At 70.2% G+C, this 115,343-nt stretch carries 100 protein-coding genes, 1 tRNA gene and 3 pseudogenes (1 of these 104 running past the window's edge); 59 read left to right on the top strand and 45 right to left on the bottom strand.

Going from position 1 to position 115,343, the window contains the following annotated elements:
- Window positions 1-153 precede the first annotated feature (153 nt).
- On the top strand, window positions 154-1,395 hold the full coding sequence (locus IGA62_RS01495; protein ID WP_186499776.1) for an IS701 family transposase: 1,242 nt from the start codon (window positions 154-156) through the stop codon (window positions 1,393-1,395).
- A 126-nt stretch (window positions 1,396-1,521) separates the two neighbouring features.
- Here IGA62_RS01495 and IGA62_RS01490 read toward each other — a convergent pair whose 3' ends face one another.
- From IGA62_RS01490 to IGA62_RS01475, 4 genes are all read right to left on the bottom strand, one after another.
- Window positions 1,522-1,953 carry a hypothetical protein gene (locus tag IGA62_RS01490; protein WP_145816902.1) on the bottom strand — a complete coding sequence of 144 codons (432 nt, stop codon included), beginning with the start codon at window positions 1,951-1,953 and terminating at the stop codon, window positions 1,522-1,524.
- Window positions 1,954-2,148: 195 nt separating this feature from the next.
- Entirely contained in the window at window positions 2,149-2,583 is a 435-nt protein-coding gene (locus IGA62_RS29545; protein WP_198501190.1) for a hypothetical protein, read from the bottom strand.
- Between the two features lie 11 nt (window positions 2,584-2,594).
- On the bottom strand, window positions 2,595-3,332 hold the full coding sequence (locus IGA62_RS01480; RefSeq protein WP_198501189.1) for an Ada metal-binding domain-containing protein: 738 nt from the start codon (window positions 3,330-3,332) through the stop codon (window positions 2,595-2,597).
- Window positions 3,333-3,412: 80 nt separating this feature from the next.
- Window positions 3,413-3,994 (bottom strand): RNA polymerase sigma factor, encoded by a 582-nt coding sequence (locus tag IGA62_RS01475; protein WP_145816908.1) that lies wholly within the window; start codon window positions 3,992-3,994, stop codon window positions 3,413-3,415.
- A 235-nt stretch (window positions 3,995-4,229) separates the two neighbouring features.
- Here IGA62_RS01475 and IGA62_RS01470 point away from each other — a divergent pair, with 235 nt between their 5' ends.
- From IGA62_RS01470 to IGA62_RS01460, 3 genes are all read left to right on the top strand, one after another.
- Complete coding sequence (locus IGA62_RS01470; protein ID WP_145816910.1) at window positions 4,230-4,739, top strand: methylated-DNA--[protein]-cysteine S-methyltransferase; 510 nt, start codon at window positions 4,230-4,232, stop codon at window positions 4,737-4,739.
- Between the two features lie 13 nt (window positions 4,740-4,752).
- Window positions 4,753-5,481, top strand: coding sequence for a 2OG-Fe(II) oxygenase (locus IGA62_RS01465; protein WP_145816912.1), 729 nt, complete (start codon window positions 4,753-4,755; stop codon window positions 5,479-5,481).
- 112 nt (window positions 5,482-5,593) lie between these two features.
- Complete coding sequence (locus tag IGA62_RS01460; RefSeq protein WP_145816914.1) at window positions 5,594-6,166, top strand: type 1 periplasmic-binding domain-containing protein; 573 nt, start codon at window positions 5,594-5,596, stop codon at window positions 6,164-6,166.
- Here IGA62_RS01460 and IGA62_RS01455 read toward each other — a convergent pair.
- Together IGA62_RS01455 and IGA62_RS01450 are read right to left on the bottom strand one after the other, a co-directional pair.
- On the bottom strand, window positions 6,135-7,676 hold the full coding sequence (locus IGA62_RS01455) for an FAD-dependent oxidoreductase (RefSeq protein ID WP_145816916.1): 1,542 nt from the start codon (window positions 7,674-7,676) through the stop codon (window positions 6,135-6,137). The two genes, IGA62_RS01460 and IGA62_RS01455, sit on opposite strands and share 32 nt — an antisense overlap.
- Before the next feature lie 138 nt (window positions 7,677-7,814).
- On the bottom strand, window positions 7,815-8,597 hold the full coding sequence (locus IGA62_RS01450; protein WP_232624847.1) for an SDR family NAD(P)-dependent oxidoreductase: 783 nt from the start codon (window positions 8,595-8,597) through the stop codon (window positions 7,815-7,817).
- 199 nt (window positions 8,598-8,796) lie between these two features.
- Between IGA62_RS01450 and IGA62_RS01445 the strand changes: the two genes are divergently transcribed.
- The 4 genes from IGA62_RS01445 (at window position 8,797) to IGA62_RS01430 (ending at window position 13,861) form a co-directional block, all read left to right on the top strand.
- Window positions 8,797-10,233, top strand: coding sequence for an MFS transporter (locus IGA62_RS01445; RefSeq protein WP_145816920.1), 1,437 nt, complete (start codon window positions 8,797-8,799; stop codon window positions 10,231-10,233).
- 190 nt (window positions 10,234-10,423) lie between these two features.
- Window positions 10,424-11,299, top strand: a complete 876-nt coding sequence (locus tag IGA62_RS01440) for a sulfotransferase domain-containing protein (protein ID WP_232624846.1) — start codon at window positions 10,424-10,426, stop codon at window positions 11,297-11,299.
- A 271-nt stretch (window positions 11,300-11,570) separates the two neighbouring features.
- Entirely contained in the window at window positions 11,571-12,686 is a 1,116-nt protein-coding gene (locus tag IGA62_RS01435) for a hypothetical protein (RefSeq protein WP_232624845.1), read from the top strand.
- Window positions 12,683-13,861 carry an ankyrin repeat domain-containing protein gene (locus tag IGA62_RS01430; RefSeq protein ID WP_145816924.1) on the top strand — a complete coding sequence of 393 codons (1,179 nt, stop codon included), beginning with the start codon at window positions 12,683-12,685 and terminating at the stop codon, window positions 13,859-13,861. The genes IGA62_RS01435 and IGA62_RS01430 overlap by 4 nt, the downstream gene beginning before the upstream one ends.
- A gap of 60 nt (window positions 13,862-13,921) precedes the next feature.
- Here the strand turns inward: IGA62_RS01430 and IGA62_RS01425 are convergent.
- Window positions 13,922-14,202, bottom strand: a pseudogene (locus IGA62_RS01425) (integrase core domain-containing protein); the annotation flags it as partial.
- Window positions 14,203-14,380: 178 nt separating this feature from the next.
- Here IGA62_RS01425 and IGA62_RS30525 point away from each other — a divergent pair.
- Complete coding sequence (locus IGA62_RS30525) at window positions 14,381-14,506, top strand: hypothetical protein (RefSeq protein WP_269780480.1); 126 nt, start codon at window positions 14,381-14,383, stop codon at window positions 14,504-14,506.
- A gap of 306 nt (window positions 14,507-14,812) precedes the next feature.
- On the opposite strand, the gene IGA62_RS01420 is transcribed toward IGA62_RS30525, so the two are convergent.
- The 3 genes from IGA62_RS01420 to IGA62_RS01410 are packed head-to-tail and all read right to left on the bottom strand — an operon-like array spanning window position 14,813 to window position 17,527.
- Window positions 14,813-14,995, bottom strand: a complete 183-nt coding sequence (locus tag IGA62_RS01420) for an SGNH/GDSL hydrolase family protein (protein WP_186499778.1) — start codon at window positions 14,993-14,995, stop codon at window positions 14,813-14,815.
- A gap of 50 nt (window positions 14,996-15,045) precedes the next feature.
- Window positions 15,046-16,479, bottom strand: coding sequence for an epoxide hydrolase family protein (locus tag IGA62_RS01415; RefSeq protein WP_332838458.1), 1,434 nt, complete (start codon window positions 16,477-16,479; stop codon window positions 15,046-15,048).
- A gap of 43 nt (window positions 16,480-16,522) precedes the next feature.
- Window positions 16,523-17,527, bottom strand: coding sequence for an ArsR/SmtB family transcription factor (locus tag IGA62_RS01410; protein ID WP_145816927.1), 1,005 nt, complete (start codon window positions 17,525-17,527; stop codon window positions 16,523-16,525).
- 330 nt (window positions 17,528-17,857) lie between these two features.
- Between IGA62_RS01410 and IGA62_RS01405 the strand changes: the two are divergent.
- Window positions 17,858-18,144: pseudogene (locus tag IGA62_RS01405) on the top strand (transposase family protein); the annotation flags it as partial.
- Window positions 18,145-18,263: 119 nt separating this feature from the next.
- Window positions 18,264-19,379, top strand: a complete 1,116-nt coding sequence (locus IGA62_RS01400; RefSeq protein WP_186499779.1) for a hypothetical protein — start codon at window positions 18,264-18,266, stop codon at window positions 19,377-19,379.
- A gap of 371 nt (window positions 19,380-19,750) precedes the next feature.
- Here the strand turns inward: IGA62_RS01400 and IGA62_RS01395 are convergent, their stop codons facing one another.
- Together IGA62_RS01395 and IGA62_RS01390 are read right to left on the bottom strand one after the other, a co-directional pair.
- A complete protein-coding gene (locus IGA62_RS01395) occupies window positions 19,751-20,638 on the bottom strand; it encodes a cytochrome c biogenesis CcdA family protein (RefSeq protein ID WP_145816931.1) in 888 nt (295 codons plus the stop codon).
- A gap of 2 nt (window positions 20,639-20,640) precedes the next feature.
- Window positions 20,641-21,237 carry a redoxin domain-containing protein gene (locus IGA62_RS01390; protein WP_145816933.1) on the bottom strand — a complete coding sequence of 199 codons (597 nt, stop codon included), beginning with the start codon at window positions 21,235-21,237 and terminating at the stop codon, window positions 20,641-20,643.
- A gap of 226 nt (window positions 21,238-21,463) precedes the next feature.
- Between IGA62_RS01390 and IGA62_RS01385 the strand changes: the two genes are divergently transcribed.
- Together IGA62_RS01385 and IGA62_RS01380 are read left to right on the top strand one after the other, a co-directional pair.
- Window positions 21,464-22,846, top strand: a complete 1,383-nt coding sequence (locus IGA62_RS01385) for an alkaline phosphatase PhoX (RefSeq protein WP_186500236.1) — start codon at window positions 21,464-21,466, stop codon at window positions 22,844-22,846.
- A 453-nt stretch (window positions 22,847-23,299) separates the two neighbouring features.
- Window positions 23,300-23,647 (top strand): VOC family protein, encoded by a 348-nt coding sequence (locus tag IGA62_RS01380; RefSeq protein WP_145816937.1) that lies wholly within the window; start codon window positions 23,300-23,302, stop codon window positions 23,645-23,647.
- A gap of 27 nt (window positions 23,648-23,674) precedes the next feature.
- Here IGA62_RS01380 and IGA62_RS01375 read toward each other — a convergent pair whose 3' ends face one another.
- A complete protein-coding gene (locus IGA62_RS01375) occupies window positions 23,675-24,325 on the bottom strand; it encodes a response regulator transcription factor (protein WP_145816939.1) in 651 nt (216 codons plus the stop codon).
- On the bottom strand, window positions 24,322-25,764 hold the full coding sequence (gene eccB, locus IGA62_RS01370; protein ID WP_145816941.1) for a type VII secretion protein EccB: 1,443 nt from the start codon (window positions 25,762-25,764) through the stop codon (window positions 24,322-24,324). The genes IGA62_RS01375 and eccB overlap by 4 nt, the downstream gene beginning before the upstream one ends.
- A 98-nt stretch (window positions 25,765-25,862) precedes the next feature.
- On the opposite strand from eccB, the gene IGA62_RS01365 reads away from it, so the two are divergent.
- Window positions 25,863-26,969: a type VII secretion protein EccE gene (locus IGA62_RS01365; RefSeq protein ID WP_145816944.1), complete on the top strand. Its 1,107-nt coding sequence runs from the start codon at window positions 25,863-25,865 to the stop codon at window positions 26,967-26,969.
- Here IGA62_RS01365 and eccD read toward each other — a convergent pair.
- From eccD to IGA62_RS01340, 5 genes are read right to left on the bottom strand one after another with little or no spacing between them, the layout of a single operon-like run.
- Window positions 26,966-28,339, bottom strand: a complete 1,374-nt coding sequence (gene eccD / locus IGA62_RS01360) for a type VII secretion integral membrane protein EccD (RefSeq protein WP_145816946.1) — start codon at window positions 28,337-28,339, stop codon at window positions 26,966-26,968. The two genes, IGA62_RS01365 and eccD, sit on opposite strands and share 4 nt — an antisense overlap.
- The gene (locus tag IGA62_RS01355; RefSeq protein ID WP_145816948.1) at window positions 28,336-28,638 is read right to left on the bottom strand and encodes a YbaB/EbfC family nucleoid-associated protein; all 303 of its coding nucleotides are present in this window, start codon (window positions 28,636-28,638) and stop codon (window positions 28,336-28,338) included. Before IGA62_RS01355 ends, eccD begins: the two co-directional genes overlap by 4 nt.
- Before the next feature lie 57 nt (window positions 28,639-28,695).
- Complete coding sequence (locus tag IGA62_RS01350; RefSeq protein WP_145816950.1) at window positions 28,696-31,104, bottom strand: WXG100 family type VII secretion target; 2,409 nt, start codon at window positions 31,102-31,104, stop codon at window positions 28,696-28,698.
- 3 nt (window positions 31,105-31,107) lie between these two features.
- Window positions 31,108-32,211 carry a WXG100 family type VII secretion target gene (locus IGA62_RS01345; RefSeq protein WP_145816952.1) on the bottom strand — a complete coding sequence of 368 codons (1,104 nt, stop codon included), beginning with the start codon at window positions 32,209-32,211 and terminating at the stop codon, window positions 31,108-31,110.
- Window positions 32,212-32,244: 33 nt separating this feature from the next.
- The gene (locus tag IGA62_RS01340; RefSeq protein WP_198501188.1) at window positions 32,245-32,994 is read right to left on the bottom strand and encodes a WXG100 family type VII secretion target; all 750 of its coding nucleotides are present in this window, start codon (window positions 32,992-32,994) and stop codon (window positions 32,245-32,247) included.
- A 189-nt stretch (window positions 32,995-33,183) separates the two neighbouring features.
- Between IGA62_RS01340 and eccCa the strand changes: the two genes are divergently transcribed.
- The 7 genes from eccCa (at window position 33,184) to IGA62_RS01305 (ending at window position 41,433) form a co-directional block, all read left to right on the top strand.
- Window positions 33,184-37,137 (top strand): type VII secretion protein EccCa, encoded by a 3,954-nt coding sequence (gene eccCa / locus IGA62_RS01335; RefSeq protein WP_145816954.1) that lies wholly within the window; start codon window positions 33,184-33,186, stop codon window positions 37,135-37,137.
- A 178-nt stretch (window positions 37,138-37,315) separates the two neighbouring features.
- Complete coding sequence (locus tag IGA62_RS01330) at window positions 37,316-37,666, top strand: WXG100 family type VII secretion target (protein ID WP_198501187.1); 351 nt, start codon at window positions 37,316-37,318, stop codon at window positions 37,664-37,666.
- A 25-nt stretch (window positions 37,667-37,691) separates the two neighbouring features.
- A complete protein-coding gene (locus IGA62_RS01325; protein ID WP_145816957.1) occupies window positions 37,692-37,994 on the top strand; it encodes a hypothetical protein in 303 nt (100 codons plus the stop codon).
- 113 nt (window positions 37,995-38,107) lie between these two features.
- A complete protein-coding gene (locus tag IGA62_RS01320) occupies window positions 38,108-38,431 on the top strand; it encodes a hypothetical protein (protein ID WP_145816959.1) in 324 nt (107 codons plus the stop codon).
- A gap of 4 nt (window positions 38,432-38,435) precedes the next feature.
- A complete protein-coding gene (locus IGA62_RS01315; RefSeq protein ID WP_145816961.1) occupies window positions 38,436-39,719 on the top strand; it encodes a WXG100 family type VII secretion target in 1,284 nt (427 codons plus the stop codon).
- A complete protein-coding gene (locus IGA62_RS01310) occupies window positions 39,710-41,029 on the top strand; it encodes an alpha/beta hydrolase (RefSeq protein ID WP_145816963.1) in 1,320 nt (439 codons plus the stop codon). Before IGA62_RS01315 ends, IGA62_RS01310 begins: the two co-directional genes overlap by 10 nt.
- On the top strand, window positions 41,026-41,433 hold the full coding sequence (locus IGA62_RS01305) for a hypothetical protein (protein ID WP_145816965.1): 408 nt from the start codon (window positions 41,026-41,028) through the stop codon (window positions 41,431-41,433). Before IGA62_RS01310 ends, IGA62_RS01305 begins: the two co-directional genes overlap by 4 nt.
- A 26-nt stretch (window positions 41,434-41,459) precedes the next feature.
- Here the strand turns inward: IGA62_RS01305 and IGA62_RS01300 are convergent, their stop codons facing one another.
- The 3 genes and pseudogenes from IGA62_RS01300 to IGA62_RS29870 form a co-directional block, all read right to left on the bottom strand.
- Entirely contained in the window at window positions 41,460-42,701 is a 1,242-nt protein-coding gene (locus tag IGA62_RS01300) for a S8 family serine peptidase (RefSeq protein WP_145816967.1), read from the bottom strand.
- On the bottom strand, window positions 42,698-43,960 hold the full coding sequence (locus IGA62_RS01295) for a sensor histidine kinase (RefSeq protein WP_145816969.1): 1,263 nt from the start codon (window positions 43,958-43,960) through the stop codon (window positions 42,698-42,700). Before IGA62_RS01295 ends, IGA62_RS01300 begins: the two co-directional genes overlap by 4 nt.
- A gap of 303 nt (window positions 43,961-44,263) precedes the next feature.
- Window positions 44,264-44,469, bottom strand: a pseudogene (locus tag IGA62_RS29870) (uridylate kinase); the annotation flags it as partial.
- Window positions 44,470-44,533: 64 nt separating this feature from the next.
- Here IGA62_RS29870 and IGA62_RS01285 point away from each other — a divergent pair.
- A complete protein-coding gene (locus tag IGA62_RS01285; protein ID WP_145816971.1) occupies window positions 44,534-45,472 on the top strand; it encodes a hypothetical protein in 939 nt (312 codons plus the stop codon).
- Here the strand turns inward: IGA62_RS01285 and IGA62_RS30840 are convergent.
- Together IGA62_RS30840 and IGA62_RS29535 are read right to left on the bottom strand one after the other, a co-directional pair.
- A complete protein-coding gene (locus tag IGA62_RS30840) occupies window positions 45,430-45,870 on the bottom strand; it encodes a WD40 repeat domain-containing protein (RefSeq protein WP_198501186.1) in 441 nt (146 codons plus the stop codon). The two genes, IGA62_RS01285 and IGA62_RS30840, sit on opposite strands and share 43 nt — an antisense overlap.
- A 44-nt stretch (window positions 45,871-45,914) precedes the next feature.
- Window positions 45,915-46,262: a hypothetical protein gene (locus tag IGA62_RS29535; RefSeq protein ID WP_198501185.1), complete on the bottom strand. Its 348-nt coding sequence runs from the start codon at window positions 46,260-46,262 to the stop codon at window positions 45,915-45,917.
- A 67-nt stretch (window positions 46,263-46,329) separates the two neighbouring features.
- Here IGA62_RS29535 and IGA62_RS29865 point away from each other — a divergent pair, with 67 nt between their 5' ends.
- Together IGA62_RS29865 and IGA62_RS29860 are read left to right on the top strand one after the other, a co-directional pair.
- The gene (locus tag IGA62_RS29865) at window positions 46,330-46,653 is read left to right on the top strand and encodes a hypothetical protein (protein ID WP_186499781.1); all 324 of its coding nucleotides are present in this window, start codon (window positions 46,330-46,332) and stop codon (window positions 46,651-46,653) included.
- 125 nt (window positions 46,654-46,778) lie between these two features.
- A complete protein-coding gene (locus tag IGA62_RS29860) occupies window positions 46,779-47,039 on the top strand; it encodes a MerR family DNA-binding protein (protein WP_232624843.1) in 261 nt (86 codons plus the stop codon).
- On the opposite strand, the gene IGA62_RS01270 is transcribed toward IGA62_RS29860, so the two are convergent.
- Together IGA62_RS01270 and IGA62_RS01265 are read right to left on the bottom strand one after the other, a co-directional pair.
- Window positions 47,005-48,882: a serine hydrolase domain-containing protein gene (locus IGA62_RS01270; RefSeq protein ID WP_145816973.1), complete on the bottom strand. Its 1,878-nt coding sequence runs from the start codon at window positions 48,880-48,882 to the stop codon at window positions 47,005-47,007. The two genes, IGA62_RS29860 and IGA62_RS01270, sit on opposite strands and share 35 nt — an antisense overlap.
- A gap of 10 nt (window positions 48,883-48,892) precedes the next feature.
- On the bottom strand, window positions 48,893-50,713 hold the full coding sequence (locus IGA62_RS01265) for a glycoside hydrolase family 3 protein (RefSeq protein ID WP_232624842.1): 1,821 nt from the start codon (window positions 50,711-50,713) through the stop codon (window positions 48,893-48,895).
- A 176-nt stretch (window positions 50,714-50,889) separates the two neighbouring features.
- Here IGA62_RS01265 and IGA62_RS01260 point away from each other — a divergent pair, with 176 nt between their 5' ends.
- Window positions 50,890-51,768 (top strand): endonuclease/exonuclease/phosphatase family protein, encoded by an 879-nt coding sequence (locus IGA62_RS01260; RefSeq protein WP_145816976.1) that lies wholly within the window; start codon window positions 50,890-50,892, stop codon window positions 51,766-51,768.
- 269 nt (window positions 51,769-52,037) lie between these two features.
- Here the strand turns inward: IGA62_RS01260 and IGA62_RS01255 are convergent, their stop codons facing one another.
- The 3 genes from IGA62_RS01255 to IGA62_RS01245 form a co-directional block, all read right to left on the bottom strand.
- Entirely contained in the window at window positions 52,038-53,330 is a 1,293-nt protein-coding gene (locus IGA62_RS01255) for an exo-beta-N-acetylmuramidase NamZ family protein (protein ID WP_145816978.1), read from the bottom strand.
- 361 nt (window positions 53,331-53,691) lie between these two features.
- Window positions 53,692-57,951 carry an nSTAND1 domain-containing NTPase gene (locus IGA62_RS01250; RefSeq protein ID WP_145816980.1) on the bottom strand — a complete coding sequence of 1,420 codons (4,260 nt, stop codon included), beginning with the start codon at window positions 57,949-57,951 and terminating at the stop codon, window positions 53,692-53,694.
- Window positions 57,941-58,252: a CU044_2847 family protein gene (locus tag IGA62_RS01245; protein WP_145816982.1), complete on the bottom strand. Its 312-nt coding sequence runs from the start codon at window positions 58,250-58,252 to the stop codon at window positions 57,941-57,943. Before IGA62_RS01245 ends, IGA62_RS01250 begins: the two co-directional genes overlap by 11 nt.
- Window positions 58,253-58,605: 353 nt before the next feature.
- Here IGA62_RS01245 and IGA62_RS01240 point away from each other — a divergent pair, with 353 nt between their 5' ends.
- Complete coding sequence (locus IGA62_RS01240; protein ID WP_232624841.1) at window positions 58,606-59,199, top strand: DinB family protein; 594 nt, start codon at window positions 58,606-58,608, stop codon at window positions 59,197-59,199.
- A 295-nt stretch (window positions 59,200-59,494) separates the two neighbouring features.
- Entirely contained in the window at window positions 59,495-59,620 is a 126-nt protein-coding gene (locus IGA62_RS30520) for a hypothetical protein (RefSeq protein WP_269780479.1), read from the top strand.
- Window positions 59,621-59,678: 58 nt separating this feature from the next.
- Here IGA62_RS30520 and IGA62_RS01235 read toward each other — a convergent pair whose 3' ends face one another.
- Window positions 59,679-60,050 carry a winged helix-turn-helix transcriptional regulator gene (locus IGA62_RS01235; RefSeq protein ID WP_145816984.1) on the bottom strand — a complete coding sequence of 124 codons (372 nt, stop codon included), beginning with the start codon at window positions 60,048-60,050 and terminating at the stop codon, window positions 59,679-59,681.
- A 229-nt stretch (window positions 60,051-60,279) separates the two neighbouring features.
- Between IGA62_RS01235 and IGA62_RS01230 the strand changes: the two genes are divergently transcribed.
- On the top strand, window positions 60,280-61,155 hold the full coding sequence (locus tag IGA62_RS01230; RefSeq protein WP_198501184.1) for an alpha/beta fold hydrolase: 876 nt from the start codon (window positions 60,280-60,282) through the stop codon (window positions 61,153-61,155).
- 147 nt (window positions 61,156-61,302) lie between these two features.
- Here IGA62_RS01230 and IGA62_RS01225 read toward each other — a convergent pair whose 3' ends face one another.
- Both IGA62_RS01225 and IGA62_RS01220 read right to left on the bottom strand, forming a co-directional pair.
- Window positions 61,303-61,812, bottom strand: a complete 510-nt coding sequence (locus tag IGA62_RS01225; protein ID WP_145816988.1) for a GNAT family N-acetyltransferase — start codon at window positions 61,810-61,812, stop codon at window positions 61,303-61,305.
- 684 nt (window positions 61,813-62,496) lie between these two features.
- Complete coding sequence (locus tag IGA62_RS01220; RefSeq protein WP_145816989.1) at window positions 62,497-64,344, bottom strand: serine hydrolase domain-containing protein; 1,848 nt, start codon at window positions 64,342-64,344, stop codon at window positions 62,497-62,499.
- A gap of 73 nt (window positions 64,345-64,417) precedes the next feature.
- Here IGA62_RS01220 and IGA62_RS01215 point away from each other — a divergent pair, with 73 nt between their 5' ends.
- On the top strand, window positions 64,418-66,091 hold the full coding sequence (locus IGA62_RS01215) for a sensor histidine kinase (protein ID WP_186499782.1): 1,674 nt from the start codon (window positions 64,418-64,420) through the stop codon (window positions 66,089-66,091).
- Here the strand turns inward: IGA62_RS01215 and IGA62_RS01210 are convergent.
- From IGA62_RS01210 to IGA62_RS01200, 3 genes are all read right to left on the bottom strand, one after another.
- A complete protein-coding gene (locus IGA62_RS01210) occupies window positions 66,032-66,643 on the bottom strand; it encodes a response regulator transcription factor (protein ID WP_198501183.1) in 612 nt (203 codons plus the stop codon). The two genes, IGA62_RS01215 and IGA62_RS01210, sit on opposite strands and share 60 nt — an antisense overlap.
- 142 nt (window positions 66,644-66,785) lie before the next feature.
- Window positions 66,786-67,211, bottom strand: coding sequence for a VOC family protein (locus IGA62_RS01205; protein ID WP_145816994.1), 426 nt, complete (start codon window positions 67,209-67,211; stop codon window positions 66,786-66,788).
- 5 nt (window positions 67,212-67,216) lie between these two features.
- The gene (locus IGA62_RS01200; protein WP_145816996.1) at window positions 67,217-68,083 is read right to left on the bottom strand and encodes a sigma-70 family RNA polymerase sigma factor; all 867 of its coding nucleotides are present in this window, start codon (window positions 68,081-68,083) and stop codon (window positions 67,217-67,219) included.
- Window positions 68,084-68,217: 134 nt separating this feature from the next.
- Between IGA62_RS01200 and IGA62_RS01195 the strand changes: the two genes are divergently transcribed.
- The 3 genes from IGA62_RS01195 to IGA62_RS01185 all read left to right on the top strand — a co-directional run bounded on the left by IGA62_RS01195 (window position 68,218) and on the right by IGA62_RS01185 (window position 69,575).
- Window positions 68,218-68,610, top strand: a complete 393-nt coding sequence (locus tag IGA62_RS01195) for a VOC family protein (protein WP_145816998.1) — start codon at window positions 68,218-68,220, stop codon at window positions 68,608-68,610.
- A gap of 28 nt (window positions 68,611-68,638) precedes the next feature.
- Window positions 68,639-69,073 (top strand): YdeI/OmpD-associated family protein, encoded by a 435-nt coding sequence (locus tag IGA62_RS01190; protein ID WP_198501182.1) that lies wholly within the window; start codon window positions 68,639-68,641, stop codon window positions 69,071-69,073.
- Window positions 69,074-69,149: 76 nt separating this feature from the next.
- Window positions 69,150-69,575: a DoxX family protein gene (locus IGA62_RS01185; protein WP_198501181.1), complete on the top strand. Its 426-nt coding sequence runs from the start codon at window positions 69,150-69,152 to the stop codon at window positions 69,573-69,575.
- A gap of 120 nt (window positions 69,576-69,695) precedes the next feature.
- Here IGA62_RS01185 and IGA62_RS01180 read toward each other — a convergent pair whose 3' ends face one another.
- Window positions 69,696-70,370 carry a cytidylate kinase family protein gene (locus IGA62_RS01180; protein ID WP_145817000.1) on the bottom strand — a complete coding sequence of 225 codons (675 nt, stop codon included), beginning with the start codon at window positions 70,368-70,370 and terminating at the stop codon, window positions 69,696-69,698.
- 214 nt (window positions 70,371-70,584) lie between these two features.
- Here IGA62_RS01180 and IGA62_RS01175 point away from each other — a divergent pair, with 214 nt between their 5' ends.
- The 4 genes from IGA62_RS01175 to IGA62_RS01160 all read left to right on the top strand — a co-directional run bounded on the left by IGA62_RS01175 (window position 70,585) and on the right by IGA62_RS01160 (window position 74,403).
- The gene (locus IGA62_RS01175) at window positions 70,585-71,475 is read left to right on the top strand and encodes a helix-turn-helix transcriptional regulator (protein ID WP_145817002.1); all 891 of its coding nucleotides are present in this window, start codon (window positions 70,585-70,587) and stop codon (window positions 71,473-71,475) included.
- Window positions 71,476-71,940: 465 nt separating this feature from the next.
- Window positions 71,941-72,960, top strand: coding sequence for a zinc-dependent alcohol dehydrogenase family protein (locus IGA62_RS01170; RefSeq protein ID WP_145817004.1), 1,020 nt, complete (start codon window positions 71,941-71,943; stop codon window positions 72,958-72,960).
- A gap of 284 nt (window positions 72,961-73,244) precedes the next feature.
- The gene (locus tag IGA62_RS29530; protein ID WP_198501180.1) at window positions 73,245-73,604 is read left to right on the top strand and encodes a cyclophilin-like fold protein; all 360 of its coding nucleotides are present in this window, start codon (window positions 73,245-73,247) and stop codon (window positions 73,602-73,604) included.
- Between the two features lie 31 nt (window positions 73,605-73,635).
- A complete protein-coding gene (locus IGA62_RS01160; RefSeq protein ID WP_145817008.1) occupies window positions 73,636-74,403 on the top strand; it encodes a glucose 1-dehydrogenase in 768 nt (255 codons plus the stop codon).
- 84 nt (window positions 74,404-74,487) lie between these two features.
- Here the strand turns inward: IGA62_RS01160 and IGA62_RS01155 are convergent, their stop codons facing one another.
- Window positions 74,488-76,548, bottom strand: a complete 2,061-nt coding sequence (locus IGA62_RS01155) for an FAD/NAD(P)-binding protein (RefSeq protein WP_186499783.1) — start codon at window positions 76,546-76,548, stop codon at window positions 74,488-74,490.
- Between the two features lie 327 nt (window positions 76,549-76,875).
- On the opposite strand from IGA62_RS01155, the gene IGA62_RS01150 reads away from it, so the two are divergent.
- The 10 genes from IGA62_RS01150 to IGA62_RS01105 all read left to right on the top strand — a co-directional run bounded on the left by IGA62_RS01150 (window position 76,876) and on the right by IGA62_RS01105 (window position 90,631).
- Entirely contained in the window at window positions 76,876-77,838 is a 963-nt protein-coding gene (locus tag IGA62_RS01150; RefSeq protein WP_145817012.1) for a methionine ABC transporter ATP-binding protein, read from the top strand.
- A complete protein-coding gene (locus IGA62_RS01145) occupies window positions 77,838-78,500 on the top strand; it encodes a methionine ABC transporter permease (RefSeq protein ID WP_145817014.1) in 663 nt (220 codons plus the stop codon). The genes IGA62_RS01150 and IGA62_RS01145 overlap by 1 nt, the downstream gene beginning before the upstream one ends.
- Before the next feature lie 41 nt (window positions 78,501-78,541).
- Window positions 78,542-79,357 (top strand): MetQ/NlpA family ABC transporter substrate-binding protein, encoded by an 816-nt coding sequence (locus tag IGA62_RS01140; RefSeq protein WP_145817016.1) that lies wholly within the window; start codon window positions 78,542-78,544, stop codon window positions 79,355-79,357.
- A 64-nt stretch (window positions 79,358-79,421) separates the two neighbouring features.
- Window positions 79,422-79,763 (top strand): tautomerase family protein, encoded by a 342-nt coding sequence (locus tag IGA62_RS01135; protein ID WP_145817018.1) that lies wholly within the window; start codon window positions 79,422-79,424, stop codon window positions 79,761-79,763.
- A gap of 66 nt (window positions 79,764-79,829) precedes the next feature.
- Window positions 79,830-80,828 carry an aldo/keto reductase gene (locus tag IGA62_RS01130; protein WP_145817020.1) on the top strand — a complete coding sequence of 333 codons (999 nt, stop codon included), beginning with the start codon at window positions 79,830-79,832 and terminating at the stop codon, window positions 80,826-80,828.
- On the top strand, window positions 80,825-82,081 hold the full coding sequence (locus IGA62_RS01125; protein WP_198501179.1) for an amidohydrolase: 1,257 nt from the start codon (window positions 80,825-80,827) through the stop codon (window positions 82,079-82,081). Before IGA62_RS01130 ends, IGA62_RS01125 begins: the two co-directional genes overlap by 4 nt.
- Before the next feature lie 276 nt (window positions 82,082-82,357).
- Entirely contained in the window at window positions 82,358-83,725 is a 1,368-nt protein-coding gene (locus IGA62_RS01120; protein ID WP_280526149.1) for a trypsin-like serine protease, read from the top strand.
- Window positions 83,726-84,219: 494 nt separating this feature from the next.
- Complete coding sequence (locus tag IGA62_RS01115; protein WP_145817023.1) at window positions 84,220-85,260, top strand: helix-turn-helix domain-containing protein; 1,041 nt, start codon at window positions 84,220-84,222, stop codon at window positions 85,258-85,260.
- A gap of 319 nt (window positions 85,261-85,579) precedes the next feature.
- Window positions 85,580-90,001: a S8 family serine peptidase gene (locus tag IGA62_RS01110; RefSeq protein ID WP_145817025.1), complete on the top strand. Its 4,422-nt coding sequence runs from the start codon at window positions 85,580-85,582 to the stop codon at window positions 89,999-90,001.
- A gap of 234 nt (window positions 90,002-90,235) precedes the next feature.
- Window positions 90,236-90,631: a RidA family protein gene (locus IGA62_RS01105; protein WP_145821880.1), complete on the top strand. Its 396-nt coding sequence runs from the start codon at window positions 90,236-90,238 to the stop codon at window positions 90,629-90,631.
- A gap of 94 nt (window positions 90,632-90,725) precedes the next feature.
- Here IGA62_RS01105 and IGA62_RS01100 read toward each other — a convergent pair whose 3' ends face one another.
- The 5 genes from IGA62_RS01100 to IGA62_RS01080 all read right to left on the bottom strand — a co-directional run bounded on the left by IGA62_RS01100 (window position 90,726) and on the right by IGA62_RS01080 (window position 95,490).
- Window positions 90,726-91,523: an ABC transporter ATP-binding protein gene (locus IGA62_RS01100; RefSeq protein WP_198501243.1), complete on the bottom strand. Its 798-nt coding sequence runs from the start codon at window positions 91,521-91,523 to the stop codon at window positions 90,726-90,728.
- A complete protein-coding gene (locus IGA62_RS01095) occupies window positions 91,520-92,596 on the bottom strand; it encodes a FecCD family ABC transporter permease (protein ID WP_198501178.1) in 1,077 nt (358 codons plus the stop codon). Before IGA62_RS01095 ends, IGA62_RS01100 begins: the two co-directional genes overlap by 4 nt.
- Window positions 92,593-93,642 carry an iron chelate uptake ABC transporter family permease subunit gene (locus IGA62_RS01090; RefSeq protein ID WP_145817029.1) on the bottom strand — a complete coding sequence of 350 codons (1,050 nt, stop codon included), beginning with the start codon at window positions 93,640-93,642 and terminating at the stop codon, window positions 92,593-92,595. Before IGA62_RS01090 ends, IGA62_RS01095 begins: the two co-directional genes overlap by 4 nt.
- Window positions 93,639-94,514 (bottom strand): ABC transporter substrate-binding protein, encoded by an 876-nt coding sequence (locus IGA62_RS01085; RefSeq protein ID WP_145817031.1) that lies wholly within the window; start codon window positions 94,512-94,514, stop codon window positions 93,639-93,641. The genes IGA62_RS01090 and IGA62_RS01085 overlap by 4 nt, the downstream gene beginning before the upstream one ends.
- 148 nt (window positions 94,515-94,662) lie before the next feature.
- Window positions 94,663-95,490 (bottom strand): siderophore-interacting protein, encoded by an 828-nt coding sequence (locus IGA62_RS01080; RefSeq protein WP_145817033.1) that lies wholly within the window; start codon window positions 95,488-95,490, stop codon window positions 94,663-94,665.
- Window positions 95,491-95,652: 162 nt separating this feature from the next.
- Between IGA62_RS01080 and IGA62_RS01075 the strand changes: the two genes are divergently transcribed.
- The 3 genes from IGA62_RS01075 (at window position 95,653) to IGA62_RS01065 (ending at window position 99,782) form a co-directional block, all read left to right on the top strand.
- A tRNA-OTHER gene (locus IGA62_RS01075) sits at window positions 95,653-95,780 on the top strand.
- Between the two features lie 56 nt (window positions 95,781-95,836).
- The gene (locus tag IGA62_RS01070) at window positions 95,837-97,996 is read left to right on the top strand and encodes a TerD family protein (protein WP_145817035.1); all 2,160 of its coding nucleotides are present in this window, start codon (window positions 95,837-95,839) and stop codon (window positions 97,994-97,996) included.
- A 202-nt stretch (window positions 97,997-98,198) separates the two neighbouring features.
- Window positions 98,199-99,782 (top strand): LPXTG cell wall anchor domain-containing protein, encoded by a 1,584-nt coding sequence (locus IGA62_RS01065; RefSeq protein WP_145821882.1) that lies wholly within the window; start codon window positions 98,199-98,201, stop codon window positions 99,780-99,782.
- Window positions 99,783-99,844: 62 nt separating this feature from the next.
- On the opposite strand, the gene IGA62_RS01060 is transcribed toward IGA62_RS01065, so the two are convergent.
- Window positions 99,845-100,969, bottom strand: coding sequence for an FAD-dependent oxidoreductase (locus IGA62_RS01060; RefSeq protein WP_145817037.1), 1,125 nt, complete (start codon window positions 100,967-100,969; stop codon window positions 99,845-99,847).
- On the opposite strand from IGA62_RS01060, the gene IGA62_RS01055 reads away from it, so the two are divergent.
- Both IGA62_RS01055 and IGA62_RS01050 read left to right on the top strand, forming a co-directional pair.
- Window positions 100,910-101,725 (top strand): TetR/AcrR family transcriptional regulator C-terminal domain-containing protein, encoded by an 816-nt coding sequence (locus tag IGA62_RS01055; protein ID WP_232624840.1) that lies wholly within the window; start codon window positions 100,910-100,912, stop codon window positions 101,723-101,725. The genes IGA62_RS01060 and IGA62_RS01055 overlap by 60 nt on opposite strands.
- A 171-nt stretch (window positions 101,726-101,896) precedes the next feature.
- Window positions 101,897-103,087 (top strand): serine hydrolase domain-containing protein, encoded by a 1,191-nt coding sequence (locus IGA62_RS01050; RefSeq protein WP_145817039.1) that lies wholly within the window; start codon window positions 101,897-101,899, stop codon window positions 103,085-103,087.
- Between the two features lie 251 nt (window positions 103,088-103,338).
- Here IGA62_RS01050 and IGA62_RS01045 read toward each other — a convergent pair whose 3' ends face one another.
- Entirely contained in the window at window positions 103,339-103,500 is a 162-nt protein-coding gene (locus IGA62_RS01045; RefSeq protein ID WP_190289244.1) for a hypothetical protein, read from the bottom strand.
- A 278-nt stretch (window positions 103,501-103,778) separates the two neighbouring features.
- Window positions 103,779-106,685 carry a beta-N-acetylglucosaminidase domain-containing protein gene (locus tag IGA62_RS01040; RefSeq protein WP_190289243.1) on the bottom strand — a complete coding sequence of 969 codons (2,907 nt, stop codon included), beginning with the start codon at window positions 106,683-106,685 and terminating at the stop codon, window positions 103,779-103,781.
- 485 nt (window positions 106,686-107,170) lie between these two features.
- On the opposite strand from IGA62_RS01040, the gene IGA62_RS01035 reads away from it, so the two are divergent.
- From IGA62_RS01035 to IGA62_RS01000, 8 genes are all read left to right on the top strand, one after another.
- Window positions 107,171-108,211 carry an LLM class flavin-dependent oxidoreductase gene (locus tag IGA62_RS01035; protein WP_145817044.1) on the top strand — a complete coding sequence of 347 codons (1,041 nt, stop codon included), beginning with the start codon at window positions 107,171-107,173 and terminating at the stop codon, window positions 108,209-108,211.
- Window positions 108,208-108,894 carry an NADPH-dependent F420 reductase gene (locus IGA62_RS01030; RefSeq protein WP_232624839.1) on the top strand — a complete coding sequence of 229 codons (687 nt, stop codon included), beginning with the start codon at window positions 108,208-108,210 and terminating at the stop codon, window positions 108,892-108,894. The genes IGA62_RS01035 and IGA62_RS01030 overlap by 4 nt, the downstream gene beginning before the upstream one ends.
- A 242-nt stretch (window positions 108,895-109,136) precedes the next feature.
- Window positions 109,137-110,372, top strand: coding sequence for a serine hydrolase domain-containing protein (locus tag IGA62_RS01025; RefSeq protein ID WP_145817046.1), 1,236 nt, complete (start codon window positions 109,137-109,139; stop codon window positions 110,370-110,372).
- Between the two features lie 262 nt (window positions 110,373-110,634).
- Window positions 110,635-112,077: a hypothetical protein gene (locus IGA62_RS01020; protein ID WP_145817048.1), complete on the top strand. Its 1,443-nt coding sequence runs from the start codon at window positions 110,635-110,637 to the stop codon at window positions 112,075-112,077.
- Complete coding sequence (locus tag IGA62_RS01015; RefSeq protein ID WP_145817050.1) at window positions 112,074-113,282, top strand: ARPP-2 domain-containing protein; 1,209 nt, start codon at window positions 112,074-112,076, stop codon at window positions 113,280-113,282. The genes IGA62_RS01020 and IGA62_RS01015 overlap by 4 nt, the downstream gene beginning before the upstream one ends.
- 120 nt (window positions 113,283-113,402) lie before the next feature.
- Entirely contained in the window at window positions 113,403-114,065 is a 663-nt protein-coding gene (locus tag IGA62_RS01010) for a VanZ family protein (RefSeq protein ID WP_145817052.1), read from the top strand.
- Window positions 114,066-114,074: 9 nt separating this feature from the next.
- Window positions 114,075-114,770, top strand: coding sequence for a response regulator transcription factor (locus IGA62_RS01005; RefSeq protein ID WP_145817054.1), 696 nt, complete (start codon window positions 114,075-114,077; stop codon window positions 114,768-114,770).
- Window positions 114,748-115,343, top strand: the 5' portion of a protein-coding gene (locus IGA62_RS01000) for a sensor histidine kinase (RefSeq protein WP_269780478.1). 538 nt of this gene lie beyond the right edge of the window; the window shows 596 of its 1,134 coding nt (coding positions 1-596); the start codon lies at window positions 114,748-114,750; its stop codon lies off the right edge, out of view. Before IGA62_RS01005 ends, IGA62_RS01000 begins: the two co-directional genes overlap by 23 nt.

Here is a 115,343-nt window from a genome sequence, read left to right as displayed (position 1 = left end):
GGTCGCGAGATGTCCTCCCCAGGTGCGATGAAGCGACCGCCCTTGCCGCTGGCGAGGCTTGCCTCCCGTCGCGTTGCGAGCACCGTCTACTAGTGCTTTGTTAGGTTGGCGTGTCGTGGGTGGTCGACGTAGTCGGGGTAGTTCGATGGTGCGGTGACCCCTGACGAGCTTTCGGTGGTGCGGCAACGGTTTGAGGCGTTCGCCGCGGACGTGTTCACCCCGCTGGTCCGGTCGGATCAGCGGGTCAAGGGTGAGACGTATCTGCGAGGCCTGTTGTTGGACGGGCGGCGTAAGTCGATGCAGCCGATGGCGGATCGGTTGGGGGTGGATCATCAGGGGTTGCAGCAGTTCGTGACGACCTCGACGTGGGACACCACGGCGGTGCGGATGCGGCTGGCCCGCCGGGCGGTCGATGTGGTCGGGCCGGTGGCGTGGGTGGTCGACGACACCGGCTTTCCGAAGGACGGCAAGGGGTCGCCGGGTGTGGCGAGGCAGTACTCCGGCACCCTTGGGAAGGTGGCGAACTGCCAGATCGGGGTGAGCGTCCACGCGGTCACCGACACGGCGTCGTGCCCCCTGGACTGGCGGCTGTTCCTGCCGACATCGTGGGACGACCAAGCGGTCGATGATGCTGACCGCCCCGAGGTGGCCGCCCGCCGGGCCCGGTGCGGGATACCCGAGCGCGAGCGTCATCGGCCGAAGTGGTCTCTGGTGGTGGAGATGCTCGACGAACTGGCCGGGCACGAGCTGCGCCCACCGCTACTGGCCGCTGACGCCGGCTACGGCGACAACAGCCAGTTCCGCGGCGCCTTGGACGAGCGTGGGGTCGGCTACATCATGCAGGTCAAAGGCGACGCCCTCGCCCACAAGCCCGACGTGCAGCCGGTGCCGCGGGTCTGGTCAGGTCGGGGCCGTCCGCCGACGCGCACCGACCCGCGCTACCCGAAGACCGCGGTCAGCCTCGTCGAGCACGTCCACGCCGCCGGACGGCAGGCTGCGGAGACGATCACCTGGCGGGAGGGCTCGAAGGGCGTGATGAGCTCGCAGTTCGTCTTCCTGCGGGTACGCCCCGCCGGGCACCGCGTCGCCCGCGACGCCGACGGCCTTCTGCCCGAGCGGTGGCTGATCGCCCAATGGCCCGACAACGAGGCTGAGCCGGTCAAGTACTGGCTGTCCAGCCTGCCCGCCACCACCGGCCATGCGGACCTGGTGCGCTACGGCAAGATCCGCTGGCGGATCGAACACGACTACCGCGAGCTGAAGACCGGCCTCGGCCTGGACCACTTCGAAGGCCGTTCCTGGATCGGCTGGCACCGCCACGTCACCCTCGTCACCGCCGCGCACCTGTTCATCACCGAACTCCGCTCGGACCCAAAAGCGCCTGCGCCGGCCTGACCCTCTACACGGTCATCCGCGAACTGCAACGACTCCTCGCGACCTGGACCGGCGCCTGCATCACCTGCCGCCAACCCGTAAAACCGTTACACCGCAACAAACGCCACAGAACCTAACAAAGCACTACTAGGAGGCGGACAGCAACCAGATCCCATCCTCCTCGGTGGTGACCCCGCACAGTGCGCGCGACCCGGTCCCGATGGTGAGGAACTCAGGTTCGCCGGGATAGCTGACCAAGTGCTGAGCCATCCCGGGATTGTCTTGCAGGCGGACGAGTGCCCACGGCAGCGCGAACGCGCCGGGACCGGCGACGCTGATGAGGAAGGTTCGGTCGTCACTGATGACGCCTATTGACTGCGCCAGGTGAAGCCAGGCGGCGTTCACCTCGTCCAGATATCCGTCGCGGCTGTCATCGATCACCACGTCTGGTTGCGCTCCGACTCGCACCACCGTCTGCCAGGCGCGTTTGGGATCCAGCCAGCCAGAAGCCGTACCGATGACAGAGAGGCCAGCGGCAACCAGGAGCTCATCTCGGCTCCTCAGGTCTATGCGATCCACGCCGCGCTCCTGGTCCCGTTACGAAAGCCACGCTATTCTGATCATGTCAAACACCTGGTGGGGACGCCACAGTCAAGCATGTGCCGTGACACGACAGTCAATGCTCGACACGTACTCTACGCAATCTCCCTATCGACTGGCGGTGCGCGCTGGTGGTGCGGGCGAGGTTGCAGACCTGGGGTGCGGGCGGTGTGGTCAGGCGCCTGACCGGCCGCCCCGGACGGCGGTACCACGTTGGGTCGCGCCGCCTGGCGGGGTGACGGAAGAGAACAGCGCGACGATATCGTCGAGGCGGACGACGACGAGCGCACCCACCACGCCAAGCGGTACGGACAGCACCACAGTTCGGACCGGCACCCCGGGATCCCCGAGTGAGGCGTACGCGCCGATCCCGGCGACCACCGTCAGCACGACGTTGCGGGCGAGATGGTGTCGGCCGAACGGGGCCGCCATCGCCCTGCTGCACTGGTTCCGCCGCCTGCGGATCCGCTGGGAGATCCGCGACGACATCCACGAAGCCTTCCTCACCCTCGCCAACACATCACGGTGGCCCAGTACGAACAGGCCGGGGAGGTGGGCGGTGCCATCGCAGCTCACGCCGAACAGGACGGCTCCTTGAACGGTGGACATGACGGTGGCAGTCAGGCCGCCACAGGCCGGCAGCTCTTGCAGGCGCGGTAGCCCGCATGGCGGGCCTCTCGGGCGTTCGTGAACGGCACCCGGTGCGACGGGGTGATCCGCCGAGCGTGGGCGCACGTCGGATGGCAGTAGATGTGGGTGGTGTCACTGCCGAAGAACACCGCCCCGCTGTGCGACCACTGGCGCACCTCGGCCATATCGATGCCCTCTGCCGATCGCAGCGCGTCTCCGGCGGCCGGTAGGTACGCCGCGTCGCACGGTGCCCCGTGCTCGTACGTCACCCGATGGCAGGGGACCAGCACGACGAACGGATTGCCCGCCAGGACGCTCAACACGGTAGCGGTGCCCTGGGCGGCCGGCAGTGAGGCCTCCCGCGCGAGCCAGGACAGGGGACGCAGTTGCCCGGCGGGGATTGTCCGGACCGCCCGCAGCACCCGGGCCTCCACCACGTCGACCGGACCGAAGTCCAGCGACAGCTTCCTGGCCCGGCCCGTGCGCAGGGCCGTCACCAGCCCGGGCAGGGGCGTGCCCGTGGGGATGGCGGACCGGCCGGTGCGCGAGCGGTGCAGCTCCTCGAACCCCTCGGCCGTGAGCCCTCCGGATGCCAGTACGGCCCCGGTCACGAGCTCCGACGCGAAGGCCACGAACAGTCCGCCCGCCGCTGTGTCCAGGCGTACGTACGTGTCGTACCGATCGCGCGGGATGCCCACGCGCTGCAGGATCCTCAGCGCGAAGTCCACCGGCGCCGGCGGCTCGCCCAACTCGCCGGGCGAGTCCGACCCGACCTGTGACGCGGGCAGCTGATTGTGGTCTCTCCCGTTCATGTAGTCACTTCCCCTTTTTCCTCCGAGGTCAGCAGCCGGCGCAGGTCGCTCATTCCACGGGACACCTGCGCCTTCGCCGTCCCCACGGGACAACCCTGGACTTGGGCCACCTCCGCATAACTCATTCCAACCACATGCCTCAGCACCACCGGTACGCGGTAGTACTCCGGCAGGTCGGACAACGCGGCGACCAGGCGGCCGCGGTCGACCGCGTTCAGAGCCCGTTCCGCCGGGCCAGGGTCCGCGTCGGACCACATGTCCGGGGCGTCGTCCACCCGCATCACGGACATCGGACGACGCGAACTGCTGCGTACGTGATTTCGCCAAACGTTCGCCGCGATCGTCATCAGCCACGCGCGCGGCTGCAGCGCCCGGCGCCGCTCCGGCGGGTAGTCCCGCAGCGCCGTGTAGGCACGCAGAAACGCGTCCTGCCCCAGATCATCCGCGTCGGCGGCTGACCCGGACACGCGCAGCAGGAACGCGTGCACACCCCTGGCGTGGACCCGCACCAGCTCCGTGAAGCCGGCGTCCAAGTCCTGCGCCAGCAGATCGGTCAACTGCTCGGCAACTTCGTCCATCGCTGGTAAAACACTGTCTTCGGAAAAAGGGTTGCCGAATGCGGCGGAGCGCTCGACGAGGACCGTGTCGCCGTAGCCTACGACCTCGCCCGGGCCGCGGGCGCTTGGTCGTCCGCGTCGAAGGCCGCGGACCTACCCGGCCGTTGGGTACCACGTCTGATTCCCGTCGGATCCTGCAACCCAAAGGCGCACCGTGGTGTTTGTAGGGCATGCGACGACGTAATGAGGAGTCACGGTGAAGACGATCTACACGACCCTCGACAGCCCGCTTGGCGGCCTGCTGGTGGTCGGCGAGCGGGTCGCGACCGCCCCCGGCGGCACCACGCTCGCCTCACTCTCCGTACCGGGACAGCGGAACGGTGCGGCCGTGCGGCCCGGCTGGATCCGGGACCCGGGTGCCTTCACCGCGATCGCCGAGCAGCTGACCGCATACTTCGCGGGCACGCTGACGCGCTTCGACATCCGGTACGTCCCCTCGGGCTCCGACTTCCAGCGTCGCGTCTGGGAGACGCTGGACGCCATCCCGTACGGAACGACTCTCACCTACGGCCGGATCGCCGCCCGACTCGGTGAACCGCCCAGCGCGGCCCGCGCCGTCGGCGCGGCGATGGGCGCCAACCCGCTGCTGGTGGTGCGGCCCTGCCACCGGGTCGTCGGCGCGGACGGCTCGCTCACGGGCTACGCCGGTGGCCTGTGGCGCAAGCAGCTGCTGCTGGCGCTCGAAGGCACCATGCTCGCCGTCTGACCCTGGGAGACGCATGAACACCGACATCGCACCCCGCAGCGCCCGCCGGCACGTCGACGAGACGGACTGGAGCACGCTCGCCGAGTCGCTGGACGCGCACGGCTGTGCCCTGACGCCTCGGCTGCTCGACCCGGAGCAGTGCTGGGCGATCGCCGCCCTGTACGACCGCACCGAGCTGTTCCGCGGCACCATCGACATGGCCCGGCATCGCTTCGGCTCCGGAACGTACCGCTACTTCACCCACGAGCTGCCTCCGGTGATCACCGAGCTGCGGGAGGCCCTCTACCCCCGGCTGCTGGCCGTGGCCCGCGACTGGGCCGAGCGTCTCGGTCGCCCGGCGCCCTGGCCGGACGACCTGTACGAGTGGCTGGCGATGTGCCACGAGGCGGGGCAGGACCGCTCGGCGCAGATCCTGCTGCGCTACACGGAGGGCGACTGGAACGCCCTGCACCGCGACGTCTTCGGTGACATGGTCTTTCCGCTCCAAGTCGTGATCGGCCTCGACGAGTACGGCGCCGACTACACCGGGGGCGAGTTCCTGCTCGTCGAGCAGCGGCCCCGGGCCCAGTCACGCGGCACCACCGTCGCACTGCGCCAGGGGCACGGTCTCGTCTTCACGACCCGCGACCGGCCGGTGCGTACCAAGCGCGGCTGGTCCGCCGGTGCCGTACGGCACGGGGTCAGTACCGTTCACTCCGGCCGGCGGCGGGCACTCGGCCTGGTCTTCCACGACGCGCAGTGACCGCCGCCCCGACCGCGCGTACCTGCCGCTCGGGCCGGGCAGGCTGCCCTGCCGCGTTGCAGGGCCGACCGTGAGCCGGCCGTACGACCGGACGCTACGGAGGGCCCGCTCGATGCGGCCCCGTGACACGCACCGGACCGACGTCGAGGCCGGCCGCTCTCCGCTCGTCGATCCGGCCGAGCGGGAGGCGTACGGGCAGTTGCCGCCGCCTGTCCCGCACACGGCAGCCGAACTGGGCGCGCTCATCGGCCTGCTGACCGTACCCCGGTCCCGGATTACGACCGTGGTGGTTGGTCGCAGCAGGGACGCCGCCTCCGTGAAGTCCGCGGCGGCCTTCACCGAGGCGTGGGAGGCCCGTGGCGGCGCGGTCCTCGCGGCAGTCGACTGGCCCGAGACGGCGGCCTCCTGGCTGCGCGCCGCCCGACGGATGACCGCGGAGACCCCCGACGCCTGGGTGATCGCGGCGGCCACGCCCGGCTTCGTCCAGCTCGCCCGGCGGCTGCGGAACAGCACCGCCTGGGAGCCGTCCCGCGCCTACGCCTTCGGGTCGCTGTGCGACTCGCGCCTCCCGGCGCTCGCCGGCCCCGGTGTCGTGGACAGACTGCGCGGTGCGAGCGCCGACGGCGGCACGTGGGAGGTCCGCGGTCGTTGGGTCACCATGTCTCCGGGCCGAACCAGCGGGTGAGGGCGGCGCGTAGGGCGGCGGTGTCCCCGCTGTCATCGCGCGCCGACCAGACGGCGTAGCCGTCCGGACGGACCAGCAGCGCCCCGGTATCCCACGCGTCGCCGCCCGGAACGGCCGTCACAACGTTCACCCTGTCGGACCAGGGGCCCGCCACGGTACGCAGATCGGCGTCCCCCGTCAGGTCAAGGAGGAGCGGGCGGCCGTCGTGCAGCAGCTCGGCCAGGGTCGTGGGGCCGTCGGCCGTCCTGAGCGGTTGGCTCGGCACCATGCGCCCGGCCCACCGGTCGTCGTCGCGCGCCCCCACCGGGTACGCCACCCCCACGCCCGTGATCATGGTGCTCAGGTAGGCGTTGATTTCGTCGAACCGCATGAGCCGCGCGAACAGTTCCCGCAACGCGTCGGTGCGTGGACCGGGGTCCATCAGGGCGACCTGGGCACGTACGTTGTGTAGCACGTCGGCCGCTGCCGGGTGCCGCTCCGTGTGGTAGGTGTCGAGCAGCCCGTCCGGCGCCCAGCCGCGGATCTCGGCCGCCAACTTCCAGCCCAGGTTGACGGCGTCCTGGAGGCCCAGGTTCACGCCCTGCCCGCCCGCCGGGAAGTGCACGTGGGCGGCGTCGCCGGCCAGCATGACGCGGCCCTTGCGGTAGTGCTCCGCCTGCAGCGAGGCGTCGCTGAACCGGGAGATCCAGGCTGGGCTGTCCATCGGCACGGGACGGCCCGAGATGCGCTCGACCTCGTCGCGCAGCTCCTCCAGCGTGGCACGGGAGTGCCGGTCCGGGTGCGGGCCCCGGTAGTCGTAGGTGCACACGCGGCTCAGCCCGTACGGGTTGATCCACAGCAGGGTCCAGCCGCGCGGCGTGCGCTGCCATCCGCCAGGCGCGGCGGCCGGATCCAGCAGTCGCACCTCACCCATGAGCGCGGCGACGGTCGGCCCGTCGCCCAGGAACCTGATGCCGCTCAGCTTGCGCACGGTGCTGCGCGCACCGTCCGCGCCGATCACCCAGCGGGCCGTCAGCGTCCTCTCGGCGCCGGAGGTGGTGGCCCGCAGGCGCAGCCGCACATGGTCGTCGGACTCGGCCAGGCCGACCAGTTGCGCGTCGCGCCGCAACCGCGCGCCCAGCCGTACGGCGTCCGCCGCGAAAACCTCCTGGGCGTAGGCCTGCGGGCTGCCCAGGATGACCGGCCCCTCCTCGACGACCCGGGACAGGTTCAGCTCGAAGATCGAGGCGAAGTGGAACCGCACCGGCACGCGCGTGCTGCGGGAGGCGGCGTATTGGCCGGGCTGCACCGTCTCCAGCAGCCCCCGGCGGTCCAGGGTCTGCGCCGTGCGCGCGTGCAGCGTGCTCGCCTTGGAGATCCCGTCCGGCTCGGGCAGTTTCTCGAGGATCGTCACGTCGATGCCCAGCAGGGCGAGTTCGCGCGCGACGAGGGTGCCGACCGGCCCGCCGCCCACCACGGCGACCTCGGTGTCGACGCCGCTTCCGGCTGCTGGCTGGACCCTGGCCTGCATGGTTGTTCTCCTCCGTCGCCGACTGATCTCAGCCAACCAACAGGTCACCGCGGTGCCGCCAGGGTGGGCCCGTCCGTTGAAGGCGGGCCCACCCTGAAGACCAAACCAGTCACGGCCGGCCAGGTTCCGAGCTTCGGATCAGAAGCTCTTGTGGAAGCCGGCGTCGACCGGGTAGTCCGAACCCGTGGTGCTCGCCGAACGCGGCGAGGCCAGCAGCAGGACGGCGTCGGCGACCTCCTGCGGGTCGATGAGGCGGCCGGTGACCTGGCCCATCATCTGCGGGGCGAGGCTGTCCATGACGCTGTCACGGTCGGCGCCCGCCATCCCGGCGATGACGTCGGCCGCGCCACCCTCCTCGGTCCACCAGGCGGTACGGACGGCGCCCGGGGAGACGGTGTTGACGCGGATCCCCTGAGCGCCGAACTCCTCCGACAGTGCCTTGGTCAGGTTGGACAAACCCGCCTTCGCGGCGCCGTACTCGATGTTGACCGGTGCGGGTTGACGGGCCATGCCGGTGGAGATGTTGATGATGGAGCCGCCACCGCGCTCGATCATCTGGGGGATGGCCGCACGGATTGCGCGGACGGCCGAGAACAGGTTGAACTCGAAGATCGAGCGCCACTGCTCGTCGCTGCTGTCGAAGAAGCCGGTGCGAGGCATGGTGACGCCGGGCGGCGGGCCACCCGCGTTATTCACCAGGATGTCCAGGCCGCCGAAGTGCTCGACCGCGCGCGCGATGACCTGACCAGGTGCCGCGGGGTCCATCAGGTCGGCCGACACGTGCAGCAGATTCGGGCCTGCCAGCTGCTCCAGCTCCGACGTGGCCTTGCGGGAGACCGCGACGACCTTGGCGCCCTCTTCGAGCAGGGAGCGGGTCACGGCCAGGCCGATGCCCTTTGAGGCGCCGGTCACCACGGCCACGCGACCAGAGAGGTTGAGATCCATGATTGTCCTTTGTTTCGAGGCCCTCACCCGGGAGACGGGGTAGAGCTCTGCGGTGCGCTGTCGGTGTTTGAAACCCCGGTGGTTGCGAACGGGTTGCACGGGGCTCGGCTGCAACCGGCCGGGGGAGCGCGGGGTTCTCAACGGCGACGCACCCGCTTTCTCCCGGGAGTTCGGCATGCCCGCCACCGTGACCCGGCCGCACAGATTTCTGGTGCCGCTGGTCTGTCTCGCCCCGCTGCTGGCCAACGCGGATGCGGGGCTCGTCGTCCTCGCCCTGCCGGATATCCAGCGGGATCTGTCCATGAGCCTGATCGGAGCGCATTGGGTGACCAATGTGTACGTGGTGCTGGTCGGCGGACTGCAGCTGCTCGGCGGCCGGCTGTGCGACCGCTTCGGGGCGCGCAGGCTGCTGCTCAGTTCGCTCATGGCGTTCGCCGTCACGTCCGCGTTGTGCGCGGTGGCACCCACTGGGTGGGTGCTCCTGGCGGCCCGGGCAGGCCAGGCGGTGGCCGCGGCGGTACTGGTGCCGGCAGCCATGTGCGTGCTGCTGACAATGGCGCCCGGGGAGGCACAGCGGCGCAGTGGACTGGCACTGTGGGCCGCCTCCGGGGGAATCGGGTCGGTCGCCGGGGTCCTGACGGGCGGTCTGGCAGCGACGCAGTTGAGCTGGCGTTGGGCTTTCCTGCTCAATGTGCCGCTCGCCCTGGGAGCCTTCATGGCGAGCCGGCGGCTGGAGCCGGGTGATAAGCCGTGCCCGCGGGGCGCTGCGGTGGGCGTTCCGGGGGCGCTGCTCCTGGTTGGTACGTTGCTGACCCTGGTGTACGCGATGGTGAGCGTCGCCGACCAGGGGTTCGGGCCCTCCACCTGCGCGCTGTTGGCCGTCGCGGTGGTGCTGGGCGGATCGTTCCTGCGATGTGAGGCCCGATCTGCGCACCCGCTGATTCCGGTGGTGCTGCTCAGAAATCGTTCGCTGGCGACGGGTGCCCTGGGCATCCTGTTCGTCGCCGCGGCGACCGGTCCGGTCGTGTTCGTAAGCAGTGTGTACCTCAGAGAGGCACACGGGTACAGCGCCTGGACCGCAGGATGTGCGCTGCTACCGGTCGTGGGCGGGGTGATCGTGGTCGGAAGGTGGTCTTCCCACCTGTTGGGCCGGTACGGGCCGCGCCTGCCCTGTCTGGTCGCGTGCGGCCTGACCGGCTCGGGCCTGGTGTGGCTGGCGTCGCTCTCCCCGGACTCGGAGTATTCGACCAGGTTGCTACCGGGGCTCGTCCTGGTCGGGGCTGGCCTCCCGGTCCTCTGGATGTCGTGCGAGCTAGCCGCCGTGTCAACGGTGGGCCGCACGGTGGTCGGGGCCGCCGCGGGCGTGGTGCAGTGCGCCGGTCAGATAGGTGCCGCCCTGGGGCTGGCAGTGGCGGTGACCGTGTACAGCGGCACCGGACACAGCGCGGATGGTCCGGCAAATCCGGGGGTGCTGACCGAGGGGGCGACGCGGGCATTCTGGTGTTGCGCGGCGCTGATGCTCTGCGTCGCGCTCACCGCGCAACTGGGCCTGGGGCCGAGGAGGTCGCGCCCGGTTTCCGATCCAACGACCGGAGGCTTCACCCTCCCTTAGGGCGGCCGTACCAGTGCGGGCACAAGCGGCGACGGGTCTAACTTGATTTCTAGCCCTTGCGTGCCCTTCACCGGCCCGCAGGCTGGTCGACGGTCGCCCGGGTCGATAGGTTAGGTCTACTATGGACGGACGAGCCGAAGAGCAGGGAGGACCGTTGCGCCAACCGACGGTTCGGTACCAGAACGAGGTCATGGACAGCGGACGGTGGGAGGGTTTCCCGTTCCGCGAAGGTGACATCGTGGTTTCGACCCCCGCGAAGTGCGGGACGACGTGGACCCAGACGATCTGCGCCTTGTTGATCTTCCAGACACCGGAGCTGCCGGCACGGCTGGACGACCTCACCTACTGGCTCGACATGTTGACTCGCAGCCGGGACGACATCTTCGCGTTCTACGAGGCGCAGCGGCATCGCCGTTTCATCAAGACTCATACGCCCATCGACGGGCTGCCCATCCATGATGGGGTGACCTACGTCGCGGTCGGTCGGGATCCCCGGGACGTCGCGATCTCCTGGGACGCCCATTTCCAGAACGTCGCCCAAGAGGCCTTCGGCGCGATGCTGGCGGCCGGCGGTAGCCCGACCCAGGAGCCCGCCGATACGGCTCCGGCGCCTGCGGAGTCCGCGTACAACCGGTTCTGGGCCTGGCTGGAGGACACCAATGTGCAGGTGGGCCTGCCGTCGATGCTGCACCACCTGTCGGGGTTCTGGGCCGAGCGGGAGCGGCCTAACGTGCTGCTGTTGCACTACGACGATCTGAAGTCAGATCTTGAAGGCCAGATGAGGTTCCTCGCCGGGCGCCTCGAAATCGAGGTGCCGGAGTCGCGGTGGCCGGATCTGGTGCGGGCGGCGACATTCGACTCGATGCGCGGCCGGGCGGAGGCTCTGACCCCGGTCGCGGCGATGTGGCGCGATCCGAAGCGGTTCTTCAACCAGGGTGTCAGCGGCCAGTGGCGGGACCTGCTCGACGAAGATGACCTGCGACGATACGAGGAGCGGGTCGCGAAACTGGCCGAGCCCGACCTCATCGACTGGTTGCACCGCGGCCCCATCGTCCCCGCCCGCTGACCCTACGCCGCCCTCCTCCTCGCTATCCCGCCTTAGTGCTCCAGTCGCACTTGGGTGATTTCAAGTTTGGGCAGCTCATCGGCATGATCTCTGCCAGGTTGACGACGAGAGAACAGTTGTCGATGTCGATGCTATCTGCCCGGCTGGCTGAGTGATCGCACCGTCTGTCTGTTGATGGCGGTGCCTGACACGGCGTGCGTTGCTTGCCTTGGCGGGCTCGGGCTGGCATCATCCGGGCCATGATCGAGAGAATCGAGTCCTCCGTCCGCCGGTGAGCGTGACGACCGAGTCTGGATCGCTCGGCCCCCAGATCTCCCTGTTTGAATACGCTCTGCGCCTGCATCAGCAGAATCCGGATTCGCCCCTACCTCGTGATGGTGAGCCGTATCCGGACGACGAACTCCATCGCCGGCGGCAGCGACGGCAGACCCGGCAAGACCAGCGGCTCGAGGGTGCCGACGTTGCCGCCATCCTCGACGCGCACTTCGGCAAGGCCGACGCGGCGCCGACCGAACTCGTGGACGCGTTCCACGACGCCGACGTCCCGATCCATCACAACGAGCACATCGCCGCAGCGGCGCTGCGCGCGGACCGGCAGCGGGTGCGGCAGACCGGCCGGTGGCTGGTCCGGCACAGCACTGATCGATGCGCGGCCACTGTCGGGTTGGCGCTGCTCGCCACGGATTGGCAGGAGGACGACATCCCGCTGATCCAGACCATCGGTCTGTTGTCGCACCGGTTCGGGCCACTGGCCGCCGAGGCGCTGCGGCGCCGCCGCGGAGGCGAAGAGGCGTTGTTGTGGCTGGCCCGGCGTGTTGCCGGTTGGGGACGGGTTTACGTGATCGAGGCGCTCTGCCGAGGCGGTGCCTACGCCTCCCGTCAGTGGTTGCTACGCCATGCCTGTGACGGCGACGTCCTCGACGGCTACTTCGCCGGCCAGGTCGCCACCGCAGCCCACCTGCACGAAGCGATCGTCGGGAGCGAGGCCGACGACGACCTGGTCGATCACACCGGCCGGCTACTGAAGATCATGACTGGCTGCCGTGGCATGGGCATGACCCTCGAGCACTATCCGCCAGCGCCGATCGTCCTCGCCGCGCACGCCGCTCACCTCGGTCGGCAAGCACCGGCCCTGGACAGGTACGTCGACGCGGCGGTCATCGCTGACCATCTGGTGGACAAGGCGCCGCAGCGATCCGGATGCACCATCGAACAGCGAGACCATCTGGTGCAGCAGTACCTTGCGGTGCTCGACCGGCAGGACTGGTGTGACACGGTTCGCGCGGGCCTCGGCTCGGACAGCGACTTCTTCGCCTGGTTCGTTGGCGGCGTGGCAGCGCGACTGCGGCTGCGAGCGTTCACCGACCTGACAGGTGATGGAGGATGAACAACGATGTCGATCAGCGGCTGATCGAGGCGGTGCAGGCCGGTGACGAGGCGGCGGTGGGGCAGGTGCTGGCCGACGGCGCCGACCCGGACGTCGCGGTGGGCCGGTTCCGGGGGTCGGTGCTGGCCGATGCGGCACGCACTGGCCGGCGGGGAATCGTCGGCCGGCTGTTGGATGCCGGCGCCCGCATCGGTCCCGCCGACCCCTACACCGCGTCGCCGCTGCGGGTCGCCGTGATCGAGGCGCACACGGACGTGGTGCGGTTCCTGGTCTCCTGTGGGGCGCTGGCGGCGGAGCCCGCCACCAGGTCGAGCGTGCTGACCGACGCTGTGTCTCATACCGCGTTCCGTCCGACGCCCGCGGCTCTTGCGACGCTCCGGGTCCTGCTGGAAGCGGGGGCAGCCCCCGGGCCGAGTGAGGAGGCGCCTCTTGTCACCGCGGTGATGCGACCCGTCGCGCCGGCAGTGTTGCGTCTTCTCCTTGCCTACGGCGCGGACGCGAACCAACAGCGTTCCGATGCGACACCGGCGATCGTCGTGGCCGCCCGGCGCGGCGATCATGCTGCGGTGGACGTGCTCCTGCAGGCCGGCGCCGACGTGGACGCCCGCGACGCCCGGGGGCGGACAGCGTTGATGCACGCGGTCGAACGCAACGAAAAGCGGGTCATCGCGGCCCTTCTGCTGGGTGGTGCCGCCGTGGACGCCGTCAGCGCCGACGGCATGACCGCGCTGCGACTGGCCCGAGGCTGGCAGCGCCAGAACGTCCAGTTCATGCTGGGGGAGCGCCACGTCGGCCTGGACGACGTGGCGATCAACCGCACCGTCGTGCGGGCCCTCCCGACCGGCGTGCGACTCGCCGGCGACCCGCAGATGCTCCACCTGCTGGCGAACGCCATCGACATCGCCCTCGACGACCTCGGCGACGACGAATGGAACACTCGGACGGGCACGGACGCCGACACGGCACGGGCCATGGCCGTGCGGCTGCGCGACGAGATTGCCCCAGCGGTCAACGCATCCTGGCATCAGCTGGACGCGTCCGCAGCCGAACTCGCTGCCGCGCGCTCGGCTCTGGTCGAACTCGCCTACGGCACCACCCGCATCATGCCGACCGGAACCAGCAGGCTGGAGATCACCGACGTTCTCGAAGAGCTCAACCGACAACTCGGCCGATAGGAGAGCGTGGGGACTGTACAGATGAGCATCAGCTTCCCCGACCGCCGAGAGGTCGATGTCCTAGGTGTACTGCCCAGGGATGTTGGTCAACCTGGTTATGGGCACTTGCCGCCGGTTGCGGTGTGGGGCCGGTGGTGATTGTAGTGATGCAGCCAGGCGGGTAGGGCTTTGCGGCGGGCGGTTTCGGATGAATAGAAGCGGCCGAAGGCCCAGCCGTTGGTGAGGGTGCGGTGGAAGCGTTCGACCTTGCCGTTGGTCTGGGGTCGGTAGGGGCGGGTCTTCTTCGGGGTGATGCCGAGTTCGGTGTAGGCGTCGCGCCAGGCGTAGGACTTGTAGGCGGAGACGATCAACAGGCCCGCACACGTGGCCTGAAACGCTCAACTCCGTGAGTCAACCAAACCCGGGGCAGTCCCCAGGAATCCGCGGCCACTGGTCAATCGAAAACAAGATCCACTGGTTCGCGACGTCACGTACGACGAAGACCACAGCCAGATCCGCACCGGCACCGGACCCGAGGCCATGGCCGTCCTACGCAACGCCGCCATCGGCGTGCTACGCACCGCCGGCATCACCAACGTCGCCGCCGGCAACCGACATCACGCCCGCGACAGCCCTCGCCTCCTGGCACTGCTCGGCATCACCTGACGACTTTGCCGGGGCCGTGGCGGAGGCTGTGGAGAGGCGGGGCGGATGATCCATCAGTTTCTGGCGATCTTCGTGCTGGTGGCAGCACGACTTCTTCGACCATGACGGGACGGTCGACATCGCCGGGTCGACCGAGAACGGCGAGTGGCTGCGCGGCGCCTGGTACACCTCCGCGAACGGCGGGTTCGACGGGCGCTGGGTGCAGTTGTTCGACGACCGTCCAGGGCTCGAGCCCACCATTTCCTGACGCCACGTGCGCGGCCTGCGGCCGGGTGGCCGGCCGCGGGCCGCGGAACGTCAGGCGCGTCAGAGACGCAGCGCGGTCTCGACGATGTTCGCGTACCCGAGGTGTCCGTTCCGGTTCGGGTGGTACGACTCGCCGACCGGGTAGGACGTGCCGCTCCACTCGACCTCGTCGCAGACGGCGTGCCCGGTGAACGGGCCGCGCGCGTCCACGAAACCGAATCCCCGCGCTGTCGCCCTGCCCATGACGGAAGCGGATGCTACGGGTTCGCCTGCACGTGTGGCACGGCACAGGGTCAACGGACCAAGCGAGCGAACCTCCGCAGCTCCTCGGTAAGAATTCCTGGTTGTTCAAACGCGGCGAAATGGCCACCACGGGCGACCGTGTTGAAGTAGATGAGCTTGGACTTGTAGACGCGTTCGGCCCAGATTCTCGGAGTTGGGATGATCTCGCGGGGAAAGACCGTGAACCCGACCGGGACCTTGAAGTCGTCGGCTGTGCCAGCGGCCCGCGCGTCCTCCCAGTAGATTCGCGCCGAGGAGGCTGCAGTGCCGGGCAGCCAGTACAGCATGATGTCGTCGAGCATCCGGTCGACGCCGAGGACCCGTTCGGGATTGCCGTCGCTGTCGGTCCACTCCATGAACTTCTCGTAGATCCACGCCGCCTGCCCCACCGGGGAGTCGGTCAACGCATACCCCAGTGTCTGGGGGCGCGTGGACTGCTCGTAGATGAAGCCGGCGCCGTCGTTGAAGAACCGCTGCAGCTTGTCCAGCGCCTCCTGCTCCGGCGCCGTGGGCGGGTCGCTGACCGGGGGCTGGAATACGGGGAAGAAGTTGAGGTGGATCCCGGCGAGTCCGGCTGGCCCGAGCTTGGCGAGTTCGTGCGTCACGGAGCCGCCCAGGTCGCCGCCCTGAGCGAGCCAGCGACGGTAGCCGAGACGGGACATGAGCTCGGCCCAGGCTCCCGCAATGCGCTGGATGTTCCACCCGGACGTGGCCGGCTTGTCGGAGAATCCGAAGCCCGGTAGGGACGGCACCACGACATGGAACGCGTCCGCGGCGCTTCCGCCGAACGCCGTGGGATCGGTCAACGGCCCGATCACGTCGAGGAACTCCACCACCGACCCCGGCCAGCCATGGGTCAACACCACCGGTACGGCGTTGGCGTGCCGGGAGCGTACGTGCAGAAAGTGGATTCCGATCCCGTCGATCTGGGTGCGGAACTGGCCGAACCCGTTCAGCCGCGCCTCGACCTGACGCCAGTCATACCGCGTCTGCCAGTGCTCGACCAGGTCGCGTACCCGCTCCAGCGACACGCCCTGCGACCCGTCGGGAACGGTTTCCCGCTCCGGCAACCGGGCCGCCGCCAACCGCCGCTGCAGATCGCGCAGCGTGGCGTCCGACACCGACAGCCGGAACGGTGTCACGTCCGTTGTGGCCGCCGGCAACGTCACCCCGGGCTCGGCAAACGCCGGCGATGTCCTTGTTACCGCCAACCCGAGCGGGCCTGCGACGGCGCCGACCGTGACGGCCGCCCGCAGGGCCCCGCGACGAGTCAAGCCACAAGTGTCTTCGTTCCGCACGATTCCTGCCTTCCTGGTCCGAATGATCGACGACAATCGACGCTTGCGGTGGAGGTCGTGATGAACGCCCAGTCGCGATTCAACCGGGCACCGTAGCGCGTCGAATGCGTGCGTCCGCTCACCGTCGCAGGCCTCCGGGGAGGTCACCAACGATTCGATGGTGCTGGAATCCAGCGTCGCCGTCGGTACCTCACGCGGGATCCGGATAGCCCCGCTCGAACCCCGAACCACCAGCCCCGAGCAGTCCGCTGCCCAGCGGCGTGCGCCGGTACAACACCCGGCGCCCGGAACGCCACGACGTCACCAAGCCATTGCGGCGCAGCACCGACAGGTGGAAGCTGACCGACGGCGCGCTTTGACCGAGCTCACGGGCGAGGTCGGTGGTCGACTTCGGCAGCGCCAGACAGCTGAGGATTGCCGCGCGGCTGTGACCCAGCAGCGCACCCAGCGCGTCGTCGGCATCTCGGGAGTCGCCTCCCCACAACGTGCCGACTCCTCGGGAGGCATAGATGAGGCTCGCGGGTCGATCGGGGCCCTTGTCCACCATCAGGTTCGGCCACACGAACACCGACGGCACCAGCACGAGCCCGTCACCGGCCAGGTCATGGTCCACCGAGTGCCGGGGTTTGTCGATTCGCAGGATCTCGCCCCGCACGCTGACCTCCGGGTGCAAGCTCGACAACAGCGCATCGACACCACCGCCGGTCAGCCGGCCAGCCCGATACGCGACGTCATCCTCCAGCACCGCGCGTAGCTCCCGCCAATGCGGCTCGATCGCCACCGACCAGTACCGCCACAGCGCGTCGGCCAAGCGCCGAGCACCAGCCGCCCCTTCGGCAGCCAACGCCCGCGCCGGCGCTGGCATCGGCTCCCGACCCCACACCGCCGCCAGGTCGGCACGGACTTCCGCCGCGGGCGACTCGGCAACCAACCGCAGCTGGTCGTCGATGGTGCCGGCGTCGGTGGCCGCCACGAACAGGAAATCCGCCACGTACGCGCTCGCAGGCACCACCGCGCCCAGCAGCTCCATGTCCACACCACGCAGGCCGTGCCGCGTCGCCTCCAACCAGCCCTGGTGCAGCGGCGACACCCGCCCCGACGACAACTGGTACAGGCTCTCGATCACCTCGGCGAGAGGCGAGAGCGCAAACCGCATCCTCGCCACATCAGCCAGACCCATCCGGAGCCGGATCACCCCGCCATCCTAGGTTCACGGACGCTGAACCTTCGCCCTTGACCCTCGACGTCAGGCCGACACCCGCCCACGAGCCCCTCCTCGGTTCGATGGTCGGATTGTCAAACACCGAGCCTTTTCCAAGCTGATCGTGCAGCTCAGGGCGGGTGTGGCAGACCCCGTGGTCGATGGGTGCGAAGCTCCAGGTAGGACAGCTGTCGACCAAGACCCGAAGCCCCGACCGGGAGCCTCACCATGCTGTCCTACCCCGCCACGATTCCGTTGTCGAGCCGGACCCACAACCACCTCGTCGACCGCATCCGGCACCCACCGCCAGCAGCGCCGATCCCGATGGCGGCGCCTGACGTGATGACCTTCGCGGACAAGGGCTACCAAGGCGCCCGCGGCAGCGTGCGCACGCCGTTCAAACGGCGCCGCTTCCGGCCGAAGCTGTCACGCCGGCAGACGGCCGTGAACCGGGCGCACGCGAAGATCCGCACCGTGGCGAACGCACGATCGCCACCCTCAAGACCTGGAAGATCCTGGTCAAGCTGCGCTGCTGCCCAAGCCGAGCCACCAAGATCGTGCAAGCCATCCTCGTTCTGCACCGCGCCGAAGCAGACCGCTACGCACGATGAAAATTGCTGTGCAAATGTGCGGTGGCCGTTTCGGTGAGTTTTCGGTGGGGGCCAGCGGAATGTGATCACGAGGTGTCACTGTCCTCCTGGCATTGGGCGAATCCTGGCAGGATGATCAGGTGCTCTTCGTCCCTCGCCTTGTGGCGTCTTTCCGCGTGCCGGCGAACGCCCCTCGCGTGCCCGATACCCCTCGCACGGTGGATACGCCCGCCGTCCAACGGTGGCCGCATCGCCGGCTCGTGGTGATCCGCCGAGACGACGAACTGTTGGCGTACGACATCGACCGGCTCGTCGCCGGTGAGGATGCTCCCGCCGCCCGGTTTCCCGCGCCATGGCCGCGCGGGGCGGGCGGAGTCGATGCGGTGAGCCCGACCCTCGACCTGGCGGTCTTCAGCGGTCAGCACGCGTTGCACGCGGTCGACGCCGCCGGCGCGTTGCGCTGGCGGGTGCGGCACGCCTGCTGGGGCTCGTCCTGCTTGTCATGGCACGACTCCTACGAGGAGTACGCGGGAATCGACCACGGGCACCGCCATCCCGACCATGGCTCGTGCGGGATCAGTGCGGACGGCTCGACGGTTTGGGCGCACGTACGCACCCCGCTGCCGCATGACGGCGAGTCGGCGCTCGACGAGGAGTGGCTCGTATTCGACGCCGGCGACGGTCGTATCCTGGGACGGGCCTCGACGGACACCGGGGCCGCCGGCTCTCAGCACGTCCCTCACCCCGACCCCGGTCAGATGGGCCTGCGCGTCGGCGAGGGCCAGGACGGTTCGCCGCTGCGGTGGGGCCGGTGGGACGGCACTCGAATCACCGTCACCCGCATCAGTGACGACGACCGCTGTCTCGTCGATGTCAGCCCCTGCGGGACGCGGTTCCTCACGATCGCGCACTGGGGGAGGCAGCCGGCAATCCACCGTCTTCCCGACGGCGCGGTGACGCACGAGGTCGCCGACCACCAGATTCCCCCGCATCCTCAAGCACCGTCGGATGTCGAGGAGGAGCCCTTTTGGGGCTACCAGTGCGGCTTCGTCGACGAGCACACGGTCATCGCGAGCACCATCGAGGGACACGGACAACCGCGGCACTGGCTGATCGACACGACGCGGGGGGATGTGCTCGGCCAGGTGGAGTACCCGATACCCGTATCGGAGGACCCGATGGCGCTCGGAGACGGCACCTGGCTCACCTGCGGCGAGGAGGACCCCTTCCAACTGCTGCTGTGGTGCCGGTCCTAGTCTAGGCATCGACTTCGTACCGGTACCAACGCCGGCGGTTTCCATCCACCTGCAGCCACAGCGATTCGTCGCGGCCGATTTTTTCACGCCCCCGACCTGACGGTCGTCGGCTGTCCGGCAGCACCAACTGCTCGCGTCCTTCTCGAGAACGATTTCCCCCTCACGGCGGAGTGCGCCCAGTGTTGGCCCGCGGCGTACGACCCGTGATTCCAGCACCGCCGTGGCCCGGACGGGGTGGCATCGACGCGACTCGCTTCTGCGAGCCGGGTGACGAGGCCGGGGATCCGCTCGGCGTCGGCGCTACGGCACACCGCCCGGCGACGCCAACCCGCGCTCCGGTAGGGCGAGTCACCGGCGCTCCGTCCCGCACCTCAGTTGGATGGGCGACGGCCCTGCCGGGTCGGAGTTCGGTGCCGGCGCGTCAGCGTCACGCCGGCGGCCAGGGCAAGCAGCACCAGTGCCGCCGCGGCGACGGTCCACGGGCCCAGACCCGCCAGCCAGCCGCTGAGCGCTGTCTGAACGGCGCTGGCCGCGGCGATGACTGGGTCGTCCGCGTCACCCCGACCGGTCAAGACCCGCACCTCGTACCAGCCGTACCAGGCCACATATCCACCGGTGACCATCAGCAGCAGGCCGGTGGCACGTCCGAGCAGCGGGGCGGCCCGGCGGGTGCGGCGCACCAGTGAATCGCGGGCCAACGCGACGGCCAGTGCAGCGGCCCCTACCGCGAGTCCCATGCCCATCGCGTACGCCACGAAGAGGCCGATGCCCGACAGCGCCGACCCGGCACGGAAGCCGGCGGCCACGATGGCCAGGAAAGGGCCGATGGTGCAGCCGAGCGAGGCGATCGCGTAGGCCATGCCGAACAGCACCATCGAGCCGAACCGTCGGCGGACCGCCGGTCCGGTCGCCACCTTCGGGGTAAAGGTAGGCAACTGGCGTCCGGCCAGTAGCCAGCAGCCGGCCGCCACCAGAGCGAGACCGATCAGTATCGATGCCCAGGGCAGGTGACGGGCGACCGTGTCCGCCACGGGGGCGGCGAGCAGCCCGAACGCGCCGAACACCGCGACGAACCCAAGTGTCATCGCGCCGGTCAGCGCGACCGCCCGGCCGATCGGTGCGAACTGGCCCCGCTCGGCTGCCGGCTCGTCACCGAGCACCAACACCGACAGGTACGCGGGTAGCAGTGCGAACCCGCACGGGTTGACTGCGGCCAGCAGCCCGGCCCCAACGGCGAGGCCGTATGGCGTGTCCGGCATGGTCAGCTCAGCCCAGCGACCCGCCTGCGCAGGTCCGACTGGGACAGCGGTCCCGAGTGCACGACGGTGCCGGCGGAATCGAGTAGCACGTATTGTTCCTGACTGGTCACCTCGAAGCGGCGCCACACCTGGCCGCCGTCGTCGGCCAGGTTGGGGAAGCCCTCGATCCCGGTTTCCTTCGCAAACCGTCGCATCGCCTCGTCGCCGCTGCCGAGCCCGGCCACGCCGACCACGTTGACTCGGCCGACGTTTTCCCGCTGCACGGCGGCAACCTCGTCGGCAACCGCACGGCAGCGGGTGCACCAGGCCGCCCAGAACCACAGCACCACAGGCTTGCCAGCGAGGCTGCTGCCCGAGAAGACCCCACCGTCGATCGTCCGGCCGGTGAACGAAATCGTCTCCGGGACTGCGGCGTTCGTCCCATCGCTGGCCGCCGGGCCGACAGTGCCCGAGGTTGTCGGCTGCGCCGCTGCGCTCGACGCCGCGGTTCCACCGCCGGAGGCAGCGGGCAGCTCGTTGCCGCCGCAGGCCGCGAGGGCGAAAACGGCCGCCGTCAAAGCGGTCGCGCCGGACAGGAATGCGGCACGGGGACCGGGCATGAGCGGATAGTAGCCCCAATGCCGTTCGGTTTGGGCGGTGGCCGGGGTCAGAGTCGTTGGCGACGACGTCGACGAGGCGGAGGCCGAGTCTGCTGATCGCTGGGCACGTCAGATCGATCAGTATCTTGACGGCTGAGGCGGGATGTGACGTAGTGGATCGAGCGGTACGGGTCGAGGTCGGTTGGCCCGCAGCCGTCCGTGAGGTCTAGGAGGCTTGTCCGTGTCTATGTCTCGCCGCCAGTTCCTGTCTCGCTCGGCCGGAGCTGGTCTTGCTGTGGCCGTGGTCGGTTCGGTCGACGCCCTGTTCACGGCGGCACCCGCGCTGGGGGTGTCCGGCCCGGAGATCGGGTACGGTCCACTGGTGCCTGACCCGGCCGGCATGCTCGACCTGCCGGTGGGCTTCCGCTACACAGTGCTGTCGCGCGAAGGCACCGTCCGGCCGGACGGTGGCATCGTGCCGAGCCGGTTCGACGGCATGGGTGCGTTCGCCGGCGAGGCGCGCGGTACCCGCCTGGTCCGCAACCACGAGTGCTCGCCGACCGCGAAGGTCACGGTCGTGGCTCCGCCGGAACGTACGTACGACCCGGCCGCCGGCGGTGGGACCAGCACAATCGCCGTCGACGCAGCGAACCGCGCCGTCTCTGAGCACGTCAGCCTGGGCGGCACGGCCATCAACTGTTCCGGCGGCCGGACGCCGTGGCACACCTGGCTGACCTGTGAGGAGACCGAAGACAAGGCGGGGACCCGCGGGTACACGAAGGACCACGGATTCGTCTTCGAGGTCGACCCGTACGACAGTGCTCGCAACACGGATCCGACACCGCTGACCGCGATGGGCCGGTTCCAGCACGAGGCGGTCGCGGTCGACCCGCACACCGGCATCGTCTACGAGACCGAGGACGCGTTCGTGGCGCCGCTGGGCAGCTTCTACCGCTTCCTGCCGAACCGGCCGCTCGGCGGCCACGGGAGCCTGCGGGCAGGCGGTGTGCTGCAGGCTCTGCACGTCCCGGACCTGCCGGACCTGTCGGTGGTGACCGAGGCGGGCACGTCCTTCTCCGGCGTCGAGTGGCTTGACGTGCCGGACCCGCTGGCGACGACGGAGTCGGTCCGTGCCCAGGACTACCGCAAGCCGATCACGGGTGGGTACAAGATCGAGGGCGCCTGGTGGGGGGAGAAGGACGGCTGTGCCTACTTCGTCTCGTCGTTCGCCCGGCGTGAGCTGGGCTCGGCCCGCGACCACTACGGCCAGGTCTGGCGGTACGACCCGCGAGCCAACAGGTTGCGGCTGGAGACCATCTTCACCCGTCCGACGCCGGCGCCGGAGAACCCGGAGTTCGACTCCCCGGACAACATCTGCATGTCGCCGTACGGGGGCCTGATGATGTGCGAGGACGGGATCGGGGACCAGCACATCCTCGGTACGACCGCCGACGGCGAGGTGTTCGTTCTGGCGCGTAACCGGGTCAACGTCGGCACCGTGGGGGAGCCGGAGTACGGCGAGCTGGCCGGAGCGGCGTTCTCCGCCGACGGCCGGACCATGTTCTTCAACGTCTACAACCCGGGCATCACGTACGCCGTCACCGGCCCCTGGAACCGCCGCCAGGGCTGACCCCGCAGCCGGGCGGTGTGACCGAGCCGGCCTGAGCGTCCCACCGCCCCGCTGTCCGACAGCGCCGGGGTGGTGGGCAGGCGGGGCTGGACGGCTGAACCCGTGGGGCCGGCGGTGCTACCGGGCGGGATACCGCCGACCGAACTGGACCTGACTCCTCTCCTGTTCCGTCTGCTGGTCGGCGCGGGGAAGCGTGATAGCGAACGTCCCGCACTCGGACGAGTGGATCGCCCGCGGCCATTGACTCGGGCACGCCGACCTCCACCAAGGGTGCGCAACTGCGATGCGCTGAGTGCGCCGGCCAGCACCGCGCACACTGCCACTACAAGGAGTAACCTGGGCGCGGGACCCGTCCGAAGGCGATCGGGTCGACCCCCTCAAGTTCGCTGCCGGGTCCGATCTGTCCTTCAGGGCCCGGCACCGGTCGGGCTCGACATCGCTGAGGAGACAGAGATGGCGGTAGGAGTGTTCGCGGGCATCCCGGTGCGCGACTATGACAGCGCCCTGGAATGGTACAAGCGGCTGCTCGGTGCTGAACCGACCTTCTATCCGAACGAGATCGAGGCGGTCTGGCAGTTGGCCGAGGGTCGGTACGTGTACATCATCCAGGATCCCGACCGGGCCGGCGGAGCTGTCAGCATGATCTGGGTCGACGACCCGGTCGCCGAGATCGCGAGGATCTCCGGGCGGGGCCTGGAGCCGGTCGACGTTGAGAGGCACGACTCGGTCTGGAAGTACGTCTTCCACGACAGCGACGGCAACGAGACCGGAATCGGCGGAGAGGTCTCGACGACCGGATGATCACTGGCACGGTGCCCCACCGTGCGCTCAGCGGTTCTGTGCGGGCGCGGCAATGCCCTCCTCGATCGCCAGCCGGGTCAGCTCCGGCCGCCGACGACGTCCCGTCTTCTCCCGGATCCGGTCGAGGTGGGACCGGACGGTACGGACGCTGATCGACAACGCCTCCGCGATGTCCTGGTCCCGCTCGCCGGCTGCCAGCAGTGACAGCACCTGACGTTCCCGGTCGGACAACGGCACCCGGTGCAGCGGCTGCCGCCCCCGGGACGAGTCCAGCAGGATCGAGGCCAGGGTCGGCGACACGTAGGTGTTGCCGGCGGCGATCTCCCGTACCGCCCGGAGTATCTCGTCGGCATCGGCGTCCTTGGTCAGGTAGCCACGCGCCCCGGCGGCGATCGCCCCGAGCACGTCGGCCTGATCGCCGTGCGCGGACACCACCAGCACCCGGTGGCCCATCTCGGTGACCGCGACCACCGCCGCCGCGTCGCGTACCCCCGGCAGCCGTAGATCGAGGATCGTCACCCCACCGCCGGGCTGCCGGTACGCCGCGAACTCCTCCACCGACCTGGCGGTCACCCTGACCTGGACATCCGGTGCGTCCGCGAGCGCCCGGACCAGCGCGGCCCGATAGAGGGGGTGGTCCTCCACCACCGACACCTCGATCGTCGGCACGCCGGTCACCGGGGCTCACCCGCGCCGATGACCGGGGTGGTGGCAGCCTGCATGACCGGCCGGCCGGCGGCGGCCGGGTCCAGCACCGGGCCGACCGGGAACAGGGCCAGCACGGTCGGTGGCACCGGCGTGGGTCGAACCGTCCCGTATCCGAGCCTCTTCAGCGCGTCGTCGTTCGGTACCGGATACCGGACGCCCTGGTCGGTGAGGAGGAAGACGGTGCCCAGGGCGGCCTGCGGTGTGGATTGCTCCCGGACCACCGCGGCCCGGCCGGCCGGCACGAACACCGCGTCGGCTCGCGTGCCACCACCGGCTGCCAACGGCTTCGCCCCGGCCGGTACCCCGGTGCCGGCGCCCAGCCTGACCACCGCCCGATCGTCGTCGACCGTGGCGCACACCGCGGCCCCTTCCTCGGGCACCTCGGCCGGCGGGGCGAGTCGGGCCGGATAGTCGGTGGCCTTCCCGGCCACCGGCCGCGACTGCGCCACGTCGGCCGGCGTCACCGGAATCTCGCGCGCCGCGCCCTCCGGGTAGGCCGCCCGGTTGGCAGGGTTGCCGAGCACCAGCGCCGCCTCGGTCTGCCCGATCGGCAGCAGCCCGTCGGCGTGGACCAGGTAGTAGCGGGGCTCGGTACCGACGGTCGTGGCGGCGAGTACCTGGCCGACCCGAGTGCTCCGGTCACCGACCCGAGGCCCGGCAGCGCCCACCCCGGCCACGGTGACCAGTCGCAGGTCGGGGCCGGCGACCACCGCGTTCAGCCAGGCCGCGCTGACCGGCAGCGGGCGTACCGCGTCGTAGCCGAGGGCAACCGCGGTGGCCGGGTCGGTGATCCGGTGCCGAAGCCCGGCCACCACCGCGTGCTCGGTGCCGTCCGGGCCGGCGACCAGCAACGCGGTTGCCGGGTCGACCTCGCCGCCCACCGGCGGGACCCCGGCCAGCGCCGTGGTGACCGGCGCGGTGCCCGCCGGCCGACCGTCGGCCGACCGCGCACAGACGGTGAAGGGTCCGGTCAGGAGCCGATCCCGGCCCGGCAACGACGGCGGCGCGCCGGGAATCCCGAGCGGGACGCCGCGCGGCGCCTGCGCCAGCGACTTGCTCGACACCCGGCTGGTGGCGGTGCCGTCACCGCCCGCGAGCAGCCGCGCGGAGGCGTAGTTGAGCATCGGGTGCAGCAACCCGTCGGCGCCCATCACGTACGCCGCTCCGGTGTCCTTGTCGAGCACCACCTGGCCGGGCTTGCGCCAGTCGGTGTTCGCGCCGGGCCGGAGGAAGCCGTACACACCGAAGCCGGCGGTGACCAGCAGGGCGACGGCCGCGCCCAGCGCACACCCGATGACCAGGCGGCGGCTCGGCGACACCGGGTGATTGGCGTCACCGACCTGCAACGCCGAGACGAGCCGGCGGCGGAGAAACTGGTACGCCTGCACTTGGTCGCGCTGTGTCCACATCAGTTCGTCCCCGCCATGGTGCGTTGCACGCCCGGTGCACTAGAACTACGGATACAAGGTACGGATCGCCGACAAGATCGAGCCCAGGGAGCCGAGCCATGCCGCCAACCGCACCGGCCACCGCACCGCCCCGCGATTCCGCACGGCAGCGGGCTGCGTCGCCGTTGCCCGTGCCGCCGGCGGGACCGCGCACACTGCGCGGGCTCGGCGTCGGTCGGCTGATGCTCTGGCAGACCGCGGTGCTGAGCGCGGTCGCGGCCGGCGGACCGTCCGGTGTGGTCGGTGGCACACTCACCGCGGCGGCGGCGGGCGTGGTGCTCGCCACCGGGGTGCGCTGGCGCGGCCGGTGGCTGTCCGACTGGGTGGTGGTCCGGCACCGCTTCCGGCGCCGCGCCGGGCGTGCCCTGCCGGCCCTGCCCAACCTGCGGACCCGGACCGAAGCGGACCGGGCGGGTAACCGGATCGGGCTGGCCGGTGACGGCCGTTCGTGGAGCGCGCTGCTGCGCGTCGAATCCGACGGTGACCTCGACGATCTGCTGCGCCGGCTGCTGTCCCGCTACGGCGACCCCGATCTGCCGCTGGCCGGCGCGCAGGTGGTCGACTGGACCTCGTCCGGCACCGGCAACGCGGCGCGCTGGGTCGCCATCCGGTTCGACCCCGAGCTGGCCAGCCGGGCGGTGCGGGCCCGCGGCGGCGGCGGGATCGGTGCGGTACGCGCCGCGGGCATCGCCGCGCTGCGGCTCGCCGACGAGCTGCGCGCCGGTGGGCATCAGGTCACCACGCTCGACGGCGGGCAGCTGCGCGACGCGGGGGCCGCCGTACTCGGTGTCGATCCACGGCGTGCGGACGATCCGGGCACCGAGACCTGGCACTACTGGTCGCTGGGCATGCTGCACCAGGTCTGCTTCCGGCCACGCCGAGCCCCCCGGAGCCTGAGCGACGTGGCCACGCTGCTTCGCCGGCACGCCGACACACCGGCGCTGGTCAGCGCCGTGTCGGTGCGGTGGGACCGGCAACGCGGCGGCGGTACCCGCAGCACGGCGCTGATCCGGCTCGGGGTTCCCGCCGGGCCGTCCCGGGAGGCGGTCGCCGAGGCGGTCGGAAAGGCCACCGCCGGGTTGGACCGGGACCTGGTCCCACTGGACGGGGCACATGCCGAGGCGGCCTGGGCCACGCTGCCCCTGGCTGGCCTGCCAGTGGGTTAGCCGCCCCATGCGCGTGCCGCGCCGTAGATGCCGAGCACCGCGCCCGCCACCGGCACCAGACTGACCAGCGCCAGAAACTCGACCACGTCGAGCAGCCGGCCCCAGTACGGAGATGGTGTCTTGGCGGCGGCCCGGACCGCGTACGTCCCGCAGACCACTCCGGTCACCAGGAGCAGCCCGGCGAGGAACAGCCGCGTTCCGGGCCCGCCGGCCAGGCTCACCCGAGCCGTCAGGCCGAGCACCGACGCGGCACCGGCCAGCAACAGGGCGGCCCGCTGGCCGACGCCGGCGTAGGCGCGGGCGCGGAGCAACAGCCCCACGCCGGCCAGGCCAGCCAACGCCCACGCCCAGCGACCACCGCTCCACAGCAGGATCCCGGCGCAACCGGCCACGATGACCGCCAGGCCGGAGAGCAGACCGGTGAGGATCCGCTCAGCGGCCTCGGTGTCCGCGACCACCTCCGGCCCGAGCGTGGGCCGCTCGTCCCCGCGGAACGCCTCTATGTCGGTTGGCACCCCGGGCAGCGGCAGCCGGCCGAGCCGAAGAGCGAGCATCGGCAGCGCCGGACCGGCCACCACCACCACGCAACAGGTGACCGCCGCGACCGAGGCGGGCGAGGAGGCGGTGAGCAGGTTGGCGAGCGCGCTGAGACTACCGACCGCGGCAGCCACCGCGGCGGCGACGAACCGCTGCTCCGCCACCACCACGGCGGCCAGCGCCGTGTAGAGGGTGACCGCCGCGCCGGCCAGCGCCAGTCGACTCGGGGTCAGCTCCATCGCCGCGCCCGGACCGCCGATCGCCGCCAGCCCACCGATCATCGCGGCCGGTACGCCGCCGGCGGCCACCGCCGCGCCCAGACCTCGCTCGCCGAACGCCCGTGCCAACGCTCCGCCGGCGAGTAGCAGCGCCAGGGCCAGGGTGCCGGCGAGCAGGGCGACGGTCGACGCGGCCAGCCCGCTCAGGCCGACCGCGACCGCCACTGCGGTGAAGGCCAGCGCGGCGACCGCACCGCCGACCTTCCGGGACGCCGCCGGCCGCCACACTCCGGGCCGGTCCGCGGCGGCGCTCGCGATGGCGTCCACCACGTCGTCGAAGATCATCGGGGTGGCCCGGCGGTCGACGGTGCCCAGGTAGAGCACCTCGCCGTCGCGCACCCCGGCGCCGCTGACGGTGACCGCGCCGTCCAGCGGCGGCCCACCGAAGCGACGCAGTTCCCAGCCGATGCCGCCGGCCCGGTCGGCGTCGGTGGCCAGCAGCCGGACCAGTTGCGGAAGCAGCTCCGCCACCGTGCTCTGGATCGGCAACGACACGTCGAGACGGGCGTGGGGAGCTACCACGGTGACCCGTCGAGGGGCGATCGCAGTGGTCACTGCTGCGCCTCGCCGAGCAGCGGGGCGTACCTCGCCTCGTTCGCCGCCGCCAGCTTGGCCAGGCCGTCGTTCACCGCCTCCAGCACGAGTTGACCGAGGGTGTCCGCGTCGTAGCGACGCAGCACCTGCGGGTCGATGGTCACCTCGGTGAACCGGCCGTCGCCCCTGAGCTTCACGGTGACGTCACCGTTGCCGGCGTACCCGGTCAGCTGCATCGTCGCCACCGAGCGCTGGATCTCCTCGATCCGCTGTTGCTGTTCACGCACCTGGGCGAGCAGATCCTCGATCGCCGGTTCCATCTGTCGTCTTCCTTCCGGTGTCACCGCCACCTCGCGGCGCCGTGGCCCACCAACGGGCTACGGCCGCCGTCCCTGCACGTCGTATTGGATCGACTCACGGGTATGGGTCGCAAGGTTTGCGAGGTATACGTACTGCGCGGCGGTGGTGTAGGCGTCCATGTAGTCGGCCCGGCCCGGGTCGGCTCGGGCCCACCGTACGGCCTCCTCCGCGCCCGCGCCGTGCAGCGCCCCGACCGGTACGGTCGGGGCCGATCCGCCGTTGCGCAGCTCGGAACTGGCGAGGTCGCCGGCCGCCGTGTGGACGGTCCCGTTGCCGGTGAGCTGCGGGTGGTGGAACACGTCGGTGGGCAGGCTCTGCGGGTGCACCGGGACGGGTGCCTGCAGGGCACCGCTGACGGCGTCGGCCGCCTGCCCGAAGGCGAAGCCGGCGAAGTCGCCGACCTGCGGCACCTTGCCGACACCGAACCCGACCACGTCCTTGACCGCGTTGGCGATCGCCACCTGTCGGGCGTACGCCTCCTGGGCCGTACGGGTGGCCTGCTCGGCGTCCTGCACGTTGGCGTACCAGATCGCGTTGGCGGCTGCGGCGTTGGTCAGGCCGTCGACGTTGCCGGCGTACCGGCCCGCCTGTTCCATCGGGATCGTGCCGGCGTCGGCCTGGCGCAGCACGTACTCCTGGTACAGGTCGGCGGCCACGCTGATCTCGTCGCGGCCGTCCTGGGTGACCTGACCGAGCATCAGCATGTGTCGGGCGTCGGTGCTGCCCAGGCGCTGCGCCGCCGGATCGGTGTCCAGTCCGTCGAGCGGCTGGGCGTACAGGTCCATGTTCGGCACGGTGGCCCGGGCGATCGCCTCGGCGAAGTGCGGGTTCTCCCGCATCGCGGCCAGGGTCTGCGGGTACGACGCCGGGTCGGTCATCGTCTGGGCGAGGTTGACGTAGGCACCGCGGGCCAGGTCGTGCTCGGCGGGATCGGCCGTTGCGGCACCGATCCAGTCGACGACCCGGCCCGCGGTGCTTCCGTCGTCCGCCCACGCGAAGCCGGCCAGTCGGCGCAGTGTCTCGCCGTCGCCGGCCAGCGCCGCGTCGGCGGCGTGGTTCCGGGTGGACACGTCGAGCAGCGTGGTCAACGTCGCATCCACCCGGGGCTTGTCCCAGAGCACCGCGTCGTTGGTCGACACGTGGTACCCGGGCTGGTCGGGGCTGTGCCGGGAGACGTCGTCGAGTCGCTGGGTCACCTCGGCGATCTCACCGACCCGACGGGTCACCGCGGCGGAATAGTCGGCGCCGGCGACGACGTCCCGGTCGGCCGCGCCGGTCAGCTGGGACAACGCCTCCCACTGGGCGTAGCGGGGCACGTCGAGCCGGTTGGTGTAGACCGTCTCGCCGAGCGTCCCGGTCAGCGGCGCACGGCCCGGCGTCGACGGCACCTCGTGGGTGAAGCCGAACGAGTTGGTGCCGATGTTGGTCTCGGTGGCCGCCCTGGTGTGCACGAGATCGCGGATCGCGGCGGGCAGGTCGGCCGGGTCCTGCGACAGGGTCAGGATGCCGTTGCCGACGGTCCGCAACATCGCCTGCCGGTCGGCTGGGGCGAAGCCCGGGGCGGTCTCGCCGAAGATGCCGAACAGACTGGTGTGGTAGCGGTGCTCGGTGGCGTTGACGTAGCCCGGCAGGTCGAATACCCGGTCGCCGAGCGCGCCGTAGAACGAGGTCAGGAATGCCTTGTCCGCGGCGGACGGTGGTTGGCCGGTGCGTACCCGGTCGGTGATCACGGCGAGTTGCGCCATGCTCTGGCGGAACTGCGCAGGCGAGGCGTCTCCGGCGAGCGCGGCCCGTGCCGTCTCTCCCGCGAGACGTCCGTCGGCGCCGGCCGCGGCGGCCGGACCGGCGGCGCCCACCGGATGCGGCCCGCCGAGCTCGGTGGCGACCTGCGCCAGCACCGCACCGAGCCGGTCCCACACTCCGCGCATCGCGCTCAACGCCTGCTCACCGACGTTACGGGCGTGGCCGAGCAGAGCGGAGACCTGGCTGCTCGGCACCGCCCCGGCGGCGGCCACCAGGAGCTGAGCGTTGGCCCGGAACCGGGCGATGACCGTGTCGGCGGTGCTGGCGGCGGCCTCCAGTCCGCCGGCTGCGCGTTCCAGCGCGGCGGCGTGCCGGCGCAGCCGCGCCTCGGTGCCGTCCAGCCCGGTGGTGACCCGGCCGGCGGCGGCGCCGAACGCGTCGTACGCCGAGCCGTGCCAGTGCGCCGCGAGCCCGCTGCGGCGCCGGACCAGCTCGCCGGAGACGCCCGCTGCCTGGTCGGCGATCGTCAGGTAGGAGTGGGCCACGGTCCGCAGCCCGGCCGGGTCGCCGGTCATCTGCCGGCGGTATTCGGCGAGCACCGTGGCGTACCGGTCGAGCAGCCAGGAGAGCGCACCCGACAGATTCACGGTGTGGCCGACCAGGACGGGAGAGACGCCGGTCACCGGTCAGTCCACCTTGACCGAGCCGTCGGCACCGACGCTGATGTCGGCGTTGACGGTCTGCCCACCGGAGCTGGCGGTGACCTCGATGTCGAACGCGCGTCCGGTGTCCACCGGCACCTCGACGGTCAGCGTCATGTCGCCCTTGCTGGCCGTGATCGTCACGTCGTCGTCGCCGTCGGCGGAGGGCCCGGACGGCGCCGACGACGGCGGCCCGTCATCCGACGCGGCCGGTGGGATCGGCAGGATCTGCACCGGACCGGTGGGCGTGGTCGTCACCGGCGTGCCACCGGAGGGAAGCGAGGACTGACCGGGTTGGACCGCGACCCACTGGTCGGTGCCGAGCGCCGACGGGACGTAGCTGCTCATCGAACCGCCGGCCGGATAGCCCGCGCCGGTGAACGACGGCATGCCGTAGCCGCCGCCCAGGGCCGCCTGGCCCGCGCCGGTGGCGACGCTGGCCATCGGTGGCGGCGCGAGCACGGGGTTGCCCGCGCTGCCGGCCGGCAGCGCCGGGGCGGACGCCGCACCGCCGCCGTTGTTCTTCGAGAACAACTGCTCGACCTGGCCGACGATGGTGGCCAGACCGGTCAGGATCTGGCCGAGGTTGGTCACCCCGATGGCGGTGAGGATGCCACCGATACCGGTGAGGAACGCCTTGAGGATTCCGGTGGTGCTGACCGCCAGGGCCCGACCTGCCGCCTGGGTGTACGGGTTGGACATCAGCGCGGCCACCGTCGGGTTGACCGCGCTGACCACCGCCCGGTAGCCCCCCTGCGCGGTGGTCAACTGCGCGGCGGCACCCTCGAGTTCCCGGATGCCGGCGTACACGGTCTCGATGATCTGCTGGAAGCTGGCGAAGGACCTGCTGAGCTTCTGCACCACGGAGTCGCTCGCCGAGTCGGCGGACCACACCTCACGCAGCTGGTCGCGGGCCCGCTCCAGGTCGGCCAGGAGAGTGACCAGCCGGGTCACCCGCGCGGTCAACGCCGCGGCGTGGGCGAGGATCGCCTGCGGGTTGCCACCCACGATCGTGGGCAGCGCGACGGTACCGGGCCCACGACCGCCGGCGGCGGCGTCCATCGCGCCCGAGTTGGGGATGTCAAACACGACGCACCTCTCTCGGCTTCAGGTCGTCAGGGCTCACCACAGCGGGGTCGCATCCGTCATCGGGCGGTAGACCCGGACGCGTCCGGACTCCGCCGCCGAGCCCACCGCTCCATGGTTGTAGAGCTGGCCGCCCGCACCGGCGACCCCGATCACCGGGGCGCCGTCGCCGGCGGGCTGCACGACCACCACGTCGCCCGGGTGCACCAGGCCGGAGACGTCCCGCCCGCTGCCCGAGTAGACCGCCAGCAGGCCGACGCGTTCCTGGTTGGCCGGGCCGCGGTCGAGCCAGTCGGCGAAGTCCCCCGCGTTGCGGAAGGTCGCCTCGGTCAGGGGCCGCGACGAAAGCTCACCGAGCCCCGCGCGGCCCAGGTAGTCCAGGATGTTGCCGACCGATCCCGGCTCACCCGCCGCGCCCGCGCTGTCGTTGATCGCGTAGCCGGCGAGGGCGGCGCTGGGTGCCGCACCCGAGCCGGTGGATCCCCCGCCCAGCGCGGCGGCGACCGCCCGGTCCGCCTCGTCGTAGTCGTTGGCGCTGCGGTGTACCAGGTCGTTGACCTCCTGTAGCAGTTGCAGCAGCGTCCGCATGGTGCCGACGACCTGCCCCTGCATCGCGATGTTCGCCGACGCGACCGGCGAGCCCAGCTTCGCGAACGACGTCGGTGGGAGGGTCAGCCGCTCCAACTCGACCACCGTGCTGTACGCCTGGAGCAGAATGCCGACGACGTTGCCGACCACTCCACGTACGGCGTCCGGCCGCACGTTGTACGACGAGCCTGTCGTCATGGTTCGCACCTTCCCGCCAGATCGTCCACGCCGGGGCCGGGCAATTCGACCGCGCTGAGGCGGTTCCCGGATGGTCGCGGGTCATCGTAGGTTGGTGCGCGCGCGCCCTTGAACGGCAAAACTACCCACGATCCGCTCAGTCAAAGTGACCACTGGTTCCGATTCCTCGGGCCGAGGAGGCACCGCCGGATGTCCGCCGACACCTTCCGCCGCCGCCGGGCTGTACTGCCCGAACCGCCACGCGGCGAGATCATGCTGCAGTCCCCGCCCGCCCTGCCCCGCGGGTCCAGCCAGGTCGGCATGCAGCTGATGTTCATGCTGCCGATGATGCTCGGCATGGGCGCCATGTCGTTCGTCTACATCGGGCGCTCCGGCGGGGCGATGACCTGGATCTTCGGCGCCCTGTACCTCAGCGCCATGGTCGGCATGCTGGCCATGGGCCTGTCCCGCGGTGGTGCCTCGAAGAAGGCGCAGATCAACGACGAACGACGCGACTACCTACGTTACCTGGGCGGCCTGCGCGGCCAGGTCCGTGAGGTGGCGGTCCGCCAACGGGAGGCGGCCCTGGCGGCCCTGCCGGACCCGGCCGACCTGTGGTCGTTCGCCGGCACCGAGCGGCTCTGGGAACGGGCCCGCACCGATCCCGACTTCGGCCGGGTCCGGGTCGGCACCGGACCGCAGCGGCTGGCCACCGCGCTGCGGGCGCCGCAGACCGCCCCGCTGGAGGACCTCGATCCGGTGGCATCGACCTCGCTGCGGCACTTCATCCGCACCTACGCGACCGTCGGCGGGCTACCGGTGGCGGTGTCGCTACGCTCGTTCCAGCGGGTCACCCTGGCCGGTGACCGTCCCGAGATCCTGGCCCTCGCCCGAGCCCTGCTGGCCCACCTGGTCACCTTCCACTCGCCGGAGAACCTGCGCATCGCCGCCTGCGTCGGGCCGGACCGCCAGGACGGCTGGGACTGGTTGAAGTGGCTGCCCCACTCGGTGCACCCGGGCCGGGCCGACGCCAGCGGGCCGACCCGGTTGGTCGCACCCACCCTCAGCGAGTTGGCCGCGCTCCTTGCCGACGATCCGGCCGATCCGGCGGCCCGCGGCTCGTTCACGCCCGGTGCCCGGCCCGAGGCGCCGCATCTGCTGATCGTGCTCGACGGAGCCGGCACGCTGCCCGATGCCGGGCTCGCCCCACCCGACGGGCTGGCCGGCACCACCATCCTGGACATCGGCGGCGGGCTCGGTGCTGGCGCCCACGCGCTCGACCTGGTGATCGCCGAGGGTCGGCTCGGCATGCGCACCCCGGACGGGGTCTCCCTGGTCGGTGTGCCGGACCAGCTCAGCGTCGCCGGCGCCGAGGTGGTCGCCCGGCAGCTCACCGCCCTGCACACCGGCACGCCGGCGGCCGGCGAGCAGCCGCTGTCCACCACGTTCGGGCTGGCCGACCTGCTCGGCATCGGCGATCCGCGCCGGCTCGACCCGGCAGTCACCTGGCGCCCCCGGTCGGCCCGCGACCGGCTGCGCATCCCGATCGGAGTGGATCCCGACGGGCGCCCGGTCGACCTGGACCTCAAGGAGTCGGCCGAAGGGGGCATGGGCCCGCACGGGCTGGTCATCGGAGCCACCGGGTCCGGCAAGAGCGAACTGCTGCGCACCCTGGTCACCGGGCTCGCCGCCACCCACTCCTCGGAGACGCTCAACCTCGCGTTGATCGACTTCAAGGGTGGCGCCACCTTCGCCGGCATGACCGGCCTGCCGCACACCTGCGCGGTCATCACCAACCTGGCGGCCGACCTGACCCTGGTCGACCGGATGGCCGACGCGCTCCGCGGCGAACTGGTCCGCCGCCAGGAACTGCTGCGGGCCGCCGGCAACCACGCCTCGGTACGCGACTACGAGCGGGCCCGCACCGACGGCGCACCGCTGCGACCGCTGCCCTCCCTGTTGGTGATCATCGACGAGTTCAGCGAACTGCTCTCCAGCCGGCCCGAATTCATCGACCTGTTCGTCATGATCGGTCGGCTCGGCCGCAGCCTCGGCGTGCACCTGATGCTCGCCTCGCAGCGACTCGAGGAGGGGCGGCTACGCGGTCTGGACAGCCACCTGAGCTACCGGATCGGGCTGCGCACCTTCTCGGCGGCGGAGAGCCGGGCCGTGCTCGGAGTGTCCGACGCGTACGAACTGCCGCCGGTGCCGGGCTCGGCATACCTGAAGTGGGACACCACCACCCTGCAACGGTTCAAGGCCGCGTACGTCTCCGGTGAACTGCCGCCCGAGCAGGCGGCCGTCGTGGCCGAGGAGATCCCGTACGAGCGGCGGGTGCTGCCGTTCGGGCTCGCCCCGCTGGCGCCGGCCGAGGCGGTGCGCGCGCCGGCACCGGCGACCGGCCCCGACACCGCGGCGGCCAAGGGCGAGACCGTGCTGAGCAGCATGATCGGCCGGCTCGTCGGCAACGGGCCCGCCGCGCACCAGATCTGGTTGCCGCCGCTGGCCGAACCGCCCGCCCTGGACCAGCTGCTGCCGCCCCTGGGCGTCGACCCGCAGCGCGGTCTGACCCCGGTGGGCTGGGCCGGCAACGGGCAGCTCACCGTGCCGCTGGCCATTGTGGACAAGCCGTTCGAGCAGCGCCGGGACCTGCTCTGGGCGGAGCTGTCCGGGGCGGCCGGGCACGGGCTCGTGCTCGGCGCACCGCAGACCGGCAAGAGCACCCTGCTGCGTACCCTGGTGGCCGCGCTGGCGCTCACCCACACCCCGACCGAGGTGCAGTTCTTCCTGCTCGACTTCGGTGGCGGTGGCCTGGCCAGTCTCTCCGGCCTGCCGCACGTCAGCGGCTACGCCAACCGGATGGACACCGAACGGGTCCGCCGGATCGTCGCCGAACTGACCGGCCTGCTGGCCGAGCGGGAGCAGTCGTTCGCGGCGCACGGCATCGACTCGATCTCCGACTTCCGGCGCCGCCCACCGCCCAGCCCGGACGGGCGGACGTTCGGCGACGTGTTCCTCGTCGTCGACGGCTGGATGGCCCTGCGCCAGGAGTTCGAGCAGCTGGAGGAGGCGGTCACCACGCTCGCCGCCCGTGGCCTCGGGTTCGGTCTGCACGTCGTGCTGTCGGCCAACCGCGCGATGGAGATCCGACCGGCCCTGCGCGACCTGATCGGCACCCACGTCGAGCTGCGCCTCGGCGACCCCGCCGACTCGGCGTACGACCGGCGGGCGGCGGCCGACGTGCCGAAGGGTGCTCCGGGACGCGGGCTCACCGCCGACAAGCTGCACTTCCTCGGCGGGCTGCCGCGCATCGATGGCCGTACCACGGTCAGCGACCTGCCCGACGGCGCGAGCGATCTGGTCAAGCAGGTGGACGCGAGCTGGCACGGCCCGCGCGCTCCGCAGGTGCGGTTGCTGCCCCGGCTCGTGCCGGCCGCCGACCTGCCCGCGCCGGTTCCCGGTGACCGGCGGATCCCGATCGGGCTGGCCGAGGCGGATCTGGGACCGGCCTACCTGGACTTCGACGCCGACCCGCATTTCCTCGCCTTCGGCGACGTGGAGTCCGGCAAGACCGGGCTGCTGCGGGTGCTCGCCCAGCAGATCGCCGCCCGCTATCCGGTGGCCGAGGCCGCGGTCATCGTCGCCGACTACCGGCGCGGGCTGGCGGACGCGCTCACCGGCCCGCACCTGCTCGGCTACGCCGGCAGTGAGCCGGTGCTCACGCAGCTCGTCGCGGAGGCCGCGGAGGGACTGCGGCGACGCCTGCCCGGTCCGGAGGTGACCGCCACCGAGTTGCGTGAGCGCAGCTGGTGGAAAGGCCCCGAGCTGTTCGTCCTCGTCGACGACTACGACCTGGTCGTGTCACCGAGCCACAACCCGCTCGCACCCCTGCTGGACCTCCTGCCCCAGGCCAAGGACGTCGGTCTGCACCTGGTGCTCACCCGCCGGTCCGGCGGCGCCAGCCGGAGCCTGTTCGAGCCGGTCGTGCAGCGGCTGCGCGACCTGGGTACACCGGGTCTGCTGCTTTCCGGTTCCCGTGACGAGGGCGCACTGTTGGCCGACGTCAAGCCCAGCAAACAGCCACCCGGACGTGGGCAGTTGGTGGACCGGCGGACCGGTGTGTCGCTCGTGCAGCTCGCCTGGGCCCAGACCGACCCGGCCTGATCCGGGCCGGTCGACACACGGATCCGGCTGCCCGGCCGTCGGGTCCCTGTGGGTAATAGTGCCGTGTCGGCGACGGGTACTTGTGCCGTACTACCAAGGGTGACGGGTTTATAGCATCCCCAGCGTGTACGGCGCCGCGAGTCGGCGCGCGACCCTTGCCAAGAGGAGGTGACCCGACGTGGCCGGTCCCGGATACCAGAGTGATGCCGCCGCGATGACGCGAGCGGTCAGCGGGTTCGACGAAGCCGCCACCAACACGGCTCGGAGCATGGCGCAACTGGAGAGCGAGCTCATGTCGGTCCTGAGCCGGTACGCCGGTAACCAGGCCACGGCTTTCTGGCAGCTGCAAGGCCGGCTGCAGGAAAGCATGCGGGTCGCGTCGCGAGAACTGCAGACCATGTCCGGCCTGGTCAACGAGAGCTTCCGCAACTACAACACCGGTGACGTTACGGCCGCCGATTCCCTGCGGAACCTCAGCGGTGCCGTGGGCGAGGGCAGCCCCGTACTCAGCCGGCTGGCCGGTGCCTAACCTGCCCGGAAAGGGGTGATGTGAGATGACCGCTGATGTGATCAACGTCGAATTCGCCGCGCTGCGGGCCGCCGCCGACTCGCTGCAGGTCAAAGCCCGGGCGTTGAACAACCACATGGACCAGCTGCAGACCAGCCTGGCCCCGATCAAGCAGACCTGGTACGCCTCCGGCAGCGCCGCCGGTCAGGCCGCGGAACAGTCCGAGACGCGGCTGCGGGCAGCGCTGGCCGACATCATCGCGGTGATCGGTCAGTTCTCCGCCAAGGTGAACGATGCGCACGACACCCAGTTGGCTCTGGAGAACCGGAACACCAGCTTCTTCGCCTGAGCCGGGGCGACCAGCGGCGGCGTGGGGTGGGGCGGGATCCGCCTCCACCCCACGCCGCCGCCCCGCTGGCCGGCGTAGTTCCCAGCCGAGCTCCGAGACAGGAGAGCGCGACGATGTCCCACGAGGAGTCGTTCCGGGTCCACCTCGAATCGCTGCTGGCGTTCGCCCGCGAGTTGGAGGACCAACTGGAAGCGATGCGCAAGCCGACGGACGGCCTCGGCCAGTTGCGCATCCGGCCGGTCCGGCTCGGCGACTTCGGCGAAGCGGCGTCACTGGCCGAGCGACACCGGGCCGCCGCCGAACAGATGCACGAACTGCTGCACACCGTGCGGGAGGCGATCGCCTTCGCCAACGACGTGACCCGCATGATCGCGGACGGGTACGCCGACTACGACAGCGGCGTCGCCACGTCCTTCCGGGCGCACGGAAGGGACTGACACGATGTCGCGTGGACGCGGCCGGGCGCGTAGCGAATTCAGCCAGTACAGCCACCAGGAACTCGTGCGAATGCTGCACGCCGGCGAACCGAGGTCGGTGACCGAGGCGGCGGAGGGCTGGGGAGCCGCCGGCACCGCACTGCACGAGCGCGCCGGCGACATCGAGCGCCAGCTCCGCGAGTTCGAGCAGTGGTGGGACGGCGGCGCCGCCCGGCAGTACAAGTTGATGATCAATGACCTGACCTCGGGTATCCGGCAGGTGGCCAGCACCGCGTTCGCGGTGCGTGACCTGGCCTACTCCTCTGCCGAGGCGCTCACGACGGCCCAGAAGTCGATGCCCGCCCCGGTCGCCGTGCCCGATCTCGCTCCCTCCGTCATCGCTGCCGCGACCACGCCCCTGGTCGTACCCGCGGACACGCCGGCCAGCACGGTCGACACGCTCCGCCAGCACCAGGCCGAGGCAGCCGCCGAGGTCCAGGCCCAGCAGCGGGCACAGGCCGCCTCGGACGCGGCTCACCAGCAGGCGGTGCAGGTGATGACCACCCTCGCCACCGAGTACGTCACCGACGAGGACGCGATGCCGGTCACCCCGAGCGCCGCGTCTCGACCGGTCACCGGCGCGCCGATCGAGGAGCCACCGCCGACCACGCCACCGTCACCACTGGTTCCGCAGTCCGGTGGCGGCCTGCCGGCCGGGACTCCCGTCGACCCGGTCACGACGCCGGTCGACCCGGGCCCGGTGCCGCCGGCGACCCAGCCCCGGCCGCTGTTCGGCACGATGTTCACCGCCGGGTTGGCCGCAGCCGCCGCCGCGCTGGGCGGGCGGTTCACCAGCGTGCCGCCGGGGCTGGGGGCCAAGCCGAAGGACGAGAAGAAGGACTCCGCCCCGGTGGCCGCGGCCGACGACAAGGCCGCCGGCAGCGGCGCCCGGATCCCCGCCGGCGGTGTGGGCGGCGGCGGTGGTGTGGGCGGCGGCGGTGGCGGCGTCGACATGTCGCCGGTGGCGAACCAGTCCTTGGCTGGTCAGGCCGGCAGCCCGACGGCGAGCGGGCTCGCCGGAGCCGCGGGGGCCGCGGCCGGGGTGGCCGCGACCAAGGGCATGACCGGCGGCTTCATGCCGGCGATGCCCTTCGCCCCGATGGGCGCGGGCGACGCCGCCGGCAGCCGGCGCATCCCACCCTGGCTGGTCGAGACCGAGGATGTGTGGGGCGAGCAGTCGGTGGTGACGCCGGCGGTGATCGGCGAGGAGCCTGAGGCGGGCCAGCCGGGGACCCGGTCATGGAGGTGACCGCCACCGGGTTCCGCGCCGTTCCGACCGCACTGGACGCCGCGGTGGCCGAACTCACCGGGAGCGCCGACCGGTTGACCGCCATCCGCGGGCGACTCGACACGCCGGCCATCGACGGCAAGGCATTCGGGTTGGTGCCGCAGTCCCAACGCGCCATGCAGGCACACGGCACCAGCCTGCAGCTCAGCAGCACCGAGCTGGAGTCGGCGTCGACGCAGACCCGGCGGTTGGCCACCGGGGTGACCGCTGCGGTGACCAACTACCGGCGTGGCGACACCCAGGCCAGCCAGGCGTTCCGGCAGCTACTGGGTGGGCTGTCCGGCGGCACCACGCTGGCCGCCGGCGGGGCCGCCGCGCCCGCCGGCACCGCCCCGTTCGGCGCCCGGATCGCGGCCAACCGTTCGGCGATCACCGCCGAGTTGGCCGCCGAACGGCAGCGCCTGGCCACCTATCAGACCCAGCTCACCGGAGATCCGGGCGCCGACCACCAGCTGCGCGAGAGCATCACCCGGTCGCAGGCGCGCATCGACCTGTACGAGAACGTCATCGCCGAGCACCGCCAGATCCTCTCGTTCGACCCGTCCGGTGACGGATCGATGGTCGAGTTGGTCGGCAACATCGACGCGGGCACCCGCAACGTCGCGGTGTTCGTCCCGGGCACCACCTCCGAACTGGCCAACTTCGAGCGGTACCACGACGGTGCGGTCGGCTTCGTCGACGCGGCCCCGCGCCGGGACCTGGCCATGGTCGTCTGGATGGACGGTGACCTGCCGTCCAACCTGTTCCCGCAGGCGCCATCGGCCAGCTACGCCGACGACCTCGGGCCTCGACTCGCCGACTTCTCCCGTGAACTGCGTGCCGAGATCGCCGGCTCCGCCGCGGCCGGCAACGACGTGCAGGTCACCTTCGCCGGCCACTCGTACGGCGGTGCGGTGGTCGGCACCGCAGAGCAGCACGGGTTGGACGCGGACCGGATCCTGCACATCGAGTCGGCGGGCATGGGTCACCACGTGGACGGTCCGGAGGACCTGCGTCCGGCCCAGCCCGATGTGCAGCGGTACTCGATGACCGCGCCGGGCGATCCGATCGCCTGGATCCGGGACATCAACATCGGCAACTGGGGGCACGGGGCCGACCCCGACGAGTTCCCGGGTGTGATCAGGCTGGAGACCGGCAACTACGCCGACGGCCGACCGCTGGAAGGCGTTTCCGCCCACTCCGACGTGCTGACCTACCACAGTGACGCATGGTGGAACATCTATCAGGTGTTCACCAACGGTCCGCTGGTGACGGTACCGTCGGCGCCGTGACCAAGCCGATCGACTTCGCGCCACTGGCCGCCGTCGCCGAGCCGCTGCGGGCCGTGCTGGACAGCATTGCCGCGCGGTTCGGCGCCGACGTCCGGATCAGCCGGGACGAACAGCTCGACTGCGATCCGTTCCGGCCGGCCGGCGTGCCGAGCGAGTCGGTGCGCTGGGAGTACAACCTCCGGGTGCCCACCCCGCCCGACGCCGTCGAGATCCTGCTGTCCGAGGTGGTGCCGCAGTTGGGTGCGGACGGTTGGCGGGCCACCGACCGCAGCGGCGCGACCGAGGTGGCCTACCAGTTCCAGCGGGACGGGGCGAACCTCGGCGTTCACATCTCCCGCGACGGCACCGGCGAGGTGGTCGTGGGCGGCTCCAGTCCCTGCGTACCGACAATCGAGGTGCCGTAGTACCGGCACGGCAGGGGTGGGGCCGGTCAGCCGCCGGGTCGCCATCCGCGGGCCCGGCCCCGACGCGTCACGGCCGTACCGATCCCGACCAGCAGCGCCGCCACGAGTCCCGCCGACGCCAGCGGCAGCACCACCGGATGCACCTCGGAACCGCGATCCGCACCGGCCGCGGCGACCGGCTGCGCGCTCGCGGCCGCAGCTGCCGGTGGGTCCTCGACACCCTCGGCGGCCACTGCCCGGTACGGGTCCACCATTCCCCAACCGAGCTGCGGGTGGTGCCCGTCGACGGCGGTCCGCTGCGCGGTCGACGTGATCCGCCGCACCACCTCGGCGGCGCTGAGTTCCGGCCGGTAGGACCGCAGCAGAGCGGCCGTACCCGCCACGTACGCCGCCGCGTAGGCCGGATCGTCGACGATGGGTGAATGTCCCAGCCGGCCGTCCGCTCCGGCGGAGAGGCTCAGCAGTTGTCTTCCCGGGGCGGACACCCCGATGTGGTCACCGGATTCGGTGGAGGCCACCGCGCCGTCCGGCCCGAACGCGCCGACCGCCAGCACCCCGGGCAGCGCGGTCGGGTAGCTGGTCGCCCCCTGGCTCCGCGGGCCGGAGGCGGCCGGCGACACCACCACGATGTCGGCCGCGATCGCCCGTGCGGTGGCGGCCCGCAGCTGGGCGGTGTTCCTCGTCGCCGGCAGTACCACGTAGATCACCCGGGCGCGGGCGGTGACCGCGACGTTGATGGCAGCGGCGAGTCGGTCGGGGTCGACGGCCCCGTTGCCCTGCCTGGTGCTCTGGGTGTAGCGAACCGGGAGCACGGACACCCCGGGAGCCAGGCCGGCGAAGGTGGTGTCGTCGTGTGGCCGGGCGGCGATCAGGCCGGCGGCGAACGTGCCGCGGCCGTCGCAGTCGTCGGTGGCCCCGCCGCTGTTGTCCAGGACGTCCCGACCAGCCTCGACCTGGCCTGGACGGAACTGTGCGTTACGGGCGTCGACGCCGGTGCCGAGCACCGCGGTCCGCACCCCGGAACCCGTGCTCAGTGGCCACACCCGGCGCGGCCCGAGCAGTTCGATCGCCCACGGGGTGCCTGCGGTGTGCACTCCCACCGGGCTGGCGCAGCCGGCCGGCGCCCCGTAGCGGGCCGGCGCGGCGGCCACCGGCAGCGCCCCGAGCAACGCGCCGACGAGGCCCGCCAGCGCGCCAAGAGCGGGTCGCGTGCCAACCCGCCGGGCCGTCGTGCCGCCGCCGTGCTCGGGACTGCTCAACCGGATCATGCCGGCACCCGCAGCGTCACCCGGGTGCCGCGACCAGGCCAGGACTCCACGGTCACCTTGCCACCGACCTCGCGCAGCCTGGCCACGATCGACTCCCGGATGCCGAATCCGGGTCGGCCGGCGACGTCGAATCCGCAACCATGGTCGCGGACCACGACGACCAGGGCGCTGCTCTCCTCGTCGGCGCGGACCACCGCGTCACCGGTCCCGGCGTGCTTGGCGACGTTACCCAGCGCCTCCCGGACCCCGCCGAGGACCGCCTCCCGGTAGGGGCCGGACATCCGGCTGCCGGCGTCGGCGGCCACCGTCAACCGCACCCGCAGCCCGCGTCCCGCGAGCTCCTCGGCCAGTTCGGCCAATCCGTCGGCGAGCGGGTTGTCCCTGCCGCCACCGGGTTCGTCGAGCATCCTGCGCAGCCGAGCGGCCTGGGCCCGGGCCGTGGCCCGCACCTGGGCGAGCTGCGTCGCCGCCGCGGTCTCGTCCGCCGCGCTGTGCAGGGCGACCGCTTCCAGGGTCTGCAACACCGTGTCGTGCAGCGACCGCAGCCACCGGGCCCGCTCGGCCTCCCGACCGGCCCGTATCCCGTACGACATGGCCAGGTGCAGGCTCAGCCCACAGATCACCAGCGCCGCCAACGCGACCACCACCGCCAACGCGAGCCACCCGGCCCGGCCGGCCAGCGTTGCCGTGTCCGCGGCGGCGCCGAATGCGACCGTCACCATCTGGACCGGCATCGACACCAGCACGGCGAGCACGCCACCGACCAGGCCGTACGCGCCGGTCACCAGGACCACGGCACCGGCCAGGTACGGCCAGAACACCTCGGTGTGCGGTGCGACCGCACTCACCGCCAGAGCCACCCCGTACGACACCGCGAGGTCGACCAGCACCGCCCCGCGTACGTGTTCGAGGTCCACCGTCGGCCGCCGGTGGGCCGCGACGATCGCCGCGACGTTGGCGGTCAGCAGCAGCGCCGCGACCGGCAGCAGAGTAACCAGCGCCACCGGCTTGGCCAACGTCACGAGCAGGCCCATGGCGACGGGCAGGACGCACACCCGGTATGCCAGAGCACCGAGCAGCAGGCAACGCGAGGTCTGGCGATGCAGGGCGGCAGCGGCGTCGTCGACCGGTCCGAGGTCGTCCACGGAGGCCGTCACCGTCCATGCCGGAGGCCGCCGCGGTGAGGCAATCCCCGTCACGGCGACGCGGGCCAGCAGCGCGAACACCATGGCCGGCATGTCGACGGTGTCGACTGCCACGGATCCTCCCGCGCTGCGCCGACCAATGCCCACGTGTCAGCTCCTTGTCCACATCACGGACCGCGCGTCGCGACTGGCCCCCACGAGGATCTCGGCCAGTTTCCCGACATTCGACCTCTGGATCAAGAGCTGACCACCCATTGATCCATGCCGCTTGTCCGCAGCTCGCCGCTCGGCCGGACGCCGGCATGCCCGCGCGATCGGCGTGGCGTGACGCGTCCCCGGTGCGCCCGGTCAACCGCCCAGGGCGAGGTCCGCCACGTCGGCGGGGACGTGGAGGGTGGTAGCAACGGTTGAGGAGGCATCCACGGTCTTGTCGAGCGCGGTCGACACGAAGACGCGCAGGTGCCACCGGTCGATCAGTTCTGGGCGCATGAGGAAGACGCCGTCGAAGACCAGCACGGCGTCGGCGGGGCAGTCGTGACCGGTGGGGACAGTGCGGTATCCGCGGTGTGGTCGTAGACCGCGTGTTGGAAGCGTCGGTTCCCGTCCGGGCCGAGCGGATCGAGCGAGCGTGACCAGTCGTGTCGATGCCCGGCTACTCTGGACGCGGTGGCAAGGGGGTACCGGGGCATGGATGACGCAGGCCGCACCGCCGACGCCGGAGACGCCCCGACCGGTCCCCGCGGTGACCGGCCGGGCGGTCGGCCCGCCCGACCGGTCGCCGCCATGCTCACCGCAGCCCTCCTCGTCCTGGCCTCGACGGCCACCTGGTACATCGAGCGGCGGACCGACTCGCTGGAGCAGCAGCGGCGTCAGGACGAGCGGGCCCTGTTCGAACGGGCGTGCAACGACCCGATCTCCGCCGCGGCCATGGTGATCAACATGCCGACCTTCGCCAGCCGTTGCCCGGTGGGGCTGCGACACCTGCTCTCGATACCGGTCGACGAGGTCCGCCCGGGCCCGGCGTTGGTCGACGCCTACCTGAACCGGCTGTTCGTCCTGCTCGGCGCCCAGGTCCCCGGCGGCGACGTCGGGCCGTATCTCACCGCGTTGCACCGCGACGACGACCACGCCGCCGCCCTCCGCGCGGCGAACCGGGCCGTCCGGTCCTGCCGGGCGGTGCTGCCGACCGGCCCGCCCACGCCCGCCCCGGACGCTTCCGGGCCACCGGCGGGCTTCTGGGACGACCCGCAGCACATCGAGGTACGCCCGCAACGCTCGACGGTGCGGGTGAACGGCGCGCCGGGCGGCGCCACGGTGATCGACGTCCGGGTGGTCGAGACGACCCCGTCCTGCCTGACCCGGCCACCGGAGGAGGTGCCGGTGCCCCGGTACATCGGCACCACCGCCCTGAACCTGTCCTTCAGCCCCGGCACCGGGCCGAACGGGCAACAGGTGTGGCTGCTCGACCGCATCAACGCCTGCCCGGTGCACCCGGACCCACTGGCCTCGGCCTCGATCGTCGACACCGACTCGATGATCCGGCACAGATCGATCCGGGCAAGTGCGACCGACTCCCTCTTCGCCTACGCCGGGAGCACTTGCCCATCGCCGCCCAGCCCGCGGTGAGCCACCCCCGGACCAAGCACAGCACCGGCGCATCGCCGACGATCACCTGGTAGGTGTGGATGTCGGCGACGGTGAGGGTGGGCATCCGCTCCCGCCGAGGCCGCCGGCCGACTCACCGCGCCCGACACCACCGCGGCCCCCGGCCCCACCTCGAACCGGCAGGTGCCGATGACGTGCCAGAACTGGCCGCCTGGGTCGCCGTCCAGCTTGTACCGCCCGTCCGGGCTGACGGCGGCCCAGCCGTCGGGCAGGCCGATCAGGGTGGTGCGCAGCTGTGCGTGCTCGGGGTCCGCGACGTCCCACAGTCGGACGGTGCCGTCGTCACCGGCGCTGGCGAGGATGCTGCTGTCCGGGCTGAACGCGCAGGACCAGAGCCGGCCGGTGTGCTCGGTGAGCACCTGCCGTGTGGGGCGGGGCGGCGATCCTTGCAGTTTCGAACCGCTCAGAAGTCGATCCAGTACTCGCCCCACACCTCGACGGCCGGCATCGGTTCCCAGGGATAGACGGAGGACCGACACTCGGCAATGGACGTACGGGAGTATTCCATCTCCTCGGTGAAGCCGTAGACAGTCTGCCCGTCGGAGCACCGCGCCACCGCTCTGTGCAAGCCGTGCCCTCTCGTGCAGGAGGTCGCCGAGCTGTAGACGAAGCCCTGGTGCGTGTAGACGTCGAGGTAGCAGCCGTCAGGCGGGGTCGTCGTGAAGGAGGGGGCGGCCTGAGCGGGCTGGGCGATGGCCACGGTGCCGACCACCAGCGCTGCGGTCAGTGCCGATGACAGTGTGCGTCCCACAGGGGTTTCCTTCCTTGTCCGGATCGGAGGTAGCGCCAGGAAAGCGCTTTCCAGATCCATAGGGTAAGTGATCCACGGTGGTCAATGGAAGGTCTTCGCGGCCGCCGCGCCACGCCGGCGGATGGCGGTCACCCCAGCGGACCGGCTCGGCTCGGTCGTCGGCAGTTGGGCGGCCACCACGCGACTGGTTCACCCGATAGCCATCGGGGCGGTAGGTCTCCTGGCGGAGATCCTGGGTGCACGCACCGCACTCGCGGTCGGTGCCGGACTGGGGGCGTTGAGTGTCCTTCCGCTGCTGAGTCGGTCGTTCCGCGATCAATCAGGCCAGGACGCCAACGGGGATAGCGCCACCACAGGTGACGACGCGAAGGTCATCCTCGCGCAACAGTAGTGACACGACGAGTCACGACAGCCCCGCCGCGGACGCTGAGCGGCCGGTCGGCATCCGGACCAACTGACCACAGCCGGACCCGTTGGCCAACCAGCGCCTGACGTGCCAGCAAAGGAAAAGGAAGGGTGACCGACACCGTTGCTCTGCTCACCGTGATCAAGGCGGCGCAGCGGCTCGGGTTCACCCTCGACGAGGTCGCCGACCTCCTCGACGCCGGCCGTCGCCGGCACCACCCCGCCCCAGTGCCCGCCGGGTGGCGGCCGCCGGCGGCGGTGCAAGCCGCGGTGGCGGGGGCCGCATCGACTCCGGCCGGACCGAGCCCCACGACTCTGGATGGAGACCTCCGCTACGTCAGTCGCGGGCGGGTGACCATCCGTCGGCGATGAGTCGGGAGTCGTCGCCACCCTCGCCGTGAAAGAGCACTCCGTCCCGGTCCGTTGCGATGATCTGGTCGACGTAGACTCCGCGGCCCTGGCTGGAGCTGTCGGTCGTGCTGCTCCAGCGCAGGTGGGTCGCCTGGTCGGGCAGCTCGACCGTGACCTGCCACCAGACCCGGCCGCCGTAGCCGGTGACCGTGCCGTCGCTGGTCCACCGTCGGTCCCCTTGGTGTAGCAGCATCCGCCCCGGAGCCCAGGTGTGTCCTCCGTCCGTGGAGACCTCGAACCGGGCGCTGTCGTAGCGGGGCTCGGTGTCGTACCACAGTAGGAAACTCGCTGTCCCGCCTCGCGCCGCACGACGCAGCGGTGCGGTGAGTGTGCTCGTCGCGCGGTCGCGCGGGTCTGCCCGCCAGGCCTCGCGTGACCGGGGGCGCACCGGCATCGCCTCGGCGAGGTCGCGCGCGACCGCGCGTCGGGCGATGTTGTTGCTGCCCCAGCCGCGGTCGGGGTGCACCCGGTTGCTGAGCAGGATGACGAACGAGTGGGAGAGCGGGTCGATGACGATGGAGGTGCCGGTGAAGCCGGTGTGCCCGAAGGTCACGGGGGAGGAGAGCCCCATCATGTACCAGTGCTTGTTGAGCTCGAAGCCGAGTCCGCGGCGGCTTTCCGGATCGGCCGACTCCAGCCGTGCGTTGTAGTTGACCAACATCGCCCGTACCGTGTCGTCCCGCAGAATCCGCTGCCCACGGTACGTACCGCCATTGAGTAGTGCCTGGCAGAGGACGGCGAGGTCCGCCGCGGTGGAGAAGATGCCGGCATGCCCGGCCACGCCACCGAGCGACCAGGCGTTCTCGTCGTGTACCTCGCCCCAGACCATGCCGCGCCCGGCGTACGGCTGGTACTCGGTCGCCGCGATGCGCGACCGCAGCTCCGGCCCCGGATTGTAGCCGGTGTCGGTCATGCCGAGCGGCCCGGTGACGCCGTCACGGACCAGTTCGGCCAACGGTCGGCCGGTCACCCGTTCCAGCAGTACGCCGAGTGTGATTAGCCCGAGGTCGGAGTAGATGTACCGGGTGTCGGGCGGCGCCGTGAGCGGCGTGGCGAGCGTGGCGGCGATCCGCTCGGCCGGCGTCGGGTACCTGCTCCACAGTGCCGTGAACGCGGGCAGCCCCGAGGTGTGGGTGAGCAGCATGCGTACGGTGACGGTCTCCTTGCCGCCGGCCGCGAACTCCGGAACGTAGTGGGCGACCGGCGTGTCCAGCCCCACCCGTCCCCGCTCGACCAGCTGCATGGTGACGATCGCGGTGAACAGCTTCGACACCGACGCCATGTCGAAGATGGTGTCGGGCCGCATCGGGATCTGCTGGTCGGCGGGAAGCTCCACCCCGACCAGCCCGGGTGCCGGTCCGACCGCGGCGTACCGCACCGCTGTTCCCACGGCGGCGTGCTGCACGATCACACCGTCCTTGGCCGCCAGGACCACGGCACCCGCGTACGTGGGATGACCGGGGTGGTCCGGGGTCGGCTGCAGATATGCCGCCAGGTCGGCGGGGAGGCGATCCACCTCCCCGGGAAGCAGGCCAACCTCGCGGGCGCTTCCGGGCCGCAGCGTGTCGTCACGGAACTGGATGTCGGCGGGGGTGACGGCCGGCGGTCCGGACTCGACCGAGGGCGGCGCGGCGGTGACGGGGGCCCCGGTGGCTGGCATCCCCGCACCCAGAAGAGCCAGGGTCACGCCGAGCGCGACCCTGCGGCGGAGCAGCGGGCGGGAGGACGCGGTGGCTCTCCTCCCCGCACCGGTGCCGAGCGTTCCCGCAGTGACCACATCGGTGGAGAGGTTCCTACGCGGCATGCGTCGCCTCCTACCAGGTCAGGCCGTGGCCGTACGGGTAGAGCACGGTTCCCGCGCCCTCGGCTGTGGGGATCGTGACGGGCAGCCGCCCACTCGGGGACAGTTCGTCGTGCAGCGCGCGGACGAGGGCGTCCATCGCCGCGGCCGTGTACGAGTAGGTCGTCAGGTAGGTGGTCACACCCGGCAGGTACGCGATGTCGTACGGATCCCGGACCGCCACCACCACCACGGGTTTCCCGGTGCCTACCAGCGCCGCGACGAGGCGCCGTTGGGTGCCACGTGGGTCCGTGACGACGTCGTCCCACGCCTTGTTCACCAGCACGACGGTGAGATCATGATCCGCTGCCTTGGCGGCCGTCGCGGCGATCAGCGCGTCGGACGGTAGGGTCGCGGGCTGGGCAGTGGCTCGGGCGCCGCGGGCGGTGAACCCGCCGGCGACCGCCGCGATCGGCGCAAAGGCGGCACTGTTCCAACCAGTGACCAGCACCGACCGGTTCGCGTGGGTCAGCGGCAGCAGCCCGGCGTCGTTGCGGACCGCGGTGAGGGTCGGGTCGGTCACCTGGGCGACGGCGGCGATGTGCTGGGGTGCCCCGACCGTCCGTACCGCCTCGTCGACGTCGGCCATTGGCGACCCGGCCAGCCCCTGCCGGTACTTCATGGCGAGGATACGCCGGACCGACTCGTCGATGCGCTGCTCGGTGAGCTCGCCGGTGGCGACGGCCCGTAGCACCGCGTCTCGCGCCAGCCGGAGGTCCGGCGGCATCAGGAGCTGGTCGGCGCCGGCCTTGAGCGCCAACACCGGCACCCGGTCGTCGCCGTACTTCTGTCGCACGGCGGCCATGTTCAGCGCGTCGGTGACGATGACTCCCCGGAAACCGAGTTCACCGCGCAGCACACCGGTGAGAATCGTCGGCGACAACGTCGCGGGGTCGCCGGACGAATCGAGCGCGGGCACCACGATGTGGGCGGTCATGATCGAATCGACGCCTGCGGCAACCGCCCTCCGGAACGGAGGCGCGTCGATCCGCTCCCACTCCGCCCGGCTGTGGTCGATCACCGGCAGTCCGGTGTGGCTGTCGTCCGCCGTGTCGCCGTGGCCGGGGAAGTGCTTTGCCACCGACGTCACGCCGGCGCCGTCCTCGAACCCGGCGACCTGCGCGGCGGTCAGCTCAGCCACCAGGGCGGGGTCGGCGCCGAAGGACCGTACACCGATCACCGGGTTGTCCGGGTTGATGTTGACATCGGCAATCGGTGCGTACGGCTGGTGGATGCCGACTGCCCGCAGCTCCCGCCCGGTGATCTCCGCCGCCGTGTACGCCGCTCGGGGCGACCGCCCGGCGCCGAGTGCCATCGCCCCGGGAAACTGCGCCGCGGGGGCCGGCATCCGCAGCACCACACCCTGTTCCTGGTCGGTGGAGACGAGCAGCGGCACGCGACCCTTGGCGCCGTCACCGAGGGCGGCCCGCTGGAGCCCGTTGGACAGCGTCGCGATCTGGCGGGGGCTGTCCAGGTTGTGAGACCAGGAGAAGTAGATGACACCGCCGAGGTGGAACCGATCGATGACCTCGGCCGGCGTTTCGACGCCGAACGCGGCCCGGTTGGCGGCGCGGTCGGCTGACGTGGGATCGGCGGCGTCACCGCCGTAGACGTAGGTGGAAAAGAGTTGGCCGACCTTCTGCTCCAGGCTCATGTGCCGCAACGTCGAGGTGACCCAGCCGTGCTCGGCGGCGGGCGGGTACACAGGCTCGGCGTAGGCCTGGACGGGGAGCGGCGTGACGGTGATCGCTAGCGTGGCCATCAGGACGGTCGCGGTGACGAGTCGAGCTTTCATAGACGATGGCCTTTCAATCCGGATGGCTGAAACTTAGCTATCTGTCTATGTGTCGTCAAGGAAGGCCAGCTACGGCTCGCATCCTGTAGATAACCTTCGATATAGACTAGCATCGTGGCGACAACCTTCTCCGTCGGCCACGCTCATGCCGGCGTCACCTGAAAAGAGGGATTGCCATGGCGCGTAGAAGACGATGGTCGGCCCGTGGTGCGGCCGTTCTGGTCAGTGCGATCGCGATGGTGACCGGCCTGCTGCCGGCGGCTCCCGCCGCTGCGGCGAACGCGGTCTTCCAGGCGGCGACGCTGAACATCTACAACGGGCTCAGCCGGGCGGACTTCGAATCCGACCTGCAACTGATCACCTCGAAGGCGGACCTGGTCGGCCTCAACGAGGTGGGGGAGCGGAAGGCCTATCTGCAGGACTGGGCCGCGGCGAACGGCTGGTGGTATTACGCGCCCGAGCCGACGAGCGCCGCGCAGGAAGCCCTGCTGGCCAAGAAGAGCATGTTCGACGTGGTCGACAAGGGGTCGGTCTTCGTGTGCGACACCAACGGGCCGGGGGAGGTGCCGCCCGCCCGCTACAACAACTGGGTCAAGTACCGGCACAAGGCGAGCGGCCGGAACGTCATCCACATCAACGCGCACCTGAACGCCAGCATCGAGAACAACGGCCAGCCGGAGGATCTGCCGCGCACCCGGTGCGCCGAGGAGCAGATCCAGAACATCAAGGACCTGGCCGTCACCATGAAGGACGACGGACAGGTCATCGTCAGCGGCGACCTGAACATCGATTTCAGCGCCGACCGGGCGTACGGGTACGAGAAGTTCCCGTGGAAGGTCTTCGAGGCCAACTCCCTGCCGAACCTGCGCTCCGTCTACAACCTCTACGGGGAGAAGGGCACCGGAACGCACACGTCGGGACGGCACATCGACTACGTCTACTTCTGGAAGCGCGTGCCGGAGCACCAGGTCATGTGGATGACCGACTACAGCATCGTCGGCGGCACGAAGTCCAACCACAACGGCGTCGTGGCGACGTTCGGCATCGAGATGTAGGTCGTCCCTGCGTCCACCACGGCGGGAAAGCTGCGATGGGGGCCGGCCCCGGCCCCGCCCCCATCGCGGCAACCGTCGCGACGTCAGCGCCACATGACGACCCGATGACGAGGGTCAGGGTGGCTGCTCGCCTGCCGGGTGTCGGTAACTGTCGGCGGCTGTCGACGTGGATTCTGTCCGCCCACCGGCCGGGGCGCCTCGCCCAGAGGTTCGCCATCCGGCCGGTGCCCGGCGGTCCGCGACGGGGTGGTGGCCAGTACCGGCCGTGATCAGTAGAGCAGGTAGGGCCGGCGCTGCCGGCCGAAAGCGGCCAGCTCGTCGGCCCAGGCGCCCACCACGTCGTCCACGTCGGCGCCCGCGTCGATCATGGTGCGCAGCCGGGGCGAACCGGTGAGCTTGTCGATCCAGTACGGCCGAACCGCGTCCCACGTGTCCTTCCGCCAGGCGAACGCCGGATACTTCCGCGCCTCCACCAACATGGCCACCCCCGTGCGGATCGGGTCGTAGACGTGGCGGTCCACGACCTTCACCTCGACCCCGGCGCAGAGCTTGTTGAGCAGCGCCGGCTTCTGGCCGGCTGCGGTGGGCGAGAAGTACGCCTCCCGGAACCGCACTCCGGGCAGGTCGCGGGCGTTGAGGCGGTCACTCCAGTGGTAGTCGAAGTCGGTGTCGAGTCCGCCGATCAGCTCGAACGGACGGCAGGTGCCGCGACCTTCGGTGATCGACGCGACGCCCTCGAAGAGGCAGGTACCCGGGTAGACGAGCGCCGTGTCCGTGGTGGGCATGTTGGGGCTGGGCAGCACCCACGGCAGATCGGTGTCGGCCGCCAGCATGTCCCGCTTCCAGTGCCGGCACTGCACCACGTGCAGGTCGACCGGCCGTCCGGCCTCGTCGGGCAGGAACTCGGCGTTGAAGAGACGAGCCAGTTCGCCGACGGTCATGCCGTGCTGCTGCACGATCTCCTTCAGCCCGACACCGGAGGTGTAACCGGCGGTCATCATCGGGCCGTACGCCCGGCCGCCGACCGGGTTGGGCCGGTCGAGTACGACGTACCGCTTGCCGACCCGGGCCGCGGCGAGCATCGAGGTGTACATCGTCCAGATGTAGGTGTAGAACCGGGCGCCGACATCCTGGATGTCGAACACCACCGTGTCCGTCCCGGACCGGGTGAACATGCTCTCCCAGTCGGCCTGCGAGGCGCCGTAGGCGTCGTAGACGGTGATACCGGTCCGGGCGTCCGTGCCGGTGCCCTCGCTGCCGCCGGCCTGGGCCGAGCCCCGGAACCCGTGCTCGGGGCCGAACGCCGCCACCACGTCGACCTCACCCGAGCCGTGCATCAGGTCGACCAGGTGGCGGTAGGAGGAGTCGACGCCGGTCGGGTTGGAGATGACCCCCACCCGCTGCCCGCGCAGGTCCCGGAAGCCGGAGCGGACCAGCACGTCCAGGCCGGTCTCGACCCGGTGGATTCCCGGGGTGGCGCCGGCGGGTGCGCCGGCCAGTGCCCCGGCGAGGGTACCCCCGGTGACCGCGCTGGCTCCGGTGAGGAAGGTTCTGCGCTCCATCGGGTGCCTCCCAAGCCGCTCAATCCATCGAAACTTAGCTACATCCCGCAGGTCGGTCAAGGAAGGAGTCCTACATCGTCTCGCCGGTTGCCGGGAAGATGCATCACCTGCCGGTCGCCACCACCTTCAACGACCGTCAGTCGAGAAACCAGAAGTCGCGATCAGTCGCGTGGTGGCCGGCACGTCGTTGGGGACGGTGGAGGCGGTGCCGAGAGCGATGACGGCAAGGGCTGCGGCGGTTGGACGAGCCGACACCGTCGGAGATCGAGCGATTGGCGGGGCACGGCGGAGCCTTTGCTCGAACCGCCCGACGGGGCGGAAACGACATGCGTGCCCGGCGCGGCATCCGGCTGGGTCCCCGTCAGCATCGTGGGGCCTGGTCCGGATCGTTGCCGGTGGCCTTCCACGCCTCGGTAACCGTCTGGCTGCCACGGAAGGCGGAGCAGGCGTCGGATAGTACCCGCTCGGGATCGGGATCCACGATGCTGACCTGTGAGGACACGCCTGCCACGGCGATCAGCCCGGTACCGGGCTGCACGGCAAGACCGTTCGCGGACTCGGCTGTGCGGACCGCCGCCAGGAAACGGTGTGCGAGGACGTCCCACAGCCGCAGCGATAAGTCGTAGTCGCTGACCGATGCGAGCGTGCCGCTGTTCGGCAGGAAGGCCAGCCCTCTGATCGAACCGTTGTGCCCACTCAACGTGGCGCCGATCTGTCTTCTCGTGGCAACATCCCACAGCCGTATGTTTCGGTCGGTGCCACCGCTTGCCAATACCGTCCCGTCTTTGTTGAACGCCACCGTGGTGGCGAACCCGTGGTTGCCGTCCAGGGTGTGGACCAATGTGCCCGTACGCGCCTCGCGGAGCTCGATTCTCCCGTTGCTCATCGGGACGGCGATCAACCTCCCGTCTGGGGAGAAAGTCACCTCCCCGCCCGGATAGGGATTTTTCGACGCGTCGTCAACTCTGTAGTCGACCCAGATCGGCGCCACGTCGGAGTCGGCGAGATCCCATCGCACCAACCAGTAGGTGATCGGCGTTCTTGCCGTGCCCGAAGACACCGCGTCCACGGAAGGGCCGCCGGTCGCGACCAGGGCCTTGCCGTCCGGACTGAACCGGGCAAAATAAGGTACTACACCTTCGCCGATGATCCCCGGTTTGCCGTGCTGCCAGCTCGTGGTATTCCAGATGAGCACTCTCCCGTCGGCACCTGCCGTGGCCAGGCCGCCGCCGTCCGGCCTGAAAGAAATCGAATGGACCACACCAGGGTTCAGTTCACGGACAACGGACTGTTTGGTTGTGTCCCACAGGCTGACGGCCTTGCCCCGGGTGAATGCCAGCAGCGCGCCATCCGGACTGAACGCCGGGCGGGAGGGCTCATGCGACTGGTCGATCACGTTGGTCTGCGCCCGCCACAGAATCGCCGACCGGTCGAGGCTGCTGCTGAGCACGGTGTGCCCGTCCCGACTGAATTCGACTGACCCGACAGCTTCGGTGTGTCCGACGAAGGCGCGGATGGCAGCGCCGTCGACGACCCGCCACCATTGCACGCTTCTGCTCCGGTTCAAACCGGCGATCACATGTCGGCCGTCCGGACTGAACTCCGCCTCCCTGATGAACTCGTTCCCGCCGGGTGGGCGCAGGACCGGCACACTCGCTGCCCGCCCACTGCGTACGTCCCACAGCCGCACCGTCCCGTCGGCACTGCCGCTGGCCAGCAGCCAGCCGTTCACACTGAAGTCGACGCTTGCCACGTACTTCTCGTGTCCGGTCAGGGCCGCCACCTGACGTCCGGTCGTGGTCTGCCAGACCCGGACACTATTGCCCCCGCCACCGGCCGCGAGCAGCGAGCCGTCCGGGCTGAAGGCGACTCCGATCGCGGTGCCGCCCTTGTCGTAGGTACGTATCCGTCGTCCGGTCTCCACATCCCAGAGCACGATGGTGGGCTCGTTGCGGGTAGCGGTCGCGATCCGGGTTCCGTCCCTGCTGAAAGCGATGCTCACCGCGTCGCCGGGTAGGCTACGCATCAACGTGCGGGTGCGTACGTCCCACAGCCCGATTCGTCGCTCGGCGGGGCCACCACCGCCATGGGCGGCGGCGAGGATGTCTCCGTTCGGGCTGAACTCGACGATCGGGTACTCGCCATCCTTGTCGGTCAACACGGCGGCCGGTCCACGGGTCGTCGTGTCCCACAGCGTGACCGTGCCGTCGGTGGTCGCTGTCGCGGCGAGCGTGCCGTCAGGACTGAGATCCGAATCCCACAGCCGGGCCTGAAGTGGGCCGAGCGTGCCCCGGTAGGGAATGCTCTGCGCACTGAGGAGAGCGCCGCGTGCCTCCTCCGTCGGTGCGGCCTGCCATGCGGCCAACGCCAGCAGCAGCGACCGGCGCGGATCGGTGTCGCGTGCGGTCGACGACTCCGACGAGTACAGCCGGGACAACGCGACGGCACGCTGCTGTTCGGCAAGGTGCCGCTGATCGTCGGCGACCCGCTGCTGCCACACCGCGAGCCCGCCGGCGACCAGGGCGACCACCAACAGGACAGCCAGCGCCACCACCCTTTGACGCAGGCGCCGGTTGGTGCGCCGGTCGACTTCCCGGGCGAACGCTTCCGCCGCCTCGCTCGCCGCGACGAACTCACGTTCGACGTCCGACAGGCCGCTCGTGCGGTCGTCGCGCTCGGCCAGCCAGGCGCGGATGTCGGCCAGCCGGGCGCCCCGGTACAGGACGCCACTGTCCCGGTCCAGGCTCAGCCAGTCGTTCGTCGCATCGGTGAGCCTGCGGTGAACGACGAGGCCAGCCCGGTCCTCGCTCAGCCAGGCGTCCAACCGTTTCCAGGCATGCAACAGGGCTTCGTGGGCGATCTCGGCGGTGTCCTCGTCGACGGTGACCAGGCGGGTGGCGACCAGTCGGTTGAGCACCGTCACCGCGTCGTCGTCGCCACCGGTCAGCTCCGCCTTCGGCATCCGACGGCGGGTGTCGTCGACGCCGACACCGACGGCCACCAGGGCCAGCAGCAACCGCCGCACGATCTGCTGGTCCGGCTCGGACATCGAGGTGAACAGCTTCTCCGCCGCCGTGCTGATCGCGCCCCGTACGCCACCGGATTCCTGGTAACTGGCCAGGGCCATGGTGTTGCCCCGCCGCTTCTTCCAGGTGGCCTCCAACGCGTACGCGAGCAACGGCAGGGTGCCTGGCTGATGGCCGGCGGTGCCGACGACGTCCTCGATCACCCGGTCGACCAGACCCCGCTCGATGTCGAGTCCGACGGCCGCTGCCGGCCCTTCCACCACGCTGCGCAGCTCGGAGGTGGTCATGGGCCCGACGAGGAATTGGTTGTCCTGCAGGATCTCGGCCAGGCCCGGTTCCGCCGCGCAGGAGGAGAAGAAGTCAGCCCGCAGGCTGACGAGCACGAGCGCGCTCGGTGTGGTGTCGTCGTCGGCGACGCTGTGCGCCGCCGCGCGCAGGGCCGCGATGAACGCGGTACGTTCGGCGGCGTCCCGGCACAGCGTGAAGACCTCCTCGAACTGGTCGACGACCAGCACCACCGGCCCGGCGGCGGCGAGGCCCCTCCTGCCCGCGTGCGCGAGCGCCGCCTGGCGGGCCAGCGCCGCGAACCTCACCGGGTCGGCCCGCATCTCGTCCATCGAGGTTCCGACGGAACTGCCCGCCAGTACCGCGAGATGGCTGGCCAACTCGGTCAGCGGACGGGAGCCGGGTGTCAGCCGAACCAACGGCCAGTCCGCGGAACCGGGAACCGGGAACTCGCCACCCGACAACGCGGCCGCGAGCCCCGCCCGCAGCAGGGACGACTTACCCGAGCCGGACACGCCCACCACGAGCAGCGGCAGGCCGCGATCCCTGGCCACCACCAGCCGGGCGACCAGTTTCGCGGTCAGCTCCTGACGGCCGAAGAACCAGTCGGCCTGCCCCTCGGTGAACCCGGCCAGGCCGGGGTAGGGGCAGACCCCCGGCGTGGGCGGTGGGACGTAGTGGGCCTTCTCCCGTGCCCGCACCTCGACACCGACGTCGCGCAGCAGGGGCACCAGGTCTTCGGTTCGCGCGACCCACACCGTGTTCCTGGCCCATACGTCGTCGGTGTTGTACCGGGCCGACACGACACCGACGACGGTGTTGTCGACACCCAGCACCGGGGCACCCGACATCCCCCGCATCACGTCGCCCGCCGTCAGCCGACCCAGCCGCACCCCGCCCCGGGTCGTGCCGCCCGCCCACTGCCCGGCTGCATCCAGGAAGCGGTATTCCTGTTCGTCTGGCAGGTACACCGAGCCGGTGACCGCCACGTGGGCGCGAAGCTCGACGTCGTCCGTGCCGACCACACCCGGCACGACCGCAGGAAGGCTGCTCTCGGCGCGTAGCACACCGAGATCGTGCACCCGGTCGACGTTGATCACCTCGGCCGTGAAGCTGTCCCCGCCGCGCAGCGGATCCACCCGCACCAGCCCGCCGATGTCGCCCGTGTCGGTGGCCGCGCTGACGTTCCGCAGCACATGCCACGCCGTCACGAAGATGCCGGGCGCCACCTGAAAACACGTGCCCTCGGGGTGGCCTGTCGCGTCGAGGATCCGGCCGAGGAAACCCGGAACCCGTCCGTCAGGCGTCACAGGACTGGTGCTCCGCCGTGGCGCGGTAGGTCAGCGTCACCTCCAGGGTCGCCTCACTCGACACGCCCGCGACGATGACGTTGCCCTTCGCCGAGAACTTCAGACCGAACTTGACCTGGACCTCGTCGGGCCGCAGCGACTGTTCTCCCAGTCGGGTGATGGTGCCCACGGTCGAGGTCGCCATGGCGACAATCGCGTCCTGGGCGCGGTCGAACGCCTCCGACGCGGTATCGCGCACCTTCCCACCGGCCCCGGTCTCCTCGGAACCGACCGGGCGGGCCACCTCGACCTGGAGCTCCATGCCCGCCACCGTGACGGGAAGTAGGACCGAACGACCAGTCAACGACGCCTCCCAGACCCGACGAGGCGATTCCCGGACCCCAATCATCTCTGTGAGGTGGCGACCAGAGCACGCCATACCGGCGTATGCCGTACGACCACCATGCCGCGTTGCGGCACCGAACACAAGGGACTCAGTACGGTCGGGCGTCGTCCACGGTGACGGATTCCGGACTTCCTACGGCGATGCTGACGACCTCGTGCACGGTTGCGGATCCTTGAGCATCGATGATTGCCGTTCGTGCCCTTCCATCGGCTCGAGTTGCCCGGACATCGGACTGGCGCCGGCTGTTGCGACGGGTGCAGCAGGACCATATGAACGACGAGACCCACGCTTCTGCCATCGACCGGCGGCGCGCTGGGGTAACCGACCGCAGCTGCTCCTGGGTGGCGGTATGGAATGCTTCGCCCATGCCTTCCTACCCGCCCACCTTCGCCGACCAGGTCGTCGCACAGCCAGCCCGTGTCCAGTTCGAGGCGTTCCTCGACGAGCACCGCGGCGCGCTCAATGGCTGCTTGGACGGGCTGACAGAGGAACAGGTGCGCCGTTCGTTGGTGGCCTCCCGGACCACGCTGCTGGGCCTGGTGAAGCACGCGACTGTCGTCGAGAAGGTCTGGTTCGACGAAGCCGTCACGTGCCGGTCGCGCGCTGAGATCGGCATCCCTGCGACGCCAGACGAGTCGTTCATCCTCGACGACGGCGACACGATCGCCACCGTCCAGCACGCCCACCGCGAAGCCTGCGAAGCATCACGCCGTGCGACGTCGTCCCTGGGTCTGGACGACATCCTTCACGGGAACCGGCGGGGCCCGCTTCCGCTGCGGTGGGTGTATCTCCACGTGCTGCGCGAGCTCGCCCAGCACTGTGGGCACGCGGACATTCTTCGGGAGCAGCTCATCAACGAGTAGTGCGCGGACGTGCCGAATTGATTACACCCGGCATCTACCACGCCGCAGTCACGACATCAAATTTGCTGACCGCCTTGTTTGGACGTCGCATAATCGCCGCATGAGGAAGGAATGGGGACGGTGAGCGACGTTGAGATGAGCTTCGCCGCATGGACGGCGCACGTCACACCCACCTTCTGCTGGATCGGGGTGTCAGCGCAACTTTGTCTCGTGTCCGGGGCGATGTCGTCGACGCCGATCAGGACCTGAGCGCCGTGCAGAGCAGCCTGGCGGACTTCGGGGACCGGTCGCCGCGGTGACGCAGAGCTGGGCGATCGACGCCGAGACCGGGCTCGGCGTCACCCTCCACGCAGCGGCGACGTTGCCGACGGCCGGCTACGACCGCGCGGCCGTGCTCCGCACACTGACCGCACTGCGGTGACCACACCTTTCGGACCCCCTCGGTGGCGACGCGAGCCGGGCCCCCGTCGCCGGAACTCCTACGAGCGAACTGCCGGCCTTGCCGGATCGAGCTGGCTGGACCGTCGGGCCGCCATGATCCGCTGCATGTTGCGGACGCCCCACTCGCCGAGTGGCAACAGCGCCTCGTTGAGCGACTCGCCGAATTCCGTCAACGAGTATTCGACCCTGGGCGGCATTTCCGGGTGTACCTCGCGCCGCACGACGCCATCGGATTCGAGTTGACGCAGCTGCTGGATCAGAATGCGCTCGCTGATCCCCGGCAACGTGCGTCTCAACGCATTGAAACGATATGGTTCGGAATGCAGTGCCCAGAGGATGAGTGCCTTCCATTTGCCGCCCACCACGTCCATGGCGGCATCGACGCCGCATTGATACATTTTCTCATTCATGCAGGAACTCCAAGACTGGTCACCGCTACCGCCAGGTCAGTCTAGCCCGTAACCACCGCGACCCGCCCATGGGGATGGCGATTACCAGAAGGTTAGTACCACACTAATTTGTTCGTTCTTGCCGGTCCGCGGCAACGCCAATACGCTTCCCTCAGCGGCCTGAACGATAGTGAGACGCCGGGTCGATAATTGTCACAATGATGGGGAGAGGCTTGTGAAAAACGGACGTGTGAAGGTTAACGGTGTCGAGTTGGCGTACGTCGAGGAGGGCGACGGTCCGCTGGCCCTACTGCTGCACGGCTTCCCGGAGTCGGGCGCCGCGACCTACCGTCATCTGGTGCCGGCGCTGGCGCATGCGGGCTACCGCGCCGTTGCACCCAACATGCGGGGATTCGCTCCCTCCGCGCTGCCGGCAGGTGACGGCATCCTGTTCGACGACCTGGTCGACGACGCCCTCGGTCTGCACGACGCGTTCCACGGCGACGGCAACGCCGTGATCGTGGGCCACGACTGGGGTGCGGCCACCACATGGGCCGCCGTCACCAAGGAACCCGAACGGTGGTCGCGGGTGGTAGCCAGCGACGTGCCGCCGCTGCGGTTCTTCGCCCCGTACGCCGCCACGTACGAGGGCATCGAGCGGCTGAACCACTTCTGGTTCTTCCAGATGGACCTCGCCGAGACGATCCTGGCCGCCGACGACATGTCGTACCTGTATCAGGTGATGCAGCGCAAGTGGACGGGGCCGGACTACGACGTCACCGGGGACTTCGAGGCGGCGCGGGAGGCACTTCGCGAGCCGGCCCGACTGCGGGCGGCACTGTCGTTGTACCGCAACAACTTCGGCCCGCATCAGATGGGCACCCCTCAGTGGGAGGCTGAACAGTTCGCGCTGTGGGGTGCTCTGCCCAGCCAGCCGACGCTGTACCTGCACGGTACCCATGACAACAGCGTCGCTTTGGACCAAGCGGCACTGGACGAGATTGAGGCGGCGTTGCCGGAGGGCTCGGAGGCGCACTTCATCCAGGGTGCGGGGCACATCGTCCCGGCCGAGAAGCCGGACGAGTACAACGAGCGGGTCATCGCGTTCCTGCAGAAGGACGTCTGACGCGTACACATCGAGGTGGCGTTACCGGAGTCGCAAATCTCGCCTGATCAACAGCATCAACTCTCATGGCCAGGCTCGTTCCGCCGGGCGCGGCGATGGGAATGAGGGGATCGGCAGCGGCGAGCCGCTGCCGATCCCCTCAAGGGGTTAGTGCTGGGCGGTTGGCGCGGCCCGGTACTGCGCCGTGTTCTGTTCCCTCTGCGTCAGATGGAAACCAGCCTTCTCCAGCACGCGGATGGAGGCAGGGTTCGACAGATCCACGTTGGCGTAGACGGAGTCGACGCCGGAGGCGGTGAAGGCGAATTCGGTGAGCGCCCGCGTGGCCTCGGCGGCGTAGCCGCGGCCGCGCCGGGAGGCTACGACGCCGTACCCGATTTCCACCGCACCGTCCGTGGGCGGCCAGAACAGACCGATCGAGCCGACCGCCAATCCGCTGTCCCGTTCGATGATCTGTCGGTGGCCGTACTCGCCCAACCATGCCGGATGGTCGCCGAACAGGCTGACGATGACCCTGTCCCCTTCTGCGGGGAAGTCCTCGGCCCAGTTCGGCAGTCGGGTGCCGTCCAAGACCGCGGTGATCTCAACGGGATTCCACCGCCTCAGCGCGAGGCGGTCGGTCGAGAGGTCGGAATCGATTGCTGTGAAGAATGAAGACACTGAAACTCCTGGTCGCTACAACAATCCGGACCGCGGTTCAGGGCTCGTGCGGACCGGATAAGGGCATGCCGATGAAAGCTGCCGGCAGCCATATTCACCAACTCCTTGTCATGAGCGATCAGGTGTCGCTTCCGCCCGCGAAACTAGCATTCGCCAGCTCGGCGGACAAACCGTTTTCGGCCTCTCCCGGCTACAGTGGTGCCGACCCGCGAATCTGCTCGGTTGCGACTCCGGCTCGCCGGTGGGTGGGACACGTCCGGAATGTCAGCGGTCCGTGTCTCAATCTGCGGCATCGCCCCGCGGACCCTCCCGACGGACGGCGCCGTCGCCGCGCCAACGGCTGACCAATCACTACACGCCGACCGGCCCTCGTCGCGGAGCAGAGCCCGCAGATCCCCGTCTCCGTCGATATCCCGCACCTGCGGCCGTTCGGCCATGCCACCGCCTGGACGCGCTGGCCGGAAACGGGTTACGACCAGCGCGTCGGGCGCTGCGATCTCGTGTCAGCCCAGATGCCGGGCGAAGAACCCCAGCGACTGTCCACTTCGAACGACGGCGCATCCCCGTGCCTGCCGGGGTTGGCGTGCAGCGTCCTCTCGGCCGAGGCCAAGGCGTCGAACAACGCTGATTCCCCCGAGCCCGGTGGACCCCTACCGGGCTCGGGGCGGGCGCGTGGCTCTGCGTCTAGAAGAGCAGGAGGCGGTAGTCGAACGCGACCGTGAAGAATCCCGCTGCCGCCACCGTGAGCAGGGTGTAGGAGATCCGGGCTGTGGGACCCCACCAGCGGCCCCGCCAGGCCAGGACCGTGGCCGGGAGCATGGGCACTGCGAACACCAGGGAGAGCGTCGCCAGGACCGGAAGTGTCATAAGGCTCGGCGAGCCGAGGGGGAGCGTCGCCATGATGACATTCGGGTCCGCCATCACCAGGGCGAACCCCACGAGGAACGCGGTGATCAAGACAGCGCTGACCCAGGCGGTGAAGCCGGCCAGGCGAGCCGGCCGCGACGACCGGGCCCGGCGCGAGCGTCGGACAACGGCCGCGATGGGCAGACCGAGGGCGGCGAGGAGGAGTGCGAGCGCGCCGACGGCGAACAGAGGCAGGTCAAGGGTCGGGGTGTCATACCAGGCGAGCTTTTCGTAGACCTCGGAGGGGATCGCGGTGGAGACCAGAAGCCCGTCCTCAGGGAAGGAGATGCGGGCCTGACCGTCGCGTTCCTGAAAGAGGCCAGGACCAGTCTGAACCCAGTGCTGGGTGGCCCGGTCGGGATCCGGGGACAGGCCGGTGCTGGTGAGCGTGCCGTCAGGATTGGCCTTCACGGTCGGCACGGAGAACAGCGTCGACGCCTTCATCAGGCTGGTCTGGCTGGTGCGGGCGGAGCGGTAGGAGCCTGCGTAACGGGAGACATCGATGGTGAGCTCGGCCGGCGACGGCGCGGAGACGCCGGGAAAGCGCTGGTCGACGATCTTGTTGACGACCTTCTGGATGTCCCAGGTGGCGGCCCCGGCAGTACCGTCCCCGTTGACGACGACGTAGACGCCGACCTTCTGGTCAGGCAGGAGCGCCATGACGTTGTGGTAGCCGGGGACGTCGCCGTCCTTGTAAAGGAGTCGCAATCCGTTACGTGGACGCTCTTCGAGGACGTAGCCCATGCCGGGCATACGGTCATCGGCCGTGAAGTGACGCTGCTGCATCTGTCGGGCGATCGGGTCGCCGTCGAGCTGGTCGGTCATGTATCGGGCCATGTCGGCAGGCGTGACGGCGGGACCTGTGCCGGATGGCGTCCAGGGGGCGTACTGGCCCGTCTGTTCGGCGTACGCGTCGCCGTCCGGTCGGTAGCCGCGGGCGAGTCGCGCTCGCACGGCCGCGGGGTGGGGAAGGGTGGCGCTGGAACCGGTCATCCCGTGGGTGGCGAACACGTGGTCGGCGACGTAGCTGGCGTACGGCTGGCCGGACCTGACCTCGACGATACGGCCGGCGAGGGCGAGGGCGTAGTTGTCGTACGCGATGCGGGCTCCGGGCGGACGGACCCGGCGCGGCTGGCGATCCTTGACGCTCTCGGCAAGAGACGGAAGATCAGACGGGTCTGCCTCGGCCAGGCCGACGATGTCGTCGTCGAAGCCGGCGGTGTGCGTGAGCAGATTCTCCAGGGTCACCGGGTGCCCCGGATAGGTGTCCTTGATCTGGAAGTCGGTGAGGTACCGGTTGACGTCCGCGTCCAGGTCGAGGCTGCCCTCAGCGGCCAGTCGCAGTACGGCCTCGGCGGTGAACACCTTGGCCAGCGAACCGGTGAGGAACGGCGTCGTGGCGTCGACGGGACGGCTTGTGGTGACGTCGGCGACGCCGTAGCCCTTGCTGAAAACCGTCTGCCCGTTCTGCACGATCACGACGGCGGCGCCGGGGATCCTGTCCGCGGCGAGCATTGCGGGCACCATCCGGTCGAGTGTCGCACCGAGGTCCTCGGCGCCGCTCGCGTGCGCAGGGCTCGCGTGTAGGCTGAGCAGGGCGAAGGCGGAGACGAGCGCTTTCTTCATGTGCTCAGCGTGCCGGGCGGGGCCTCTCCGGCGTCAGTGCCAGGCACCTCGATCCGCCGTGGAGAATGCACGGTTGGGGCATCTGGTGCGAAGCGCGTTGATCGTTCTGGTGGTCCTCGCCGGCGTCGCCTTTGATCCGCTCCGTCCGGTGCCGAGCCTGCCGTTCGCCCTCGTGCTGGGCCTGCAACTGCTCCACTGCCTGACTTCATGGCGCAACCGCTGGACGCTCGCGGCGCAGGTGCTCCTCCTTCCGTGGGCGGGGCCCGGCGCGGCGGGGATGGTGGCGGCGTCCGCCCTGCTCATCACACGTGGCGCGGTCCGCTGGATACTGTTCGCGACGGTGACTGTAGTGGCGGCCCTGTTCGCGCCCGCGACGCCCTTCGAGATCGCGCTCGCGATGTTGAACGCCGGCGCCCAGGGTCTGGTTCTGTTCGGGGTGACCCGGCTCGGCGACACGCGCGCCGTCGTCCAGGCCACGCGCGCCGAGCTTGCGGCGCGGTCGGTCGAGGCAGAGCGGGCGCGGGCCGCCGGCGATCTGGAGACCGCGATCGGAGCTGCCCTGTCGACGATCATTGCCCTGGCCGGGCGCGGCAACGCCGTCCGCATCGCCGAGGTTTCCCGCACCGCGGCGGCCACTGCCAGGGCTGTCCCCCTGACCTCGGCGCGGCCGGTTCCCGAGCCGGACCTGCCGCCCCGGCTCGCCGTACCGATCTTCGTCGCCGTGCACGCCGGCTTCGTCGTGACCGGGCTGATCTATTTGGCGGGACGTCCGGCGCCGTCCTTCCTCTTCGCGATCATCCTCGGGCTGCACCTGTTCCATGGGCTGCCCCGCCAGTCCGGGTCGCCGCCTCAGCGCGTCCCCTGGGCCGCCTTCGCGCTCCTGCCCGCCACGGCCGTCGCCCTGCTCTACCCAGGGCAGCCCTATCCCCAGGTCGTCGGATTCGCCGCAGCTGCGTTCCTGATCGCCGGCCGGGCCTGGTGGCCGGTGGTCGCAGTGATCCTCCTGGCCACTCCAGGGGTGCTCGCCGTCCGCGGTTGTGCCGCCGCCGAGAACGTCTACTGGACGTTCAACACCATCGCCGTCGCTGCCATGTTCGCTGGCCTCGCCGCGCAGACCGCACTGGTGCTCGACGCTCGCGATGCCCGCCAGGCGCTCGCCGCGCTCGCCGCTGCAAACGAGCGCCGGCGCATCTCCCGCGACGTCCACGACCTACTGGGATACGGGCTCTCCGCCATCACGGTCAAGGCCGAACTCGCTGACCGGCTCACGTCGGAAGCGGCACGCGAGCAGCTCGACGACATCGCCGAAATTGCCCGCCAGTCCCTGGCCTCGTTGCGCGCCATCCCTGCCGACCCGGACCTGCGGCTGTCGCTCACCGCCGAGCTGGAGTCGGCTCGTTCACTCCTGGAAGCGGCCGGGATCAGGGCTGACGTGCGCCGCTCCGCAGGGCGCGACGACGCGCTGCTGGCGATCGTCGTACGCGAAGCCGTCACCAACGTGCTACGGCACAGCACCGCCACACACTGCCTCATCCAGATCACACCCGACGGCCTTGTCATCGCCAACGACGGAGCCCTCGCCGTCCGCGGAGGTGGCAGCGGAACGGCGAACCTGGCCGCTCGCGTGACCGCAGCGGGAGGCACCCTCACCATCGGCGGTGACCCCGGCGAATACCGGTTGAGCGTTCTATATCCAGCCGTTCTCGGCAGCGATGCGGACAGCGTCGAGCCGGTTCCGTGCGGCTAACTTCGTGACGATCGCCCCCAGGTAGTTGCGCACCGTCCCCTTGCTGAGGAAGAACTCCGCCGCGATCTCGGCCAGTTCCGCTCCTTCGCCCGCCCGGCGCAACACCTGCGCCTCGCGCCGGCTCAGCGGGTTGGGTCGCCCCGTGATCGCCGCAGCCGCCAGGTCGGGGTCCACGACGGTTTCGCCCGCGGCCACCCTGCGGATCGCCTCGGCCAACCGCGTCGGCGGCGCGTCCTTCACCATGAACCCACGCGCACCGATCGCCAGCGCCCTGCGTAGCGATTCCGGGGTTCCCATCGACGTCAGCATCAGGAGCCCGCACTCCGGTGCGCGCTCCCGCAACTCTCGCGCCGCGTCCAGTCCGTCCAACCGACCCGGCATGTGGATGTCCAGCACCACCACCTCGGGCCGTAGCTCCACCGCCGACGCCACGGCTTCCTCGCCCGTGGCCACCCTCCCGGCGACACGCATGTCCTCTTCCAACTCGATCAGCGCGGCCAACGCACCCCCGATGAGATGCATGTCCTCGGCCACCAAGACCCTGATCACCATTCACCTCCGCGCGCAACGACAGGCCGTCCGCGAACCTAGCAGCGAACGCGCGCTGTCCAAGCGAGACAACGACCGGCCGCGAGGATCGTACGAATGCGCCGCACGGGTGCGGCAACGTCCGGTCGAAGTGACCAGGGCGACCTCATCCCGACGCCCCGGTCGGAGCCTGGATGAAGTGCACCAGGTTTCCGGATGGGTCGCTGAAGGCGCAGTCGCGGATGCCGGAGCGCTGGTTGACCGGTTCTTGCATCACTTCGGCGCCCGCAGCTTCGATGCGTTCGAAGGTGGCGTCGCAGTCGTCGGTCAGGAAGGCGAGCCGGCCCAGCAGGCCCTTGGTCATGAGGTCCGCGATGGCCTGTCCGTCGGCCGGCGTGGCGCCCGGGTGTGCTCCGGCTGGCTCAAGAATGATTCGCATGTCCGGCTGCGACGGCGGGCTGACGCAGACGCGCCGGACCCCTTTGGCGTCGACGTCATCGCGGGTCTCGAAGCCGAGTACTGCGCCGTAGAAGCCGAGCGCCTCGTCCAAGTCGTGGACGGCGAGCGTGAAGTTCGAGAGTCTGATGTCCATGCCGGTCACACCCTGTTGCCGGTGCTGAGAAAGACGATGTCGAGATCGCGGAGCCGGTCCGGGTCGGCGTCGACGGCGATGCAGCTGATCTTGCCGTGGTCGAGGGTGAAGGTGAAGACGGCCTTCGGCATACCGCGGTATGCATAGACGGCCGCCGGAACGCCGTCGACCAGCGCGAGGCGGGCGGCCTGAGCCCGTCCGGAGAAGAACGCCGCCACCGCCTCGGCGCCGCGGACATCGCCGGTCACGGCGTCCGGGTCGAGCAGCGCGAGCAGAGCTGTGAAATCGCCGTTCCGTGAGGCGGCCAGGAACGCGGCGATGACGTCCCGCTTGCGGGATCGCGCGGCGTCGGACGCGGCGGCCGCGCCCTGCACCCGGCGCCGGGCCCGGCTGGCCAGCTGTCGGGCCGCCGCCGGGGTGCGGTCGATGACGGTGCCGATCTCGGCGAACGACACATCGAAGACGTCGTGCAGGACGAACGCGAGCCGTTCGGCGGGGGTCAGGGTGTCCAGCACCACCATCAGCGCGACGCCGACCGAATCGGCCAGTTGTGCTTCGTCCTGGGGGTCGGCGGGGCCAGATGGAGAAATGCTGGCCTGCGGCGTGGCCGGTTCGGGTGGCAGTGCTCCCGCCGGCTCCTCTCGGCGGGCCCGGCGTGCCTCGAGCATGTTCAGGCAGACCCGGGCGACGACCGTGGTCAGCCAACCGGCGGGGTTCTCCACCTGGCTGTGGTCCGCGCGGCTGACCCGCAGCCATGCTTCCTGCACCGCGTCGTCGGCGTCGCTGGGTGAGCGCAGCATCTTGTAGGCGACCGCGTGTAGGCGGTCCTGGTGCTCGGCGAACCGCTCGCCCAGCCAGTCGTGCTCGTTCATCTGTCACATTCCTCGGTCGCGGCTTGTCATACCAATTGACCGGCGAACCCGAGCCGATGTGACACGCGCGGCCCCGACGCGGGCCCGGTGTACCGGTCACGTCAGCAAACCCGTGAACGTTCAAGGAGAGAACAGTGTCGCTGCCGATGAGTGCCGTCATGCTCGGCGTCGAGGACCTGGAACGGGCCAAGAAGTTCTATGCCGAAGGCCTGGGCTTCAAGATCGATAAGGATACCCGCAACTTCGTGTCGTTCAGCCTGGGCGACGCGGCTCCACAGCTGGCCCTCTACGAATGGGACGCGGCGGCACAGGACGCCGGTGTCCCGGCGGAGGGATCCGGCTTCCGTGGCGCCTCGTTCCACCTCAACCCCGACTCCAGGGAGGTGGTGGACGAGACGATCCGCAGCGCGGTGGCCGCGGGCGGTCGCGTGGTCAAGGAGGCAGCCGCGGCCCCCTGGGGCGGGTACTACGGGTACTTCAGCGACCCGGACGGCTACCTGTGGAAGGTCACCACCTACGCATCCTGACCCGGTACCGATCGGCAAGGAGCACGTCGTGAAGTTTCGCACCCTCGTCGAGCCGCCCGAGCCCATGCGAGGGCTGGAGGTTCCGCCCGAAGTGGTGGAGGCGCTCGGCGGGGGCGCTCGGCCGCCAGTGACGATCACGATCAACGGGCATTCCTGGAAGAGCCGCGTCGCCATCATGCGCGGCCGCCACCTGCTCGGCCTCAGCACCGCGAACCGGCAGGCCGCGGGTGTCGCGATCGGTGGCGAGGTCGAGGTCGAGCTGATGCTCGACAACGAACCACGCGTCGTCGTCGAGCCCGCGGACTTCGCCCGGGCCCTGGACGCCGACCCGGCTGCTCGCGCGGCCTACGACAAACTCGCGTACAGCCACAAGCGCGAGCATGTGCGCGCCATCGAAGGCGCGAAGAAGCCCCAGACGCGCCAGCGGCGTATCGCCCAGGCCATCGCCGCACTGCGGGGCTGAAACCCAGACAAGCCTCCGCCGGCACGTCACCGCCGCGCGGAAGCATCACCCTGCCCAGATCCGTCGGAAGGACAACATGTCGAAGCGTCTCATGACTGGTCTCTACTGGTTCCTGGCCCTCGAGTTCGCGCTGGGCGCCGTGACCAAGTACTGGACGGGCGACACGATCTTCAGTTCCGCGTACTCGACGAAGTTCGTCGAATGGGGATACCCGTCCCGGATGCGATTCGTGGTCGGTGCCCTGGAAGGTGTCGCCGCCATCCTGCTCGTGATCCCCAGGCGGCGTACACGCTTCCTGGGTGCCGCCACGCTGATGTTCGTGCTCACCGGCGCAGTCACCACCCACATCGTCAACCACGACCCGGCTGTGGAGAGCTGGGCCGCACCCGCGCACCTCGTCATCATGGGCATCCTCGCACTGGCGAACTGGCCCGCCGACTGGCGAGACCTCCTGCGGCCTGACACCCTGCCCACGCCCCGAACCCCACATCGCACGCACTGACCTCCGGCAGGCGGTGGCCAGACCGAAGATGTCCCCGAAGGCGGCCAGGAGTCCCCCGCTCCTGGCCCGCCTCGGCGACGGCGTGTTTGACAGACCCTGCTGACGCCTTCTTGAGTGCGGTCAGTGTGTTTGGGTTTCCCAGGCCGGCTGCTGGGGCTCGTCGTTGTGCACGATGATGTCGACGTGATGGGTCGGGCGGACCGTGGCGAAGTAGAGCTGTTGGGCGGGGATGTAACGCTCGCGCCAGCGTCGTTCGACGTCGGCCCGGGATGACGCCCGGCGCTCTCGGATCACGGCACGATCCACGGTCTTCTCGAGCGCGGTCGACACGAAGATGCGCAGGTCCCACCGGTCGATCAGTTCCGGGCGCATGAGGAAGACGCCGTCGAAGACCAGCACGGCGTCGGCGGGGGCAGTCGTGACCGGTGGGGACAGTGCGGTGTCCGCTGCGTGGTCGTAGACCGCGTGTTGGAAGCGTCGCTCTCCGTCCGGGCCGAGCGGATCGAGCAGAACCCGGTTCAGGGCGTCGTGGTCGTGGGCGTCGAAGTAGCAGCCTTCGGCCGAGTACTCGCCGCGCGGATAGCGCTGTGCCCGGGGGAAGAGGAAGTCGTCGATCGTGGCGCGGATGACGTCGCGGCCCTGTTCGCGTAGGACGGTGGCCAGCTCGTCGGCGAGGGTGGTCTTGCCTGCGGCGGGCGGTCCGTCGATGGCAACCCGCGTCGGGTGTGTGACTGTGACGGACCCGACTGCCTCAGCCAGGCGGCCGAGCAACTTGTCGCGGGTGCCCTGGTGCATGTCCTGCCCCGTCCTATTCGCTCGGCGCAAACCTGCGGGAATCCCGACCGTTGAACGTACGTGTCGTGATCGTCAGCAGCGCGTCGAGGAGTCCCAGCGTGCGGTACAGCGCCTACATGATCCACACGCCGAACAGCCGGACCAGGAAGTATCTCCTGGAGGGTGTACTGACAGGGCATCCCACCGATCAGCCGTGGCACGTACGGTCGAGGACGTGGACAACCGTACAGAGGTCCGCGAGTTCCTCGTCTCGCGGCGAGCCAAGATCAGCCCAGAGAAGGCCGGCCTGCCCGCCGGCCCCAGCAGGCGGGTCCCGGGACTACGTCGCAGCGAGGTCGCGTCGCTGGCCGGTGTGAGCATCGAGTACTACTCGAAACTCGAACGGGGCGCACTCGCCGGGGTGTCGCCCGGCGTGCTGAACGCGATCGCCCGGGCGCTCCAGCTCGACGACGCCGAGCGGGCGCACCTGTTCGATCTGGCACGAGCCGCAGACGGCAGCAGCGCCCTCATGCGGCCCCGCCGCCGTACCGCGCGGAAGTGGTCGGTGCGCCCCAGCTTGCAGTGGACCCTCGACGCCGTCACCCAGGGGCCCGCCTTCGTGCGCAACGGCCGCATGGACCTGCTCGCCGCGAACCGGCTCGCACGAGCGTTCTACGCCGACGTGTACGCCGAGCCCCAACGCCCCGCCAACATCGCACGGTTCACCTTCCTGAGCGAGAAGGCGCACCGCTTCTACCCGGAGTGGGACCTCGCAGCCGACGTCTGCGTCGCCATCCTCCGTACGGAAGCCGGCCGTGACCCCCACGACAAGGAACTCCACGACCTCGTGGGCGAGCTGTCCACCCGCAGTGACGAGTTCCGCAGACGCTGGGGTGCCCACGACGTCCGGCACCACGGCACCGGGGCCAAGAATTTCCGTCACCACGTCGTCGGCGACCTCACCCTCGCCTACGAAGGACTGGAAATGGCCGCAGAACCTGGCCTCACCCTCACGATTTACACCGCCGAGCCGGGCTCCCCGTCAGAGGACGCGCTCCGCCTGCTCGCCTCCTGGGCCGCCTCCCACGAAACGAACACCGACGCACACAACGTCTTTTCGGAGTGATGCGGCGCCGACCTGCCGCTGCCCTCACCCATGGCCGCGATGACAGGCGCCACGCCGTCAGGTGAGTTCGCATACACCCGACCCCCAAACCCGCTTCGAAGGCGACAACCTGCGTCAGGCCGCCGACGGCTACTCACGGTCGCGCTGGCGGTGCGAGTTGGGTGCGGGACGGCTGGTGTGGTGCTGCCTCAGCCGCTGTCAGGCGCTGGTTGGATGGGCTGCGGCGTATTCGGTGTCGGTGACGGGTTCGAGCCAGTGGACGACAGCCGGACCCGACGTGTGGTCAGGAGGTCGCGACCTCCGAACGGTTGTTCTTCTGCCGAGTGCAGGCCGCACGACACCGTCGAGGGGTTCCCTGTCGGTACACCCATTCGCAGGGACTTCTCCCCGCTCGGGCGGGCACGTTGACTGGCTGCCGTGGCCCTGCGGGGCCGTCCCGATCGAAGTCGAACGGAGCACACCACCATGCGTCAGGTTGTCATGTACAAGCCCGGGGACGTGCGCGTCGAGGAGCGCGCCGACCCGACGATCATCGAGCCGACCGATGCGATCATCCGCCTGGCCGCGACCTGCATCTGCGGCAGCGACCTGTGGCCGTACCGCGGCGCCGAGCCGGTCGACCACCAGGTGATGGGCCACGAGTACGTCGGCGTCGTCGAGCAGGTCGGATCCGAGGTGCGCACCGTGCAGGTCGGCGACTTCGTCGTCGGCTCCTTCTGGGCGTCCGACAACACCTGCGACATCTGCCGAGCCGGCTACCAGGCGTACTGCGTGCACCGCGTCCTGATGGGCGCCATCGGCACCCAGGCCGAGATGGCCCGCATTCCCCTCGCCGACGGCACTCTGGTCGCGACCCCCGGCCAGCCCGACCCCGAGCTGATCCCGTCGCTGATGGCGGCGTCGGACGTGCTCGGCACCGGCTGGTTCGCGGCCGTCGCCGCCGAGGCCGGACCGGGCAAGACCGTCGCGGTCGTCGGCGATGGCGCGGTCGGACTGCTCGGCGTCCTGGCCGCCCGGCAGCTCGGCGCCGAGCGCATCATCGCCTTCAGCCGCCACGCAGACCGGCAGGCCCTTGCGCGAGAGTTCGGCGCCACCGACATCGTCGCCGAGCGCGGCGACGCCGGCGTCGCAGCCGTCAAGGAGCTGACCGGCGGCCTGGGCGCGCACAGCGTCATCGAGGCCGTCGGCACCCAGCAAGCCATGATGCAGGCCATCCACTCCACCCGCCCCGGCGGCCATGTCGGCTTCGTCGGGGTGTCCCACGACGTCGCCATCCCCGGCGACGAACTGTTCATGGCGGGCGTGCACATCCACGGCGGACCCGCCCCGGTCCGCCGCTTCCTGCCCGAACTGATCCAGCTGATCTGGGACCGCACGATCGACCCGGGCAAGGTCTTCGACCTCACGCTGCCGCTGGACCGGGCGGCGGAGGGCTACCAGGCGATGGACCAGCGCACCGCCACCAAGGTCCTGCTCACGGTCTGACACCGCCCGAGGCGCAGGTGCCCAGCCCCGCCGTCCGGCGACAGCCCTTCCATGCGCCGTCCCGGCTAGCCCGACACCGTGGAGATGCCATGCCAGCCTCACGCACAGCCGTCTGCGCAGCGCTGTCGGCGGTCCTCGGACTGACCTTCGGCTGCGACGGTAACGGTCGGTCCGGCGACGCCGGCGGTGGACCATCCGCGACATCGTCCAGCAGCGCCGGCCAAGCAACGTCACCGTCGAGCGACACGCCCAGCCGCACCGCAGCCGCGCCCCGGGGAGAGCAGATGAAGATCCAGATCACCATCGACGATCAGCGCTTCGAGGCCAGGATCTTCGACAGTGCCGCCGGCCGGGACCTCCTCGCCCAGCTGCCGCTGACCGTCAGCATGGTCGACCACGGCGCGGTGGAGAAGACCGGCCCGCTGCCCTCACCGCTGTCGCTCGACGGCCAGCCAGACGGTGCGGCCCCCGACGTGGGCGATGTCGGGTACTACGCACCCGGCAACGACCTCGTCCTCTACTACGGCGATCAGTCGTACTACCCCGGCATCGTGATCCTCGGCCGCCTGGACGGCGACGCCGCCCGCCGCATCGCCGACCTGGACGGCGCCGTCACCGCGACCGTCGAACCCCGCGCCGCCTGAGCCCACACCGCCCGACCCATCGGGAGACATGATGAACCCCACCTACAACTTCACCGGCCAGGTCGCCCTGGTCACCGGTGCCAGCTCTGGCATGGGTCTGGCCACCGCGCAGGCGTTCGCCCATGCCGGAGCCGCGGTCGTCCTGGCAGACATCAACGACGAAGCCCTGCAGGCCGCGACCGCACAGCTGCGGGCGCGCGGGCATGAAGCCCTCGGCATCCAGTGCGACGTGTCGGACGAGCAGCAGGTCGCTGCCCTGGTCGACCAGACCGCCGCGTCCTACGGCCGACTCGACATGGCCTTCAACAACGCCGGCATCCAGGCCTCGCCATCCGACGCCGCCGACGAAACCGCCGAGACCTTCGACCGCGTCAACGCCGTCAATCTGCGCGGCGTCTGGGCCTGCATGAAGCACGAACTGCGGCAGATGCGCGAGCAGGGCAGCGGTGCCATCGTGAACTGCTCCTCACTCGGCGGGCTCGTCGGCCTGCCCAGACGGGCCGCTTATCACGCGTCCAAGCACGGAGTGCTGGGGCTCACCAGCAGCGCGGCCCTGGAGTACGCGCCGCGCGGTATCCGGATCAACGCCATCTGTCCCGGCACCTTCGAGACCCCGATGGTGACCGCCATGATCGCCAACGGCGAACTCGACACCGCCGAGGCGCTCGCCAACCAGCCCGTCGGCCGGTTCGGCCGGGCGGACGAGATCGCCTCCACCGTGCTCTGGCTGTGCAGCCCGGGAGCCAGCTTCGTCGTCGGCGTCGCCCTCCCCGTGGACGGCGGATACACCGCGCAGTAGGGCCGATCGGTCAGTGAGCTGTTCTCCACCGGAGTGACGCTGCTCCTCGACCAGTTGAGGTCGGAAGCTGGGGAGACGCCGTTGTCAACCGTTGAACATCGGCGAAACGTGGCTCTCCCTCCACGTAGGGACGGAGGTGGCGGCATCGGCCGCCACCCGCAGCGCGCTACGGGCCACGCGGTCGGTCTCACGCAGCATCGTGGGATCGCTGCGCGGCATCGGGCTGATGATCGTGTCGCCCATCACCTCGTCAAGAGGGATGCCGGCGACGTGGAACGCGGCGTCGCGCGTGCCGTCGGGATGGACCAGTAGCCCCGTCCGGGGGTCGACGTCGAATCCGCCGGTGGGGTGCCGACGTCCGTCCCGTCCGCGGACGCTGAACGGTCGGATGCGGCCGGCCGCCGCGAGCGACAGGGTGAGGGGGTCGGCGCTGGCCGTGACGTCGTGCGCGTGCATCCACGCGTCGATGAGCACGGCACCGGTGACGGCGGAACCGGCGACGGCGGGCGACTCGGCGCGGAAGAGGCCGAGTTCGTCGTCGGCGACGACGCGCGCTGCGGGACCGACGAACCTGACGAGGCCGGCGTCCACGAGGGCCAGCAACTGCCGGCTGCGGAAGGCCGGTGGGCCGCTGCCGACCATGCCACCGAACGTCTGCAGGGTTCGGAAACCGCTCGCGCGCGACTCGGCGTCGAAGCCACCGAACGTTCCGATGGCGTTCGCCAGTCGTCGCGCCGCGCTGATCGACCACAGGCCGGCCTTGACGGCGCTGTCCCGTCCCTTCGCCGACTCGGTGAGGTCGTCGGCCACGTAGTCGGCGACCCGGGCGGTGAAACTCCCGGGGTCGGGGAACGCACCGCGGACCGGCGACATCGCTGCCGGCAGGTCGAAGCGGTCCGTGGCGTCCGGAACGTGTGGCGCTATCGCGGCGTCGAGGGCCGCCGGCACGCCGTCGGTGGTGTCGATCGTCGCGAGGACCGTGGTCAGTGGGGCGGCGAAGGCTTCGGGGCGTACGCGGTGGAGCGTCTCGTAGTAGTCGACGAAGGCGTCCTTGACGATGAGCGGCCACACCTGGCGGTCGAAGTCGATGGGGCGTGGGACCGCGGACCAGTCGACCGACCGCAGGTGACGCTGCGGCGCCGAGGGCGGCAGTGAGCCGTAGAGCGACTTCGCCCGGTAGGGGACGCCCCGGTGAGAGGTGACGTACAGCTTCGGCTCGCGTCCCGACGGTTCGTAGCGCACGCCCGCCCGCGTCAGCGGGTCGTCGACGAATCGCCCACCGCGACCGATGGTCAGCAGCGTCATCACGTCGAAGAAGCCCATCCCGAGCCCGCGTACGATCGCGGTCGCCCCGTCCGGAACGGCTCCGATGGCCTGGTCGATGGGGTTGTCGGGACGTACCCATGTCATCTCGGGATGCCTGGCCAGCACCGCCAGGAAACCGTGCTCCTCGGCGGTGTGGTCGCGCGGCAGCCACCCGGTCGCGGCCACGACGGCATCGCACGCGAGCACCGCACCGGTGCTGAGTTCGACGAGCTGGCGCCCTGCGTCCTCGCGTACGCCGACGGCTCGCGCCAGGTGGGTGGCAACCCTGACGCGTTCCGGCAGGGTGTGGAGTGCCCGCGCGAAGCACCAGCGGAGGTACTCGCCATAGAGTGCCCGGCTCGGATGGGTTGCGACCGTCATCGCCTCAAGCTCGTCGCGGTAGTCGTCGACGAAGCCCGGGCGGACGGCCGTGGAGGCGAACGCGGCGCGGTGGGCCGGATCGATGTCTGCCACCTGGATCGCCGACGACGGCGACGGGCGCGCGGCATCGAGTGCGAGCCGGCACCACTCGAACAGCGTGGGTCCGGGTGCGACCGGGCCGGCCATCGTCACGGTGTCGTCGGTGAAGAGTGTCACGGCCCCCGCGAGGGTGTTCATGCACATCTGACGCGTTTGGTCGGTACGCCAGATACGACCCGCACCGAGCTCGGTGTCGTCGATGACGTGGATATCGAGATGGTCGATATCGGGGAAGTCGGCGAGATTCGCACCGATCCGCTCGAGCAGCGACACCCCCCGGGGGCCTGCGCCGACGAGCGCGATGACGGGGCGGGTGGGGCGAGGTGTCCATAGTGGATGAATGCCTATGAATCGGGTCACAGGCATACTCTACCTGGCCGCTAGGTTTAGTAGGGTTCCGGCATGGTGAACTTGCTGGTCATCCGGCACACGCGAGCGGTGCCGCGCCGTGACGCCAGCGGGACGGACGACGTGGCCGTCCCCTGGTGCCGTGACGCGGACCCACCGCCTCGACGCCGGTGAGGTCGATGCCGTTTCCGTCGCCGATTGTCGACGAATGAAAACGGTGTCGGTGCGACGGGCCGCATGAGGCTCAACCAGGGGTCGGTCACCACATCGTCGTGCTGTCGTCTGCCCTTTTCCGGATGGTGTCGAGATTGAATGCGCGTGGGAAGGAATGCAGCGACGGTGATCGAGTTCCGCGACCTGAAGAAGTCCTACGGCGATCACGTCGTGCTCGACGAGATAAACCTGCAGATCGGCCAGCGGGAGATCTTTGGCCTGGTGGGCGTGAGCGGCGCGGGGAAGTCCACGCTGCTGCGGTGTATCAACCGGCTCGAGAAGATCGACAGCGGCAGCCTCGTCGTCGACGGCACGGACGTAGGTGCCATCGGCGATCGGGACCTGCCACGGTTCCGCCGCCGAATCGGCATGGTGTTCCAGCAGTTCTCGCTGATGGAGCGCAAGAACGTCTACGACAACGTGTACTTCCCCCTCAAGTGCCAGGGCGTACGCAGGTCGGTGGCCGACCGGAAGGTGCGCGATCTCCTCGACCTCGTCGGACTCGGTGACAAGCTCAAGGCGCTGCCCCGGGAGTTGAGCGGTGGGCAGAAGCAGCGGGTCGCCATCGCGCGGGCTCTGGTGAACGATCCGATGATCCTGCTGTGCGACGAGGCCACCTCCGCCCTCGACCCGAACATCACCGAGGCGGTCCTCGATCTCCTCAAGCGCATCAACGGCGAGCTCGGCCTCACGATCGTAGTGGTGACCCACGAGGTGGCGGTCATGAAGTCCGTGTGCACCCGGATGGGCCTGCTCAGCGGCGGGCACCTGCGCGCGGAGGGGACCGTCGAGCACTTCTTCCTGGAGAACCCGGAGCTGCTGGGCGACTTCACTCGCGACGCGGGGCGTCGCCCGGAAGTCGCTCCCGGCACCTCGCTCGTCCGGGTCGTCCAGCGGGACGCCGCGGGGACCAGTCTGCTGTCGCAGCTCGCCATCCGTACCGGTGTGCCGTTCGAGATCTCGTGGGGCGGGCTCGATCGCTACCGGGACCGGGTCTCGGGATCGTTCCTGCTTCAGGTGGCTGACGCCGATCTTCGCGCGGTGTGCGACGGCCTGACCGCTCTCGGGGCCGACTGGAAGGAGATCTGATGTACCAGTACGAGTTCTCCGAGCTCTTCGAGCGGATCATCCTGCCCGGGCTGCTCGACACCATCATCATGCTGCTCGGCTCGTTCGTCACGTGCACCCTGGTGGGGTTCACGCTCGCCCTGGTCCTCGTGACGACCGACACGCACGGGCTCCGACCCAACCGGACGGTCCACGAGATCGTGAGCACCGTCATCAGCATGCTGCGGTCGGTGCCGTTCATCATCCTCGCCATCTCGATCATCCCGCTGACCCGCCTGGTGGTCGGCACCTCGATCGGGGTGTGGGCGGCGGTCTTCGCCATCACCTTCGCGGGCAGCCCGCTGATCGCGCGGCTCCTCGAAAGCGCCTTCAAGGAGGTCAATCCGAGCCTCATCGAGGCGGCACGATCCTTCGGCGCGAGCGACCGGCAGATCACCTTCCGGGTCATCGTCACCGAGTCCGTGCCGGCGATCGTCTCGCAGATGACGCTCGGGGTGATCTCACTGCTCGGCTTCACCGCGGTGGCCGGCACGATCGGCGCGGGCGGCCTGGGTGCCGTCGCCCTGACCTACGGCTACCAGAACTTCAACGACCAGATCATGTACGGCACCGTCGCGATCCTGGTCGTCATGGTGATCGGCATTCAGCTCGGCGGTAACGCCCTCTACCGGAAACTCCGGTGACCCCGGCCCCTTGATGTGCCCAGCACGAAAGGCAGCACCCCATGAGAAACCCGCTCAGGAGAGCGATCCCGCTCGTCGTCGTCGCCCTGGCCGTGTCCCTCGCGGCCTGCTCGTCCGGCTCCGACTCCGGAGGCGACGGCAAGACGGTCACGATCGGCGTACTCGCCCGCGAGGAGCCCGACCTGAACTTCGTGGCCGAGCATCTGGCCCGGCAGGGCTACACGATGAAGGTCCAGGTGTTCGACGACAACATCGCCATGAACCGGGCCACCGAGGACGGCAGCATCGACGCCAACTTCTTCCAGAACGCCAACTACCTCAAGAGCTACCAGGAGAGCAACGGGTCATCGCTCGTCACCTACGGCCCCTGGCTGCAGACCACCGCCGTGCAGTTCGTCTCGAGCAAGCACGCCTCGGCCGACGCCCTCCCGAACGGCGCGCGCATCGGCATCGCCAACGACTCCGCGAATCGCGCCCGTGAGCTCCAGCTCCTCGCCGCCAACGGCCTCATCGAGCTCAAGAAGGGGGTCGAGGCACCCACGATCCTCGACGTCACCGCCAACCCGAAAAACCTCCGCTGGGTCGAGGTAAACCCGCGCAGCAAGGCCGCGGCGTTCCCCGACCTGGATGCGATGACCGCGCCGTCGATCACGGTCCACCTGATGAAGGACCCCTCGATCAAGGCTCTCTACGAGGAGACGCCGGAGGTCTACGGCACCTACGGAGGCACGCTCTGGGTCGTCAAGGAGGGCTACGAGAACACCGCCTGGCTCGACGTGGCGGTCTCGTTCATGCAGTCCGCGGACTACAAGACCTGGATCGCGAACACCTACAAGGGCCTCAAGAAGACGCCCTGAGTCCTCACCGGCCCATCGAACCACGACCCCCGGAAGGGAAAACACCATGGTCAGCGTCGTCGGCATGACCGATCTCCCGCTCGACAAGGTCGACCTCCCCACGTTCGTCCACGACATCGGGCGTGCGGCGCAGACAGCTTTCGAGTTGCCCCCGCACATGCGCAGCGTCTACCTCGTGCCGCTGCCACCCGAGAACTGCACGGTGAAGGACGGCTACGAGATCACGTTCCTCCTGTACACGGCACCCGGCAAGAGCGTGGAGCTCAAGCGTCGGACAGTGAAGGCGCTCAACGATGTCGTCCAGGCCAAGGACTGGGGCGACACCGTCAAGGTGGTGGTCATCATCAAGGAGCACGCCGCCGAGAACGTCGGAGTCGGCGGGGTTCTTCGCCTCGACATGACCTGACATCGGCCGGCTTTGCCGTTGCCGGGCATCCGTCTCGTGACCGAGTTGATTCGAGAGGAACACCGCATGAAGTACCGCCCGATCGGCCGGACCTCGCTGAAGGCGTCCGTGGTCACCTTCGGTGCCATGGGCGTCGGCGGCGGATTCCGCTACCCGGATGCCGACGACGCGGTGTCGGTCCGTGCCGTACGCGCCGCCCTCGACCGTGGCGTCAACGTCATCGACACTGCGCCGGTCTACGGATTCGGTCACAGCGAGGAGGTGATCGGCGAAGCCATTCGCGGTCGCCGCGACGATGTCATCGTCGCGACCAAGTGCGGGCTGTGGTGGGGCGACGACGAGGGCAGCTACCGCTTCACGTGGGACGGACACGCCGTCAAGCGCAACCTCAGTCCGCGGACCATCCGGATCGAGGTGGAGGAGAGCCTGAGGCGGCTCGGCACCGACCGCATCGACATCTACTACACCCACAACCCGACGATGCCGCCGTTCCTGACGCCGATCGAGGACACGATCGCGACGCTCGTCGAGCTGCGCGACGAGGGGAAGATCCTGACGATCGGTGCGTCGAACTGTCCTCCGGAGGACGTCGAGACCTACCTCGCGCACGACGCGATCGAGATCGTGCAGCGCAGGTACAGCCTCCTTGCCCGCGAGGTGCGCGACGACATCCTGCCGCTGTGCGCGTCGACAGGACTGTCCCTGCACGCCTACTCACCCCTCGCGAACGGGCTGCTCACGGGCGCGTTCACCCGGTCCGCGCCGCCGACGCGCGAAGGCTCCCGGCGGGACGACCCGTTGTTCGGCGACCGCTTCGGACCGGCCGTGGACCTGGTCGAGGGACTGACCGCCGTCGCCTCGTCCCTGGGCACCACCCCCGGTGCGCTGGCGATCGCCTACCTCCTCGCGTCGTCCGACGCCGTCAACGTCATCTGCGGCATCCGGCGCGAGTCGCATCTGGACGACGTCATCGCGGGTGCCGAACTCGACATCGACGCGAGCGTCACGGCCGCCCTCGACGAGCTGGCGGAGGACTTCGAGGCGACCGCCCCGGTGCCGACGTGAGCCGGTCGACGCGGGTGGCGGGTCCTGCGGGTGCCGTGCTGAGCCGGCTCTGGAGCGGGGGACGGCTGGCTCCGGCGGTGTCCGTCTATCACCACCTGCATGCCCATCCCGAGCTGTCCGGCCAGGAGCACCGGACCGCCGAGTTCGTCGAGGCGCGACTCGCCGACCTGGGCATCGAGACGTTCCGGTGCGGCGGTACGGGCGTCGTCGGCATCCTGCGCAACGGGGAAGGACCCGTCGTGGCATACCGCGCGGACCTCGACGGGCTCCCGATCCAGGAGGAGTCGGGCGTGGCCTACGCGAGCACCGACACGGGCCGACTCCCGGACGGATCGGTGTCCGGGGTGATGCATGCCTGCGGCCACGACCTCCACGTGACGGTCGCGCTCGCAACCGCCGGCGTGCTGGTCGGGAACCGGGCCGCCTGGGCCGGCACCGTCGTGTGGATCTTCCAGCCGGCCGAGGAGACGGCCGCGGGGGCGGCGGCCATGGTCGACGACGGGCTGTGGGAGAAGGCCCCGCGTCCCGAGGCGGTGTTGGCGCAGCACGTGACATCCCTGCCGAGCGACCAGGTACGGATCGGCGTCGGGAACGTCATGAACCTTGGCGACTCGTGGCGTGTGCGACTGCGCGGACGCGGCGCACACGGTGCCCGTCCGCACGAGTCCATCGACCCGATCGTGCTCGGTGCCCACCTCGTCACCCGGCTGCAGACCGTCGTCTCCCGGCAGGTGGAACCCGGGTCCCCGGTCGTGCTCACCGTGGGCACCTTTCATGCCGGCACGAAGGAGAACGTCATTCCCGACGAGGCGACCCTCTCGCTCAACATCCGCACGCCGGATGCTCAGACGCGGGAGACCGTACTCTCCGCCGTCCGGCGCATGATCGTCGCCGAGGCGGTCGCGAGTGGCGCGCCCGAGCCGACGATCGAGGAGATCAGCCGTTTCCCCCGGTGCTTCAACGCGCCGGAGCAGGCCGGCGAGGTGGCGGCGGTCCTCGATGCCGTCTTCGGGCCGGACAACGTCGCGCGCGACCTGCGGGCGACCGGCAGCGAGGACGTGGGTTGGCTCGCCGACGCGATCGGCGTGCCGCTCGTTTTCTGGATGTTCGGCGCCTACCGTCCCGGCCGGGGACCCGACGACATGCCGTCGAACCACACGCCGCGCTTCGCCCCGGAGCCCGAGTACGCGATCCCCGCCGGGGTGCGCGCCGCGCTCGCCGCTCTCGGCACCCGTCTCGACGTCCCGTCCTAGCCCCCACACCAGAGAGGGCCACTCGTGTCGGCCAGCACGGACTTCGACGTCGTCGACCGTCTGGTCGGCTCGCGGCCGAATGAAGCCCGCGACGCGGTGCCGGTGAGGGTACCTCCTCCGCAAGCCATCTGCATCGGCAATCTTCGATATTGATATTTGTCTCTATCGGGGCTACCTTGCAGGCGGCAATGTGCGCATGGTGGATGCGTCGCGCCGGTGGATCGAGGGAGGGGCCCGTTGAGACGAGTACTGGGCAAGGCGTTCCGTGTCGGCGTCGTGGCGCTGGTCGGGGCGATGATGGGCGGTGGTCTTACGGCGGTGCCGGGCCACGCTTCTGACATCGGTCCGATGGTCGTGGGTGGCACGCCGGCGGCACAGGGCGAATTCCCGTGGATGGTCCGGTTGTCGATGGGCTGTGGTGGCGCCATGTACACCCAGAGCCTGGTGCTGACCGCGGCGCACTGCGTGGGGGCGACCGGCCCGACCACCTCCATTACGGCCACCTGGGGCGTAGTGGACCTGCAGGACCCGAACCGGGTGACCCGGACGTCCAACTACGTGTACCGGGCACCCGGGTACAACGGCGACGGCAAGGACTGGGCGCTGATCCGCCTGTCGAGCCCGATCAACAGTCCGTTGCTGCCGATCGCCACGGACACCTCGCTGCACAGTGGCACCTTCACCGTCGCGGGCTGGGGCGCCACCAGGGAGGGCGGCGCGCAGTCGCGTTACCAGATGAAGGCCGACGTCCCGTTCGTGAGCGATCCGACCTGTGCCAGCGCCGGCGGCAGCTACTCCGGTCTGATCCACGACGAGGAGATCTGCGCCGGCTACATGAGCACCGGCGGGGTGGACACCTGCCAGGGTGACTCCGGTGGTCCGATGTTCAAGCGCAACGCCGCCGGTGAGTGGATTCAGGTCGGGATCACCAGTTGGGGCATCGGCTGCGCCCGTCCCAACGCGCCCGGTGTCTACACCGAGGTGCGCTACTTCGCCAACGACATCAGGACGGCGGCGCAGTCCCTCGGCGGCGCGCCAGGCGGGCTCGCGGTGAACAGCCCCGGCAACCAGAACAGCACGGTCGGTACCGCGGTGACCCTGGGCAACAGCGCGACGGGTGGCACCGCGCCGTACACCTGGTCGGCTACCGGCCTGCCGGCCGGCCTGGTCATCAGCTCCTCGACCGGGCAGATCACCGGTACGCCGACCACTGCGGCGACCTACACCACGACGGTCACGGCGCGGGACAGCGCGGGCCAGACCGGCAGTACGTCGTTCACCTGGACGGTCAATCCGGTTGGGGGGTGCCCGCCTGCGACCAATGACACCAATGTTTCGATTCCCGACAACACGACGGTGTACAGCAACATTTCGATCGGTTGTACGGGCACCGGGTCGAGCAGTTCGAAGGTCGAAGTGCACATCGTCCACACGTACATCGGCGATCTGGTCGTCAGCCTGATCGCCCCGGACGGCAGCGCCTACGTCCTGCACAACCGCGCTGGCGGCAGCGCCGACAACATCAACCAGACCTACACCGTCAACGTCTCCAGCGAGGCGCGAAGCGGCACCTGGCGTCTGCGGGTGCAGGATGCTGCCACCGCGGACACGGGCTACATCGACAGTTGGACCCTGACTCTCTAGTCAGCGGCGGACGCGTTCTGCCACAGGGGCCCGGCTCGCTTCGGCGGGCCGGGCCCTTCGCGTTCGATCGCCGGCCGTTGGCACTTCTGCTCGTGCCGGCAGCACCGAGCGCTGCCGCCAGCCGCGGCGGCGGGAACAGCCGACATCGAAGTAGCTGGTGACGTCACTGCTCACGTCTGCCGTGATCTTGCCAACGCCCCACGCAATGGAGCCGCTGGCAACCAGTTCGGTTCCTTGACCGGCTGCCGGTGATGGCGGCATGATCCGCGCATGATCGCAGGTCAGAGCCAGCTCGCAGACCTTGCCCACCGGTACCCGCCGGTCGGCGGGGCGAACGAGTGGATCCGGCTGCTTCGGCCGGCCGCCCGCCTGATCCCGGCGGCCGAGCCCGCACAAACGGCGGTCTCTCATCTGGACGGTGACCCGTCGCCGCCAACCGAGACTGCTTGGCCAGTGCGGGCGGCGCTGCGGGCACCGCAGTAGGTGGTGGTGCCGTGCTTGAAGGGCTCGGTCTGCCGGCTGGCCTGGCTGACGCGTATGCCCACCTGGTAACTGTTCCGTCGGTGGCGCCGGACGAGATGGCCAGGGCGTCGGGCACCAGCACTGATGACGCCGTCACCATGCTCGCGGCGTTGGAGCAGCATGCGCTTGCCAGCCGCTCCGAGTTCGGCGGTGAGGTGCGGTGGACCGCCGTTCCGCCGTTGCTGACCGGCCAGCGGCTCCTGGTCGAGCAGGCTTCGCGGCTGCTCGAGGCGCAGCGCGAACTGCTCGCGCTCTCCGAGTCCCACCAGCGGACGGTCAGGGCTGGCGGCGCGGAGCATCTTGTGGAGGTCGTGGTAGGCGAGGCCGCCTTGCACGCGCAGCTGAGCCGGCTGGGCGAAGCCGCGCAGGAGGTGCTCGCGCTGGTGAAGCCGCCGTTCGTCGCGGTCTCGTTCAGCGACGACGCCGCACTCTCGACAGCTCCGATCAGCCGGGTGATTTTCGACCACGCGGTGTTCGCCGACGACTACCACACGATCGAGCGGCTGCGGCAGACCGTCAGGCCGGGCGACCAGCTTCGTGTGCACCCTGCGGTGCCGATGCGGCTGAGGGTGTACGACCAGCGGGTTGGTGTTCTGCCCCTGGTGCGACATGACGCCCAACCGGCCGTGCTGCTGGTGCATTCCGGCGGCCTCGTGACCCTCGCCGTCGAGTTCTTCGAGGCGATGTGGCGCGAGGCGACCCCACTGCCTGTCGGAGACGCCGCTCTCGGATCTGGTGCCGAGCGCCGCTGGCCGGGGATCGATGATCGGCGGGTGTTCGGGCTGCTCCTGACCGGGGCCACCGACGCGACGATCGCCCATCAACTCGGCCGCAGTGAGCGCTGGGTGCAACGCAGGGTGCGGTTGATGATGGACGAGGCCGGGGCGCGCACCCGGCTGCAACTCGGCTGGGAGGCGCACCGGCGCGGATGGCTGGTGGACGAGCCGACCGGCGGTCGGTCATCGGCGGCTGAGGCGGACGAAGCAGCATCGCCGCTACCGCCCGTGGCCTGACGAACGCGCTCCTGACGACCCGCGTCCGGCCGGTTCCCTCGGCGGCTGTCGGAAACACGCACGGTCGCATTCCCGCACGTCGTGGGCGCTTCCCCAAGCCCCTGCGGCGATGTTGTCCTGGGGCGGCTCTGGCTCATCCCCAGGAGGATCACATGCCCTCTTCCGCTTCGCCGGGTTCGCCGACATCGCCGCCAACCTGGCTTGCCGCGCGCCTGCGGGGGCTGGCCACCACCTGACCGACCGGCTGGTCCAGATGAACCGTTTCGCGCCTGCCACGACCGGAACTGCGGCAGGCATCCGCACGATGAGGAGAAGGCGCATGTGGAAACGACGACCTCGGGGTTCGCGGCGAGAGTCGAGGACCGCGGCTGTTGCGACGATCGCCCTGCTGGCACTGCTCTCCAGCACGGCCCCGGCGGCACAGGCTGCGCCGACCGAGGGGGAGCCGACCGACCGGCCGAGTGCCAAGATCGAGAAGCCTCTCGCCGGGAAGTTCGCGGTGGCAGCCAAGCAGGACTTCCTGGTCCGGTTCACCGAACGGGCCGACCTGACCGAAGCCGGGCGGATCAAGGACTGGGACGTCCGAGGCACCACGACGGCGAACGTGCTGAAGGCCAGCGCGACGCGCAGCCAGCGCGGGGTACGCGCCGTGCTGGACAAGGCGAAGGTCAGTTACAAGTCGTTCTGGGCTACCAACGCGATCTACGTCGAGGACGGCTCGGCGACGCTGGCCCGGCAACTGGCCGGAAGGGCAGAGGTGCAGATGCTCTACGAGCCGCGCACCTACGAGATCCCCGTAGTCGCTGAGGACGAGCCCGGTGCCACGCCGCAGTCACTCCAGTGGGGTATCGCCGACGTCAACGCCGACGACGTCTGGAGCACATACGGCATCACCGGTGAGGGCGTCGTGGTCGCGAGCATCGACTCCGGGGTGCAGTACGACCATCCGGCACTGGTCAAGCAGTATCGCGGCACCACCGGCGACGGGACCTTCGACCACAACTACAACTGGTTCGACGCTTCTGGCACGTGTGGGGGCAAGCCCTGTGACCTCAACGGCCATGGCACCCACACCATGGGCACGATGGTCGGGGACGACCGTGCGGGCAATCAGATCGGTATGGCGCCGGGCGCCACCTGGATCACGACGAACGGCTGCTGTGACAGCGACACGACGCTGATCGAGTCCGGCCAGTGGCTGCTCGAACCCACCGACCTGAACGGCCAGAATCCCGACGCCAGCAAGCGCCCGAACATCATCAACAACTCGTGGGGCACGCAGTCCCCGTCCAACGACCCGTTCATGGAGGACATCTCCAGGGCGTGGGAGGCCTCCGGAATCTTCAGCGTCTGGGCCAACGGCAACATCGGTTCCGCCTGCAACACCAGTGGGTCACCCGGCAGCCGGATCATCAACTACTCGGTGGGCAACTACGACAGCAGTCACGCCATCAATCCCTACTCCAGCCGGGGAGCCGGCCAGGACGGGGAGACCAAACCCAACATCTCCGCTCCGGGATCGGCCATCCGCTCGTCGGTCCCGGGCAGTGGCTACGCCCACTACTCCGGCACCTCGATGGCAGCCCCACACGTCTCGGGTGCGATCGCCCTGGCCTGGTCGGCGGCGCCGACCCTGCTCGGGGACGTCGCCGCCACCAAGGCCCTGACGGACGGCTCCGCAGTCGACAGCCCCGACAACCAGTGCGGTGGCACCGACGACGACAACAACGTCTTCGGCGAGGGTCGGCTGGACGCGCTCGCGCTGCTCGCTGCCGCCCCGACCCGCGACACGGGAGTCCTGTCCGGCACCGTGACCGACGCGACGAGTGGGGGCCCGGTCGCGGACGCCAGGGTTGGCCTGACCGGCCTGATCGCCCGTACGGTCAGCACCGACGCCGACGGCCGTTTCGAACTGCGGCTGCCGGTGGGCGCGTACGACCTGAGCGTGTCCAAGTTCGGCTACGCGACCGGCACCTTCACCGCAGTCAAGATCGATGCGGATCAGACGACGACGCTTAACGTACCGCTGGCAAGCCGCCCGTCGAGCACCGTGACGGGCACCATCACCGACGGATCCGGCCAGGGCTGGCCCCTCTACGCCAAACTCGACGTCGGCGACACCCCGGTGTCCGCGTTCACCGATCCCGTCACCGGGGCCTACTCGCTCAACCTCCCGTCGGGCACCAACTACCGGGTTCAGGTGACCGCGCAGTACGCGGGCTACGACCCGAAGACGGTGACCCTGGACCTCACCGCCGGCGGCAACGTCACGCTCGACCTGACGCTGGAGGTCACCCTCGCGTGCAATGCTCCGGGCTACCGCCTCGTGTATGAGCGCGTGCTCCAGGAGGGTTTCGACTCCGGGAAGGTCCCCGACGGTTGGACCGTCGTCGACAACCTCGGAACAGGGCGGGTCTGGACCTTCACCGACCCGGAGAACTGGGGCAACCTCACCGGTGGCGACGGGGCCTTCGCGGACGTCAACGGCGACTACTACGGCACGCCGAGCCCCCAGGACACCGCACTCGTGACGCCGGTGCTCGACCTCACCGACATCACCGACGCGACGTTGGAGTTCGCGACCGACTACCTGCATCACGCCAGCGAGAAGCCGAAGGTCGACTTCTCTGTCGACAGCGGCGCAACCTGGACCACGGTGTGGACCCAGGACACCAGCCTGCGCGGACCGCACAAGGTGCAGGTCCCGCTACCTGGCGCGGCCGGACAGCCCGACGTGCAGGTCAGATTCCACTACCAGGTCGGCACCTGGAGCCACTGGTGGCAGGTGGACGACGTCTTCGTCGGCCAGCGGGACTGCGTCCCGCTCGATGTCGGTCTCCTGGTCGGCAACGTCTACGACGCCAACGACAAGACCCCGGTGAACGGTGCGACCGTCACCAGCGACGAGGCTCCCCACGACACCGCCACCACCGTGGCGACCCCGCAGGACGACGCCGTGGCCGACGGCTTCTACTGGATGTACTCGTCGCTGACCGGCAAGCACCCGTTCACTGCGACCAAGGCTCGCTACCAGTCGACGACCAGACCCGTCGACGTGGTCAAGAGCGGCGTGACCTCGGCCGACTTCCTGCTGGGCGCCGGGCGCCTCAAGGTCAAGCCCTCCCTGGTGCAGGCTGGCGTCACCTTGGGCGGCGTGGACGAGCGCACCTTCACCATCACCAACGACGGCACCGCGCCCGTCGAACTGGAGATCACCGAGAACGACGGCAGCTTCACGATCCTGAAGGCCGACGGCACCAGAACGTCATCGACCAGGATCGCGGGGTCCACCGGCCCCTCCGTCAATCGGGTGAAGACCAACGTGACCCCGTTGCCACTGGCGTCATCGGCGACCACCACCGCGGATGATGCCAAGCCCCCCGTTGTCCCACAGAGCGAGCCATGGGTCGACCTGCCCAACTATCCCATCGACATCATGGACAACCATGCCGGCAATCTGGACGGCAAGGTCTACTCCTTCGGCGGCACCGAATCAGGATTCGGCACGACCACCGCGTCGTACGTCTACGATCCGGCGACGTTGACCTGGACCGCGCTGGCCCCGATGCCGGAAGGACGACAGCAGGCCTCGGCGGCATTCGTCGACGGCAGGTTCTACATGATCGGCGGCTGGTCCGGTGGTGACGGTGCCACCGTCGGCGTCGCAGCCATCTACGACCCGGAGACCGACACCTGGACGAAGGGCGCACGCAACCATCCGTCGCCGGCGGCCGCGGCGGGGACTGCGGTGCTGAACGAGAAGATCTACATGGTCGGCGGCTGCACGAGCAGCTGCGGCACGCGCGATGTGGTCGTGTACGACACCGAGACCGACACCTACCAGACCGCTGCCGACTACCCGACGAACACCTCCTGGCTCGCCTGCGCGGGTCTGGACGGCAAGGTCGTCTGTGCCGGTGGTTTCACCGGTGCGACGAGTTCCGTCTCGACGTATTCCTACGATCCCGCGACGAACAGTTGGACGCGTCGGGCCGACCTGCCGGGCACGTACGACGCGTGGGGCACCAGCTACAGCGCCGCCAACGGCCGGCTGCTCCTCTCCGGTGGCGCGGTTGGCGACTCGACGGCGGTGACCAACGAGGGGTACGCGTACGACCCGCGTGCCGACAAGTGGACCGCCCTCCCCAACTCCAACAACTCGCTGTACCGGGGTGCCGCCGCATGCGGCTTCTTCAAGATCGGCGGGTCGTGGGCGAACTGGTCCGCAACGCCAGCCAGCGAGGTCCTTCCGGGATACGAGGACTGTCGTGGCCCCGGCGTCTCGTGGTTGAGCGCTGGGCCGACGACAGCGACGATCAAGGCCGGTGACAGCCTCACCGTCGGAGTCGTGTTCGACTCCACCGCGGTCAGCCAGCCGGGCACCTACACGGCCGAGCTGAAGATCAAGGAGAACACCCCGCACCCGAGCCCCACCATCGGCGTCACCATGAACGTGCTTCCACCGAAGTCGTGGGGCAAGCTGGCGGGCACCGTCAGTGGCCAGTCCCCCCATGGTGCCGTCACACCCGAAGCCGGGGCGATCGTCCAGGTCAACGACGCAGACGATGCCTTCACACTGGTCACCGGCGCGGACGGCAGCTACGCCCGCTGGATGAACCAGACCAGACAGACCCTGCAGATCGTCGTGGCGAAACACGGGTACGTGCCGCAGACCCGCGATAGCCGGATCATGAGAGGAAAGACCACGACGGAGAACTTCACCCTGCAACCGCTCCCATAACGATCTTCGGGTAACGCCCGACTGTTGTCGATGAACGAAGACGTCCCTCCGGGCGGGTCGGCTCTGATCGCCGATCACGTGCCGACCCGTTCCGGAGGGACCGTGACCAGGCCTGACCCGGAGATCAAAGGGTGAGTGGGCAGGCGACCACGTCCACCATGACCGGTCGGCGGATATTCGTTGAGCCGCTCGGGGGCAGGCGGTAGCGTCGCCGCCGTGACCTCACCGGCCCGACTGATTCGCGAGCCCGCCCTGTCCGACGTCGCCGAGTACGCGTACGCGGCCACGGTCGAGCCGCCGGCCCGGCTCGTCTTCACCGCCGGTTCCTGCCCGCTGGACGCGGAGGGGCGGACCGTCGCGCCGGGCGACCCGGCTGGCCAGGCCCGGCAGGTGATGGCCAACCTGGAGACCGCCCTCGCGGCGGCCGGCGCCCTGCTCACCGACGTCGTCAAGACCACGGTCTACGTGGCGTCGCCACGCCGGGCCGACCTGGTGGCCGTCTGGGAGGTCGTCCGGGACGCCTTCGGCGACCACGAGCCGCCCAGCACGCTGCTCGGGGTGGCCGTGCTCGGGTACGACGACCAGCTCGTCGAGGTCGAGGCCGTCGCCGCCGTCCGCGCCGGGCGCTGACCCGCGGACCGCCCGGGAACCTCGGGTTCGCCGGTGCGGTTGGCGGCCCCTCTGGACGCCGCCGACGTCCGGCGAGCGTGGCGGTCGTCCAGGCTCAGCCGGCGGCCGGCTCCCTGGTGTCGGCCGGTACGACCAGCGGCGCACCGGTGACCGGGTCGGGAACCACCTGGTTCGGCATCCCGAAGACCTCGGCGACGAGTTCGGCGCCCACCGTCGAGGCGGGATGGCCCTCGGCCACGATCCGGCCGTCGCGCATCGCCACGAGATGGGTGGCGTACCGGGCCGCGTGGTTGAGGTCGTGCAGCACGGCCACGACGGTGCGGCCCTGGGTGACGAGGCGGTGCAGCACGTTGAGCACGTCGATCTGGTGAGCCACGTCCAGGTAGGTGGTGGGCTCGTCGAGGAGGACCAGCGGCGTCTCCTGGGCCAGCACCATGGCGATCCAGGCCCGCTGTCGCTGCCCGCCGGAGAGTTCGTCGGCCCGACGGTCGGCCAGGTCGGTCGTGCCGGTCGAGGCCAGGGCCGCCTCGACGGCCTCCTCGTCGGCCCGGGAGAAGCGGCGTAGCACCCGCTGGTGGGCATAGCGGCCCCGGCCGACCAGTTCCCGGACGGTGATCCCCTCGGGTGCGGTCATGGTCTGCGGGAGGAGCGCGATCCGGCGGGCGCGTTCCTTCGCCGGCAGCGCGACGAGGTCCGACCCGTCGAGCAGGACCCTTCCCACGGCGGGGCGGAGCAGCCCGGAGAGGGCCCGCAGGAGCGTCGACTTGCCGCACGCGTTCGGCCCGATGAGCACGGTGAACGAACCGTCCGGCACCGCGAAGGACAGTTCCTCGCTGACGGTCCGCTGGTCGTAGCGGAGGGTGACGCGCTCGGCGCGGAGCCGGGCGTTCAGCTGGTCGACCATCCGGTCCTCCTGATCTCGTGGACGAGCAGCCAGAGCAGGTACGCGCCGCCGAGGGTGACCGTCACCACCCCCACCGGCACGGTCAGCGGGATCACGTGCTGGGCGACCAGGTCGGAGCCGAGCAGCAGCAACGCCCCCACCACGGCGGTGGCGGCGAGCGGCAGTCCCGGTGCCCGGACAAGCCGGTGGGCGATCTGCGGGGCGGCCAGGGCCACGAAGGAGATCGGCCCGGCCACCGTGGTGACGGCGCTGACCAGGACGACCGCCACCAGCACGAGGGCGACGCGGTCCCGGTCGACCGCGACTCCGCTGGCGGCGGCGACGTCGTCGCCCAGTTCCAGCTGGGCCAGGGCCGCCGACCACAGGGGGGTGATCACCAGCAGCGCCAGGATGACCCCGGCGGCGGGCCAGACCACCTCGGCGGTGGCGGTGTTGAGGGAGCCGGCACCCCAGGCGGCGGCGAAGAGTGCCGTCTCCAGGTCGGCGCGGAGCAGTAGCCAGGTGTTGGTGGCGGCGAGCATCGAGGAGACCCCGACACCCACGACGATGAGCCGGAACCCGGAGAGCCCGTCCCGGTACGCGAGCAGGTAGATCGCCAGGGCGGCCAGCAGGCCACCGGCGAGCGAGCCGAGCATCAGCAGATGCCAACCGCCGCCGAGCATCAGCAGGGCGATCAGCATCCCGGAGAACGAGCCGTTGGCCAGGCCGATGATGTCCGGGCTGGCCAGCGAATTGCGGGTGATGGTCTGGAAGATCGCACCGGCGACCCCGAGCGCCGCGCCGAAGGTGATGGCGGCGGCGATGCGGGGCAGCCGCCACTCCAGCACGACGGTGCGGGTCAGCCCACCGATCCGGCCGCCGAGCACGCCGAGGACCTCGTCGAAGCGGAGCGGGAAGTCACCCACCCAGAGGCCGACCACCGCCAGCGCCGTGACGAGGAGCGCCCCGGTGGCGCAGACGGCGGCCTCGCGTACGCCGACGGACACGTGTGCGCGGTCGGTGCCGAGCACCAGTCGGCGGCTTCCCTTGGTGCGGCGGGGTGGCCGGATCCCGGCGCTCACAGCGCCGTCGCCCGTCGGCGTCGGGCCAGCGCGATCAGGACCGGTGCGCCCACGAACGCGGTGACGATGCCGACCGGCATCTCGCTGGGCAGGACGGCGATTCGGCCGAGTACGTCGGCCAGCAGCACCAGGACCCCGCCGGCCAGCAGGGATCCGGCGAGGATCCGGCGCTGGTCGGTGCCGACGCCCCAGCGCACCAGGTGCGGCACCACGAGCCCGACGAACGAGATGGGGCCGGCGACGGCGCTCGCCCCACCGGCGAGCAGGGTCACCGCGCCCAGCACGAGCAGCCGGGTCCGGACGAGGCTGACTCCCTGCGCGGCCGCCAGGTCCGGGCCGAGCGCGAGTGCGTTCAGGCTGCGCGCGGTGAGCAGCGCCGCGACCAGCCCGGCCGCGATCAGCGGCAACACCGGGAGCACCACGGCGATGTCGCGTTCGAGCAGGCTACCGGCGTTCCAGCCGCGCATCCGGTCGAAGGTGTCGGGGTGGGTGAGGGTGACTCCGGTGGTCAGTCCGGCCAGCACCGCGCCCGCCGCCACCCCGGTCACCAGCAGCCGGGTCGGGCTGGCCCGCAGGTCGGCGGCACCGCCGACGGCGTACACGGCCATGGCGACCAGGAGCGCGCCGAGCAGGGCGAGCCACATGTAGGCGGCCGGCGAGGTGACCCCGAAGAAGGCGATGCCCACGGCGACGAACGCGGCGGCGCCGGCGTTGACGCCGAGGATGCCCGGTTCGGCGAGCGCGTTGCGGGTGAACGCCTGCATCAGGGCGCCCGCGACCCCGAGCGCGGCACCGACCAGCAGTCCGGCCAGGGTGCGCGGCAGGCGCTGTCCCCAGACCACGTACTGCGCGGTCTCGGTGCCCGCGCCCCGCAGCGCCGCCCACACGTCCGACGGGGGCACCGGGTTCGCGCCGACGAAGACCGACAACACCAGCGACCCGAGGAGTACGGCGACCACCCCGGTCAGCCAGCGCCGGGTGCTACGACGGCGCGCGGCACGGCCGGTGGTCGGCGGTGCCGCGCGCGCGGATGCGGTGGTGGTCAATTCGACGCGGCGAGGATGCGTTCGAGGTCGTCGAGGACGACCTGCCCGCCGACCGTGCCGACCCCGGTGATCCAGAAGGACTGGTCGACCAGGTGCAGGCGGGGGAAGGCGGCGGCGTTGGCGCTGACCGAGGCCGGGATGGTGCTGCGGTCGTTCACGTCGACGGTGGTGACGAAGACGTGGTCGGCCTTGGCCTCCAGCACCCGTTCGGGGGAGATGTCGACCGAGATGGAGTTCTCCCAGTCGCGCTGCGGGGTGGTGAAGCCGACGCAGTTCAGCGTGCTGCCCGCGAAGGAGGTGGGTCCGTACAGCGTGAGGACGCCGTCACGGGGGCGGATGAGTTGTGCGGTCTTGCCGGCGGTGTCGAACTTCTTGGCGATCTCCGCGCACCGCTGCTGGTAGCCGGTGAGGAGCTTGTCGGCGGAGTCCGCACCGCCGAGCGTGGTCGCGGTGAAGCGGACGTTGTCCTGCCACGGCGCCGTCTGCGAGGCCATGAAGACGGTCGGGGCGACGTCGGTGAGCTGGTCGTAGAGGGCGGAGTGCCGGGACTCGGTGCCGATGATCAGGTCGGGCTTGAGGGCCGCGATCTTCTGCACGTTGGGTTCCTGGACGGTGCCGACCGTGGTGATGCCGGCGGCCTTGTCCCCGAGGTACTTGGGCACGCCGGTGGCCTCGTTGAGTACGGCCGCGCCGACGGGGGTGATCTTCAGGGCGATGGCGGTGTCGAGCTGTACCGGTTCGAGGACGACGACCCGGGTCGGCGCGGCCGGTACGTCGGTCTTGCCCCTCGCGTGCTCGACGGTTCTGGTGTCGCCGACGCTGCTCGCCGGGTCGGAGTCGGGGGAGCCGCAGGCGGCCACGACGAGCGCCATCGTCGAGGCGATGGTGAGGGCGAGGAGGCGTCGGCGGGCTGTTCGAGGGGTTGGTGAGCGCACGGTGCAGGTTCCCGTCTGGTGACTTACAGTGATGGCGCGATTCTGGGTTAGGTTAGCGTACCCTCATTCGCTGCCTCGTCGCGGACTAGCGATCATGCCAATACCCCTGGGTGTGAACCTGTTCCGGGGCGATGTGCGCCTCGGCGAAGAGTCGGCGCACATGCGCAACCTTGCTACTCTCCGTAGCTATCCAGGCGTAGAAGCGAGTCCCCGTACCGGCCGCCGCAGGACCGTGTTCGGCCAGCCAGTCGCCGACCATGGCGGTCAGCACCGTCCCGCCCCGGGCCTCGCCCCGCAACCGGACCTCGACCGAGTGGCCGGCGGTCACGTCGTCGAGGGTGGCCGCATCCGCCGCGGCACCGGCCTCCAGGAGAACCGCCGCCCGTACCTCTGGACCGAGGCTGGGCAGGATGCCCCGCACCGCCGGGTACGCCGTCTCGTCCGCCGCGATCAGCACCCGCGTCGCCGGCCCCGGCGCCCATTGCACGCCGTACCCGGGCTGGCCGGCCTGGATGTGCGGACCCGACAGGAGCAGTCGGTCGCCCGGTCGGGCCGCCGTCGCCCAGCAGCTCGCCGGACCGTGCGGCTGGTGCAGGTAGAAGTCCAGGTCCAACTCACCCACCGCCGGCCGTGTCCGGTACGCGGTGTAGCTGCGCAGCCATGGACGCTCGCGGTCGGGGACGGACCGCCACTCGCGTCGCCACCCCTGCTCGGGCAGCCCCGCCCGCAGCCCGGCCGGGTAGTCGCCGGTGACCGGCAGCATGATCTTGATGCGCTGGTCGAGCTGGTACGGGGCCAGATCCCGTAGTCGTTCGTCGCCGAGCGTGACGCGGACGAACCCGGGCGACAGCCGCCGGGTCGCCGTCACGGTTGTCTCGAACAGGATGTTGGGCGAGTTCCGGAAGGCAGACATGCCGGAAAAGGCTAGCGGGCCGTCTCTGACCTGCTCACCGACCCGGTTCAGCTCGGCCGCGCGGACCAGCCCGTCCGGATCTCGGGTGCACCGGCAGGTACGTGGCAGGGACGTGGAAACCGGATAGCCATGTCGGCCCGGCCGGTGCGATGATCGACATCTGGGTCGCTAGCTCAACTGGCAGAGCATTCGACTGAGTAGCGCGTCCGTTCTCCGCCTGTGCGGCCATGGAGGCGCTTCCTTCTCCTTGTTGGATCGAAGGGTTCGGGGTTCGAGTCCCCGGCGACCCACTGTGCCACCGCTGCGGATGGCACCCGCCCGAGTTGGAGCCGGAGGTGAGGACCACGTGCTCGAAAAGCTGATCATCCAGAGGACGTTGCGTGTGCCGGCGAGCACCGGCGCGGCCGGCGACGGCACGGCGGTGGCCCGGCAACTGGACGCGGCGCTGCTCGACGTCGGGTTCTCGGCGTCGCGGGCTCTGCTGGAACACGTCGGCGCCCTGGCTCCCGGGCCGGCGATGGACCTCGCGGCCACGGTCGTGTCGGCGGTGCGCGAGCTGGTAGGCGACCACGTCCAGCACAACGCCTACTTCATCGGCTTCCCGGACGACGTGCCGGACACCGTCGAGTTCTGGACGGACCGGCTGCGGGCGGCCGTGCTCGCTGGCGGTGGCACGGCGACCGACGCGCAACTGCGGGACGCCGTTGCCTCGGGTGGGGTGAACCTGCTCGACCTGCCGGGTTACGGCACCTACCAGCACACGTACGCCGAGCTGCTGGCCGTGCACGACGACCTGGTCGCCGCGGCCGGTGACCGGGTGACCCTGCTGCGGCTCGGCGACACCGCCGAGGTGGAGGCGGAGCGGCTCTACCTGGCGCTGGCCGGCAGCACCACGCCGCACGGCGAGGCGGACCTGGCGATCCTCGGCGAGCTTGCGGTCGCCTGTGTGGACGGTGCGCAGCCGGCCGAGATCCCGGTTCGGGAGAACCGTGCCGTGCTCAACGGGATCCGGCTCGTCCTCGCCCGGCCGCTGGTCGCCGTGGACACCACGACCGACGTGCTGCGCCTGGCCTGCCAGGTCTCCGGCGGGGACGCCTCGCTCGTGACACCCACGCGGTTCCGTGCCTTCCGGCGGCCGGAGCGGCGGATGCTGCTGGCCGCGCTGAACGAGGTCGTCGGGGCGAGCCCGGAAAAGCTCGGTGACGTCGTGCGCTACGCGGAGCGGTGGAAGCGGCTCGGGGAGCGGCTGCACCCGCACGAGTACGCCCAGTGGCCGTACGCGCAGCAGGTGTTCGCGGTGGCGCGCGGCGAGCGACGGGTACCCAACCTCGCCGGCCGCGCGGAGGCGGCGATCCGGGCCGGAGCCATCGGCCGGGCCGCGTCGGTGCTGTCGGCCGCGCCGGGCCTGCTCCTGCGAAATGCGGACCGGCTGCTGCGGATGGCGTCGCCGTCGGAGCGGACCGCTGTCGTCGAAGCGGTCACCGGTGCGCTCGGGTCGGCGTCGGGCCGGGTGCTCCTGTCGCTGCGGGAGCATGTCGACAACCGGCTGACTCCCGCTTCCGCCCGGATGTACGCGAGCCGCTCGCGCACCGCGTGGGTCGGTCCCGATGAGCGGCCACCGCTGCCGCCCGAGCTGGTGGCCGAGCTGTCGTCGCTGCTCGACGGCGAGGTCAGCGCCCGGCTGCCGGAGTCGGAACGACCGCTGGTGGTGGACCCGGAGGTGCTCGACGTCGCACTGCCATTGTCCGGCAAGGCGGCCGAAGGCGGGTTCGCGGTGCTGCCGAGGGGCTCGCGGGCGTCGGTCTCCGGTGAGCTGCTGCGCTTCTTCACCTACTGGCGTCAGACCAGTCGTCGCACCGACTACGACCTGTCGGTGCTGCTGCTCGACGACGAGTTCCACAGTGCGGGCCAGGTCTCCTGGACGAACTACCGCCACGACGGTGTGGTCCATTCCGGCGACGTCACCAATGCGAAGAACGGTGCGACCGAGTTCATCGACGTGCCCCTGACCGTCCGCGGGCGCTACGTGGTTCCGCAGGTCAACATCTACGCGGGCGAGTCGTTCGACGAGGTCGCCGAGTCGATGTTCGGGTACCAGACGCGTACCCCGGACCAGCTCGGCGCCCCGTTCGACGCACGGACCGTGCGGGCGCGTTCGCACCTGCGCGGCCAGGGCCGGGTCGCGCTGCCGATGGTGTTCGCCAGGAACAACGATGGCTGGCAGGCCGTGTGGCTGCACCTCTACCTGCGGGGTACGCCGTCGTTCAACCGGGTGGAGGGCAACACCTTCACCACGGCCGACCGGGTACGCGCACTGGTGGAGCGGCGGTACCTCACCATGGCCTACCTGGTCGACCGGTGGCGTACGAAGGCGGAGGTGACGATGTGGGACGGACGGCTGCCCGACGAGCCGGTCACCTACGTCGGCATCGAGGCACCGGAGGGCCTGCCGGACGGGTCGGAGACGTACACTCTCGATCGACTCAGCGAGTTGATCCCTGGGTAGAACCGGCGAGGGCCGAGGCCATGCGGGCGCTTCCTCCTATTCCGTTCGAATCGGGAACCTCCGCCATCGCGGGGGATCTGGCATTCAGCGCCCGCGCTCTCCTCGGCCCTCGCCGGCTCAGCAGCCGCCCCGCTGTCGAACGCCCGAGCCGGCAGGCCGCGCGGGCAGTGTGGCGAGGGACGTTCAGGTATCTTCCAACCCCATGTCCTCCCTCAGGTTCCGCCTGGCGGCGGGCGCGGCCGCACTGGTCGTCGCCACGTCCGTCGGCGTCTCGACATCTTCGCCCGTGCTGGCCGCGGGACCACAGCTGGAGATCTCATACGACACCATCGGCGAGGTCGACAACAGCGGCCGGCTGGTCGGGGCCTACGCCTACAACTGGGGCGACGAGCCGGCCAGTGACGTGACGATGACGTTCGACGCCAGCGGCCTGCGCGACGTCGACATCAGCGTGCCCGACTGGATCGACTACTGCCAGCTCGACGGCCGGATCGTCACCTGCCAACTCCCGGGCCTGGCCGCAGAGCACACCGAGTGGATGCATGCGTTCGAGCTCAAGAGCAAGCAGCAGTCCAAGCCGGGCCCCGCTGGCACGGTCAAGGGCACGATACGCGCGTTCGGCCCCGACGGCGCCGAACACACCGGCGTCGGTGACCTCGACGTCTCCATCGTCGAGAGCGGCCCGGATCTGGTCGCGTTCACCGCGGACGTCAACAGCGCGGCCGACCCCGTCGGCGGCGGCGACGTGCGTCCGGTGAAAGCCGCCATCTACAACGACGGCGACACACCGACCGGCGAATGGTACGTCCAGATCTCGGTGCCCACGGGCGCCGGCATCGTCGAGCAGTACTCGGACTGTGAGTACCGGGACTGGTGGCCGGGGGAGCACCCCGACGGTTACGTGTACGGCCCCAATGTGGTCACCTGCCCGGCACCTCCGGACCTGGACCCGCTCGGTGCCGGCCAAGGGCTCGACTTCGCCGATGAGACTGGCAAGTCGCTCTTCCACGTCGCGTTCGGCAAGAACCTACGCGGCCCCGAAGAGACTGGTGGAGCCGTCCAGGTCGGCCTCGTCGACGACCTTGAGTCGGAGCGTGCGCCGACGAAGCTGACCCGTAGGGGGGCATCCGGCAAGACGTTCGCGGACGCGGTCGCCGAGCTGAAGCCCACCACCCGGGCCGCCAGCCGACGTGAGGGCAACACCGACAACAACTGGGCCGACTTCGCCATCTGGACCAAGCCGAACAAGCACGACTTCGCTGTCACCGCGGAGCCGGTCAGCGGGAACATCGGCGACATCGTCGAGATCCCGTACACGGTGATCAACAATGGCCCCTCCGACGGCGGCGCCGGCTGGACGTTCAAGGCGCCGACGGGCACCGTGCTGGTGGCCGACGAGGAACACGACGGGCCGTGGTGCAACTTCCTCGACAAGGACGGCCGCCCGGTCAAGGAGCTGCCCGAGGTCAACTGCAGCACCGAGAGCGAGTTCCCGGCCAAGGCCTCCGGCTACCAGGGCGTCAAGGAGAAGATGAAGCTCCGGATCATCTCCACGCCGGGTAACGACGGCACCCTGCGGGTCCGGCCGTACCCGGAGAACGCCGATTCCAACCCGGCCAACGACGAGGTCGAGTTGGTCGTCACAGTCGGCGGCAGCGGCGGTGGCCTGCCGGTCACCGGGGCCAACGCGGCGCTCCTCGGCGGGATCGGCGGTGGTGTCGTGGCGATCGGCGCCGCGCTGTTCTTCTTCGCCAGGCGGCGCCGGATCGTCACCGTCACCGAGTAACACCGCTCCCGTGCGAGGGGGCACCGCAGACCTCGGTGGCGGTGCCCCCTCGCAAGCGACGGTCAATCTGCGGGTGTCGGCCCGGTGGGCGGCGCCGTGAAGAAGCGGACGATGTCGTCGGCTGCGGTGGGGGACAGCATCATCGCCTGGACTCGTGCGGACATGTCGGCGATCGGGTGGATTCTGGTGAACATCGCCTCCTCGTACGTCCGGATCGCCGAGTCGGGGTCGGCGGGGTTGGTGGCCAGTGCGGCGGCGAGTTCGGCGGCGTCGAGCATGGCCTGGTTGGCGCCCTCGCCGACCGGGGGCATGAGGTGCGCGGCGTCACCGATGAGGGTGATGCCCGGCTGGTGGGCCCAGCGTGTACCGGTGGGCATCGCCTCGATCCTGCGTGGGGTCGGCGGGCTGTCGCCGGCTTCGATGAGTGCGGTGAGGCTGGGGTTCCAGCCGTCGAACATGTCCAGCAGAGCGCGCTTGCTGCGGTAGGTGTCCAGGTGGCGGTCGTCCGCGCGTAGGGAGATCCCGACGCGGATGCTGCCGTCGCCGAGGCGTTGCGCTGCCAGGATCTGGTTCACGCCGACGCACCAGAGGTTTCCGGGGCCGACCAGCTCGGCGAGATCCGGGTGGCGCCGGTCGGCGTCGCTGATGCTCAGCTCCACCAGGGTGGCCACGTAGGACAGTTCTGCGTCCGTCAGCAGCGACCGGACGGCCGAGCGTGCGCCGTCCGCGCCGATGAGGACGTCGCAGTCGGCGCTGTGGCCGCCATCGAACGTCAGCCCGAACCCGCTGTCGGGTCGTGGCGTCGCCGCGACGAGCCGGTGCTGCCAGGCCACCGCGTCGCGGGGGAGTGAATCGAGCAGAAGATCACGCAGTGCGCTGCGGTCGATCTCGGGGCGTCCGGAGAATGAGCCGGGCTGTGGCTTGTGGTGCACGAGGGTGCGTCCGGCCGGGTCGAGGATGCGATGTTCCTCGCCCTCCGGCCGTGCCTCGGACCGGAACCGACCGGCGAGACCCGCCGCGGCCAGGGCCTGCTGCCCGGACTCCGGATGCAGGTCGAGCGAGCCGCCCTGTGATCGCGCGGATCGGGTTGCCTCGCGTTCGTACACCACCGCGCCGATGCCGTGCCGGTGCAGGATCCGGGCCAGCGTCAGGCCGCCGAGGCCACCGCCGGCGATTGCGATTCGCATCGACATCTCCGTTACCGTACGCTGTATCTTATGGATACGCCGTACGGTAACGCACTGCTGCCCGTCTGGGAACGGCCCGAGCCTCAGCCGCGGGCGGCGCCGGTGCCGCTGAGCCGTGCGACGATCGCCGCCACGGCGATCCGGCTCGCCGACGCACACGGCCTCGACGGGCTGTCGGTACGCAAGATCGCCAAGGAGCTCGGCGTCGGTCCGATGCGGCTCTACGACTACGTGATCAACAGATCCGAACTGCTCGACCTGATGGTCGACGACGTGTATGCCCAGATCGCCGAGGCCGGCCAGCACTCCGAGTGGCGCGCCACGGTGCTGGCCCTCGCCCAGGCGACCCGCGAAGCCGCCCTTGACCATGAGTGGTTCGCCGACCTGCTCGGCGGAAGGCCACGCCTGGGACCTCACGCGCTCGCCGTGGGCGAATCGATCGCGGCGGCGCTCAGCCGGGCCCCCGGCGTGCGCGGTATCGACGATCTCCAGCGGGCCGTGGGCGCCCTCGACGCGTTCATCGTCGGAGCGCTGCGTAGGGAGATCACCGAGCGGCGCGCCGCCCGTTCGACCGGCACCGACATGTCCGCCTGGCAGGCTGCCCTCGGGCCCTACCTGACACGCATGCTCGAAACAGGTCGCTACCCCACCGTCGCCCGGCTCGTCATCGACGGCGCCCACCTCGACGCCGAGGAGACCTTCCACCACAACCTGATCACCATCCTGGACGGCATCACCGGGCATCCCCGCGCGTGACCCACTGCTCGCGCCGGAGGGCCTGCATCGTCGGCCGACTGCTGACCAGCGGAGCCCGTTCAGGTCCACCTTCCGGGTCTGGCACGGTGACCGCGTCGATACGCCTCCGGACCGTACGGTCGTCGCACGACGTGTAGGTTGCGAACGGATGGACGGACGAGGAGGAGACAGGTGACTGCTGGCGGCTTCTCGTCGAAACGGCTGGCTCGGGTGCGGGAGCTGCTCGAACGTCGCGTCGAAGCCGGCTTCGTCCCGGGTGTGGTGGCCGTTCTCGCCCGCCACGGCGAGGTGCACGTCGAAGCAACGGGCCATCTCGCGTTCGAGGGCGCAGGGTCGCAGACGCCGATGGCGCGCGACACGATCTGTCGCTTGGGCTCGATGAGCAAGCCGATCGTCGCCGCGTGCGCGATGACGCTCGTCGAGGACTGCACCCTCCGCCTGGACGACCCGGTCGACGACCTCCTCCCGGAGTTGGCCGGCATGACCGTGCTGGCCAGTCCTCACGGGCCACTGGAGGACACCGTCCCGGCGAAGCGTCCGATAACGCTGCGGGATCTGCTGACCTACACCCTTGGCACCGGCATGGTCCCCGCCGAGCCGGGAACGGTGCCGATCGCCGACGCGCTGGACACACTCGGCCAGCCGTCGCCGGACGAGTGGATCCGCCGACTCGGCGCGCTTCCGCTCGTCCACCAGCCCGGTGAGCGCTGGATGTACGACACCGCCGCCAACGTGACCGGCGTGCTCATCGCCCGGGCCACCGGCATGTCCTTCGGGGATGCCCTGCGCGAGCGGATCTGCGGTCCGCTCGGAATGACCGACACCGCCTTCAGCGTGGGCGGCGAGAGCATCGACCGGCTGGCGACGGCGTACGAGCTCGACGACGCGGCCACCGGTGAGCCGGTCGTCGAGGACGCCCCCGACGGGCGGTGGAGCCGGCCGCGGTCGTTCGAGTCAGGTGGCGGCGGGCTCGTCTCGACCGCCGACGACTACCTCGCCTTCGCCTCGGCTCTGCTGGCCGGCGGCACCCGCCACGGTGAGCGGGTGCTCTCGCGGCCGTCGGTGACCCTGATGACCACCGACCACCTGACCCCGGCGCAGAAGGCGGTGTCCGGGTTCTGGCCGGGGTACTTCGACGCCATGGGCTGGGGTTTCGGGATGTCGGTCCGCACCCACCGCACGCACCTCGGCCCCTCGGTCGGCAGCTATGGATGGCCCGGCTACTACGGCACCGCCTGGTACAACGACCCCGCCGAGGACATGACGGCGATCTTCATGATGCAGCGGGCGCACGCGGGCGACCAGAGTCTGCCGATGTGGCACGACCTCTGGACCGCCGTCTACCAGGCGATCGACGACTGACCGCGCGGGCCGGAGACCGTACGCCAGGCGGCAGTGTCGCCGCACGCGCCGCCCGGAGCGCACGGGTGCTCGGGAGGCGTTCGCCAGCTATCCGCACCGAGCGCTGCTCGATGGCTGCTCGCACTGCCGTGGCCACGGCCGGGTGGATCGGACGGGTGCGCTGCGCGGCGTCGGGCAACGCGGCGACCCTGCCGTGAGAAGTGCCGCCACGCCGCACGGCGAGGCGCGGCGTGGCGGGGGAGCGGGCGGGGTCAGGAGTCGACGACCAGGCGGTGGGCCCGCAGTACGCGTGCCCACCATGGCCGGGGTCGGGCCGGACGCAGCGCCGGGGCACGGGTGCCGCGCAGGCTGACCCGGCCGCCCGGGCCCATGGTCACCGCGCCGATCGCCGGCGGCCGGCGTCGGCTGGCCACCGCCACGGCGGCCGTGACCAGCCCGACGGCCAGTACGCTCGCGGTCGCCGCGAGCGTCCGGTCCGGGTCGGTGGCGGCGGTCGACGAGTACCTCGCGCAGCCCGCCGAGCCCGCCGTCTTCTCTGGACACGACGATCACACCCGCACCTGCGGTCCTGGGGTCGGGCGCGGGGTGCAGCTCGTACGAGCTGCACCCCGCCACCCGGGCCAGGCGGTGCCGCGCCGCCACGCATGGAGTTCGTCGGCGTTGCCGGCCGGCGGCGGACTCAGGCAGCCCGTCAGCGAAGGAAGAGGGTTCCTTGCCAGCCTGGGCCGTGTGCTGCCGTCGTCGGGAACATCAACCCGTCTGCGAAGCGGCCGGCATTGATGTTCGTGAGGAGCCTGCCCTCCCCGTTGATCGAGATCAGGTCGGCGCGACCGTCGCCGCTCAGGTCGGTCGGGGTGGGCAGCATGCTGGGGTTCCAGCCGTGGCCCACCGAAGCTCGGGGGCCCAGGCTGGCACGCCCGTTCGTCACGCCCTGATTGCGGAAGGCGGCAAGCGTCCCGTCCGCCAGGACACCGAGCACATCCGCAGGTCCGTCGCCATCGAGGTCGACGACGTGCACGGCCAGGTGACCGGTCCAGCCCTCACCGACCCGTTGACCGGCAGCGAACATTCCTCCGGTGAAGCTGCCGGTGTTCAGGTAGTGCCACAGCGATCCGTCGGACTTGACGGACACCAGGTCGGCTCTTCCGTCACCCGTGAGATCACCGACGACGGGACGCTCGGCGGTGCTCCACCCCTGGCCGACCTGGACGGCCGGACCCCAGGTGACGGCACCGTTGTTCATCCCGGTGTTACGGAACGCCTTGAGCGTGCCGTCCGGGAACACTCCCAGCAGGTCGGCGCGCCCGTCGTCATCGAGGTCGGTCAGGTGCACCGCCGGCATCCCCTGCCAGCCGCTGCCGACCTGGACGCCGGCCGTGAACATGCCACCCGTGAAGGACCCGGTGTTCCTGAACTGCACCAAGGCCCCGGTACTGGTCACAGTCAGCAGGTCCGCGAGCCGGTCACCGTCGAGATCGCCGACGATGGGCAGCTGCGTGGCCGACCACTCGTACCCGACCGTCTGGGTAGCGCCCAGCTCCGGCCAGTTCACCGTGGTGCGTAGGTTCTCGTACGCGTTCAGCGTGCCGTTCGCCATGACAGCCAGCACATCGGAGCGCCCGTCTCCGCTCAGATCGACGCTGTCGACGCCCCGGCGCAGCGCAAAGGTCACCAGCGGGTGGAGCACGCCGTGCGCCACCGACTCGGGATGGGACGCGATGGCGGGAAGGAGGTTACGGAGCTCCTGGCGGAGGTTGTTGGCAATGGTGGTCTGTCCGGCGCGCTCGGCGGTCAGGAGGTCCACGGCGCGGGTCGCCGCGTCCGCGAGGCGCACCGTCTGCTGCAACCACGGTCCCGCCCCGGTCGTCAAGCTGGTGTTCATGGTTTGCAGGTCCGTGCTGGCCGCCTTGAGAGCGGAAAGCCTCTGCTTGAGTACGGCGGCGGCGTTGTCCACCCCGCTTCCGGTACGGAGGGCATTGCGGAAGCTCCTGATGGCATCGGCCAGCGCCACCGAGTCGGTGTGGTCGATGACGGACGAGCGGTTGATCTCGGCGAAGGTTCGCAGTTGGCTGGCCTTCGGCCCACCGAGGGTGTCGATGGCGCGGGACCAGGAGTCCTCCGGCTGGTAGCGCCCCGGATTCCAGGCGAAGTCGGCGGCCGTGAGCAGGGGCAGCTGGGAGGGGCCCTGCTGGGTCATCTCGTTGAACAGGATCCCTGGAGCAGCGGAGAGCGCAGCCTCGCGCCCGACCAGCGGGCCCATCTGGAGCCGGTCCCAGACCTGGTCGTTGACCGGGAAGTTGTCCCAGATGGCGAGGCGGTGCCGGGGGAACGCCAACTGTGCGTCGTCGAGATTCTTCCGGGTGATGGTCGGCGACAGCACCTCGGGACCGGTCCAGTACACCCCCACTGCGGTGTCGAGCCGAGTGTCGAACTCGGTGCGGTAGCTGCTGACCGCCATTCCGGCGTACTCGCTGCTGACCGTGTAGAGCTGGCCCATGCCGGCGCGGGCTCGGACGAGATTCGTCTGGACGAAGTTCGTGACGTCGGCCTGCGCCCGGGCCCACGCGGTGACCCCGGTTCCGTATTTTTGGCTGTCGCTGACGCAGGAGAACGGCCGCGTCGGGAAGACATCGTCCCAGGCGATGACGAAGTGCCGGACCCCGATCTGGTACATCTGGTCGAGCCGGGAGAGGAGGGTGTTGCGCTCCGTGGCGGAGGAGTGGCAGATGCCGCTGGCCTGGTCCAGCGGCATCTCGGGTGAGATCCGGTAGACGAACGCGACATGCAGGCTGTTGGCCTTGGCGACGACTTCCCGTAGGTCGCCGAGTTCCGCGTCCGTGTACGGGGTGCGCCAGTTGTTGCTTCCGCTACCGCCCGTGCGTGGGTCAGCCGCGGGCCCGTAGAAGAAGCGGTTCATCTTGTTCCGGGCGAGGACCTCGACCTGTTCCAGCCGGTCGGCCTTCGTCCACCGGGCCACCCCCGGGGGCGGGGGGTTGGCCGAGTCCATCCCACCGCGGAATGTGAAGGACGGCCAGTCCTTGATCGTGACCCGCGCGATCGTCGTGCCGGAAGAATCCGGCGTCAGGAGCTGTCTCAGGGTCTGTGTGGCGTAGAAGGTGCCCACCTTCTGGCCGCCGGAGAGCACGACCCGCTGCCTGCCGGCAGAGTCCGTACCGGTGGCCAGCAGATACCCCTGATCCGGCAGGCTGCTCGGTGCGCTGACACCGATCGCGTTCAGGGCCGCCGCGCTGGCGGGAGTCTCCTGCGTTCCCCCGACGTAGACGGTTGTGCCGGCACCCGGATCGGTGCCGGTGACAGTGACACTCGTGTGGTGCGCGGTGAAGGCAGCCACCACGGCGTCGACGGCCGGCTGGTCAGCGGCCGCGCCACGAACAACTGTCACAGCGGCCGGCAGGTCGAGCGGGGTCCCGGTAACGGTCAGTTCCTGCGGCTGGGGACTGAGAGGCGGCGTGGCTGCGGCGCCACTGGCCGTGGCCGGTGGGCCCACCAGCGCGACCGCACCGAGAAGCGAGGCGATCGCGCAGCCGGCCACTGGGCGTGAAAAGCGCCAGCGTCCCCGACGGTAGTTGCTTCGCATGGGCGTACTCCTAGGCATTTGAGGCTCATGACCGGAGCCGGTGGCACGTCGCGACTCAACAAGATACTGGGCTAGACCAGAGAACCCCGTCAACGGCTGCGGTCAACCAAATACTCATGGCCTTGAGTCAGTCTGGATCCGCGATCACCAGGGCGCTGCGGCCTGTGGTGACAGGACCCCCGAGCGCTGCCGCGACCGTAGGTGCGAACCCGCATCCTCCTAGGATGCTCACGGGGTGTGTGCAGGTCGCTTCTCGCCGCCCACTGGATCAAGGCCGAGTTCGCCGCTGTGCGCTACTTCGCGCTCAACGGCACCGACCACCGCAGCCACCCCGAGGACGCAGGCCGTCCAGAACACCGGCGTCGGCGTGGTCAACCAGCCGGGGCCGACCGCTGGGCCCTTCCGGGCCCCGGGCATAAAGCCGCACCTCCGGTAGTTGCCGTGGTCGTCCCGTCCTCGACGTGCCGATTACTGGAGCCAATGCCATGAGCGACCTCATCCTCGGCCTCGACACCTTCGGCGACGTGCCGGAGGACGACAACGGCCGGCTCGTCTCGCATGCGGCCGCCATCCGCCAGGTCGTCGACGAAGCGGTGCTCGCCGACGAACTCGGCATCGACGCGATCGCGCTCGGTGAGCACCACCGCCCGGAGTACTCGATCTCCACCCCGGAGACCGTGCTCGCCGGCATCGCGACGCGGACCAGCCGGATCAGGCTGGGCTCCGGGGTGACCGTGCTCAGCTCCGATGACCCGGTCCGGGTCTTCCAGCGGTTCGCCACGGTCGACGCGATCTCCCACGGCCGGGCCGAGGTGATCCTCGGGCGCGGGTCGTTCACCGAGTCGTTCCCGCTGTTCGGCTACGACATGAGCGACTACGACGTGCTCTTCGAGGAGAAGCTCGACCTGTTCGTGAAGCTGCTCGACGAGAAGCCGGTGACCTGGAGCGGCACCACGCGGGCCGCGCTGGAGGAAGCGGACGTGTTCCCGAAGACCGAGTCGGGCCGGCTGAGCACCTGGGTCGGGGTGGGCGGGTCGCCGCAGTCGGTGGTACGCACCGCCCGGCACGGTCTGCCGCTGATGCTCGCGATCATCGGCGGGCAGCCGGAGCGGTTCGCGCCCTACGTCGACCTGTACCGGCGGGCCGCCGAGCAGCTCGGCACGGTCGCGCACCCGGTCGGCATGCACTCGCCGGGCTTCGTGGCCGACACCGACGAGGAGGCCAAGGAGCTGTTCTACCCGGCGTACAAGGTGCAGATGGACCGGATCGGTGCGCTGCGGGGCTGGCCGCCGCTCGGCCGGGCGACCTTCGATGCGGAGGTGGCGAACGGCTCGCTCTACATCGGCTCGCCGGAGACCGTCGCCCGCAAGATCGCCCGCGCGGTTGGTGCCCTCGGCGTTGGCCGGTTCGACATGATCTACACCGCCGGGGCGCAGTCCACCAGTGCCCGGATGCGGGCGGTCGAGCTGTTCGGCGCAAAGGTCGCGCCCATGGTCCGCGACATCCTCACCTCCCAGGGGGCATGACGATGACCACGATCGGCATCCTCGGCGCCGGCAAACTCGGCACCGTGTTGGCCCGGCTCGTCGTGGCAGCCGGCTACGACGTGCTCCTGGCCGGCTCCGGCGACCCGGCGAAGATCGCGTTGATTGCCGAGATCATCACGCCGGGCGCTGTCGCGGTCACCCCGACGGAGGCCGCCGAGCGGGCCGACATCGTGGTCCTTGCCCTGCCACTGGGCAAGTACCGCAGCGTCCCCGCCGAAGCGCTACGCGGCAAGCTCGTCATCGACGCGATGAACTACTGGTGGGAGGTGGACGGCATCCGTGACGACCTGACCGACCCGCGCACCTCGTCCAGCCAGATCGTGCAGGAGTTCCTGGCCGGGTCCCGGGTCGTCAAGGCGTTCAACCACATGGGTTACCACGACCTCGACGAAGGCGCCCGGCCGGCGGGCGCCCCGGGCCGCAAAGCCATCGCGATCGCCGGCGACGACCCCGACAGCGTCGCGACGGTGGCCGACCTGGTCGACACGGTCGGCTTCGATCCGGTCGTCGCCGGGCCGCTCGCTGAGGGCGTACGCATGCAACCCGGCACGGACCTGTTCGGCGCGAACGTCGACGCCGGGCAGGTCCGCGCCATGCTGGACCAGTTCCCCCACACAGATCCCGGCCGCGCTGTCGCCGACGCCCGCACCATGCCGCGTTGACCCTCGAACACGCTTGTCGGTAATGGCGGGAGGTCGCCCAGGTTCGCGCGAACGGCACCCCGTCAGGGTCGCACGCGGGATCGCCGCGGCATACGAGGAGCAGTGATCCTCCCGGATCGGGTATCGCGGGCGTATCGGAAAACGCATACGCCACCGCAACGGTCTCTCGTCTTCAGTGGAGGGACGGACCACAGCGCACCACCGGGGGCGCCAGGTTCGTCGACTGGGAAGGGACCGTGATCATGGAATCGGATTCGACGCGTGGTGTCGACCGGCGGAGGCTGTTCAAATGGGGCGGGCTGGCGGGCGCCGGCGTGGTGGCGGCCGGGGTGCCGCTGGTGAACGCCGGGATCGGCAACGCCGCCCCGGCCAGACACGACCGGATCCCGCCGGACACCCTGCCCGGCGGAGCCTACGACCGGTACGTCGCGCAGCTTGCCGCCGAGGGCAGGTTCTCGGGTGTGGTGATGCTGTCCCACCGGGGCCGGACGGTGCTGTCCCGCAGCTACGGCATGGCCGACCGGGAAAGAGGAATCCGCAACGGCGAGGGCACCGCGTTCACCCTCAGCTCGGCGGGCAAGCCGTTCAACGCGATAGCCGTCCTGCAACTGGCGCAGCAGGGCAAGCTCCAGCTGTCGGACCCGGTGGGCAAACACCTGACGGGCTTCGCCCGGGACATCGCCGAGCGGGTGACCATCCACCACATGCTCTCCGGCACCTCCGGGATGAATACCCCCGAGGAGGACATCCAACGGGTCTTCCAGAGCCGGGAGGAGGTCCACGAGTACCGGGAGCGGTGGGCCCGGCAGGCGGAGCTGGTGGGCGTACCCGGCACTCCCAACACCATCCACGCCGGTGCCGAGACCGTCGTCCCCGCGCTGATCGTGGAGGCCGTCAGCGGCAGGACCTACTGGGACTACGTCGAGGAGAACATCTTCCGGCGCTGCGGCATGACCGGCTCGGCGTTCCACACCAGGCCCCAGTGGCTCACCGACGAGCACATCGCGCACCCGTACATGACCCTGGCCGACGGAAGCCAGGTCGACGCCGTCCGCAACCTTGACAAGGGCAGCCCGTACCCGTACATGCTGGGTCGGAACCCGGGTCGCGCCTTCATCGACGCCCTTGGGGACGGCGGTTTCGCCACCGCACCGGACCTGATCCGGTTCGCCCGCGCGCTGGGCGACGGCACGCTGCTGGACCGGCCCTGGGCGACCGTACTCACCGCGGCCAAGGTCCCGCACGGCCCGGCGTCGTTCGGCACGTACGGGCCTTCGGCCGAGATCGTCGGCGGCCAGTGGGCGTTCCAGCGCGCCGGCGGCAACCCCGGTGTCTGCGCCAACTGGAGCATCTACCCGGACACCAGCTGGGTCGGCGTCATCCTCGGCAACTCCGACGTTGTGCCGCTGGTGGAGATGATCGGGCGGGAGATCCACGCCATCACCGGGGCTTCGTCCGGCGACGGGGGTGGTGGCTGAGGCGGTCGGGCGGCGGACAGGAAGACACGGAATCTCCGGCCCGAGCGTCCTCGAGACCTGCTCCGGGTAGCGAGGACGACGACCGAGGTCCTGCTGGCGGCTCGATTGTTCGTGGCGTCCGTGGTGATCGTGACGGTATGGTGGCCCGGCCGGCCGTGGGACTTGGTTGCGACTTCCGGAACCCGCATGTGAAGCGATACTTCGCAGTTCGTGCCTTCATTCCCCGGCCGGCCCGCTTGCCGCCCGTCGAGGAAGCTGGGTCGTGGACGTGTCGCTGTCGGAACGGGTCGCGTGCGAGGACGTGCTCATGTTCGTCAACGCCGCGATCGCCTCCACGGCTCAGCGCGAGTTCCACAGTCGGGCAAGCACCCAGCAGATGTCGCTGGGCTTCCTGCACGAGTACGTGCTGGGCAACTACCGGGACCTCTACGCGGCGACGGCGGCTTTGGAGATCAACCATCTCAACGCGGCGATGGTCGTGACGAACCTGCTGCGCACCGCGTCGACCGCGAGCCCCGAGCAGCGGGCGGTGGAGGGGCGGCTGATCGCCGCGCGGCTGCGGCTACTGCCGCCCCAACGGGTGTACTCCGTGTTCCGTGAACTACGCCGGTTGGGCATCAACAACCGGCGTACCAGGGCGATCGTGCGCGACTGGGTGGCTGGCCGACCGGATCCGGCGTTCGACGCGGTCAAGTACCGCCGGTCGCTGTCGGTCGCGGCCCGCCACGCCCACCTTGCGCTGCCCGCCGAGGTGGGTACGGTGCTGTTCGACTGGCGTCGCCCCAAGCGTTACGAGACGCCGATCCTGGAGGCGTGGCGGCGCGCCCACTACGACCGGCGTGCGCTGTACGAGCTGCCGTACACGGTCGCCGAAGGGCTCGCCGCCCAGCATGGGATCGACCGATCTCGCTTCCTCAAGGGCATCGCGCCGAAGCTCACCGACGGCGAACGGCTGCGGCTCCAGTCGGCCGCCACCCGACACGAGGTCGGCGCGGTCGCCATGGACCTCGCCACGGTGCCACTGACCCGCCTCGCCGTCTACGCGCTGTCGCTGTCCCGGCCGGAGCGGCAACGGCGCCGCGAGGAGTTGACCGGCGCGCTGCGGGCGGCCGCCCGGCGCGCCGCACGTCGGCAGGCGGGCACGTGGGGCCGGGTCGTGGCGGTCCTCGACGACAGCTACTCCGCCTCCGGCTCCGGGGTCAAACGTCGCCGGCCCCTTGCCGTCGCCCTCGCCACGCACTACCTGCTGGAGGCGCTCGCGGCCGAGTACACCGGACTGTGGCTGAACCACCGTGGCGACCCGCTGCTGGTGCACCCCATCGGAGCGACCGCGCTCGGTGAACGCATCCTCGACGGCCTGGAACAGCGACCCGATCGGCTCGTCGTCGTCTCCGACGGGTGGGACAACGCCCCGCCCGGACAGGCCGCCGAGGTGCTCCGGGTCTGGCGTACCCGCCTCGACCCTGACCAGCGCACGAGCATCGTGCACCTCAACCCGGTCTACGATGCCGACACCTTCGACGTACGACGCCTCGCCCCGGCTGTGGCCACCGTCGGCGTGCGCGACGCCGAGGACGTCCCGGCCCTCGTCGAGCTGGCCCGGTTCGCCACCGGCGACGCCGGCCTCGACGAGCTGCGCCGCCACCTCGCTGACCGGGTGGACCGGTTCCTCACCGACGACTCCGGCGGGCAGGAGTCCCCATGACCACCACCGCACCCGTGGACGGGATCGACCTGACCGGGCTGACCGTCGCCCCCGACCAGACGTGGGGCGCGGTACGCCTGGTGCCGTTGCTGCGGCCCGTACCCATCTCGGATCTGCGTCTGCACGCCCGCCTCCACGACCCCGACGAACTGTCGATCGTCCACGCCGGGCCGCGCAGCGCCTACGTCTCCTACGTGCCCCACGCGTTCGTCGCGAGCTGGACCACCGACGACACGCCCGCCGCCGCCTACGGCACCCAGCTACGCGATCCCGCCGCGTCCGGCGCCCCCACCGGTATCCGGCTGGCGTTCCGGCGAGGCATGGCCCGCCGGGACGGCGACCAGCGGCTCCGCTTCCTGCCGCTGCACCTGGCGATGGAGGGCTGTCTCGCCCTGCAGTTCGGCGGGCCGTCCATCGCCTGGCAGGAATGGACCCGCCAGGCCGTCGCCCGCGGCCTGTCCCCGCGCGTCGAGGCCAGCTACACCGGCACGGCGATTCCCGGCCTCGACGACGCGCTGCGCGTCTTCGAAATCCACCCTGGCCAGTGCGGAATGGTGCTCTACGTCGCCGACGCCCTGGCCGCGGCGTTCGTCGTCAGCCATCCCGACGACTACCGCGCCCTGCACCCGACCCTGTTGCAGGACTTCTACGGTGAGCTGATCTTCCAGTACGCCCACCTGTACCCGGCGGTGCCCGGCTTCACCGCCCGTCTCGACGACACGACCGTCGACAGCGTCGCCGACCTGCGCGGGCGACTCGCCCAGGCGCGCGCCGACTGGGCGGCCTTCCACACCGTGATGGCCGGCGGGCTGCTCGCGGCAGCGCACCTCACGTTCACGCCGGTGTACCGAATGGGACGTTTCACCCTGTCCCGCTTCCTGCCAGCCCTCGACCCGGGCACCGAGAACCACATCGGCGAGATGATCACCGACGACACCGGCCAACTCGCCTACCTCAAGACGTTCCGGCTGTCGGCCGCCCAGACCCGCCGTGGGCACCTGCTGTCCCAACTCGCCGCCCACGACTGGAACCTCGACGCCACCGCCACCGCCCTCGGCACCGACCGTCGAGGGATCACGCTACGGCTGGACAACGCCGGCTTCGGCCACCTGCTCCGACCCGACATCATCGACGCCTGCCGCAACCAGGCCCGGAAACCACACGATCGGGCGACGGGAACCCGGCCCACGTCGCGAGCGGGGTGAGCACCTCCGACGTGTCTGTCGGCACGTGGTGGTCGTCGCCGTCGGTGGGCACCGCGTGTATCGCGGACGTATCCAGAAGCGCATACGCCACCGCAACGGTCCTCCGGCTTCGATAGCGGCATGAACCGCAGTGGAACCCTCCCGGCACCGCCCCGCCGTACGCGCGGGATCGTGCTCGCCGGCCTGGCTGTCCTCGGGCTGGCGAGCGCGGTGTTCGCCGTACGGCGGCCGCTCATGATGTCCGCTCCGAGGTGCCTGGCCGGGCGGTGGCACGGCTGCTACGACACGTTCAACGGTGTGGTGCTCATGATGCTGGTCGGTCTGCCGTTGGCCGCACTGGTGGTGTGGGCCCTGGCGCACCGTCGGCGTGCCGCCGGCGTCTCGTCGGCGTGGCGGATGTCGCTGGCCGAGGTGGGCATGATTTACGGGACGGTGCCGATGGTGTGGCTGACCATGATGCCGGGGCCGGGGGCCGGCATCGTCCCGGGCCGGGTGAGTCTGGTCCCGTTGCGGGACCTGGCCACGATGGGGCCGGTCGGGATCGGCGGCAACCTGCTGATCTTCGCGGCGCTGGGGTTCTTCGTTCCGGTGCGGTTCGCGGCGCTGGCGTCCGTGCCGCGGATCCTGGCGCTCGGGGCAGGCTGCTCGGTCCTGGTCGAAACCACGCAGTACGTCCTGCGGTTGGACCGGGTGTCCTCCGTGGACGACGTCCTGGTCAACGCGATCGGCGCCGGGCTGGCCGCGCTGGCGTCGCGCCACTGGTGGGCCACCACGAGGTCATAGGGTTCCGGGATGCGCGTACTGATCGTGGAGGACGAGCCCTACCTGGCCGAAGCCGTCCGTGACGGTCTGCGGCTGGGGGCGATCGCCGCCGACATCGCCGGCGACGGCGAGACCGCCCTGGAACTGCTCAGCGTCAACTCCTACGACCTCGCGGTCCTCGACCGGGACATCCCCGGCCCCTCCGGCGACGAGGTCGCCCGGCGCATCGTCGCCTCCGGCAGCGGCATCCCGATCCTCATGCTCACCGCCGCCGACCGGATCGACGACAAGGCCTCCGGGTTCGCGCTCGGTGCCGACGACTACCTCACCAAACCGTTCGACCTGCGGGAACTCGTCCTGCGGCTGAGGGCGCTCGACCGCAGACGCGGGTACGCCCGGCCCCCGGTCCGCGAGATCGCGGGCCTGCGGCTCGACCCCTTCCGCCGGGAGGTCTTCCGCGACGGACGCTACGTCGCGCTCACCCGTAAGCAGTTCGCCGTGCTGGAAGTCCTCGTCGCCGCCGAGGGTGGCATCGTCAGCGCCGAGGAGCTGTTGGAACGGGGCTGGGACGAGAACGCCAACCCCTTCACCAACGCCGTGCGCATCACCGTTTCCGCACTGCGGAAACGGCTCGGTGAACCATGGGTCATCGCCACGGTGCCCGGCGTCGGCTACCGCATCGACGCGGCACCCGGCACCGAGCGTGCGGGAGGGGACCGTGGATAGGGAGCCCGGTCTGAGCGTCCGCCTCAAACTGACCCTCAGCTATGCGGGCTTCGTCATGCTGGCAGGCGGCTTGCTCCTCGGCACAGTCTGGGTCTTCCTGCTGCGGTACGTACCCGAGGTGGTCGACAACCCCCAGCTGCCCGCACCCGGTCGCGCCCGTCTCCCCGTTCCCGTGATGTTCGTACCGAACCGCTCCGACCTGCTCCGCGCCTTCGCCCCGAGGGCAGCCGTGGTGCTGGCCCTTCTGCTGGTGTTCGGCCTCCTGGGCGGGTGGATCCTCGCCGGCCGGATGCTCGCGCCGCTGACCCGCATCACGAATGCCACACGCGTGGCCGCGGACGGATCGCTGTCCCACCGGATTCGGCTGGAGGGCCGCCAGGACGAATTCCGTGAACTGTCCGACGCGTTCGACTCGATGCTCGCACAGCTCGAAGCAAACGTCGCCGAGCAGCAGAGGTTCGCCGCCAACGCGTCCCACGAACTGCGCACCCCATTGGCGATCTCGCGGACGCTTCTCGACGTCGCCCGCAACGGTCCGACACAGGACCCTGGCGAGATATTCGAACGCCTGCA

This window comes from Micromonospora sagamiensis (assembly GCF_014680085.1).
Classification (GTDB): domain Bacteria; phylum Actinomycetota; class Actinomycetes; order Mycobacteriales; family Micromonosporaceae; genus Micromonospora; species Micromonospora inyonensis.
Note: the sequence above shows the minus strand (reverse complement) of the source record. Positions and strands in the feature narration are given on the sequence as shown.

Coding starts and splice junctions, on each gene's coding strand:
- IGA62_RS29545 (WP_198501190.1), bottom strand. CDS start 2,583: ATGTCCACCGTTCAAGGAGCCGTCCTGTTCGGCGTGAGCTGCGATGGC.
- IGA62_RS01475 (WP_145816908.1), bottom strand. CDS start 3,994: ATGGACGAAGTTGCCGAGCAGTTGACCGATCTGCTGGCGCAGGACTTG.
- IGA62_RS01465 (WP_145816912.1), top strand. CDS start 4,753: ATGAACACCGACATCGCACCCCGCAGCGCCCGCCGGCACGTCGACGAG.
- IGA62_RS01460 (WP_145816914.1), top strand. CDS start 5,594: ATGCGGCCCCGTGACACGCACCGGACCGACGTCGAGGCCGGCCGCTCT.
- IGA62_RS01455 (WP_145816916.1), bottom strand. CDS start 7,676: ATGCAGGCCAGGGTCCAGCCAGCAGCCGGAAGCGGCGTCGACACCGAG.
- IGA62_RS01445 (WP_145816920.1), top strand. CDS start 8,797: ATGCCCGCCACCGTGACCCGGCCGCACAGATTTCTGGTGCCGCTGGTC.
- IGA62_RS01440 (WP_232624846.1), top strand. CDS start 10,424: ATGGACAGCGGACGGTGGGAGGGTTTCCCGTTCCGCGAAGGTGACATC.
- IGA62_RS01430 (WP_145816924.1), top strand. CDS start 12,683: ATGAACAACGATGTCGATCAGCGGCTGATCGAGGCGGTGCAGGCCGGT.
- IGA62_RS30525 (WP_269780480.1), top strand. CDS start 14,381: ATGGCCGTCCTACGCAACGCCGCCATCGGCGTGCTACGCACCGCCGGC.
- IGA62_RS01420 (WP_186499778.1), bottom strand. CDS start 14,995: ATGGGCAGGGCGACAGCGCGGGGATTCGGTTTCGTGGACGCGCGCGGC.
- IGA62_RS01395 (WP_145816931.1), bottom strand. CDS start 20,638: ATGCCGGACACGCCATACGGCCTCGCCGTTGGGGCCGGGCTGCTGGCC.
- IGA62_RS01390 (WP_145816933.1), bottom strand. CDS start 21,237: ATGCCCGGTCCCCGTGCCGCATTCCTGTCCGGCGCGACCGCTTTGACG.
- IGA62_RS01385 (WP_186500236.1), top strand. CDS start 21,464: ATGTCTCGCCGCCAGTTCCTGTCTCGCTCGGCCGGAGCTGGTCTTGCT.
- IGA62_RS01380 (WP_145816937.1), top strand. CDS start 23,300: ATGGCGGTAGGAGTGTTCGCGGGCATCCCGGTGCGCGACTATGACAGC.
- eccB (WP_145816941.1), bottom strand. CDS start 25,764: ATGTGGACACAGCGCGACCAAGTGCAGGCGTACCAGTTTCTCCGCCGC.
- IGA62_RS01365 (WP_145816944.1), top strand. CDS start 25,863: ATGCCGCCAACCGCACCGGCCACCGCACCGCCCCGCGATTCCGCACGG.
- IGA62_RS01355 (WP_145816948.1), bottom strand. CDS start 28,638: ATGGAACCGGCGATCGAGGATCTGCTCGCCCAGGTGCGTGAACAGCAA.
- IGA62_RS01340 (WP_198501188.1), bottom strand. CDS start 32,994: ATGACGACAGGCTCGTCGTACAACGTGCGGCCGGACGCCGTACGTGGA.
- eccCa (WP_145816954.1), top strand. CDS start 33,184: ATGTCCGCCGACACCTTCCGCCGCCGCCGGGCTGTACTGCCCGAACCG.
- IGA62_RS01325 (WP_145816957.1), top strand. CDS start 37,692: ATGACCGCTGATGTGATCAACGTCGAATTCGCCGCGCTGCGGGCCGCC.
- IGA62_RS01320 (WP_145816959.1), top strand. CDS start 38,108: ATGTCCCACGAGGAGTCGTTCCGGGTCCACCTCGAATCGCTGCTGGCG.
- IGA62_RS01315 (WP_145816961.1), top strand. CDS start 38,436: ATGTCGCGTGGACGCGGCCGGGCGCGTAGCGAATTCAGCCAGTACAGC.
- IGA62_RS01310 (WP_145816963.1), top strand. CDS start 39,710: ATGGAGGTGACCGCCACCGGGTTCCGCGCCGTTCCGACCGCACTGGAC.
- IGA62_RS01300 (WP_145816967.1), bottom strand. CDS start 42,701: ATGATCCGGTTGAGCAGTCCCGAGCACGGCGGCGGCACGACGGCCCGG.
- IGA62_RS01285 (WP_145816971.1), top strand. CDS start 44,534: ATGGATGACGCAGGCCGCACCGCCGACGCCGGAGACGCCCCGACCGGT.
- IGA62_RS01270 (WP_145816973.1), bottom strand. CDS start 48,882: ATGCCGCGTAGGAACCTCTCCACCGATGTGGTCACTGCGGGAACGCTC.
- IGA62_RS01265 (WP_232624842.1), bottom strand. CDS start 50,713: ATGAAAGCTCGACTCGTCACCGCGACCGTCCTGATGGCCACGCTAGCG.
- IGA62_RS01260 (WP_145816976.1), top strand. CDS start 50,890: ATGGCGCGTAGAAGACGATGGTCGGCCCGTGGTGCGGCCGTTCTGGTC.
- IGA62_RS01255 (WP_145816978.1), bottom strand. CDS start 53,330: ATGGAGCGCAGAACCTTCCTCACCGGAGCCAGCGCGGTCACCGGGGGT.
- IGA62_RS01245 (WP_145816982.1), bottom strand. CDS start 58,252: ATGGAGCTCCAGGTCGAGGTGGCCCGCCCGGTCGGTTCCGAGGAGACC.
- IGA62_RS01240 (WP_232624841.1), top strand. CDS start 58,606: ATGAACGACGAGACCCACGCTTCTGCCATCGACCGGCGGCGCGCTGGG.
- IGA62_RS01235 (WP_145816984.1), bottom strand. CDS start 60,050: ATGAATGAGAAAATGTATCAATGCGGCGTCGATGCCGCCATGGACGTG.
- IGA62_RS01220 (WP_145816989.1), bottom strand. CDS start 64,344: ATGAAGAAAGCGCTCGTCTCCGCCTTCGCCCTGCTCAGCCTACACGCG.
- IGA62_RS01210 (WP_198501183.1), bottom strand. CDS start 66,643: ATGGTGATCAGGGTCTTGGTGGCCGAGGACATGCATCTCATCGGGGGT.
- IGA62_RS01205 (WP_145816994.1), bottom strand. CDS start 67,211: ATGGACATCAGACTCTCGAACTTCACGCTCGCCGTCCACGACTTGGAC.
- IGA62_RS01200 (WP_145816996.1), bottom strand. CDS start 68,083: ATGAACGAGCACGACTGGCTGGGCGAGCGGTTCGCCGAGCACCAGGAC.
- IGA62_RS01185 (WP_198501181.1), top strand. CDS start 69,150: ATGTCGAAGCGTCTCATGACTGGTCTCTACTGGTTCCTGGCCCTCGAG.
- IGA62_RS01180 (WP_145817000.1), bottom strand. CDS start 70,370: ATGCACCAGGGCACCCGCGACAAGTTGCTCGGCCGCCTGGCTGAGGCA.
- IGA62_RS01170 (WP_145817004.1), top strand. CDS start 71,941: ATGCGTCAGGTTGTCATGTACAAGCCCGGGGACGTGCGCGTCGAGGAG.
- IGA62_RS29530 (WP_198501180.1), top strand. CDS start 73,245: ATGAAGATCCAGATCACCATCGACGATCAGCGCTTCGAGGCCAGGATC.
- IGA62_RS01160 (WP_145817008.1), top strand. CDS start 73,636: ATGAACCCCACCTACAACTTCACCGGCCAGGTCGCCCTGGTCACCGGT.
- IGA62_RS01145 (WP_145817014.1), top strand. CDS start 77,838: ATGTACCAGTACGAGTTCTCCGAGCTCTTCGAGCGGATCATCCTGCCC.
- IGA62_RS01140 (WP_145817016.1), top strand. CDS start 78,542: ATGAGAAACCCGCTCAGGAGAGCGATCCCGCTCGTCGTCGTCGCCCTG.
- IGA62_RS01135 (WP_145817018.1), top strand. CDS start 79,422: ATGACCGATCTCCCGCTCGACAAGGTCGACCTCCCCACGTTCGTCCAC.
- IGA62_RS01130 (WP_145817020.1), top strand. CDS start 79,830: ATGAAGTACCGCCCGATCGGCCGGACCTCGCTGAAGGCGTCCGTGGTC.
- IGA62_RS01110 (WP_145817025.1), top strand. CDS start 85,580: ATGTGGAAACGACGACCTCGGGGTTCGCGGCGAGAGTCGAGGACCGCG.
- IGA62_RS01085 (WP_145817031.1), bottom strand. CDS start 94,514: ATGGCGCTCGTCGTGGCCGCCTGCGGCTCCCCCGACTCCGACCCGGCG.
- IGA62_RS01080 (WP_145817033.1), bottom strand. CDS start 95,490: ATGTCTGCCTTCCGGAACTCGCCCAACATCCTGTTCGAGACAACCGTG.
- IGA62_RS01065 (WP_145821882.1), top strand. CDS start 98,199: ATGTCCTCCCTCAGGTTCCGCCTGGCGGCGGGCGCGGCCGCACTGGTC.
- IGA62_RS01060 (WP_145817037.1), bottom strand. CDS start 100,969: ATGCGAATCGCAATCGCCGGCGGTGGCCTCGGCGGCCTGACGCTGGCC.
- IGA62_RS01040 (WP_190289243.1), bottom strand. CDS start 106,685: ATGCGAAGCAACTACCGTCGGGGACGCTGGCGCTTTTCACGCCCAGTG.
- IGA62_RS01035 (WP_145817044.1), top strand. CDS start 107,171: ATGAGCGACCTCATCCTCGGCCTCGACACCTTCGGCGACGTGCCGGAG.
- IGA62_RS01030 (WP_232624839.1), top strand. CDS start 108,208: ATGACGATGACCACGATCGGCATCCTCGGCGCCGGCAAACTCGGCACC.
- IGA62_RS01025 (WP_145817046.1), top strand. CDS start 109,137: ATGGAATCGGATTCGACGCGTGGTGTCGACCGGCGGAGGCTGTTCAAA.
- IGA62_RS01015 (WP_145817050.1), top strand. CDS start 112,074: ATGACCACCACCGCACCCGTGGACGGGATCGACCTGACCGGGCTGACC.
- IGA62_RS01010 (WP_145817052.1), top strand. CDS start 113,403: ATGAACCGCAGTGGAACCCTCCCGGCACCGCCCCGCCGTACGCGCGGG.
- IGA62_RS01005 (WP_145817054.1), top strand. CDS start 114,075: ATGCGCGTACTGATCGTGGAGGACGAGCCCTACCTGGCCGAAGCCGTC.